At 47.1% G+C, this 115,343-nt stretch carries 102 protein-coding genes (2 of these 102 cut by a window edge); 46 read left to right on the forward strand and 56 right to left on the reverse strand.

All coding sequences use genetic code 11. The features are described from left to right. Together NDA01_RS31870 and NDA01_RS08765 are read right to left on the reverse strand one after the other, a co-directional pair. Positions 1 to 145 carry the 5' portion of a M23 family metallopeptidase gene (locus NDA01_RS31870; protein WP_431193352.1) on the reverse strand. Its footprint begins 509 nt before the window's first position, so only the first 145 of its 654 coding nucleotides appear in the window; the start codon lies at positions 143 to 145; its stop codon lies beyond the left edge, outside the window. 208 nt (positions 146 to 353) lie between these two features. Next, the gene (locus NDA01_RS08765) at positions 354 to 2,537 is read right to left on the reverse strand and encodes an OmpA family protein (RefSeq protein WP_348227643.1); all 2,184 of its coding nucleotides are present in this window, start codon (positions 2,535 to 2,537) and stop codon (positions 354 to 356) included. 149 nt (positions 2,538 to 2,686) lie between these two features. On the opposite strand from NDA01_RS08765, the gene gcvT reads away from it, so the two are divergent. From gcvT to NDA01_RS08785, 4 genes are all read left to right on the forward strand, one after another. Continuing rightward, the gene (gene gcvT, locus NDA01_RS08770; RefSeq protein WP_348227644.1) at positions 2,687 to 3,832 is read left to right on the forward strand and encodes a glycine cleavage system aminomethyltransferase GcvT; all 1,146 of its coding nucleotides are present in this window, start codon (positions 2,687 to 2,689) and stop codon (positions 3,830 to 3,832) included. 354 nt (positions 3,833 to 4,186) lie between these two features. After that, positions 4,187 to 6,202 (forward strand): S-layer homology domain-containing protein, encoded by a 2,016-nt coding sequence (locus NDA01_RS08775; RefSeq protein WP_348227645.1) that lies wholly within the window; start codon positions 4,187 to 4,189, stop codon positions 6,200 to 6,202. Positions 6,203 to 6,289: 87 nt separating this feature from the next. Further along, on the forward strand, positions 6,290 to 6,715 hold the full coding sequence (locus tag NDA01_RS08780; RefSeq protein WP_348227646.1) for a hypothetical protein: 426 nt from the start codon (positions 6,290 to 6,292) through the stop codon (positions 6,713 to 6,715). 63 nt (positions 6,716 to 6,778) lie between these two features. Continuing rightward, positions 6,779 to 7,501, forward strand: coding sequence for a hypothetical protein (locus tag NDA01_RS08785; RefSeq protein ID WP_348227647.1), 723 nt, complete (start codon positions 6,779 to 6,781; stop codon positions 7,499 to 7,501). Here NDA01_RS08785 and NDA01_RS08790 read toward each other — a convergent pair. Next, the gene (locus NDA01_RS08790; protein WP_348227648.1) at positions 7,498 to 7,941 is read right to left on the reverse strand and encodes a hypothetical protein; all 444 of its coding nucleotides are present in this window, start codon (positions 7,939 to 7,941) and stop codon (positions 7,498 to 7,500) included. The genes NDA01_RS08785 and NDA01_RS08790 overlap by 4 nt on opposite strands. Before the next feature lie 447 nt (positions 7,942 to 8,388). Here NDA01_RS08790 and NDA01_RS08795 point away from each other — a divergent pair, with 447 nt between their 5' ends. From NDA01_RS08795 to NDA01_RS08875, 17 genes are all read left to right on the forward strand, one after another. Beyond that, positions 8,389 to 9,636: an ABC transporter ATP-binding protein gene (locus tag NDA01_RS08795; protein WP_348227649.1), complete on the forward strand. Its 1,248-nt coding sequence runs from the start codon at positions 8,389 to 8,391 to the stop codon at positions 9,634 to 9,636. A 26-nt stretch (positions 9,637 to 9,662) separates the two neighbouring features. Then, positions 9,663 to 10,193: an acyltransferase gene (locus NDA01_RS08800; protein WP_348227650.1), complete on the forward strand. Its 531-nt coding sequence runs from the start codon at positions 9,663 to 9,665 to the stop codon at positions 10,191 to 10,193. After that, on the forward strand, positions 10,186 to 10,857 hold the full coding sequence (locus tag NDA01_RS08805; RefSeq protein ID WP_348227651.1) for a class I SAM-dependent methyltransferase: 672 nt from the start codon (positions 10,186 to 10,188) through the stop codon (positions 10,855 to 10,857). The genes NDA01_RS08800 and NDA01_RS08805 overlap by 8 nt, the downstream gene beginning before the upstream one ends. A gap of 35 nt (positions 10,858 to 10,892) precedes the next feature. After that, entirely contained in the window at positions 10,893 to 11,681 is a 789-nt protein-coding gene (locus tag NDA01_RS08810; protein ID WP_348227652.1) for an FkbM family methyltransferase, read from the forward strand. Next, positions 11,674 to 12,648: a glycosyltransferase family 2 protein gene (locus tag NDA01_RS08815; RefSeq protein WP_348227653.1), complete on the forward strand. Its 975-nt coding sequence runs from the start codon at positions 11,674 to 11,676 to the stop codon at positions 12,646 to 12,648. The genes NDA01_RS08810 and NDA01_RS08815 overlap by 8 nt, the downstream gene beginning before the upstream one ends. A gap of 5 nt (positions 12,649 to 12,653) precedes the next feature. Then, positions 12,654 to 13,238 (forward strand): acyltransferase, encoded by a 585-nt coding sequence (locus NDA01_RS08820; RefSeq protein ID WP_348227654.1) that lies wholly within the window; start codon positions 12,654 to 12,656, stop codon positions 13,236 to 13,238. A 50-nt stretch (positions 13,239 to 13,288) separates the two neighbouring features. Then, positions 13,289 to 14,092 carry an FkbM family methyltransferase gene (locus NDA01_RS08825; RefSeq protein WP_348227655.1) on the forward strand — a complete coding sequence of 268 codons (804 nt, stop codon included), beginning with the start codon at positions 13,289 to 13,291 and terminating at the stop codon, positions 14,090 to 14,092. 6 nt (positions 14,093 to 14,098) lie between these two features. Further along, on the forward strand, positions 14,099 to 15,181 hold the full coding sequence (locus NDA01_RS08830; RefSeq protein WP_348227656.1) for a glycosyltransferase family 1 protein: 1,083 nt from the start codon (positions 14,099 to 14,101) through the stop codon (positions 15,179 to 15,181). A gap of 39 nt (positions 15,182 to 15,220) precedes the next feature. Beyond that, positions 15,221 to 16,186, forward strand: a complete 966-nt coding sequence (locus NDA01_RS08835) for a glycosyltransferase family 2 protein (RefSeq protein ID WP_348227657.1) — start codon at positions 15,221 to 15,223, stop codon at positions 16,184 to 16,186. A 2-nt stretch (positions 16,187 to 16,188) separates the two neighbouring features. Next, positions 16,189 to 17,070: an FkbM family methyltransferase gene (locus tag NDA01_RS08840; RefSeq protein WP_348227658.1), complete on the forward strand. Its 882-nt coding sequence runs from the start codon at positions 16,189 to 16,191 to the stop codon at positions 17,068 to 17,070. A 10-nt stretch (positions 17,071 to 17,080) separates the two neighbouring features. Then, positions 17,081 to 17,848 (forward strand): FkbM family methyltransferase, encoded by a 768-nt coding sequence (locus NDA01_RS08845; RefSeq protein WP_348227659.1) that lies wholly within the window; start codon positions 17,081 to 17,083, stop codon positions 17,846 to 17,848. Positions 17,849 to 17,883: 35 nt separating this feature from the next. Next, positions 17,884 to 18,675, forward strand: a complete 792-nt coding sequence (locus NDA01_RS08850; protein ID WP_348227660.1) for an FkbM family methyltransferase — start codon at positions 17,884 to 17,886, stop codon at positions 18,673 to 18,675. Positions 18,676 to 18,693: 18 nt separating this feature from the next. Continuing rightward, positions 18,694 to 19,704: a glycosyltransferase family 4 protein gene (locus NDA01_RS08855; protein WP_348227661.1), complete on the forward strand. Its 1,011-nt coding sequence runs from the start codon at positions 18,694 to 18,696 to the stop codon at positions 19,702 to 19,704. 695 nt (positions 19,705 to 20,399) lie between these two features. After that, the gene (locus NDA01_RS08860; RefSeq protein ID WP_348227662.1) at positions 20,400 to 21,098 is read left to right on the forward strand and encodes a hypothetical protein; all 699 of its coding nucleotides are present in this window, start codon (positions 20,400 to 20,402) and stop codon (positions 21,096 to 21,098) included. Beyond that, on the forward strand, positions 21,058 to 22,314 hold the full coding sequence (locus tag NDA01_RS08865) for a glycosyltransferase family 4 protein (protein WP_348227663.1): 1,257 nt from the start codon (positions 21,058 to 21,060) through the stop codon (positions 22,312 to 22,314). Before NDA01_RS08860 ends, NDA01_RS08865 begins: the two co-directional genes overlap by 41 nt. A 30-nt stretch (positions 22,315 to 22,344) precedes the next feature. Next, positions 22,345 to 23,505: a glycosyltransferase family 4 protein gene (locus NDA01_RS08870; RefSeq protein ID WP_348227664.1), complete on the forward strand. Its 1,161-nt coding sequence runs from the start codon at positions 22,345 to 22,347 to the stop codon at positions 23,503 to 23,505. 51 nt (positions 23,506 to 23,556) lie between these two features. Beyond that, positions 23,557 to 24,975: a phenylacetate--CoA ligase family protein gene (locus NDA01_RS08875; protein ID WP_348227665.1), complete on the forward strand. Its 1,419-nt coding sequence runs from the start codon at positions 23,557 to 23,559 to the stop codon at positions 24,973 to 24,975. A 1-nt stretch (position 24,976) separates the two neighbouring features. On the opposite strand, the gene NDA01_RS08880 is transcribed toward NDA01_RS08875, so the two are convergent. Further along, positions 24,977 to 26,425 carry a DUF362 domain-containing protein gene (locus NDA01_RS08880; protein ID WP_348227666.1) on the reverse strand — a complete coding sequence of 483 codons (1,449 nt, stop codon included), beginning with the start codon at positions 26,423 to 26,425 and terminating at the stop codon, positions 24,977 to 24,979. A gap of 120 nt (positions 26,426 to 26,545) precedes the next feature. Between NDA01_RS08880 and NDA01_RS08885 the strand changes: the two genes are divergently transcribed. Next, entirely contained in the window at positions 26,546 to 27,751 is a 1,206-nt protein-coding gene (locus tag NDA01_RS08885; protein ID WP_348227667.1) for a glycosyltransferase, read from the forward strand. 61 nt (positions 27,752 to 27,812) lie between these two features. Here the strand turns inward: NDA01_RS08885 and NDA01_RS08890 are convergent, their stop codons facing one another. Next, a complete protein-coding gene (locus NDA01_RS08890) occupies positions 27,813 to 29,135 on the reverse strand; it encodes a hybrid sensor histidine kinase/response regulator (protein ID WP_348227668.1) in 1,323 nt (440 codons plus the stop codon). A gap of 315 nt (positions 29,136 to 29,450) precedes the next feature. Between NDA01_RS08890 and NDA01_RS08895 the strand changes: the two genes are divergently transcribed. The 8 genes from NDA01_RS08895 (at position 29,451) to cheB (ending at position 39,380) form a co-directional block, all read left to right on the forward strand. Then, positions 29,451 to 29,918, forward strand: coding sequence for a chemotaxis protein CheW (locus NDA01_RS08895; RefSeq protein WP_348227669.1), 468 nt, complete (start codon positions 29,451 to 29,453; stop codon positions 29,916 to 29,918). Between the two features lie 11 nt (positions 29,919 to 29,929). Then, a complete protein-coding gene (locus NDA01_RS08900) occupies positions 29,930 to 31,273 on the forward strand; it encodes a CheR family methyltransferase (protein WP_348227670.1) in 1,344 nt (447 codons plus the stop codon). Between the two features lie 331 nt (positions 31,274 to 31,604). Then, the gene (locus tag NDA01_RS08905) at positions 31,605 to 33,314 is read left to right on the forward strand and encodes a HAMP domain-containing methyl-accepting chemotaxis protein (protein ID WP_348227671.1); all 1,710 of its coding nucleotides are present in this window, start codon (positions 31,605 to 31,607) and stop codon (positions 33,312 to 33,314) included. Positions 33,315 to 33,364: 50 nt separating this feature from the next. Continuing rightward, positions 33,365 to 33,565 carry a hypothetical protein gene (locus tag NDA01_RS08910; RefSeq protein ID WP_190549706.1) on the forward strand — a complete coding sequence of 67 codons (201 nt, stop codon included), beginning with the start codon at positions 33,365 to 33,367 and terminating at the stop codon, positions 33,563 to 33,565. Between the two features lie 19 nt (positions 33,566 to 33,584). Continuing rightward, complete coding sequence (locus tag NDA01_RS08915; protein ID WP_348227672.1) at positions 33,585 to 35,180, forward strand: methyl-accepting chemotaxis protein; 1,596 nt, start codon at positions 33,585 to 33,587, stop codon at positions 35,178 to 35,180. A gap of 44 nt (positions 35,181 to 35,224) precedes the next feature. Then, complete coding sequence (locus NDA01_RS08920; RefSeq protein WP_348227673.1) at positions 35,225 to 35,902, forward strand: chemotaxis protein CheW; 678 nt, start codon at positions 35,225 to 35,227, stop codon at positions 35,900 to 35,902. Further along, entirely contained in the window at positions 35,902 to 38,346 is a 2,445-nt protein-coding gene (locus tag NDA01_RS08925; protein WP_348227674.1) for a hybrid sensor histidine kinase/response regulator, read from the forward strand. The genes NDA01_RS08920 and NDA01_RS08925 overlap by 1 nt, the downstream gene beginning before the upstream one ends. Next, the gene (cheB, locus tag NDA01_RS08930; RefSeq protein ID WP_348227675.1) at positions 38,343 to 39,380 is read left to right on the forward strand and encodes a chemotaxis response regulator protein-glutamate methylesterase; all 1,038 of its coding nucleotides are present in this window, start codon (positions 38,343 to 38,345) and stop codon (positions 39,378 to 39,380) included. The genes NDA01_RS08925 and cheB overlap by 4 nt, the downstream gene beginning before the upstream one ends. Here the strand turns inward: cheB and NDA01_RS08935 are convergent. Then, a complete protein-coding gene (locus tag NDA01_RS08935; protein ID WP_348227676.1) occupies positions 39,367 to 40,506 on the reverse strand; it encodes a metallophosphoesterase family protein in 1,140 nt (379 codons plus the stop codon). The genes cheB and NDA01_RS08935 overlap by 14 nt on opposite strands. A 181-nt stretch (positions 40,507 to 40,687) precedes the next feature. On the opposite strand from NDA01_RS08935, the gene trmB reads away from it, so the two are divergent. Both trmB and queG read left to right on the forward strand, forming a co-directional pair. Beyond that, a complete protein-coding gene (trmB, locus tag NDA01_RS08940; RefSeq protein WP_348227677.1) occupies positions 40,688 to 41,320 on the forward strand; it encodes a tRNA (guanosine(46)-N7)-methyltransferase TrmB in 633 nt (210 codons plus the stop codon). Positions 41,321 to 41,330: 10 nt separating this feature from the next. Next, positions 41,331 to 42,284: a tRNA epoxyqueuosine(34) reductase QueG gene (queG, locus tag NDA01_RS08945; RefSeq protein ID WP_348227678.1), complete on the forward strand. Its 954-nt coding sequence runs from the start codon at positions 41,331 to 41,333 to the stop codon at positions 42,282 to 42,284. 44 nt (positions 42,285 to 42,328) lie between these two features. Here the strand turns inward: queG and NDA01_RS08950 are convergent, their stop codons facing one another. From NDA01_RS08950 to recN, 6 genes are all read right to left on the reverse strand, one after another. Then, the gene (locus NDA01_RS08950) at positions 42,329 to 43,384 is read right to left on the reverse strand and encodes a pentapeptide repeat-containing protein (protein WP_348227679.1); all 1,056 of its coding nucleotides are present in this window, start codon (positions 43,382 to 43,384) and stop codon (positions 42,329 to 42,331) included. A gap of 123 nt (positions 43,385 to 43,507) precedes the next feature. Then, the gene (locus NDA01_RS08955) at positions 43,508 to 43,975 is read right to left on the reverse strand and encodes a hydrocarbon-binding protein (protein ID WP_190435930.1); all 468 of its coding nucleotides are present in this window, start codon (positions 43,973 to 43,975) and stop codon (positions 43,508 to 43,510) included. Between the two features lie 70 nt (positions 43,976 to 44,045). Next, positions 44,046 to 44,414: a roadblock/LC7 domain-containing protein gene (locus NDA01_RS08960; RefSeq protein ID WP_190435927.1), complete on the reverse strand. Its 369-nt coding sequence runs from the start codon at positions 44,412 to 44,414 to the stop codon at positions 44,046 to 44,048. A gap of 408 nt (positions 44,415 to 44,822) precedes the next feature. Next, on the reverse strand, positions 44,823 to 45,365 hold the full coding sequence (locus NDA01_RS08965) for a GTP-binding protein (RefSeq protein ID WP_348227680.1): 543 nt from the start codon (positions 45,363 to 45,365) through the stop codon (positions 44,823 to 44,825). Then, positions 45,365 to 46,240: a DUF4388 domain-containing protein gene (locus tag NDA01_RS08970; protein WP_348227681.1), complete on the reverse strand. Its 876-nt coding sequence runs from the start codon at positions 46,238 to 46,240 to the stop codon at positions 45,365 to 45,367. Before NDA01_RS08970 ends, NDA01_RS08965 begins: the two co-directional genes overlap by 1 nt. A 704-nt stretch (positions 46,241 to 46,944) precedes the next feature. Beyond that, on the reverse strand, positions 46,945 to 48,897 hold the full coding sequence (gene recN, locus NDA01_RS08975; RefSeq protein ID WP_348227682.1) for a DNA repair protein RecN: 1,953 nt from the start codon (positions 48,895 to 48,897) through the stop codon (positions 46,945 to 46,947). A gap of 375 nt (positions 48,898 to 49,272) precedes the next feature. Between recN and NDA01_RS08980 the strand changes: the two genes are divergently transcribed. Beyond that, on the forward strand, positions 49,273 to 51,315 hold the full coding sequence (locus NDA01_RS08980) for an ABC1 kinase family protein (RefSeq protein ID WP_348227683.1): 2,043 nt from the start codon (positions 49,273 to 49,275) through the stop codon (positions 51,313 to 51,315). Positions 51,316 to 51,495: 180 nt separating this feature from the next. Here the strand turns inward: NDA01_RS08980 and NDA01_RS08985 are convergent, their stop codons facing one another. From NDA01_RS08985 to NDA01_RS08995, 3 genes are all read right to left on the reverse strand, one after another. Continuing rightward, positions 51,496 to 51,759 (reverse strand): DUF7219 family protein, encoded by a 264-nt coding sequence (locus NDA01_RS08985; protein ID WP_190435915.1) that lies wholly within the window; start codon positions 51,757 to 51,759, stop codon positions 51,496 to 51,498. Positions 51,760 to 51,901: 142 nt separating this feature from the next. Continuing rightward, positions 51,902 to 52,366: a hypothetical protein gene (locus NDA01_RS08990; protein ID WP_348227684.1), complete on the reverse strand. Its 465-nt coding sequence runs from the start codon at positions 52,364 to 52,366 to the stop codon at positions 51,902 to 51,904. A 169-nt stretch (positions 52,367 to 52,535) separates the two neighbouring features. Continuing rightward, positions 52,536 to 52,895, reverse strand: a complete 360-nt coding sequence (locus NDA01_RS08995; protein WP_348227685.1) for a hypothetical protein — start codon at positions 52,893 to 52,895, stop codon at positions 52,536 to 52,538. Positions 52,896 to 53,240: 345 nt separating this feature from the next. Between NDA01_RS08995 and NDA01_RS09000 the strand changes: the two genes are divergently transcribed. Then, the gene (locus NDA01_RS09000) at positions 53,241 to 54,881 is read left to right on the forward strand and encodes an NCS2 family permease (RefSeq protein ID WP_348227686.1); all 1,641 of its coding nucleotides are present in this window, start codon (positions 53,241 to 53,243) and stop codon (positions 54,879 to 54,881) included. Positions 54,882 to 54,883: 2 nt separating this feature from the next. On the opposite strand, the gene NDA01_RS09005 is transcribed toward NDA01_RS09000, so the two are convergent. The 3 genes from NDA01_RS09005 to NDA01_RS09015 all read right to left on the reverse strand — a co-directional run bounded on the left by NDA01_RS09005 (position 54,884) and on the right by NDA01_RS09015 (position 59,946). Next, on the reverse strand, positions 54,884 to 55,990 hold the full coding sequence (locus NDA01_RS09005; protein WP_348227687.1) for a DUF3616 domain-containing protein: 1,107 nt from the start codon (positions 55,988 to 55,990) through the stop codon (positions 54,884 to 54,886). Between the two features lie 245 nt (positions 55,991 to 56,235). Further along, positions 56,236 to 58,959, reverse strand: a complete 2,724-nt coding sequence (locus tag NDA01_RS09010) for a valine--tRNA ligase (RefSeq protein WP_348227688.1) — start codon at positions 58,957 to 58,959, stop codon at positions 56,236 to 56,238. Between the two features lie 99 nt (positions 58,960 to 59,058). Next, on the reverse strand, positions 59,059 to 59,946 hold the full coding sequence (locus tag NDA01_RS09015; protein ID WP_348227689.1) for a hypothetical protein: 888 nt from the start codon (positions 59,944 to 59,946) through the stop codon (positions 59,059 to 59,061). Between the two features lie 139 nt (positions 59,947 to 60,085). Between NDA01_RS09015 and NDA01_RS09020 the strand changes: the two genes are divergently transcribed. Together NDA01_RS09020 and NDA01_RS09025 are read left to right on the forward strand one after the other, a co-directional pair. Next, on the forward strand, positions 60,086 to 60,436 hold the full coding sequence (locus tag NDA01_RS09020) for a hypothetical protein (protein WP_348227690.1): 351 nt from the start codon (positions 60,086 to 60,088) through the stop codon (positions 60,434 to 60,436). A 6-nt stretch (positions 60,437 to 60,442) separates the two neighbouring features. After that, positions 60,443 to 61,711: a glutathionylspermidine synthase family protein gene (locus tag NDA01_RS09025; RefSeq protein WP_348227691.1), complete on the forward strand. Its 1,269-nt coding sequence runs from the start codon at positions 60,443 to 60,445 to the stop codon at positions 61,709 to 61,711. Positions 61,712 to 61,789: 78 nt separating this feature from the next. On the opposite strand, the gene NDA01_RS09030 is transcribed toward NDA01_RS09025, so the two are convergent. Further along, positions 61,790 to 62,239 carry a hypothetical protein gene (locus NDA01_RS09030; protein ID WP_190435882.1) on the reverse strand — a complete coding sequence of 150 codons (450 nt, stop codon included), beginning with the start codon at positions 62,237 to 62,239 and terminating at the stop codon, positions 61,790 to 61,792. Positions 62,240 to 62,536: 297 nt separating this feature from the next. On the opposite strand from NDA01_RS09030, the gene NDA01_RS09035 reads away from it, so the two are divergent. Then, positions 62,537 to 63,325 carry a peroxiredoxin-like family protein gene (locus tag NDA01_RS09035; protein ID WP_348227692.1) on the forward strand — a complete coding sequence of 263 codons (789 nt, stop codon included), beginning with the start codon at positions 62,537 to 62,539 and terminating at the stop codon, positions 63,323 to 63,325. A 12-nt stretch (positions 63,326 to 63,337) separates the two neighbouring features. On the opposite strand, the gene NDA01_RS09040 is transcribed toward NDA01_RS09035, so the two are convergent. The 6 genes from NDA01_RS09040 to NDA01_RS09060 all read right to left on the reverse strand — a co-directional run bounded on the left by NDA01_RS09040 (position 63,338) and on the right by NDA01_RS09060 (position 68,731). Next, positions 63,338 to 63,658 carry a hypothetical protein gene (locus NDA01_RS09040; protein WP_199295655.1) on the reverse strand — a complete coding sequence of 107 codons (321 nt, stop codon included), beginning with the start codon at positions 63,656 to 63,658 and terminating at the stop codon, positions 63,338 to 63,340. A 96-nt stretch (positions 63,659 to 63,754) separates the two neighbouring features. Next, positions 63,755 to 64,714, reverse strand: a complete 960-nt coding sequence (locus NDA01_RS09045; protein ID WP_348227693.1) for an orange carotenoid-binding protein — start codon at positions 64,712 to 64,714, stop codon at positions 63,755 to 63,757. A gap of 242 nt (positions 64,715 to 64,956) precedes the next feature. Then, entirely contained in the window at positions 64,957 to 65,811 is an 855-nt protein-coding gene (locus NDA01_RS09050) for a HEAT repeat domain-containing protein (RefSeq protein WP_348227694.1), read from the reverse strand. A 242-nt stretch (positions 65,812 to 66,053) separates the two neighbouring features. Then, positions 66,054 to 66,311, reverse strand: a complete 258-nt coding sequence (locus NDA01_RS31875) for a Uma2 family endonuclease (protein ID WP_431193359.1) — start codon at positions 66,309 to 66,311, stop codon at positions 66,054 to 66,056. Then, on the reverse strand, positions 66,230 to 66,616 hold the full coding sequence (locus tag NDA01_RS09055) for a Uma2 family endonuclease (RefSeq protein ID WP_431193353.1): 387 nt from the start codon (positions 66,614 to 66,616) through the stop codon (positions 66,230 to 66,232). The genes NDA01_RS31875 and NDA01_RS09055 overlap by 82 nt, the downstream gene beginning before the upstream one ends. A gap of 387 nt (positions 66,617 to 67,003) precedes the next feature. After that, positions 67,004 to 68,731 carry a DUF262 domain-containing protein gene (locus NDA01_RS09060; RefSeq protein WP_348227695.1) on the reverse strand — a complete coding sequence of 576 codons (1,728 nt, stop codon included), beginning with the start codon at positions 68,729 to 68,731 and terminating at the stop codon, positions 67,004 to 67,006. Positions 68,732 to 69,239: 508 nt separating this feature from the next. Between NDA01_RS09060 and NDA01_RS09065 the strand changes: the two genes are divergently transcribed. Continuing rightward, entirely contained in the window at positions 69,240 to 70,193 is a 954-nt protein-coding gene (locus tag NDA01_RS09065) for an alpha/beta fold hydrolase (protein ID WP_348227696.1), read from the forward strand. A gap of 106 nt (positions 70,194 to 70,299) precedes the next feature. On the opposite strand, the gene NDA01_RS09070 is transcribed toward NDA01_RS09065, so the two are convergent. Next, a complete protein-coding gene (locus NDA01_RS09070) occupies positions 70,300 to 70,689 on the reverse strand; it encodes a BON domain-containing protein (protein WP_190435863.1) in 390 nt (129 codons plus the stop codon). Between the two features lie 344 nt (positions 70,690 to 71,033). Here NDA01_RS09070 and ilvN point away from each other — a divergent pair, with 344 nt between their 5' ends. Beyond that, complete coding sequence (gene ilvN / locus NDA01_RS09075) at positions 71,034 to 71,552, forward strand: acetolactate synthase small subunit (RefSeq protein WP_190435859.1); 519 nt, start codon at positions 71,034 to 71,036, stop codon at positions 71,550 to 71,552. On the opposite strand, the gene NDA01_RS09080 is transcribed toward ilvN, so the two are convergent. The 4 genes from NDA01_RS09080 to NDA01_RS09095 all read right to left on the reverse strand — a co-directional run bounded on the left by NDA01_RS09080 (position 71,549) and on the right by NDA01_RS09095 (position 77,053). Continuing rightward, the gene (locus tag NDA01_RS09080; RefSeq protein ID WP_348227697.1) at positions 71,549 to 72,985 is read right to left on the reverse strand and encodes a PAS domain-containing sensor histidine kinase; all 1,437 of its coding nucleotides are present in this window, start codon (positions 72,983 to 72,985) and stop codon (positions 71,549 to 71,551) included. The genes ilvN and NDA01_RS09080 overlap by 4 nt on opposite strands. Before the next feature lie 84 nt (positions 72,986 to 73,069). After that, on the reverse strand, positions 73,070 to 73,423 hold the full coding sequence (locus NDA01_RS09085; RefSeq protein ID WP_348227698.1) for a PAS domain S-box protein: 354 nt from the start codon (positions 73,421 to 73,423) through the stop codon (positions 73,070 to 73,072). A gap of 368 nt (positions 73,424 to 73,791) precedes the next feature. Beyond that, on the reverse strand, positions 73,792 to 76,020 hold the full coding sequence (locus NDA01_RS09090) for a pentapeptide repeat-containing protein (RefSeq protein ID WP_431193354.1): 2,229 nt from the start codon (positions 76,018 to 76,020) through the stop codon (positions 73,792 to 73,794). 34 nt (positions 76,021 to 76,054) lie between these two features. Further along, the gene (locus NDA01_RS09095; RefSeq protein ID WP_348227699.1) at positions 76,055 to 77,053 is read right to left on the reverse strand and encodes a zinc-dependent alcohol dehydrogenase family protein; all 999 of its coding nucleotides are present in this window, start codon (positions 77,051 to 77,053) and stop codon (positions 76,055 to 76,057) included. A gap of 261 nt (positions 77,054 to 77,314) precedes the next feature. Here NDA01_RS09095 and NDA01_RS09100 point away from each other — a divergent pair, with 261 nt between their 5' ends. Beyond that, positions 77,315 to 77,959, forward strand: coding sequence for an HAD-IA family hydrolase (locus NDA01_RS09100; RefSeq protein WP_348227700.1), 645 nt, complete (start codon positions 77,315 to 77,317; stop codon positions 77,957 to 77,959). Between the two features lie 109 nt (positions 77,960 to 78,068). Here the strand turns inward: NDA01_RS09100 and NDA01_RS09105 are convergent, their stop codons facing one another. The 3 genes from NDA01_RS09105 to NDA01_RS09115 form a co-directional block, all read right to left on the reverse strand. Then, positions 78,069 to 79,412 (reverse strand): dihydrolipoamide acetyltransferase family protein, encoded by a 1,344-nt coding sequence (locus NDA01_RS09105; protein WP_348227701.1) that lies wholly within the window; start codon positions 79,410 to 79,412, stop codon positions 78,069 to 78,071. Positions 79,413 to 79,646: 234 nt separating this feature from the next. Beyond that, positions 79,647 to 80,096 carry a YlqD family protein gene (locus tag NDA01_RS09110; RefSeq protein WP_190435841.1) on the reverse strand — a complete coding sequence of 150 codons (450 nt, stop codon included), beginning with the start codon at positions 80,094 to 80,096 and terminating at the stop codon, positions 79,647 to 79,649. Positions 80,097 to 80,230: 134 nt separating this feature from the next. Beyond that, positions 80,231 to 82,204, reverse strand: a complete 1,974-nt coding sequence (locus NDA01_RS09115) for an AMP-dependent synthetase/ligase (protein WP_348227702.1) — start codon at positions 82,202 to 82,204, stop codon at positions 80,231 to 80,233. Between the two features lie 318 nt (positions 82,205 to 82,522). On the opposite strand from NDA01_RS09115, the gene NDA01_RS09120 reads away from it, so the two are divergent. Further along, positions 82,523 to 82,807 carry a DUF427 domain-containing protein gene (locus tag NDA01_RS09120; RefSeq protein ID WP_190435836.1) on the forward strand — a complete coding sequence of 95 codons (285 nt, stop codon included), beginning with the start codon at positions 82,523 to 82,525 and terminating at the stop codon, positions 82,805 to 82,807. Between the two features lie 43 nt (positions 82,808 to 82,850). On the opposite strand, the gene NDA01_RS09125 is transcribed toward NDA01_RS09120, so the two are convergent. From NDA01_RS09125 to NDA01_RS09205, 17 genes are all read right to left on the reverse strand, one after another. Further along, complete coding sequence (locus NDA01_RS09125; protein ID WP_348227703.1) at positions 82,851 to 84,398, reverse strand: GH3 family acyl-acid amido synthetase; 1,548 nt, start codon at positions 84,396 to 84,398, stop codon at positions 82,851 to 82,853. Continuing rightward, the gene (locus NDA01_RS09130; protein ID WP_348227704.1) at positions 84,362 to 85,699 is read right to left on the reverse strand and encodes a glycosyltransferase; all 1,338 of its coding nucleotides are present in this window, start codon (positions 85,697 to 85,699) and stop codon (positions 84,362 to 84,364) included. Before NDA01_RS09130 ends, NDA01_RS09125 begins: the two co-directional genes overlap by 37 nt. A 12-nt stretch (positions 85,700 to 85,711) precedes the next feature. Continuing rightward, positions 85,712 to 86,482: an acyltransferase gene (locus NDA01_RS09135; RefSeq protein ID WP_431193355.1), complete on the reverse strand. Its 771-nt coding sequence runs from the start codon at positions 86,480 to 86,482 to the stop codon at positions 85,712 to 85,714. A gap of 22 nt (positions 86,483 to 86,504) precedes the next feature. Then, positions 86,505 to 87,224 (reverse strand): sterol desaturase family protein, encoded by a 720-nt coding sequence (locus tag NDA01_RS09140; RefSeq protein WP_348227705.1) that lies wholly within the window; start codon positions 87,222 to 87,224, stop codon positions 86,505 to 86,507. A gap of 2 nt (positions 87,225 to 87,226) precedes the next feature. Next, a complete protein-coding gene (locus NDA01_RS09145; protein WP_348227706.1) occupies positions 87,227 to 88,249 on the reverse strand; it encodes an aromatic ring-hydroxylating dioxygenase subunit alpha in 1,023 nt (340 codons plus the stop codon). After that, on the reverse strand, positions 88,246 to 88,545 hold the full coding sequence (locus NDA01_RS09150; protein WP_348227707.1) for a 2Fe-2S iron-sulfur cluster binding domain-containing protein: 300 nt from the start codon (positions 88,543 to 88,545) through the stop codon (positions 88,246 to 88,248). Before NDA01_RS09150 ends, NDA01_RS09145 begins: the two co-directional genes overlap by 4 nt. A gap of 148 nt (positions 88,546 to 88,693) precedes the next feature. Continuing rightward, positions 88,694 to 89,746, reverse strand: a complete 1,053-nt coding sequence (locus NDA01_RS09155) for a Rieske 2Fe-2S domain-containing protein (RefSeq protein ID WP_348227708.1) — start codon at positions 89,744 to 89,746, stop codon at positions 88,694 to 88,696. Between the two features lie 2 nt (positions 89,747 to 89,748). Beyond that, positions 89,749 to 91,020, reverse strand: a complete 1,272-nt coding sequence (locus NDA01_RS09160; protein WP_348227709.1) for a P-aminobenzoate N-oxygenase AurF — start codon at positions 91,018 to 91,020, stop codon at positions 89,749 to 89,751. Continuing rightward, entirely contained in the window at positions 91,017 to 91,943 is a 927-nt protein-coding gene (locus tag NDA01_RS09165) for a ferritin-like domain-containing protein (RefSeq protein WP_348227710.1), read from the reverse strand. Before NDA01_RS09165 ends, NDA01_RS09160 begins: the two co-directional genes overlap by 4 nt. Continuing rightward, positions 91,943 to 92,785: an SDR family oxidoreductase gene (locus tag NDA01_RS09170; RefSeq protein ID WP_348227711.1), complete on the reverse strand. Its 843-nt coding sequence runs from the start codon at positions 92,783 to 92,785 to the stop codon at positions 91,943 to 91,945. Before NDA01_RS09170 ends, NDA01_RS09165 begins: the two co-directional genes overlap by 1 nt. Continuing rightward, positions 92,782 to 93,879 carry an aromatic ring-hydroxylating dioxygenase subunit alpha gene (locus tag NDA01_RS09175; protein ID WP_348227712.1) on the reverse strand — a complete coding sequence of 366 codons (1,098 nt, stop codon included), beginning with the start codon at positions 93,877 to 93,879 and terminating at the stop codon, positions 92,782 to 92,784. Before NDA01_RS09175 ends, NDA01_RS09170 begins: the two co-directional genes overlap by 4 nt. Before the next feature lie 6 nt (positions 93,880 to 93,885). Then, the gene (locus NDA01_RS09180; protein ID WP_348227713.1) at positions 93,886 to 94,611 is read right to left on the reverse strand and encodes a hypothetical protein; all 726 of its coding nucleotides are present in this window, start codon (positions 94,609 to 94,611) and stop codon (positions 93,886 to 93,888) included. Positions 94,612 to 95,007: 396 nt separating this feature from the next. Next, positions 95,008 to 95,928, reverse strand: coding sequence for an NAD(+) kinase (locus NDA01_RS09185; protein ID WP_348227714.1), 921 nt, complete (start codon positions 95,926 to 95,928; stop codon positions 95,008 to 95,010). Between the two features lie 59 nt (positions 95,929 to 95,987). Further along, complete coding sequence (locus tag NDA01_RS09190) at positions 95,988 to 96,734, reverse strand: 4'-phosphopantetheinyl transferase family protein (protein ID WP_348227715.1); 747 nt, start codon at positions 96,732 to 96,734, stop codon at positions 95,988 to 95,990. Positions 96,735 to 96,742: 8 nt separating this feature from the next. Then, entirely contained in the window at positions 96,743 to 97,540 is a 798-nt protein-coding gene (locus tag NDA01_RS09195; protein ID WP_348227716.1) for a thioesterase II family protein, read from the reverse strand. A gap of 36 nt (positions 97,541 to 97,576) precedes the next feature. Next, entirely contained in the window at positions 97,577 to 98,260 is a 684-nt protein-coding gene (locus tag NDA01_RS09200) for a response regulator (RefSeq protein WP_348227717.1), read from the reverse strand. Further along, positions 98,257 to 99,600 (reverse strand): sensor histidine kinase, encoded by a 1,344-nt coding sequence (locus NDA01_RS09205; RefSeq protein ID WP_348227718.1) that lies wholly within the window; start codon positions 99,598 to 99,600, stop codon positions 98,257 to 98,259. Before NDA01_RS09205 ends, NDA01_RS09200 begins: the two co-directional genes overlap by 4 nt. A 98-nt stretch (positions 99,601 to 99,698) precedes the next feature. Between NDA01_RS09205 and NDA01_RS09210 the strand changes: the two genes are divergently transcribed. The 4 genes from NDA01_RS09210 to NDA01_RS09225 all read left to right on the forward strand — a co-directional run bounded on the left by NDA01_RS09210 (position 99,699) and on the right by NDA01_RS09225 (position 103,351). Next, a complete protein-coding gene (locus tag NDA01_RS09210; protein ID WP_348227719.1) occupies positions 99,699 to 100,220 on the forward strand; it encodes a Spy/CpxP family protein refolding chaperone in 522 nt (173 codons plus the stop codon). Positions 100,221 to 100,361: 141 nt separating this feature from the next. Continuing rightward, a complete protein-coding gene (locus tag NDA01_RS09215) occupies positions 100,362 to 100,910 on the forward strand; it encodes a Coq4 family protein (protein WP_348227720.1) in 549 nt (182 codons plus the stop codon). A 242-nt stretch (positions 100,911 to 101,152) separates the two neighbouring features. Next, positions 101,153 to 102,700, forward strand: a complete 1,548-nt coding sequence (locus NDA01_RS09220; protein ID WP_348227721.1) for a dolichyl-phosphate-mannose--protein mannosyltransferase — start codon at positions 101,153 to 101,155, stop codon at positions 102,698 to 102,700. Between the two features lie 222 nt (positions 102,701 to 102,922). Continuing rightward, positions 102,923 to 103,351, forward strand: a complete 429-nt coding sequence (locus NDA01_RS09225; RefSeq protein WP_348227722.1) for a nuclear transport factor 2 family protein — start codon at positions 102,923 to 102,925, stop codon at positions 103,349 to 103,351. Between the two features lie 16 nt (positions 103,352 to 103,367). Here the strand turns inward: NDA01_RS09225 and NDA01_RS09230 are convergent, their stop codons facing one another. From NDA01_RS09230 to NDA01_RS09240, 3 genes are all read right to left on the reverse strand, one after another. After that, positions 103,368 to 103,823 carry an ATP-binding protein gene (locus tag NDA01_RS09230; protein ID WP_190435784.1) on the reverse strand — a complete coding sequence of 152 codons (456 nt, stop codon included), beginning with the start codon at positions 103,821 to 103,823 and terminating at the stop codon, positions 103,368 to 103,370. Between the two features lie 3 nt (positions 103,824 to 103,826). Then, on the reverse strand, positions 103,827 to 105,533 hold the full coding sequence (locus NDA01_RS09235) for a SpoIIE family protein phosphatase (RefSeq protein WP_348227723.1): 1,707 nt from the start codon (positions 105,531 to 105,533) through the stop codon (positions 103,827 to 103,829). A gap of 384 nt (positions 105,534 to 105,917) precedes the next feature. After that, positions 105,918 to 106,652 carry a response regulator gene (locus NDA01_RS09240; RefSeq protein WP_190435775.1) on the reverse strand — a complete coding sequence of 245 codons (735 nt, stop codon included), beginning with the start codon at positions 106,650 to 106,652 and terminating at the stop codon, positions 105,918 to 105,920. A 416-nt stretch (positions 106,653 to 107,068) separates the two neighbouring features. On the opposite strand from NDA01_RS09240, the gene NDA01_RS09245 reads away from it, so the two are divergent. Continuing rightward, positions 107,069 to 111,490 carry a PAS domain S-box protein gene (locus tag NDA01_RS09245; protein WP_348227724.1) on the forward strand — a complete coding sequence of 1,474 codons (4,422 nt, stop codon included), beginning with the start codon at positions 107,069 to 107,071 and terminating at the stop codon, positions 111,488 to 111,490. Between the two features lie 5 nt (positions 111,491 to 111,495). Here the strand turns inward: NDA01_RS09245 and NDA01_RS09250 are convergent, their stop codons facing one another. The 3 genes from NDA01_RS09250 to rsmH all read right to left on the reverse strand — a co-directional run. Further along, the gene (locus NDA01_RS09250; RefSeq protein WP_348227725.1) at positions 111,496 to 112,614 is read right to left on the reverse strand and encodes a hybrid sensor histidine kinase/response regulator; all 1,119 of its coding nucleotides are present in this window, start codon (positions 112,612 to 112,614) and stop codon (positions 111,496 to 111,498) included. Beyond that, a complete protein-coding gene (locus NDA01_RS09255; protein ID WP_348227726.1) occupies positions 112,604 to 114,820 on the reverse strand; it encodes a histidine kinase dimerization/phosphoacceptor domain -containing protein in 2,217 nt (738 codons plus the stop codon). The genes NDA01_RS09250 and NDA01_RS09255 overlap by 11 nt, the downstream gene beginning before the upstream one ends. Positions 114,821 to 115,001: 181 nt before the next feature. Next, positions 115,002 to 115,343: the 3' end of a 16S rRNA (cytosine(1402)-N(4))-methyltransferase RsmH gene (gene rsmH / locus NDA01_RS09260; RefSeq protein ID WP_348227727.1), read on the reverse strand. It continues 558 nt past the right edge of the window; the window shows 342 of its 900 coding nt (coding positions 559-900); the start codon falls outside the window, past its right edge; the stop codon is at positions 115,002 to 115,004.

Genomic DNA, 115,343 nt, shown 5'->3' on the forward strand with positions numbered 1-115,343 from the left:
TGGCTGAATTGGTAGTAACTTGAATCCGATAATTTTGGGGAGTCGCGATCGCTGGATCTAGCAATCCGGCTGCTAAGCTACTCATCGTTAATGATGCGGTTAGTAGCAATTGCAGGGAACGGTAGTTTGTGGATGGGATCGTCATGCGTGGTTCGTTCAATTCGATAAAGGACTGAGCGAGGACACCCTATTTCACACCAAAAACGCGATTGCTTCTAACGACAATCGCTAGTAAATCGCATAGCCCTCACTTTGCCTGGAACGCAGGGAGAATTAACTGGCGTTCACACGGATCTCCACCCAGCCAGTTGCTTTAAAGGGCCTGGTGATTTGACGGAATTTACGGATGTAACTTACCTGCTACTCCCAGGTTCAATTTGCAAGTCTTCTTCTTGAGACTCAAAGATGATGTCTACACCGCGTATGTCTTGGAAGGTAAATTCGGCTCGGCGATCGCGAGCGTAATCTACGCGACTGGCACCAGTGGTTTTACGTTGGGTTTCGCCCAAAGAACGAATGGTCAACCGTTCTGGTGCAACGCCTCGACGGAGTAGATAGTTTCTGGCTGCTAAAGCTCGACGACGACCCAGATCTAAGTTGTAGGCATCGCTAGCCCGAGGGTCAGTGTGGCCTTCAATATCCACCACGATGAAAGGATATTCTCGCAGCACATCAGCGATTTGATTGAGTACCGCCGCGCTCTCTGGGCTAACAATATCTTTGTCAAGAGCAAAGTGGATGTTTCTGGGTACGCGCAACCGAATGGGAGGTGGAGTTGGTGTAGGTTCTACTGGAGGTGTGGGTGGCACCTGAGCCACGGGGGGAGTGGTGCAACGGGGCACTTCTGTAACTGGCGTAGGTGATGTGGGAGGAGCCGCAGCACCTTGAGTGGTGCGGATAGTGGCGTTGGCGGCTGGCTCGGAGGTACCGTAACGGCTATCTGTGGCGATCGCACTAATTTGCTCGCCGGGCTGCACGTTGGTCAAGGTGGCGCTAAATCGACCTTTCTCGTTGGCTGTTGCGGTGGCGATCGCTTTGCTTAAGGGAGCATAACCAGGAAATTGATTAATGGCTTTGCTCCTAGCTCCTGACTCCTGGCTCCTGGCTTCAACTCGATAAATCTCGACTTGAGCACCTGGATCGGCTTTGCCATCCACATTCACTTGATCATTGAGCAGGATAAATTCTGAACTAAGCCACTGAGGAGCATTAATGGCTGAGTTGCCAGTATCTAAGCGCCGATTGCCCGAATTGCGAGGAGGATTGGGGCCATCGCCACGCTGATAGTCTTGCACGCCTACGTTCTGCTGCGTGTTCAGGTCAATGCTGAGTCCTTCTAAGGCGGCAAATTGGTTGTCTTGAATCAAGTTGCGATCGCTCTTGGGGTAAGAAGTGACAACAACTCCTGGCCCCGTTTGGTAGCTGATCTGGTTCTTGATTACCTGATGCTGATTGCCCATTAAATAGACTGCGGCTCGCCGCAACCGCCGTCCATTGAGCTTAATTTGGTTGGATTGAATCTGGACTGATCCATCAGGCTTAAACAGGTAAATGCCGCTGCCATCATTGCCACAAATTAAGTTGCCTGTGATTTGGGAGCGATCGATCACACCTTCTAGGCGAATCGCGTCGGGCATCCCCGCAATCCCGTTGCCCACAATAATGTTTTCTGTAACTTGGGTATTCTCCGCCCGCACCGCCGTAATAATGCCGCTGCCTTCATGACTAGCAATCCGGTTGCGCCGAATCACGGTGCCGACTCCGTTAAACACAGACACACCAAACGCTGAGGGATTGGTAGGCATTTGTTCATCAATAGTTAGGCCTAACCAGTTGTTCTCAATCGTGACGTTTTGTGGTGGTTTGTCGTCAGCACCAAATGGGAAGTTGGCGTTGGGCGGTTGCTGCTGACTGGTGTCTGGCGGTGGTAAACGGTGTGCAATAAAAATATCAGCCGGAGGCGTGCTGGCGGGCACTTGACGACGGGAGTTGAATCCGTAAAGGCTGAGGCCGCGAATCGTCACATTATTCGCAGCGACAGTTAGCCCCCGAAAGACTTCCTGACCCTCAGCGGGAGTAATAGCCACTACTGGGATCGGAATGCTGATTTCAGCCGTAGCCGATTTTTCTGCATCATATCCGGGTTGCGTGCTGCCATCGATAACTAAGCCAGGGCGATCGAGCGGTGGCAGAACTGAAGTGAGACGAATTGTTGTTTGCTCGGCAGGTAAGCTGAACTCGATGCGGGAAGGGGCATCGGCCCTTAGGGCTGTGACTTGAGCTTGTTCTTCGGTACTCAAGCGATCGCGCTCCAGGGTGCCATTCGTTAGGGCGATCGCTTCTCGCAGGGTTATAGCTGCATCTGGCTGGATCGGCCCATCTTGATTGCTGTTGACCACTACCCGTAAATGTGGCGCAAGGGAGGGATTATTCTCAGAGCTGGGAGCGGCTGTGACGCTGGGCGCGATCGCGATTTCTGTGAGGCCAACCCAGAGTCCTAGGAGAGCAGCCGATTTGAAGCGGTAGGATGCAGGCATGGTCAAGCTATGGAAAGTGACGATCAACGAAGTGATTCAGAGTTTACCCTGATTTTGCTGACCCAGAATCAGCCACCCTAACGGTTAAAGCAACTGGTAGTAGTTTCCCGTAGGATCAATACAGTCTTACTCGAACGGAATTCAAAGCTGTGGCCTCATTAAGCGATGCAAACAATGCTGCAACTCCTCTGCCCTTGGCCCGGACTCCCCTATTTGAGCATGCAGTAGCTCTGAAAGCTCGCATGACTGCCTTTTCTGGCTGGGAGATGCCTGTACAGTATGTCGGCATTGCTCAAGAACACCAAGCGGTGCGGCAGCAAGCGGGAATGTTTGACATCTCCCACATGGGCAAATTTGTGTTGAAGGGCCACCAAGTAATTGAGCAACTCCAGCGTTTAGTGCCCTCCGATCTAGCTCGGCTCCAACCTGGTGCCGCCCAATACACCGTTTTGCTCACGCCAGAAGCGGGTATTGTGGATGATTTGATTGTGTATTACCGAGGAGAAGATGCGGCAGGGCAACCAACGGTAGTGCTAATTGTCAACGCGGGCACCACGTTAAAAGATAAAACCTGGTTGACCGAGCATCTGGATTTGGATCAGGTGGATTTTCAAGACCTGTCTACAGAAAAAGCCCTGATTGCCGTACAAGGCCCTCAAGCGATCGCCTGTTTACAATCTGTAGTTGAAGCCGACTTGAGTGCTGTCAAGCCCTTCGGTCATTTAGTGGCTCCAGTCTTGGGCCAACTCGGTTTCTTGGCTCGCACAGGCTACACCGGAGAAGATGGCTTTGAAGTCATGGTTGATGCAGCGGCAGGTGTAGAACTATGGCGATCGCTGCTGGCGGCAGGTGTGACTCCTTGTGGCTTGGGCTGTCGGGATACCTTGCGTTTAGAGGCGGCAATGGCCCTCTACGGCCAAGATATTGACGAAGCCACCACACCTTTAGAAGCAGGTCTGGGCTGGTTGGTGCATCTAGACACTAAAGGCGACTTTATCGGGCGATCGGTGTTGGAGCAACAGAAGCAAGCAGGTGTGCAACGGCGTTTAGTAGGACTGAGGATGGCAGGGCGCAATATTGCGCGGCATGGCTATCCGGTGGTGCATGAGGGACAAACGGTGGGTGAGGTAACCAGTGGTAGTTGGTCACCCACCTTAGAGCAAGCAATCGCGCTGGCTTATGTCCCCGTAGGTTTGAGCAAAGTGGGGCAGCAACTCAATGTAGAGATTCGCGGCAAACTCTATTCAGGACAAGTGGTAAAACGCCCCTTTTATCGGCGACAAGCCAGTCTGTGATGCTCAACTGACCTAGCAAATTGCCGCTAGTCTTGCTACGCTACCTAAAATCTTTAAATATTTCCAAAAATTTTTTGCCATCACCTGCCGACTCGCTCATGATTAGGAGAAGTTTTTTAGCTTTTTCGACGGTTGATCCTGTTTTATGCGGATACTCAACCTAACAGCCTGTAAGCGAGATCAGATCGGGTGCTGGCTGGCAGTTGGCAAAGGATGTGGATGTTGTCTGAGCAATGTTCACGACAGACAAGAGATTTCCTGGTGGGTAGTAGGAGTGGTTCAGTCATGATACCGAGCGATCGCAGGCTTCTTCAGAGTCCAAATAGCAACACTACAAATGAGCACAAGCGATTTTTGTTGCGTGCTGTTTGGCAACATTGGGTGCAAAAAGAGACGGTGAGTTATGTTCGCACCGTGGCTACCTGTACATTGTTAGCTTTAGTAGGAGCTGGCTTAACGCCAGAAGCTAAGGCAGATGTGGTCGTTCCATTGGCATCAGTCCCAGAACCTGGCAGCTCTGTCGTTTCAACTAACGCGGCTGATTTAGTCACCACACCCGCGATCGCGCCTCCAGAAAGTTCTGCGGTTACTGAATTTGCAGCCACAGCTCTTCCAGATGCCCAGCTAGGTTGGTCATCTGCATCAGTGGAGTCAGCCGTAACGATCAATGATTTAGTTCCAGCACCGGATGTAACTGACAAATCTGTGTCAGTCTCCGACTCTCAATCCGCAGTGGTTGCTTCAGAGGCCGATCGCCCTGAAACTCCGGTTGTGGCGGGACAACCGAAACAACTAACTGCCGCTGAACCAACTGCAATTACGCCTGAGCCTAAAACTAGAGCAGAAACTCTAAGACCTGAGTTTGCACCTCAGCGCCGTGAATCTAACCCTGCGCTCGCGCCTGTATCCAGCTCTAGAAGCGAATACCAGGTAGCCCAAGTTAGCTCATTTTCAGATATTCAAGGCCACTGGGCGCAAAGCGTGATTGAGTCGTTGGCATCCAGAGATGTGGTGCGTGGCTTTCCCGATGGCACCTTTCGACCCGACATTACAGTGACCAGAGCCCAATTTTCTGCGATCGTGCGGCAAGCCTTCCAAGTGCAACCCGTCCGCACCTCGGTACAGTTCTCAGATGTATCCACGAACTACTGGGCTTACAGCGCCATCGACGAAGCCTACCGCTCTGGGTTCGTCTCCGCATCTGGCAACAATGTGTTTCTTCCCGACCAGGGTATCTCCCGCAACCAAGCGCTGGTGGGCTTAGTCAATGGCTTGAAATTGACCTCGGAGTCAACCAGTGCCGATATTTTAGAAACTTATTTCGAAGATGCGGCCCAGGTGTCAACGGCAGAGCGAACTGATTTAGCGATCGCAACTGACAAGCGCTTGGTCGTCAGTTATCCAAACGTGAGAGCGCTGAACCCGCAGCAATTAGCCACTAGAGCTGAGGTAGCGGCTTTTATTTACCAAGCCTTAGTGCAAACAGGTGAAGTATCGGCGCTGGATGCAAGCACTACGGCAGCGCAATATATTGCTGGCGCAGCAACTACGGCTGAAACTCCTGCCACCTCACCATCACCGACATTGCCAACTACGCCGACGACAGCAGCAGCTCCTTCCGAGGAAACGATTCAAGACTTGCAGACTCGCTTGCAAGCTGTGCAAACTGAGTCAGAAAATTTCGGCAATGTCTTTGAAGGATCGCCTGCTCTTAGCATTGCTAACCCGGTAGGCTTTGGGGCTGATAATGGCACTGGCTTTATCAGTGCCTTTTATCAAGAGCGCACCCGACGCAGTGACAAGGACGATGCTGCGGTAGGAATTGGAGTTGGTTTAGGAGATGCCCGTAAAAATGTTGGGGTCGAGCTTTCCTACACGATCGCCAGTTTTGGTGGTAACAGAGACTTTGGCACAGGTGGCTTTAACGTGAAAGTCCATCGCGCCTTCTCAGAAGATTTTGCCGCAGCGGTGGGATGGAATGGTTTCATTACCATCGGCGATGAGTTTAATGAGGACTTTGAAGATTCCTTCTACGCTACTGCCACCAAGATTTTTCGTACCCGCCAAGACTTAAGCGCTCCCTTTAGTCGAGTCGCTCTGACTGGAGGCGTTGGCAACGGTCAATTCCGCACAGAAGACGACATCTTTGAGGAAGACGAAACGGTGAACGTGTTTGGCAGCTTGGCGGTACGAGTGGTCCGTCCAGTGAGCGCTATCGTGGAATGGACGGGGCAAGATTTAGCCGCAGGGCTCTCGATTGTGCCATTCAAGAATCAAAGTTTAGTCATTACTCCAGGGCTGCGCGATATTGCAGGGGCAGGAGATGGCGCTCGGTTTGTCCTAGGGCTGGGTTATTCGTGGAAGTTTTAATGAGTTGAGGCGGTAAAGGATGGGCGATCGCGAACCAGGCTTTACCCTAAATCGCAGGAATTGGAGATTTGAGTCAGGAGCAATATTATGCCTAAAACCCCAATGAATACTTGGCTACTCAGCATGCTCTTGGCTGGAGGTGCTCTGGGAATGACTCCATTGAGTGCTTACAGTCAAGAAATTCCAGGAGGGTTCAATTCTGATATTTCTGGTGGCAATGTTATGAACAACACTGCTCCCCGGTTTCCTTCCAGACCTGGTCTGAACCCTGACACCCTGGCAACAGCGAATCGGCTGGCTCAAGAACTAACGGCGGCTCGCAATGCCTACAACACGACTGAGCAGGCAGTGACCCGTGTGCCCCGGCGCTTTGCTCGTGGGCCTGGTGAAGAATGTGTGAATCCAGCTTTGTCTCGCTTGAATGAAGCGATTAGAGCGTCGCAGGAATTTCTCAGCGGTTTGGATAGTTCCCAAGTTGAACAACTCAAAAGCGCGAACTTGAAGATTTGGTAACCATTCCAGCGTTGAGGGTTGGCAGTGGTCTAAGTGAGGAGTAACTCTATGGGAAGGCAGGCAATGCGAAACAAAGAGGCTGGAAGTATTGGGTGGTGGCTAGGCGCGATCGCGAGCAGCTTTTTATTAGGAGGATTGGCGGCTCCAGTCCAAGCTGAGGAAATCTTTGGCACAGAAGGTATCCGCTTTGATGTGGATACGATTGTGGAGTTTGAGTTTATTGAATCCAACGGGGCGTACCAGTCCATTTTTGGGATTGTGAACTTAGACACGGGAGAGAGGACGCCGCTGTTTACGGAAGTGAAGCCTTCTGACAATCCTCAAGCGTTGATGGAACCCTCGGATTACAGTTCTGACATTGGTACTAGCGATAACGATGATTTCTTGGGCACGCCGGGCAATACGGTGCCTGAACCTTTGGCTGAGTTTGAGTTTCAAGCCAATACTCGCTATGCCTTCTATTTGGAGTCTAGCTTTCAGGGACGACCTGCTGGCGTACTTTATTCCACCAATTTCCAAAACCAAACCAATGGCAGCAGATTGGTGAGATTTGAGGGAGGGCTGGGCAACCTGGCCGACCAAGGCATTGCCATTATTTGGGATGATACAGGGTCTGTGATTGTGAAGCCCAATGCTCAAGACCGAGACTTTGATGACTTTTTGGTCCGAGCAGGAGGGCACTTGGCTTGCCCCTACGACTCAACCACAAGCCAGCAACAGTCGCAGCTCAAGTCTGCCAGCCCTACTAGTAATGGCATGCTGATTAGTCAAGCGTCCTGCCGCTAGAAGCTGTTTACCAAGGATTCAGCTTGCTGAAAGTGAGTAAATCCTTGGTACTTAGAGAGACGGGCTAATTGCTCTAAGGAACGGACACCGAAATAGAGATGCCCGCCAATTTCCCAAGTTGGGGTTTGTTTGATTTGCAATGCTTGACAAAGGCTGGCCTGGGCATTTTTGCCGTTGGCGTTGCACTCGATATAGGTTACTTGCTTGAATGCGGCTTCACCAAACAATTGCCGCTGGAGCAGGCTAAAAGGACAGTTATAGGCACCATACATTTTTATGTTTGCCTGGGTTAGGTGAGTGGCTAGGCTAATCTCGGCTGAGGCAGTACCAGGAGGTGTAGTGGTGGGATTGGTTACTGCTTCAGCTTCAGCGGTTGGGGTGCTGATGGCGGCGCTGGAGAGAGCGATCGCGATCGCCACTTTGAAGAATTTGCTAAACATGCTGACTAAACCTAGATCTGTAGCGAGGAGTGAGGTGAGAGTGAGTGATGCCTGGAGAGGTCAGCCACACTTCTCAACATATTAGTGAGGGCGATCGCAGGTTTGTCAGGGCAGAATTGCTGATTAATTAGGGCTCCATTCGTTAGCCTGAGGGATGCTACGGATGGTTGCATCTCTATGTTTACCGGAGCTGTTGCTGTCTGTGCTAGAAGCTAGAGGGAGATTTACAGGGAGATGTTGATGCAGGCAACAAGGAGAGACGGAACAGAGCTGAAACTCTCTTGCTCGCATTATTTATATGATTATCCTTTGAAGAGAGTTTTTAAATATGAATTTAGATTAATTAATGCTTAATTTCCGGGTATCTTTTATGGGATCAGAAGACTATTAAGAGCAAATAGAAACTTAGCTTAGACGGAATATTTAGAAGTAATTTATTAGCTGAGTATGTCTGATACGGTGATCCGGGTTGAGAACTTAGGTAAAAAATATATTATCGGTCGCCAGAAACAGGACAGATACCTGACTTTACGAGATGCGATCGCTCAAACAGCTCGGTCAGTAGGTCAGCATTTTTTACCATCTAAGCACAAAGAAAAACTGCGACTTGATCAAGAAGAGTTTTGGGCGCTTAAGGATGTCTCTTTTGAAATTAAGCAGGGCGATCGCGTTGGCATTATTGGCCGCAATGGTGCGGGAAAATCTACATTATTAAAAATTTTAAGTCGGATTACAGAACCTACGACTGGGCGTATCTCTATTAAAGGTCGAGTTGCCAGCTTGTTAGAGGTTGGTACAGGGTTTCATCCAGAACTAACAGGGCGAGAAAATATTTATCTCAACGGTGCCATTCTCGGCATGGGCAAGACTGAAATTAACAGAAAGTTTGATGAAATTATTGCCTTTGCTGAAGTTGAAAAATTTTTAGATACACCAGTTAAGCGCTATTCCTCTGGCATGTATGTGAGGCTAGCATTTGCTGTAGCTGCTCACTTAGAGCCAGAAGTTTTACTAATAGATGAAGTTCTGGCTGTCGGTGATGTCCAATTCCAAAGAAAATGTTTAGGAAAGATGGAAGAAGTGGCTGAAGAGGGCAGGACAGTGATATTCGTAAGTCACAATATGGCTACTGTAAAACAACTTTGTTCTAAAGCATTTTTAGTATCAGAAGGTACTTTGATTGGTCAAGGCTCATCTCTTTCAATAATTTCCCAATATACACAAATGCTCATCACTCCCAAAAATAGTCATTCATCTTACAAACATATAAAGGGAGATGGCAGAGGAGAAATTAGAAAAATATTTGTTAGCTCTGAAGAGCAAGGAGCTATTTCTATTTTTGAGAACATAAAGATTTTGATTGAATACTTTATTAATGAATTAATAAGTGAACTGGAGTTTTTCGTGATCATTCACTCTGTAGACGGTGAAGCACAAATTAGCTTATTTCAAAGGGATTCTAATATTTTTATTAAGCCTGAATTAAAAAATGGAAAAGTAGTGCTTAGACTAAAAAACTACTTGATGCCAGGTAAATATTTTGTTTCTGCTGGAATTTTTGATAAATCAAGGCAGTTTATAGATTGGGTAGAGTACGCAGAAACCTTTTACGTAGAAGACTCTTTTAATGATGGAAGAAAGTATGATAATCGAATAGGTAAAGTTAGCATACTAGGAACTTGGGAGAGCTCCTAAATCAACGATAAATAAAGTCCAAATACATGCAGAAATATAAGAGCATTTGTCTCGACATAATAAGTTTCTTTGATATTAAAATGTGCAATCTTTTAGTTGAGGCGAGAAAGCGTGAAATAATCAGAAAACTAAAAGCTTGTGGCAGAGGCATAGTTTTTCAAATGCCAATTCATATTAATGGTCTAAATAATGTTGAGTTGGGTAATTATGTATCCATTGCAGCATATGTTCATATTTGGGGTGAGGGAGGCGTAAAAATAGGGAATCGAGTGATGATTGCATCCCATACAGCTATAACTTCTCTAACTCATGACTATAATCAGGCAGATATGCATACAACTTTGATTAAAGGAATGGTTGTGATTGAAGATGACGTTTGGATTGGGACACATTCAGTGATAATGCCAGGTATTTCTATTGGTAAGGGTGCTGTTATAGGAGCAGGTTCTGTGGTTACAAAAGATGTAGAACCTAATTCTATAGTTTTTGGCATTCCTGCTAAGCACTACAAATTTAGAAATGAGATGCTAGACAATCAGAGCAAAGAACATGATTAAAAGCTTTATTCCTAAGTATTTTCGTGACCGTCACCGTTACAAGTGGCGTAATTTTGAATTGTTTTTTTATGCTGCCTTAGGTAAGGTCAAGAGGCAATTCATACGTCCACCTTTTCCAGATAGCAGTTTTAAGGAAATCAACTTACATCTCGGCTGTGGTTCTATTGATCGCCCTGAGTTTATTAATATTGATGGTTTGGCAGCCCCTCATATCCATTATGTAAGAGCCATCGATAATTTAGCTCCTTTCAAAAGTAATAGTGTCAATCTGATATACGCTTCTCACTGCTTAGAGCACTTTCCCTATGCACAAGTACCTTTTGTATTGTCCGAATGGTACCGTGTTCTCAAAGAAGCTGGCATTCTTAGAATTTCTGTTCCAGATTTTGATCTGTTATTAAGAATATACGAAGAAAATAACCGCAATCCTGAAACTGTAATTTATCCCCTTATGGGATATCAGAGTAATAAGCTTGATGTCCATATGTCAATGTTTAATAAGTCGAATTTAACTTCATTATTAAAAGAAGCTGGCTTTGCTCAAGTTGAAGAGTGGCAACCAGGTTCTGATCAGCTTACCACTTTTGATGACTGGTCCTCTAGAGGAATAGTTGTAAATAGTAGAAGCTACCAAATAAGCCTTAATCTTCAAGCAGTAAAATAATTAAAACAAAGCTCAATATAGAGGATCTAAAGCTTATGTTTTTCAAGAATAGGCTTAAAAAAATGATAAAGCTTTTAATAAAAAAAATGGGATATGAGTTAAAAAAAATCTCTGAGGGATCTGTCAGTCAACATTATGACGCTTTTTTTGCTCAGGAGTATCTTTTTTCAGGCTCAGAGGTAAAAACAATTTTTGATGTTGGAGCAAACGTTGGCCAAACCGCCTCTGAATATAGCAAGCGCTTTAAAGAGGCAAAAATTTTCTGCTTTGAACCCTTTAAAACTACTTTTGAGTCGTTGCTTGATAACTTTAAGAATAATGATTTGATTAAGCCATTTAATTTAGCTATATCTGATTCTATAGGCAATAGAACTTTCTTTTTTAACCGAGCTGATACTACTAATTCACTACTGCAAATTAGTTCCTGCTGTAATAATTATGTTGACCATAAGCTGGTAGAAAATCTTGGCTCTTCAACTGTTTCAACAACTACTCTGGACACCTTTTGTAAAAAAGAGGAAATAAATAATATTCAAATCCTAAAAATGGATATTCAAGGTGGTGAGCTGATGGCACTACAGGGTGCCACAAACTTGTTAAATCTGCAAGCAATAGATTTGATCTATACGGAGATTCTTTTTGCTTCACTTTACGATGGCCAGACTAACTTTTATGATTTATGTGAATTTCTTCAGAAGAAAAAATATTTCCTTTATGGCATATACAACCTTAACTATGGAAGAAATACAACTTTAGCCTGGGGAGATGCAATTTTTGTAAGCAGTAATATTCAAGATAAATTGAATAGACAACTTAGTGAATGAGACTAAAAAATACCTGTATCAAGATAAATTAGGATCTACTGCTTTGAGAAATATACGAATTTCTGAAAAAACTCTTACCTTAACAGATCTACCTTTACCTCCTCCAGGAAAGCAAGGCTGGCCTTGGACTAAAGCCGTAAAATCAACGGTGCGAAGAAATTTTAATGTTTTGGAATGGCCTAAAGTTAGTATTATTACCCCTAGCTATAATCAAGCCCAATTCCTTGAAGCAACTATTCGCTCAGTGTTGTTACAGAATTACTATAATCTAGAATACATAATAATCGATGGTGGTAGTACTGATGATTCTGTAAAAATTATCAAAAAATATGAAAAATTCTTATCGTTTTGGGTCAGTGAAAGAGACCAAGGACAAGCTAGTGCAATCAATAAGGGAATTAGGCAAAGTAGTGGTGAGATCTTAGGGTGGCTTAATAGTGATGATGTTTATGCTCAAGGAGCTCTCTTTCACGTGGCTAAAGCCTTTAGTTACAATCCTGAGTCCATTGTTGTACATGGGAATCGCATTCTGATTAATGAGAATGGTGAGGTGACTGGTTGGTCCCAGTTACCTTCTTTTAATCCTGAGACATCCTCATATAATGTTTGCTCAGAAACTGCTTTCTGGAAACGAGCTGCAATGGAAACAGTTGGTCCATTAAACGATAATTTAGAATTTGCAATTGACCTAGAATTTTTTGGAAGATTATATAAGCACGGTAAGTTTGTCAAACTAAATCAGTTTTTAGGCTATTTTCGCTGTCATCCAGCAAGTAAGAGTAGTACTATTGCGCATATAGGTTGCGAAGAAGCTGAGCGAGAATGGAATAAGTTGTTTGGTCCAACTGATCAGATTATATCTATTAATTATAAGCCAAGTGTTATTCAGAAATTGTTTACTTTGATCAAGCACCCACAGGAAATTGGTTCACCTTATCTATTTTATCGTTTATTCAGAGAACGATAGCACTAATGCTCAAATTCAAGTTTAATCATTCACTTTTTATAAAAATCATAAGAGTATTAGGGCGAATTCACTTTGATGGACTTTTGTATATTGCTAATCGAATAGTTGCTCGTATTCCATCTCATTGGATTCGCTTAGCATTTTATCGTTCTTGCCTTGGTTTTCAAATCGGTATAGGAAGTTATATTTTTATGGATGCTTGGTTTGATAGTAAAAAGAATTTCAAAATGGGTATGAACAGTGTTGTCAATCAAAAATGCCGCTTAGACAACCGAGGCGGAATCACGATCGGAGATAATGTTTCTATTTCTTCAGAAGTGTGTATTTTAACGGCTGACCATGACCCTCAAAGTAAAGACTTTTCAGGAGGAGTTTGGCCTGTCACTATCCAGGAATACGTATTCATTGGTACAAGAGCGATGATTCTACCGGGTGTGATTTTGGGTAAAGGTTCTGTCGTGGGTGCAGGCTCTGTTGTAACTAAAGATGTTGCACCTTTTACCATCGTAGCTGGAGTGCCAGCTAAACCAATCGGCATTCGTCGTTCTGATTTAGATTACAGCGCCAGCTACTGTCGCTTATTTTTATAATTACTTTAAAGGTTAAAGTTTTACAAAAAAATCTGCACAGGCCTTTAATTATGAATAAACCAATTTCAAATCGGCCTTGGTTAATGCAGATCAAACCTCTATGGTTGAGAGAGAAGCTTTATTGGAAACTTTATCGGCAATACTCTCAAAAGTTTAAGGCACTATTCCAGAGCGCAAAATTAGAGTTTGCCCCTCAAGTGCTACTGCAATTAATGCCAACTGATACAGCTCACCAGGAACTAGCTTTTCTTGGCTTTTATGAGCTTGAAGTCTCGCGTCGGATTGCTAAATTAGCTCAGCTCGGCGGTCTGATGGTTGATGTAGGGGCTAACTATGGTTACTATTCCTGTTTGTGGGCTGCGGTCCAAACCGACAATCGAGTTGTTGCTTTTGAAGCGTCTCCTAGGAATTTTGCAGCTCTCAACCAGAACCTGAAACAGAATCAATTAACATCTCAAGTAACGGTTCATCAGACTGCGGTCGGTCAGCTAAAAGGCAGCTTACCCTTTACTTTGGGGCCTGAGGAGCAAAGTGGGTGGGGAGGATTACTAGGACAAAATCAAGTTAATACCATTGAAGTACCTGTTGTCTCCCTAGACGAGATTTTTCCGTACGAGCAATCTGTGTCTATACAAGTTCTTAAAATTGATACAGAAGGAGCAGATACCTGGGTGCTTCAAGGAGCAATTAATCTACTGCGATCGCACCGAGTTCAACACATCTTTTTTGAAGAAAACCTAGTGCGAATGGCTGAGCTGAATATTCAACCTGGTGAGGCTCAAACTTTGTTAAAAAACTGTGGATACCAAGTTGCGAGTCTAAGGAAAGGTGAGTGGTATGCCAGTCTTAAATAAGCTGTAATGCTCATTCAAATTGTTCCTAGACTTCCGCCCGACACTGATGGAGTTGGTGCTTATAGCTTGAAATTGGCCCAACAGCTTCATCAAAGTTATAGGCTAGAAACCCACTTTTTAGTGGGAAACTCAAATTGGAAGGGAGAATCCTGTGTGCAAGGATTTTCGGTCAGTCACAGTTCTCAGCCATCATCAGCGACTTTACTTTCTTTCTTGCCTCACGAGCGCAACTCTGTAGTTCTACTCCATTACGTTGGCTATGGCTATGCCAAACGGGGTTGTCCTACGTGGTTGATAGAAGGGTTGGAACAATGGAAAGCTAAGAGTTCTGGGGCACAATTAGTCACTATGTTTCATGAGATCTATGCTTCTGGGCCTCCTTGGACTAGTGCTTTTTGGCTCTCACCTCTCCAAAGAAATTTAGCAACTCGACTAGCAAAATTGAGCGATCGCATCCTCACTAGTAAGCAGCTTTATGCAGAGCTACTGTGTGAGCTAGATCCTAAGCACCACTCTCAAATCCCAGTTCTGCCTGTTTTTTCTACTGTAGGAGAACCAACACAAGTCTTACCATTAGCAGAGCGGGCACCACAATTAGTAGTATTTGGCGGTCGGGCTTCTAGGCTGCGAGTATATCGGGAATCAATCGATACCTTAATAAAAATTTGTCAAACCCTAGGTATTAAGAAAGTCTTAGATATAGGACCACCTACAGGTTTAAATTTATCCTTTACTAAAGAAGTTGTAGTCGTCGAGAGAGGTGCACTACCAGTAGTAGAAATCAGTCAAATCTTGTCACACTCTCTAGCAGGGTTTCTCGCGTATCCTCCTGACTTCCTAGCTAAATCAACTATCTTTGCAGCCTATTGTGCACATGGAATACTCCCTATAAACTTAGGTAAAAAAAGCAAGTCAGCAGATGGTATAGAAGCTGGAAAACATTATTGGAGTCCTGATATGCCTAATTCTGCTCTGAAAGACTTAACAGCAATGCAAGCGATCGCGGACTCCGGTTATACCTGGTATCAAACTCACAACTTACAGGTACATACCAAGACTTTTGCTGCATGTTTAGGCCATAATTCGTAACTACTTATGAGCCAAAAGCCACCAATCTACCCGGACAATGTGGAATTGGTCGTCATCATCAATTCATTCAACAGGCTACCTCTGTTGAAAGGGGCCTTGCCCTCGATTGCTCAAGCACTGTGCCACATTCCTCTGAATGCCGCAATAGTTATTTTTGATGCAGGCTCAACTGATGGCAGCAGTGAGTTTATACAAGCATTTACAGATCAAACCCCAAATCTTCGTATTCATTGTCTTTATCCTCCTTCTAGTGAAGATCGCTCCTTTAGCGCTGGTTGCAATAATGCAGCAAAGTTTGCAGCTCAAGAATTTCCTCAACTCAAGTGGCTCTTCTTCTTTGAAACAGACAACCTAATTAAAAACAATCAAGCATTACCTCTAGCCACTCAGCTTCTAGAGAAACAAGAACACTTGGCTGCTGTTGGGTTTACCGTTGAGCGTCGAAGTGGAGAAAAAGCAGGCTTCGGCTCTCGCTTTCCTACAGCTTTAGATTTTGTTCTAGGTCAACAAATTACTCAAAAACTCGGCCTAGCTCACCCACTTTTATCCCAATGGCATACTTTTTCAGGAACTCGTTGGGCAACTAGTGACACAGTTTTTACTAGTCCGTTGTTGGTTAAATATAAGGCTTGGCAAGAAGTTGGAGAGATGGACGCTACAAACTTTCCTTACTCAGACTGTGACCATGACTGGTGCTGGCGAGCAGCTAAACAAGATTGGAAAATCGCAGTTCTTGATACCACAGGGGTCATCCATGACAACGACATGCAAGTATCAGATTGGTCAGGCAATCGAGTAATTAATTTTCATCAAGCAAGATTAAATTTGCTCCTAAAACATCAAGGACAATGGGTGCTATGGCTCAAACCTCTTCTATTTTGTAGGCATGTTTTAGAGCTTATTCTACTGAGCATTAGGGCCTTATGCTCAAAAAGAGCAAAACACTCTTTTAGCCAGCGACAAATATTGCTAATGACAGTTCTTCAAGACTATAAACCTTTGTAAGTATGAAGAGTTTCATTAATCCTCATCAGTTTTTTGACAAAGTTCACTGGAAAGCGAGACAAAAATACTCCCAGATGCGCTGTTACTTGAATAATGGGCACTATGTTTGGGCCCTACCCAATCAAGCGAAGTTTGTTTCACGTCAAGGGGATGCCTTCTCTCATGTCTTATACGTTTGCAAAGGACATGAGAAAGTTGAAATGAACTGGTGTCAGCACTGGATTAAAGCAGATCAGGCTCCGCAATCAATCATTGATTGCGGAGCGAATATCGGTTATTTCTCGGCAGTTCTTTCACAAGCCTGCTCACTAGATCGAGTGCTAGCGATTGAAGGAAATCATAATACAGCTGAATTATGTAGACAAAACATCAAGATTCTTAATCTGAGAAATATTCATGTTATCGAATCGGTTCTTTCCGCAGATGAATCTGATTGTTACATAATTCCTAATAACCCTGGAAAAGAACCTTGGCAACGAGCAATTCAAGCTAGCCCTGAGATGGCAAGTTCTCATACTAAAACCCTCGATCGACTAGTCTCTGATTTTCAACTAGCTCCTAGTCTTGTAAAAATTGATTGTGAAGGATTCGAGACATTAATTCTAAAGGGTGCCTGTTCTCTGCTTAACATCATTCGTCCAGCATTCATGATTGAATGCAATGATTCAGCTTTGAAAACATCAGGCACGAATAGATATGAGTTATTCACTTTGTTGAAATCATTTAATTATAAACTATTTCATCTGGCAAGTTTTACAGGTTCCTATCCCTTAGGAATGGCGATTGAAGATAATTTTGAATCTTCAGAGTTTAACTTTGCTGCAATTCCAAACGATCAGAGTAATCTTGAACGGTGGAATCAATCAATTCAGACTTTTTTCTGACAATATTACTATGTTAAATAAGTTTCCTCAATTTCTAAACCAACTAGGATGCAAAATTCAAAATTATGGGTATTTGCTAGCAAATCCATCTTATGCGAAAGTGAGAGCTGGAAAGGGATGCGCCGAGCTCTATCGTTTACTAAATAAAGACTGGTTTCCTAAAAATGAAATTCAGCTCGTAGTAGACGTGGGGGCTAACGAAGGAAAATTTATCATCACTTCCCTTGCTTTAATGCCCGAAGTTGCTATTTACGCTTTCGAGCCTAATCTATTATTGGCTAAAAAGTTGAATTCACATAACTGGAATTCGAAAAAAATTAAGATATTTCCTGTCGCTCTTGGCAGTAAACAAACCGATTTGCCAATTAATATTACAAAGTTTTCCCCTGCATCTTCTTTCTTGGAGCGAAGCAATAAACTAGCAATAGAATTTCCCGAAACTGAAACCGATAAAATCGCTATTGTGAAAGTAGATAGGCTGGATCATTTAATTAACTCTTTAGATGCGGTGTATGACTCTATTTTATTAAAACTAGATGTTCAGGGATTTGAATTAGAGGTTCTTCAAGGAACGACAGAAATTTTTGATCGAATCCCTATTATTGTCTGTGAGGTTAACTTTGCAACCCTTTACGAAAAACAGCCTAGCTTGGAAGCTATACTTTCATTTTTGAGTAAGTATGGATATCAGCTCATTGATATTGGCAGTCCGATTCGGTCGAAAACTACTAAAGAAGTTTTATACGCCGACATTGTATTTAAAAAAGAAACTCTTTAACGCTTGTGAAAAAATAAGTTTAGTTTTGAAGATATATGCTTAGAGAGAAGTTGATTAGAAAAGTAATTTCTTACAACCTTTTAAGAAATCCATTCCTTTACAAAATATCTAAGAGGTATGTTGATGCTTATAACAACAATAATAATGGCAATATTTATTCTAATGGCGAATTTTACTTTTTAAAGAAGTATATAGACAGGAGTAAATTAATATTTGACGTTGGAGCTAATATTGGAGAATGGGCAGAAATAGCACTTTCTTTAAATAGTACGATTGATCTTCATTGCTTTGAACCAAGCAGTAATTCTTTTTCTACTTTAAGCAAAAAAGGTTTGATAGGAAATGTTACTCTTAATAACTTTGGTCTCAGTTCAAAGCCTGAGGATAAGTCATTATTCATTTTTGATGATAATTCGCCATTGAATTCTCTTTGGAAACGTAGTGGTCTTAAGAGTTATGGGTTGTCCACTCCGTGTAGAGAAGAGAAAGTAAGGCTCGAAACGCTAGATGATTATTGCTCTACTCATGAAATTGCGCAAGTAGATACTTTAAAGATTGACGTAGAGGGCCACGAGTTAGAAGTTTTAAAGGGAGGTGAAAACCTTTTAAAGTTTGAAAAAATAAATTTTATTCAATTTGAATATGGTGGTACTTATATAGACTCAAAAACTTTTCTAAAGGATATTTTTGAATACTTTGATGAATTTAATTACTTATTTTATAAATTTTATCCAAATAAACTTCTTTTGGTGGATTCCTATGATGTGAAATTTGAAGATTTTCAATATCAGAATTGGGCAATAATTCGCAAGGGATTAAATATCTAGATTAGGCATAAGAAACAAATGAGGATTTTAATATATTCTCCTCTCTTTTATCCTAGTGTTGGTGGTTTAGAAACTGTAGTTCTCATTTTGGCTAACGAGTTTGTACAACAAGGGCACTCCGTTAAGCTAGTATCTCAAACTCCAGCCATCGATCAAGATACCTTTCCCTTTGAGGTCATTCGGAAACCTTCGCCGAAACATCTACTTCAGATAGTGCACTGGAGTGAAATCTACTTTCAGCCAAATGTTAGTTTAAAGGGAATCTGGCCTTTACTTTTTCACGCCAGGCCTTTAGTTATATCTCATAATAACTGGTACTTGCGTAAAAATGGTCACTTTGGTTGGCAGGATTACCTTAAACAGCTTATAACTAAGTTTGCAACTAATATTTCAGTCAGCCATGCAATAGCAAATCATATTTGCTCTAAATCAAGTGTTATTCCAAATCCTTATGAAGAAGATATATTTTATGAAAGATTCGACATTTTACGTTGTCAGGAGCTAGTTTTTCTCGGACGTCTGGTTTCTGATAAGGGAGTAGATTTACTGTTAAATGCTTTAGCTGAAATCAAGGCTTTAGGATTAACACCTACGCTTACGATTATTGGTCAGGGTTCGCAAGAGCTAAAGTTACGTAATCAAGTGAAGAAGTTGTGTCTGAATGAGCAAGTAAATTTTGTTGGTGTCAAAGTTGGACAAGAGTTGGCTCAACTATTAAGTGCTCATCAAATTCTGGTTATTCCCTCTCGTTGGCAGGAGCCATTTGGAGTCGTGGCCCTAGAAGGTATTGCGTGTGGCTGTGTTATCGTCGGCTCAGAAGGGGGTGGCTTAAGCGATGCAATTGGGCCTTGTGGAGTTACTTTTTCTAATGGTGATGTCAAATCTCTAGCAAAAATATTAGCTGATTTGTTAAATCATCCCAATAAATTATTTAAGTACCGAGCAAGCGCAAAACAACATTTAGTACAGCATCAAAAGATAGAGGTTGCTAAAGCATATCTAAAAGTTTTTGAGAGGGCTTTTCATTGAAGCTACTACTTGGTTTGCTTGTAGTTATAAGTTTCTTTAGTATTTCATGTCTGAGCTGGCGTCGTACCATACAAGCAGTGTTTGTTTTACTTATAATTGAAGGTGCTCTCCGAAAATGGGTGCTTCCACAAGCTAGCGACTTAATGTATTTTCTAAAAGACTTTATTTTAATAGCTGCTTACACTAACTTCCTTATATCGGAACGTAGAAGATTTGTATTCAAGCTTTCGGCGATTAACATCTTGGTTTTTCTTATTGCTGGTTGGTGCCTATTTCAGACGTTTAATCCTAGCTTAGGCTCGCCTCTAGTTGGTTTGTTTGGCCTGAGGGGGTACCTTCTCTATATTCCCTTAATGTGGATTGTCCCAACTCTGTTTCGCTCCCAGGAGTTCCTACACAAGTTTTTGCGATCGCACCTGTTACTAACTATTCCAGTAGGCCTACTAGGAGTTGCCCAATTCTTCAGTCCTCCTTCTAGTCCTCTTAATATCTATACTCCTGGAGATTTAGCAGTCGCAACATTTGGGGTGGCCAATATTGTTAGAGTTACAGGAACTTTTTCGTATATTAGTGGATATACAATTTATTTGCTAATCTGTTTTGGCTGCTTAATTCCTCTGCTATCTAATAGGCAGTCTTTCAAATGGAAACTCATTCTTATCTTTGAGCTTTGCTTAGTTGCTGTCAACTCTCTAATGACAGGTGCTCGTGGATTAGTTATTTTCGAAATACTATTTCTGCTCTCATATTTAGGCATTAAAATATTCACTCAGCCTCAAGTAGCTCTGCGTTTATTCAAGCAATTCCTGCCACCCACTATCATTGCAGTTACTGTTGCCACGCTCTGGTTTCAACCAGCAATTGATGCTTTTTGGCTACGCACAACATCCAACCAAGACCTGTCGAGTCGTGTGGTCAGCAGTCTAGCAGAACCTTTCCAGTTTGCAGCATATAAGGAATTAGATGGTTATGGCCCAGGCTCTACTCATCAAGCTGTACCTTCACTACGCCGAGCCTTCGACTTACCCACCGGGGAGTCTATTCCAACTTCCTATGAAGGAGAAGTAGGAAGAATTGCTCTAGAGCTAGGTCCTTTCGGGTTTCTACTTTGGTATGGGCTACGATTGAGTATTCTTTGGGCGCTATGGCGAGTCTTCGGGCGCTTAAAAAGCCCTTTACTACGTGATTTAGCTTTGGCCGCTTTTCTCATTCAAGCAATTCAGATTACAGGTCCCCTCGTCTTTCACCATACCTTCTCGGTCTACTATTGGTTCTTCAGCAGTTTCGTATTTCTGTTACCCCGGCTGGAACGACTTGAAAACCGACACCATGCAGAGCAATTGATGATATACCATGCGTCATCTCCGTACCTCCCTGGTTCATCCCACCAGTAGCCCCTTTTCTCGAAATGCAGCTACTGCACTAGCAGAGGCAGGGTTCCTGCATGAGGTGATTACAACAGCAGCTTACAATCCATCTAACTTCCTACCCTGGTATCTGAAGCCGTTACCTAGCAAAGCCAAGCAACGCATTACTGCTGAGCTAGCAAGGCGAACCTGGATTCCCCCTCAAGGTATTCCGTTAAGAACCCATCCTTGGGAGGAAACGCTACGGATGCTGTTAGTAAAGACGAATCTGAGCCAATCTTTGGGGTTTGGTGCTCAAGGCCCGGTTGCCTGGGTTTATCAGAGTCTTGATCGCCACGTTGCCCAGCACCACCTGCAAAACCTAGCCGCCGTTTATGCTTATGAAGATGGAGCCGCAAGCACCTTTCAAGCTGCAAAACAACAGGGCATTTTGTGTTTATACGACTTGCCAATTCCTTTCTATAAGACGAGCCACCGGATTCAGCTAGAGGAAGCTCAGAAGTTTATAGAACTAGCTCCAGCTCTGCAAGCAGCTAATGAACCTAGTTGGAAAATTGAGCGCAAGCATCAAGAAATAGAATTAGCAGACCATATCTTTGTTGCTTCTTCAATGACTCAACGATCGCTCCTAGATATCGGTATCCTACCAGAGCGGATTAGTGTCATTCCCTACGGTGCTCCAATTGAGTATTTCCAGCCTCAACCAAAATCAGACTCCAGGTTTCGGGCACTGTTTGTGGGTCGAGTGGGTCCACGTAAAGGCGTTCACTATCTCCTACAATCTTGGCAAGCACTAGATTTGCCAAATGCAGAGTTGTTGTTAGTAGGCGTGAATGAATTTCCTTCAGGCTGGCTAACCCAGTATCAAAATAGCTTCCGCCACATTCCTTCCGTACCTCATAGAGCACTCAACCAATACTATAGTTCCGCCAATGTCTTAGTATTTCCCTCATTGGTCGAAGGCTTCGGGCTAGTTCTCCTAGAAGCAATGGCTTGTGGCATTCCCGTGATCACCACCCCCAATACTGCTGGCCCTGACATTCTCACCGACGGCGTTGAGGGTTTTATTATCCCTATCCGGGATGTGGAAGCATTACAGGAAAAACTAGAGTGGTGCTACTGTCATCCCCAAGAGTTAGCTGACATGGGCAAGGCTGCTCGTCACAAAGCTGAGCAACTCACTTGGCAGTTGTACCGTCAGCATCTAGCCAATCAGGTGCGATCGCTCCTGCACACCTCCTAGAGATCCCATAACCTCCTAACTGAGCTATCTATGTCCCAATCTTCAGAACCAAACTCGCTACATCTCTGGTTTCCGAATCTGTTTGAGTTCAAAGGTGGAATTCAAGTTTATCTGGGAGATCTGCTACAAGCCCTAACAAAAGCGTTTCCCACCCTCAGCATTACTGTTCACGACAAGTTGGATTGCTCTTATCCTGCTCAAGACTGGCAGCAACATTCTGTTTCATTTGTTACATACGGTCATCAATTTAATTGGCTAAAAACTCTACATTTTGCCTTGGGGATTGCTATCAGCGCCTTGAAACAACGACCAAAGCTAGTTCTCTGTGGTCATCTTAACTTTGCTCCTGTTGCTTACTGGCTGAACCATTTTACAGGTATTCCTTATTGGATCTTGGTTTATGGCGTGGATGCCTGGGAAGTCGAGAGTTTAATGAAAAAAAAAGCCCTTCAAGGTGCCGCAAAGATCATCTCGATTAGTAACTACACCCGCGATCGCTTAATTTCTGAGCAAGGTATAAATCCAGAAAAAATAGTGCTTTTACCTGTCACATTTGATGCTAGTCGTTTCCGAATCTCTCCCAAACCCTCGTATCTGCTTCAACGATATGGCTTATCCTCTCAAAACCTAATTATATTGATGGTAGGGCGTCTAGACAGTAACGAGCGCCATAAAGGCTACGACAAGGTAATTCAGGCTCTACCCGAAATCATTGCAAAACTTCCCACCGTACATTATTTAATTGTTGGCAAGGGTGATGATAAAGAGAGAATTGAGCAGTTAGTCCAAAGTTTAGATCTACAAAGCTATGTAACGCTTGCAGGATTTGTTCCAGACGCTGAGCTTTGTGATCACTATAACTTGTGTGATTTATTTGCTATGCCTAGTAAAGGAGAAGGGTTTGGAATTGTCTATCTAGAGGCTCTGGCTTGTGGTAAACCCACCTTAGGAGGTAACTGTGATGGTGCGGTCGATGCCCTTTGTGACGGTGAAATTGGAGCATTAGTAGACCCGTATGATGTCAAAGCGATCGCTGAGACAGTAACACAAATCCTAGAGGGCACCTATCCAAATTCAACCGTCTATCAACCAGAACTATTGCGAAAAAAAGTAATTTCTACTTACGGTTACAAAAAATTTCAAGAAACTTTATCTAAACACTTGATTTTTACAACCTTAAACAAGTCTTGATGATATCAGTTGGCCCGAACTATTCATCCAATTCCTAGAGAGCAGTTCTATATGATCAAGGGACCTTGGCTGTGGGCAATCGCAAATAATTTCTCACAGGAATATAGAAACTTTAAATCCTTTATTCATAAATATGTACGATTGAGCCCAGAGCAAGCCAAGAAAGAGAGCCAAAAGCAACTATACAAATATTTAGTATATTGCCGCACTTACTCACCGTACTGGCGCGATCGCTGGCCTAAAACCGCCCAATGTTTCAGGACTGAAGAAGCAGAAGATGTTTTAGCCTTGTTACCTCCTTTGAATAAGGCAGACCTGAGGCAATACCGTCATCAACTACGCATCGATCCTCAATCTCGTAGACCAGATGATGAGTATCCCGCCATCCGGAAACAACATACCTTAGCAAGTGGTGGTTCTACAGGTGTCCCCGTTGAAATTGCTGTAGATGCAACTTATAGCGATCGCAATCGTGCCACTTATGACTTTCTGTACCAGCTTTGTGGTCTTTCACCTGGAAACCCATTCTTTTTCATTTGGGGTTCTCCGAACGAACTGACAGATATCAAGCAGAATCGGAAAAAGCAAATATCTACCTGGCTACGCGGAATGTATCCTCTGCCTGCGTTCGGGTTGTCCCCTGAAAAGATTCATCGCATGCGAGATCAAATGGCTGACCTTGCACATATCAACTCAGCCATGTGTTTTGCGAGTGCCGCTGAAACAATTGTTAAATTTGCTGAGCACGAAAAATTGAATTTTCGCAAGCTAGAGCGAGTGTTTACAGGAGGAGGACTTTTACATGACCAGTTACGAGAGCTACTCCATAAACATTTAGCTACAGAAGTATTCAATACTTACGCCAGTCGTGACTTTGGCATGCTGGCTCATGAAACCCCAGTTCATGACGGCTTGAGCGTGGCAGCATGGTTTAACAAGCTAGAGGTGTTGAACAAGGATGGAGTGCATGTTGCTCCAGGAGAAAAAGGTGAAGTCCATGTCACAGCCATTAATAACTATTCCTGTGCTCTAATCCGGGTTGCAATGGGAGACACGGCCCGATGGTATCCTGACCCAGGCCAAAATTCCATTCCAACTCCCCGCTTGACTGAGTTAACAGGACGAACGGTAGAACATTTGGTTGGACCGAATGGAGTTGTGATTGACCCCAGCGCAATCATTCATCTAGTGGGTGTAGTAATTGCTCCTTCCTGGCTACGGAAGTTCCAACTAGTACAGCGATCACTGCTTCAGTATGAACTGCGAGTTGAAGCTTGGGAACAGCCTGTTCCCGAATTCCAGTTAAATGCCTTACAAACCCGTCTCTGTCGAGAACTAGACAATTTGTTGAAAGCTCAGGTTAACGTGAATGTTGTCATGATGGATACGATACCTCCCTTACCCTCTGGTAAACACCAATACTGCTTGAGGGAGTTTGATACTGATTTACAAGGGAATCTAATACTCTAAGTCAAGCACGCTCGATATAGCCACACCAGCCCGGAGGAGGTTGATAACCTCGATTGCTGGGAGGAGTTAACGCCCCGACCTCCTGAGCCTGACCGTTGTAACTACACATCACTTTGTCCCAATCACCACAAGTTAAAGGATAATTTTGCAGGGTCAAAGTTGCTTGTAGTAAAGGGATCTTTTCAGGTGCAAATCCCATCAGTTGAGCACTTACAGCATCAGCCAAAACAGGTTCGTCGCTAAATAACACAATCCCGGACTTTACAGGAGTGGGCTTTAAAGGTCCAGTGCCTTCTCCACCAATTACTCCATCAATCAATACTAGGTGAGGACGTACAGGAGCAGGCTGCAAAACTCCCTTTGCATCCGCATAGCGTAAAATCCTTGCGATATCCAGTGCCATCCGCCACGCTGTGTCATTTCCCCACCAAGCACCTGCTGTCGTGGGTGACAAGCGGCGCAATCCACTGCGTAGAAGTCTGTCTATCACCCTGAGGCTATTACCCTGAACACCATTGGCTGGTGTCTGCTGCACCCAATCATGGACTTTTGAGGCAGCGCGTTTAATATAAAAGCGATCTGAAGGGTATTCATCTCCCCCAGTAGTAGGAGGGCCAAATCGGTGGTGAGCAAGGCAATCCTTATGAGCGATCGCACCAACGCAGCCTTTTAGGGCACATGTAATCCCTACTTTTTCATGGGTTTTTAGCTTGGGTAGGCTGACAATGACATCTGCGGCTAAAACCTGCTGGTTCAACACATATACGTGACTACCATTGGCATGAAAAGCTTCTGTACGTCTAGGATCATAATCCGAGAGTCGAAACCTTGTGGTTGCCGACTGAGATATTTGAGTTAGTAAGCTTTGCTCACCCAAATCAATAGAAACAGCATTGTCATCTTGGCGTTGCTCAAGTTTACGGATTGAACCGAAAGGAGTGCGCTCAGCAACATAAAGTCTCAGATCCTGAGCCGTGACACGGGCTCCCACAGCCTGATAAAAATCTAAAACTTGCTGTGCTCCTGTTTCTTCCAAGACAGATTCCCATTGGCAAGATTGCACAGGAGCGTTCCCAAAGCAGATCTTGCCTGCTGAACCGACCGCTATCAGGAGATAGTCTACCAGCGCTCGTAACATCGCGCCCTGAGTACACTTTGCCTTGAACTGAGCAGCTGATTCATTTAAACGACGATGAAAGACAAAATTGCACAGCACGAACACTCGTTGTCCGGGCTGAATAAACTCACCTAAGGGATTCCAAGTAGGACTACCAAAGTGTGCTTCATCTAATCCTGCTTGTGCGAAACAACTACGTACTGCCCCGTAAACTAAGTTCGGTTGACAAGCAATTTCAGCATATCGGTATTCAGGAAATCGCTCACTTGGTGAGAAACCACTTTCCTGGGGATAATCCAGATTTGGATCAGCAATGATGGATAAGGTAGTCATGGCGCAGTCATTCTGACTGAAGAGAAAGTAACATTGTGGTTGATCCTTTCAGAGTAATCAAGCAAGCTTCAGGATGCTCCCATACTCATATCCCTATAATTAACCTTTGCAAATTGCCCTGTGAAAGTTCTACATGTAATTCCTTCGGTTGCTCCAATTCAGGGCGGTCCTAGCTATGCCATTCTTGCAATGGTAAAAGCGCTGCGATCGCAAGGAGTTGAGGTGGAGATCGCCACAACCAATGACAACGGTCCGAAGCTGCTACAGGTTCCTCTAAATCAGCAGATTGAATACCAAGGGGTACCTATTTGGTTTTTTTCTCGGTTTGCCTTGCCGATGAAAGAGTTCATTTTCTCCGCAGCTTTGACCCGCGGGTTATGGCAAAATATGCAGAACTATGATTTAGTTCATACTCACTATTTGTTTTCTTACGCCTCTACTTGTGCAGGTGCGATCGCTCGGCATCAAAAAATCCCCTACATCGTTCGTACCATCGGACAGTTGTCTCCTTGGGCGTTAGCTCAAAGCCGAACTAAGAAACGGCTTTACACCCAGTTGATTGAACAGCGCAATCTCCAACAAGCGTCAGCAATTCACTGTACTGCTCCAGGTGAAGCCGAAGATGTCCGAAAATTTGGGATTTACACCCCTGCCATCACGATTCCTCTAGGAGTTGACATACCAGTTCCATGCCCCGAAGCCAGAAAGGTCTTGGGTGAAAAATATGGGATAGCGGCTGATATCCCAGTGATTTTGTTCTTGTCTCGCCTGCATTACAAAAAGCGACCAGATCTATTACTCCAATCTCTCAGTTCCTTGGCTAAGGAAGGGCATTCTTTCCACCTATGTTTAGCGGGTGCTGGAGAGCCAGATTATCTCAACTATCTCCAAACTCTCATTACTTCCTTAGATCTGACCGCTCAAACTTCTTTGACTGGATTTGCTGCTGATCGAGATAAAGAAATACTTCTACAAGGCTCCGACATTTTTGTCTTGCCATCCTTCTCAGAAAACTTTGGCGTGGCAGTGGCGGAAGCAATGGCAGCGGGATTACCAGTTGTCATTACCCCTGGTATTCAAATTGCGCCTGATATTGCCTCAGCTCAGGCAGGTCTGGTAGTGGAAGGTGAGGTTGACGCTTTAGCAGCAGCGATCGCCCAACTCCTCAACTCTCCAGAGTTACGACAGCAACTAGGAGAAAATGGTCGTCGATTTGCCCAGTCCCATTACTCTTGGGACGCGATCGCCCAGCAACTGGCAGCAGTTTACACCGCGGTCGTACAGAAACAACCACTACCGCATTCTCTTACTCAACTCAGAGATTAGTGTTGGCACTTGTCTCTCTGCAAGCACCGCTCAGTTGGTATGGCTTGGGCGATCGCTGCTCTTAAGAAAAGTGCTGAACTGGTAAACGAATAATAAACTCTGCTCCTCCCTCTGGGCCAGAACCAATTTCGATTTCACCTTGGTGCTTTTCGACAATTTGATAGCAAATGGCCAGACCTAAACCAGTACCTTGGCCTACGGGTTTAGTGGTAAAAAAGGGATCGAACAATTTATTCTTAATTTCCAGCGGAATCCCACAGCCGTTATCTTGAATACGGACCTGAACTTGATGAGAATTCGTTAGTTCGGTTTGGATAGTGATTTGTTTGTTAGCTTTGTCTGAGTCTTCTAACAGCGCGTCCATCGCGTTATTCAAGATATTCATGAATACCTGATTGAGCTGAGCGGGATAACACTCAACTAAAGGTAAGTCATAGTAGCTCTTAATAATAGTAATTCCTTGCTTAATACGATGATTAAGAATGAGAAGGGTGCTATCAATGCCTTCGTGCAAATTAACTCGTTTCATTTCAGCTTGATCAAGCCGAGAAAAATTACGTAGGGATAAGACAATTTGACGAATTCGATCTGCACCTATTTTCATCGAAGATAGGGTTTTAGGAAGATCTTGGGCTACAAAATCTAAATCAATTGTTTCAATATAACTTTGAATCTTTGTACTTGGCTGGGGATATTCTGCTTGATAAAGATGGACTAAATCTAGTAGCTCTTGAATATAATTTTCAATATGCTTGAGATTGCCATAGATGAAGTTAACAGGATTATTAATTTCATGGGCTACTCCTGCCACCATCTGGCCTAAGCTCGACATCTTCTCGGTTTGAATTAACTGCGATTGAGTTTTTCGTAGCTCTTGCAAAGCTTGTTCTAGCTTCTGAGTTTGAGCTTGCGCCGTCAGTGCGGCAGTCTGGGCTTGATGATTAAGATAAGCTCTGGAATGATATCGCAGGCGAGCAACTAATTCGATTTTATCGGGGAGTTTAACTAAGTAGTCATTAATTCCTAATGCAAAAGCTTCCGCTTTGACTTTCGGTTCATCTTTGGTCGAAAGTACAATTAATGGGATATTGCAAGTAATGGGATTAGAGCGGAACTGACGAACTAACATCAACCCATCAATGTTAGGCATGACTAGATCTTGCAGAATGACTGTTGGAGCAACTTCTTCAGCAAGATGGATTGCTTGCTCAGCATCGTTACAATAATGAAAAATTACATCTGGTTCGGAAGCCAGCATCCGCCGAATTGCTTCACCAATAATAATTTGATCATCAATGAGCAAAACAACAATTTGGGGAGCAGGTGAAAGTATAGTAGATTCACTGAACGCTTCTAGACTTTTAGTAACAATTTCTGGTGGCATTGACATCATAAGCCAGGCTGGTGAAATGGCTAGTATTTAGGGCATGAATGTGCGTGATGAGGAAAACTTGAAGTAAGTGATAAACCGACTGATTGGACCTAATAGAGTTAATAATAATACTGTTTTCTGAGAGTATATTCTGTTAGTCTAGTTCATAAGGTATAGTTCCCTAATCCGCATTTTGGCTAATTTTCTTCCATCAACTGACTGGATAAATCCGGCCCTAATTTGGTCATTCTAGAAGTGAACCTCAGCGATCGCGCCGGAAATTGGCTGAGTTGCTAGAAATTCTGTTCGGCTTAGTGGAACTGCCCTATGTTGATGCTGCTCTTTGCAATTGATGATGAGCGTTATGCCTTGGAGAGCCAGCAGGTCGTGGAGGTGCTACCGCTAATAGGACTAACAAAACCGCACCAAGCACCTGCCTATGTATCTGGTCTGTTGCGCTACCGGGGTCATATGGTGCCTGTGGTAGATCTATGCCAGTTAGTTCGTCGTCGTCCTTGTCGCTCCTACTTAAGTACTCGAATTATTGTGGCTCGCTTTCTCAGTGCCGAGAACCAGACACAAATATTAGGCTTACTGGCAGAGAGAGTTACGCAAACTTTTAATACGTCTAGCACCACGCTGGTTCCTGCGGGAATGGTGGTGGATACAGCTCCTTATTTAGGCAAAAAATTAATGGATACCCAAGGTGTGATCCAGTGCCTTGATGTGGAACACCTATTATCTCCAGTGCAGCTACCTCCAACGCAAGTAATTGATCTACCAGTTGTGCAATAAAGTACCTGAGAATGATAGAAGCTACAATCGAGAATTTACTCAGGCAGAAGATTGGCTTGAATGCTGCTGCCATTGGTTCTAATACGATCGCTAGAGCGGTTCGATCTCGCATGGCAAGCTGTGGCCTAGGAGACATGGCAGCTTATCTAACTCAATTGCACACTTCGGGGACAGAATTGGCAGCCCTGATCGAGACCGTGGTGGTGCCAGAAACTTGGTTTTTTCGCGATCGCGAGCCGTTCGTGTTATTGGCGCACTATGTGATGTCGGAGTGGTTGCCTGCCCACCCCAATCAAGTTTTCAGGATCTTGAGTGCGCCTTGCTCGACTGGGGAAGAACCTTATTCAATGGCGATCGCTTTGTTAGAAGCAGGGTTAGGAGCAGAACAATTTCAAGTTGATGCTGTTGATATTAGCCAAAAGGCTCTACAAAAAGCCCAACTAGCTGTTTATGACGAGTACTCATTTCGCGGCAAAGCTGCGATCGGAAGGGAAGAGGCTCTGAATCAAGGAGGCGAAAAAAATAGCTTTTTGAAGGAGAAATACTTTCAGCGAGTTGTGGCTGGGTATTCGCTCAATGAGTCTGTCAGAAAAACAGTTAATTTTATTCAAGGGAATGTATTAGATTCGAATCTTTTCTGGGATCAACCAGCTTATGATGTGGTTTTTTGCCGCAACTTACTAATTTATTTAGATCAGGCGGCAAGGCAGCAAACAATTCATCGTTTAGATCGTTTGTTAGTTAAAAATGGCTTGTTTTTTGTCGGTCACTCAGAAATGGGACAACTGCCTTCATCCCGATTTAGTCCCATTCGGCACGCTTTAGCATTTGCTTTCCGTAAGGTTGGGTCTGGTACTCAAGATAAAGCTCCCGTATTGACGACTTACAATCAACAGGGACAAAAGCGGAATGCTTCTCCAGCCCAAGGCAGCAGAAATACAACATCCACTCGCAAAGCGCCTGAGTTGCAACCGACAAATGTTCCTAGCATTGAGGCAAAACCTACATTGGTGAATGCTCGCTCTACTGCTGTGTCTGCCTCTCAAAAAGCATCTTTGACTGCTGCCAAAACGCTAGCGGATGGTGGGCAGTTGGTTGAAGCAGTTGCAGCCTGTGAAGCGTATCTCAACCAAAATCGTAATAATGCTGAGGCTTATTGCCTTTTAGGGCAACTCTATCAAGCTGTAGACCAAGAAACTGAAGCTGAGCAATGTTTTCGTAAAGCTGTCTACTTACAACCGCACCACGAAGAAGCTCTGCTGCACTTGGTCTTACTAAAAGAGCAATCGGGTGATCTGGCGAGTGCTCTGGTGTTGCGGCAACGGTTGCAGCGAATTCATTTATCTGAGCACTAAATATAATGCTGAATTTTTAGCTTAAAACCTATATTTAAGATTAATTTAAGCCTTTGTGGAGGTCTGTTTTTAGTAACTTTGTGTTTCTAAAACTGCTTCTGGTAAATGCAAAATTTTAGTAAATCCGAGTTGAGATTAGGGAAATATTAGTTATCTATTCCTGTCCAACGTTCTTGATGAAGTTTGATTTTGACCTCTCAAGATTTCGTGGCTAAGCAGGTAGACACGATCTCGTGTTGTACGGGATCACGAGTTGTATTTGCTGGAATGGCTTGTTATGGCAAGCGATCGCAAACTTCTGTTGTAGCTTTACCTTGATAGAAAAAATCTTATGCTCAAGAACATGTCGTTACAGAATCGCTTGATTGGCTCATTTGGGGTAATGAGTGCGATCGTTTTAGTTGCTGCGAGTGTCGGATGGTTAGGCATCTCTCGTTTAAACAAACATATTGACACTCTGACTAAAAATAGTCTTCCTAGTGTGGCTGGTATTTGGAAGATTAATGAGGGACAAACTCAAATTCAGTCTGCTATGCGAGCCTTAGTTAACCCTGAAATTAGCGAGAGCGACAAAGAGACTGAGCTAATCAGAATCAAGAAGGCTTGGGAGCAAATTGATGCTGGCTTTAAACAATACGAGTCAACGCCTCAAACCCCTGAAGAAGCTAGGCTTTACAAATCCGCTTTTCAGCCTCACTGGGTGGATTGGAAAACAGATCAAGAACGATTTCTTCAGCTTTACGAAGAAGCTAAGCAGAGTGGTTTAACTGAATCTGAAGTGCAAACTCTCAACCGCTTTTTGTCTCAACAAGAACGTCCTACTTTTGATGTAGCTACAGAGGATCTGCTTAGGCTTCTGGACACTAATACTGAAGTTGCGAAGGCGGCTCAGGTTATGGCTATTCAAGATAGTAGTCAGACTTCCTTCTGGGTGGTATTTACGTTAGTGACAGGACCAACAGTAGCGATCGCTTTGGGTATCTATCTCAGTCGCACGATCGCGAAGCCTTTGGGAGCAAAAGTTGCCAATGTGGTAGTGGTAGCAGAACAAATTTCAGCCGGAGATTTAACAACGCAGGTTGAGAGTGCGAATAACAGCAACGATGAAGTTGACAAGCTGTTGGTGGCTTTTCAATCTATGACTCATAACCTCAACTCCCTGATCCGCCAGGTACAGCAGTCTGGCATTCAAGTGACGACTTCTGCAACGAAGATTGCAGCCTCTGGCAAACAATTGGAAGCTACCGTCACAGAGCAGGTTGCGGCAACCAATGAAGTAGTAGTGACCGCAAAAGAAATTGCTGCCACTTCGGGAGAACTGGCTAACACGATGGAAGAAGTCGCAACCATGTCTCAAGAGACAACGGTGGCTGCTGCTACCAATCAAGAAGACTTGCTGCGAATGGCAACTACGATGCGTCAGTTAGTGGCTGCTACTAATTCCATTTCCGCCAAGCTGGAAATTATTAGCGAGAAGGCCAACAACATTAACAGTGTGGTTAACACGATTACTAAAGTGGCAGACCAGACTAATCTTCTCTCACTCAATGCGGCTATTGAAGCAGAAAAAGCAGGGGAGTACGGTTTAGGCTTTGCCGTAGTGGCAAGAGAGATTCGTCGTTTAGCCGACCAAACTGCTGTGGCTACCCTCGATATTGAGCAGATGGTAAAGGAGATGCAATCTTCTGTCTCCACCGGAGTGATGGAGATGGACAAGTTTACCAAGGAAGTGGGCCGAGGCGTGGAGGATGTAGGCACTATCAGTGAGCAGTTAGGAGAAATTATTGAGCAAGTACAATCACTATCCCCCCGTTTTTCTGTGGTGAATCAAGGGATGGAAGCACAATCTCAAGGAGCGCAACAAATCAGTGAAGCAATGGTGCAGTTGAGCGAAACCTCTGTGCAGACGGCGGATGCTTTGCAAGAAATTAATCGAGCGATCGAGCAGTTGAACCAAGCAGCTCAGGGTTTGCGCCAAGAAATTTCTCGCTTTAAGGTAGGCGCGATCGCGCTTGAACCCCAACCTGCCTATAGCTACTAGATTGCCAGGTAGAGGCGCTAGCACCCAGATTGCTCACGGTCAATCAAGGCATGGAAGGCCAGGCTCAAGGCGCTCAACAAATCAACGAAGCCATGATGCAACTGCGAGATACCTCTGAGCAGACGGCAGATTCTCTTAAGGAAATTAATCAGGCGATCGACTTGCTGAAAGAGGTGGCCCAGATACTAAAGGAGGAGATTTCGCGCTTCAAAGTCAACTCATCTAAGTACAAAGCCTATGTTGAAGCATAAAAAACTAAGGAACCGGATCTTGATAGGCTACTCCCTACCAATTTTGTGTTTAGTAGGGCTAGGGGGAATCGTTCATGTAAACACAAGCAATGCTTTTCAAAGACAGGCAGAAGAAAAGATAGCTCAGACTACCATTATTGAGGTTGATCAAATGGTGCTGGGCGTTGCCAGAATGGTCAGAAATGTCCGAGGCTATCTGCTATTTCCAGAAGATAAAAGCTATATCCAATCCTATGATCAAGGTTTAGAACTATTCAATCAATCTTATGGAAAGCTGGATCAGCAAGCGCAGAGTTTAGAGCGTCAGCAGCAAATAGCGGATCTTGCCAAAAAGGTGAACCGAAATGAAGCAATTGCTCGGAAGATTTTTGAGCTAATTGACTCAGGGCAATTGGTTGAAGCTAAAGCTCTGATGAAATCTCTGCGAATGGATGATATTGACGAAGCTCGACAACAAATTTTGCAGGTAGAGCAGGCTGCGTTACAGCGCTTGGAGCAAGAATCTGAATCTGCCCAAGAACTAGTTGTTGTTTCAGTTTTTTTGGGTGTAATTATATCTGTTGTTTTTAATCTGATCATTGGGCTTTGGCTTTCTCGACAAGTGGAGTCTCAGATTGCGGAGATTGTAGATGTTGCGGAGAAAATCTCTGTCGGTGATTTAACCGTAAAGTTGAAAACTGATATCAGCGATCGCAATGAAATCGGTCAGCTCCTTCTCGCCTTTCAAAGGATGATTCGAGGTCTCAGTGGCTTCGTTGGTCAAGTCCAACAATCTGGCATTCAAGTGACGGCTTCTATCACCAAGCTGACTGCTTTTGGGAAACAACTAGAGGCCACCGTGACAGAACAAGTGGCTTCGACCCGAGAGGTAGTGGCGACAGCAAAACAGATTGCGGTTACTTCTGAAGACTTGGTGCAAACGATGGAAGTAGTTGCTGCTAAGTCTCAGACTACGGCTGCTAGTGCCAGCGTGAGCCAGGTTAATCTCACGGCTATGGCTAATTCAATGCAGCAATTAATGAGGTCAACCACCTCCATTACCTCCAGGCTGGAGGTGATTCGCGAAAAGGCCCAAAGCATTAATGGTGTGGTTAAGACCATTACCAAAGTGGCTGACCAGACGAATTTACTCTCCTTAAATGCTGCGATCGAGGCAGAAAAAGCAGGAGAACAGGGGTTGGGTTTTGCGGTAGTAGCGAGAGAGATTCGCCGCTTGGCCGACCAAACCGCTGTGGCTACTTTAGATATTGAGCAAACGGTGAAAGAAATGCAGGCTTCTGTCTCCACTGGGGTGATGGAAATGGATAAGTTCAACCAAGAAGTGAAGCAGGGAGCTGAGGAAGTCAGGGAAATTAGCCAGCAAATGGGTCAGATTATTGAGCAGGTGACAACACTGACTCCGCAATTTTTGATTGTGACGCAGGGGATGGAAACTCAGGCACAAGGGGCACAACAGATTAGTGATGTCATGGTGCAACTGAGTGATGTATCGACGCAAACGGCTGATTCCCTTCAAGAAATCAATCGAGCGATCGCCCAGCTAGGGGAAGTAGCGCAAGGTCTGCATCAAGAGATTGCTCGGTTTCAAGTCAGCGATCGCCCAATTTCTCATTAAAGCTCTTACCCCAGAACAGCCCCGGTTCAAATTCACCCCAGCTTATGAATCAACTAAACTTGTCATCTCCTTCCGAACGCTGCTGGAATACCATCGGTGTCTCCGGCAATCGCGCCTGCCCCGAACTTTTGGAGATGATTCATTGCCGCAACTGTCCCGTCTACGCCCAAGCGGGACGCAGTTTATTAGAGCGAGAGATTCCGGCTAATTATCTGCTGGAGTGGGCTAGCTCCTTGGCTGAAGAGAAAATAGAGCAGACGGCGGGCACTCTATCAGTAGTGATCTTTCGCTTGGGCCAGGAATGGTTAGCCCTATCAGCGCTGTTGTTTCAGGAGATTACCCAAGTTAGCTCAGTTCGGACTTTGCCGCACCGGAGTAACCAGATCTTTCAAGGCTTGGTGAATATTCGCGGTGAGTTGCAATTGTGTATCTCTCTGCGTGATCTGCTCAGTATTGGGCAGGTGGCTGCTGCTTCAACCACGCATCAGATGGCCTATCAGCGGATGGTGGTGGTGCAAAGCCAGAAAAGTAGCTGGGTCTTTCCCGTTGATGAAGTCTATGGTGTGCAGCGCATTCACCCCGATGACATTCGCAATTTACCTGCAACGCTCTTGAATGCCAAGGATACCTACACCAAGGGCATCATTAACTGGCAAAACCATAGTGTGAACTATTTAGATGACGAGCTGCTGTTTTACACCTTGAACCGGAGGCTGCTGTAGTGAGCGCAAATCAGGATTTTAGCCATTTCTCCATGCTGGAATTGTTCCGGATGGAGGTAGAGGCGCAAGCAGCAGTTTTAAACCACGGTTTGCTGGAGTTGGAAACTCATCCTGGGCTGCCTGAGACCTTGGAGTCTTTGATGCGTGCCGCTCACTCGATTAAAGGAGCCGCGCGAATTGTTGATTTAGAGGTGGGCGTCAGACTGGCTCATGTGATGGAAGATTGTTTTGCGAGTGCTCAGATGGGCACTGCAACTTTAGCGGCAGAGCATATTGATGTGCTGCTCCAAGGCGTTGATCTGTTGTTACGGTTAAGCCAAGTTTCAGAGGCCCAATTACAGGGGTGGCTAGCCGAGCAAACGGAGGGGATTGAAGCGCTGGTCAGAGCGATCGCCACTGTACTAGACCCAGAACCAGAGCCACAATCGCTCGCCAACGAACTAGCAGTCATTTCTGACGCCACCGTTTCAGTAGAAATCACTCCAGTTGTCACGATCGCGCCTGAGGAACTGAATCAAGCACCGATTCTAGAAGCAGAAGCGATCGCAACGCATCTGCCAACTATGGGTTTAACTGTGGCAGAGAGCCAAATTGCCACCACAGCGATCGCTGATCCGGTTGCTTCCGGCGCGTCGTTATCCGCCACAGCTAAAGCGACACCGATCAGCTCGTCTGGTATGCAGACAGCCGACAACTTAGATCGGGTGGTTCGAGTCAGTGCTGACAACCTCAGCCGTTTGATGGGATTGGCTGGAGAATCGCTAGTAGAAGCGAATTGGCTCCAACCATTTGCCGATTCCTTATTAAAACTGAGGCGGCAACAAACAGATCTGTCCACTTTGTTAGAAAAGTTGCAGGAATCTTTAGTTGGGCAGCCCTTAAATCAGCGCAGCGAAAACTACCTCAATGCCGTGCGACAGCAAGCCACTGATTGCCGTCAGATGTTAAGCGATCGCTTGAATGAATTGGAACTATTTGCCCGTCGTTCTGCCAATTTGTCCGATCGCCTCTATCGCGAAGTTTTGGCAAGCCACATGCGCCCCTTTGCCGATGGCGTTCAGGCATTTCCGCGCATGGTGCGAGATTTAGGCAGGCAGCTAGATAAGCAAATCCGGTTTGAAGTTTTGGGCAAAGCCACGGATGTAGACCGAGACATTTTAGAAAAGCTAGAAGCACCGCTCACCCACCTGCTCCGCAACGCCATTGACCACGGCATTGAATCAGTCGCAGAGCGCTTAGCAACAGGTAAACCAGCAGAAGGATTAGTGCGCCTAGAAGCATTACATCAGGGCGGCATGCTCTCAATCACCGTGTCTGATGACGGACGAGGCATGGATTTTGAGCGTTTACGCGCCAAGATCGTCAGCAAACAATTGGTCAGCCCTGAGATGGCTCCTCAACTCACAGAAGCGGAGCTAATCGAGTTTCTGTTCCTACCAGGCTTTTCCACCAGCGATACGGTGACGGAACTCTCGGGTCGAGGGGTAGGGCTAAATATTGTGCAGAACATGATTCAGGAGGTTGGAGGGAGCTTGCGGGCGGTCTCTAAACCGGGTAAAGGGATGACTTTTTACCTGCAATTGCCCCTGACTTTATCAGTCATTCGTACACTTTTAGTCGAGATTTCTGGTGAGCCTTATGCCTTGCCGCTGACCCGGATCGACCGCATTGTCATGGTGGAACCAGCGGCGATCGCGGTGGCAGAAAACCGTCAATTCTTCACTATTGATGAACAAAATATTGGTCTAGTGGTGGCTCATCAAGTTCTAGAGCTACCTGCCTCTTCCGGTCATGCCAAGGATCTCCCGATCATCGTAATCAGCGATCGCTTGAGCTGCTATGGCCTAGTGGTAGATCGGTTTCTGGGTGAGCGAGATTTAGTGGTTAGGCCCCTCGATTCCTGCTTGGGTAAGGTGAAAAATATTAGCGCGGCGGCTCTCCTGGAAGATGGTTCTCCGGTCCTCCTCATCGATGTGGAAGACATGGTGCGATCGATTGATCACCTGCTAGCTAATGGTCAGCTTAGTCATATCAGTCGCAAAACAGCCCAGCTAGCACCCAAAGCTCAAAAGCGCGTTTTAGTCGTAGATGACTCCATTACGGTACGCGAAATGGAGCGGAAGTTATTGCAAAACAAAGGATATGCGGTGGAAGTAGCGGTTAATGGTATAGATGGCTGGAATGCGATTCGTACAGGGCATTTTGATTTGGTCGTCACGGATATTGACATGCCTCGGATGAATGGGATTGAGCTGATTGGCCAATTGAAGCAACATGCCACCTTAAAATCCTTACCCGTGATTATTGTGTCGTACAAAGACCGAGAAGAAGACCGCATGCGGGGGTTGGAAGTGGGAGCAGACTACTACCTGACTAAAAGTAGCTTTCATGACGACACCCTCCTCAAGGCCGTGCGCGATCTCATTGGTGAGGCGATCGCATGAGAGTTGCCATCGTCAATGACATGCTGCTGGCGGTAGAAGCACTTCGCCGCGTAGTTGCCAGTGCCCCAGAATACGAAGTCGCTTGGATAGCTCGTAATGGAGCCGAAGCGGTGACGAAAGCTGCTCAAGATACCCCAGACTTGATTTTGATGGATTTGTTGATGCCCGAGTTGGATGGAGTCGCTGCGACCCGCCAAATTATGGCTCAATCTCCCTGCGCTATCGTACTAGTCACCGCAACGGTGAGCGGTCACGGCGCTAAGGTGTTTGAAGCAATGGGGTACGGCGCTTTAGATGCAGTGAACACGCCTATTTTGGGGCCACAAGGACAGGGGGCGAGTGGCACTGAACTACTGGCTAAAATTGCGATGGTAGCTAAGCTGATTGGCAAGTCTACAACCCGAAAGTCGCGATCGCCAAACTCGATACAGTCAGACAGTTTCGCTCATTCGACGCCTCCTTTGGTCGTGATTGGGGCTTCCACGGGGGGACCGCAAGCGCTGCGAACCATTTTGTCCCAGTTCCCAGCTAATTTTCCGGCAGCGGTGGTCATCATTCAGCATGTCGATGCTCAATTTGCTCCCGGTTTAACTGAATGGATGAATCAGCAAACCACTATCCCGGTAAAAATTGCCCAGCATGGCCAAGTCCTTCAGGCAGGTACTGTTTCTGTCGCTAGTACTAACCATCACTTGATTGTGCAAGCAGATCTGACTTTGGCCTATACGCCAGAGCCATCGCAGTGTGTTTATCGCCCCTCTGTGGATGTCTTTTTCAACAGCGTAGCGGCTCACTGGCCCCGTAAAGGAGTGGCAGTGCTGCTCACGGGGATGGGCAAAGACGGTGCGATGGGTCTCAAATCTCTTTATGCCGCTGGCTGGCATACGATCGCTCAAAATCGCGAGACTTGTGTGGTCTATGGCATGCCCAAAGCTGCGGTTGAGCTGGGTGCTGCGAAAGAAGTTTTACCCCTGCCTGCGATCGCGTCTGCTTGTATGGAACAGGTTTCACGCCGCTGGACTAGACGGGCTTAGATGAAGATTTTGCTTGCTTGGTTCGCAGGAGCAAAGTGCTGTGGTTATCAATCAATGCAGGACTACCCCAACGATTGGTGGCGCTAAAGCTCTCAAAGTACTGCTGTGCGGCTAAAGGAAAGTGCGAGAAGTCAAACAAAGCGTCCCCATCCGCAATTTTGGCCCAGAAGTAGCGTAGGCTCGGCAGCAAAACTTCAGCTTCTTCTGGTGGCAAATTGAGCGGTGGTTGAGTCAGCAGTTTCAGCATGAAGGGATGACTGCGATCGCCCATCCATTGACGAGAGGCTTGTTGCAGTTGCGGCCAATCGGGCACAGCGTCAACCCGATGGGATTCTACTTGCAGCCATTGGTGGCCCTGGCGATCGCGATGAAACTGCAAAACTCGATAGGGATGGGGATAACTGACCAAGGAGCCAGTGGTAATCTCGTAAATATCTTGGTGCTGAGCAATATCCTGCACATGCAGATGCCCAGTAAATACAAGCTGCACCCCCGCGTCTTGCAGCATTTGCAAGAGAGTTGGCGCATTGTCTAGCATGTAGCGGCGGCCCAATGGGTGTTGCGATTGGTTGGGCAGGTGCTCTACTACGTTGTGATGCAGCATTACTAGCACTAATTCGTCTGGTTCCATCTCGGCTAAAACGTGACTGAGCCAGTTAAGCTGCTGCTCATCTAGACAACCTGTTTGTTTGCCTTGGGCGTCAAATTGGTTGGAGTTCAGCCCAATTAAGCGCACTCCAGGCAAGAGTTCACAGGTGTAATACATCCGAGAGGTATCTTCATAGCCGAACTTATGGTAGTAGGTGGGAAAATCAGCCCAACCAATCGAAGTGCCATCAGGCATAGGGGTTGGGACATCATGATTACCAGGCACAACGTACGTGGGAAAAGGGAGTTGAGCTAATCGCTCCGTCAGCCAAGCATGATTTTCGGGTTCGCCATGCTGGGTCAGATCGCCAGGAATGAGTAAAAAATCAAGATTTAGTTGCTCTAAGTGCGCCAAAATAATGTCCAGGGCAGGGATGCTCACCTCGACTAAGTGAAACCGATTAGGATGCTCCCAAATAGTATGGGGTAAGGCAACATGGAGATCGCTGACCACAGCGAAGCGAAACTGCAAGCTCATAAGGTGATTTTTTAAAGCGGGTGATCAAACGGTTACAGCAACTCCACCCTTGATGGCGGAGAACTAACTTGGGAATCGATTAAATTGGTTTATATTGTCGCAAACTGTTTTCTTCTAAGGATAATCCTGAGAAGAAATTACGGTACAGCTTGTTCAGCATTTACGAGAGGAAGCATTAACCTTGTCACTGGTTCGAGTTCGAGAACACGTTAACCCGCTGAGCCGCAAATATCAAAGTCCAGTTCATCCCCCGGATTGGAGCCAAGTGTATGCGGACTCAAACCAGCCGCTGCATTTGGACATTGGCTGTGCTAGGGGTCGCTTTGTGCTGAGTATGGCGCAAACGGAACCGAGTTGGAATTTTTTAGGTTTGGAAATTCGGGCTCCTTTGGTAGATCAAGCCAACCAGGAGCGCGATGAGCTGAATTTGCCCAATTTGCACTACTTGTTTTGTAATGCCAATACTTCGGCGCGATCGCTGTTGCACTCTTTACCAAAGGGAGTGTTGCAACGAGTAACGATCCAATTTCCTGACCCTTGGTTTAAGCGCCGACACCAAAAACGACGGGTGGTGCAGCCAGAGTTAGTGAGAGAACTGGCTAGCTATTTGATCAAGGGTGGGGTTGTCTTTCTTCAGTCTGATATTCAAGAAGTGGCTGTAGAAATGTGCGATCGTTTTGAGGAGCACGCAGCGTTTCAGCGGCAGGGGGAATATTGGCTGAGTGAAAATCCTCTACCTGTGCCGACGGAACGGGAATGCATGACGTTGGAACGAGGAGAACCCGTTTACCGAGCTTTGTTTGCGCGTACTTAGAATCAACCCTATGAGTGACGTAGTCAGAGCTGCCAATATCGATCGGGATCACATCAAGCAAAGAGCTTTAGAGCTAGGCTTTCACAAAGTTGGAATTGCCGCAGTAGACCCCGATGCCAACAGTCCTGAAGTACAAAGGCTGCAAACTTGGTTGAATACAGACTACCAAGCGGATATGGCTTGGATGGATAATCCTAAACGCCAAGATGTACGCCTAATTATGCCAGAGGTGCAGTCAGTCATCTGCGTAGCACTCAACTACTACACTGCCGATCAGCGACCTGAAGGACAAGAGTATGCCAAGATTTCTCGCTACAGCTGGGGGCGAGACTACCATCGCATACTGCACAAAAAACTTAAGGCTTTTGCTAACTGGCTACAAGCCCATGGGGACAGCATCCAAGCCCGTTACTATGCTGATACAGGCCCTATTCAAGATAAAGCTTGGGCTCAACAAGCGGGCTTGGGGTGGATTGCCAAAAATAGCAACGTGATTACGCGAGAGTATGGTTCTTGGGTTTTTCTTGGGGAAGTGTTAACCAACTTAGCTTTAGAACCCGATCGCCCGCACACCGAGCATTGCGGCACCTGTACCCGCTGCCTGGAGGCATGTCCCACCGGAGCAATCGCTCAACCGTTTGTGGTGGATGCCAACCGCTGCATTGCCTACCATACGATTGAGAACCGAGCTGAAACCCTCCCAGAAGCGATCGCGACAAAAATGCAGGGCTGGGTCGCAGGTTGTGATATCTGCCAAGATGTCTGCCCTTGGAACCAACGCTTTGCTCAAGCCACAGACGCCACTGAATTTCAGCCCTACCCCCAGAACGTGGCTCCTAAGCTGAGTGAACTGGCAAACATTTCTGATGAAGAATGCGATCGCCGCTTTCCAGCCTCCGCCCTACGGCGAATTAAACCTGAGATGTTACGCCGTAATGCCCGTGCCAACCTCAGCAATACCTGATATCACTTTATTCTTTTACTTTAAAGAATAAAGATCGTTAGGCCTTAAGCATTACGAATCGAAGCTCCGGCTCTTTCAGGATTGAAGCCCTTCGGAAAACGAGTTCCGGCGGCAAAGTCACTACCTTGGTCATAAATAGCATCTTGCAGATTTGCTTGGGAAAGCTTAGCCTTACTTAAATCTGCTCCGCATAAATTAGCCCCAATCAGATGACTAGATTCTAGATTAGCTTCACTTAAATTAGCATTTACTAGAATTGCTTGATTGAGGTTAGCTTTAGCTAACTTCGCTTGTCCTAAATTCGCATCATTTAAGATGGCGGCTGTCAGATTAGCAGTTTCTAAATTAGCTTGGCTGAGATTGGCTGCGGTTAAATTAGCTTTACTTAAATTTGAATTGCTTAAATTGGCACAAGACAAACCTGCTTGACGTAACGTTGCTTCGACTAAAGTAACCTTTTGCAGAGAAGCAAAATTCAGATCTACCCAGTCTAAGTTAGCTTGGCTTAAATCTACATTCTGTAGAGAGATATCGGGTTTTAGAATATATATCCCTGCCGCCTCCATATTAAAGTCTGGAGGGAAGCAAGTCGTCAGGCTACAAAATACTTTGTGAAAATCTATTCCGCTCAGATTGGCTCCGCTCAGATTGGCTCCGCTCAGATTGGCTCCGCTCAGATTGGCTCCGCTCAGATTGGCTCCGCTCAGATTGGCTCCGCTCAGATTGGCTCCGCTCAGATTGGCTCCGCTCAGATTGGCTCCGCTCAGATTGGCTCCGCTCAGATTGGCTCCGCTCAGATCGGCTCCAATTAAACCAGCTTGAACTTGATTGGATTGACTAAGGTTGGCATTGATTAACTCTGCCCCATTCAAGTTGGCCCGAACTAAAACTGCTCCAGTTAAATTAGCTTGAGAGAGGTTAGCCAGAATCAAATTAGATTCAGTCAAATTAGATTTCGAGAGGTCAGCTTCACAGAGTACGGCTTCAATTAAATTTGCTTGGCTTAGCTCTGCTTGACAAAAGTCTCTTCTACCCGAGCTGTATTGCTCCAACAATTCAGCCGCAGCTTGAATGCTTTCCTGTCCACTCCTACTCATCATCTGCTCATCCCTGAAGATTTAAAACACTATTTAGCATGTAAAAAATGAGCAACGCCGTAGCAATTGAACTTTGATTCATGGCGCTGCTCATTCTTATTCAAGAGTACCTTTGCGCTTTGACGCTTATCCTAGTTGAGTAAATTCAAAAACATCATGGGTGCCACCACGCAGAACAGATTCAGTATGCTTACCTTGTAAGCGCTTACTTAGAATTGCCTCTAATGCCCCCCAAACAGCACCTAGGGTAAAAGTGCACTTTCGCTCTGAGCCTTGAGGTTCGCCAGCAGAGCAGATAGTCTCCTGTGTATACACTTTGATGGTGCCACCGTCTCGCTCAATTTTGTCTAGGACCAGCAAACGAGTTCCATCCTTTCCCAAAGCGTGGGCCACCTTGGAGGTAGCATCTTCCAAGGACACTGCTGAGTTGACCAAGCCTAATTCTGCTGCCAGCTTTTTGCCCCGAGCCCGACCTGCTGCAATTAAAGAGATGGCAGTTGCTTTCTCACCTAAGGCATCTTCCATGCCAACAATGATGGACTTTAGGCAAACGATACTGCTGAAATCTCCGAGTTGTTCACGCGACGTAGTCATGAATGATTCCCTAATTTTTTGAAGATGAAGATCGACGAATACTTAGTTTCAGTTGAGTCAAGCGTTATTTCTAGCTGACCATAGGAGTGATTGAGGCAACCGCTCGCTTAATCTCTAAGTTCAACAAGCCTTGCTTGGCGCTAGAACTAGCCAAGACTAGGAGTACGGCTTCGGTGCCACAACCCACTAGCACTCCGTAGCCTTTCTCGCCTTCCACAAAAATCCGGTCAATTGCTCCCCGCGCTAACTCTTGGCCAATTCGCTCGCCTAGAGAGATCATGGCCGCAGACATTGCAGATGTTCTTTCCTCGTCAAAACCGGCAGGAAGAGCAGAAGCTAAAGCAAGACCATCAGGGCTAACTAGAGCTGCACCTTGAACATCGGGGGTGCCGCTAACGAAATTTTGGAGAACATCTTGTAGAGCTGAAACAACAATCATGGCTTGTTCCTCGATGGTAGTGTTGTGAGTGTTTGGCGAGATGGAGAAGTTAAAATTTTCATCCAGAAGCTGGCAACAAATCTGGTTAGTCTTCTGTTTGATCCATCTTATTTCTGATAGTAACTCACTGAATGAAGTGATATATTCAGTAGTTAAAATTGCCTCTTAACTAAACTCTTTATGCCCTCTGCTTGACTTATTATTCACAAGAAATGAGACTTTATAACAGGTCAAACAAGAATAAATTATTAATTAAATTTACTAATTAAATTCTTGCGCTTTTTACTTAAGTTATTCTTCATAAGGAAGAAGAATTTATAACATGTGGAGTGAAAGAATTTAGTAGAGAATCAATTTAGAGCCTGGAGCAACTAACTCCTGGTAAAACCAAATCTCTACGATATTTCTTTACTTCACAGCGGCAGCTCCCATCAGTTGCTCAATTAAAGTAACGAGAGTTTCGAATACGGACTCTTTCTCATTGGCATTCACAGTTACAATGGGAGGCCGAGAAGGTGGATCTAATAACCCTAAGGCCAAAGCAACGTTTTCTGCATCCCATGCCCCAGGGCAATCCATATGAGTCAGCCCAATAATCATGGGAATTTGTACTCGCTGATTCATGAAAGCCAAAATTCGCCGACCATAACGAAAGTCTTGAGGCCGATTGGCATCTAGTAACAAAATGTAGGCATGTGCTTTCTCAATCAGCATGTCCCACATAAAGTCAAATCGCGATTGACCAGGTGTGCCATACAGATGCATGGCTTGGCCAGGGGCAAAAGTCAAACGGCCAAAGTCAAAAGCGACTGTGGTATTGCGCTTTTGCTCAGCCACTTCATCGGTGGCTCGACGGTCCGTATCGACCACATCAATTTCGCTAATGGTACGGATGAAAGTGGTCTTTCCCGCCCCAACTGTTCCTGTTACAACGATTCGTAAAATTTCCATTAGCTCTTGCTCCGTAAAAAGCCAACCAAGTTTTGCAGAAAGGAGTTGCTCACTTTGGATTTTTCTGCGGTTTCTGTCTTCTTGGGCTCCTCTGGAAACTGCTCGATCGGATCGAGAACTATTGGAGGGCCTTTGACATTCGAACCAGCTGTGATCAGAGGAAGCTCCTCTACTAAGCCAGCTAGCATGAGTCGGAAAGCTGCTTGTTGGACTTTAGCAACGGGTTGATTGAGTTGCTTAGCGATCGCGTTCAGAGAAACTGAACCACTGGCAAATTCCCAAATTTGTGACTCGACAGGATTCAAGCGGAATTGCGGTTTTCCTGGAATGATGCTTTGGATGGCTGAGTTGGCTTCTGGTAGCACGTCAGTCAATGTAGTCCAATCTTTCATGGCTCTCAAACCTGCCAGAGCAACTTCCATTGCTGGCAAACTCAAACCCGTCATTTCAGTGCTAGGTAAAGTAGCTTTACCATCTAAATCAAACCGCCCTGTTTGAATCCCAAATAAGCTCCAAATTTGCTGCATCTGAGCTGAAAAAAGCAAATTTAATTGTTCGGCTTGCAGCGCTCCTTGAGTTTTTAAGGTCAATCCTAAAGGAGTTTCTCCTCCAGCAAGATTACCCAATCTTTCAATCACTCGCTGGCTCAACCATCCTCTCGTTGTAATTTGGGAAATTAAGCCTTGCCCATCTAAACGGTCAGCCGCAGCAATGACTCGTCCCTGCCGAAACCAAATGTATCGACAAACAGGCGCTTGAGAGGTTGGAGCATCGCCGGCGATGAGAAGCGTCAAACGACCCGACTTGCGTCCTTGGTCAATCATTCGGAACAGCTCTGCTAAAGAAAAGTCTGTGAGAGAACTAGCTAAAGTCATGTTGGCAATCCCTGATTTTAGGGTTGATAGGGATGATATCAACCCTACGAATATGTTTAATAGGTAGATGAAGTATTAGTTCTTAGGATTTTCGTCTTTAATTTATACCTGTTGATTTTTTAAGTAGAAGTTTACAGATATAAATTTTTGTTTGTAGACTGTCAACTAGTTTCAAGAATAATGGTCATGACTAAAAAATATAACTTCAAGGACAGTTATAAGGCAAAGTAAAAAGACTTTGCATGCGATATATGGCTTAAAAATATTCCGCCACCTTGTAAGCAAAATTAATCTCGAACAGATTACTGTCTGCCTCCATAGATCACTCTTTACTATTTAGTTGCTTGACTAGTTGATTTCTCAATATCACTCGCTCAGTTTGCCCAAATGAGTTTAATAATTCTCAGCAACCTCAGTTTTCAATCTGTTTGGTATCGACTTTCAGCAAAATGGCTGAGTTTTTAATCATTGAACATATAGCAGTCCTAAATGATTTCTAAAATTGACGGGTTGTGAGAGGTCCAACCCATTTGGGATCGCTATAGATAGTGAAATATATTTTTTAGCGTAGTCTAGTAAAAAAATATACGTTGCTATCAAAGCTCAACAACGCATGCAAATTCTTGAATTTAATTGGTTGCAACTCAATAGCCGTGCTGAGGCAAGTAAGCAACGTGTGATATTAATAACACCAAAATGATGAACTAAGCCTTTTTTGGAGCTTGCGATCGCGAGGCTTTAGCCCGAGTAGAGGTTGAGCGTGTCTTTGATTTAGAGTTGACTTCCGCTGGTGTAACAGTCTCAACAGGGGCAATTGTAGTGGTTGCAGGCGTTTGGCGCAGGTCGGCTGCTTGGGCCAGCAGAGAGTCGGCAAAGGCGATCGCTTCTTGGGCTGAGCGCCCTCCCGCAAGTTGAGCTAGTTCTTCTCGACGCTGGTTGGGGTCTAGAGTCGTGACGCGCACCACCGTCCGGATGGCTTCTAAATCTGCTTCGGAGGTGATCAGGTCAACGGCTGTAGTTTCTGTATTTGTATCTATAGCTGCATCTGTGGCTGTCTTGCCTTTAGATTGACTGCGTTTGCCGTTCTTGGTTGCCACCACAGGCTCAGCGATCGCTTGCTTATCGACATGGAAGTGATAGTCTGCCATCGCCGCCACAATCGGTTGGTGAGTCACACAAAGGACTTGGTGCTGTTGGCTCAGTTGGTATAGTTTCTCGGCAATCGCCTGGGTTACCCGACCGGAAACCCCCACATCGATTTCATCAAAAACGAGTGTGCCAATCAAATCGACTTGCGAGAAACAAGCTTTAATCGCCAGTAGAAAGCGGCTCATCTCCCCACCAGAAGCAGTCTCATTTAATGGCTGTAATGGTTCTCCAGGGTTAGGGCTAAACAAGAAGGTAATTTGATCGGCTCCGTTGGCGGTAGGGGCGATCGGCGCAATTTGCACTTGAAACTGCACCTTTTCCATTGCCAGGGGCTTTAATTCTCGGATTAGGCGGTCTTCTAGCTCACGAGCGGCAACTTGCCGTAATTCAGTCAGCTGGGCACACACTGTTACTAGAGCAGTTCGGCGTTCTTGGTAAGTTTGCTCTAACTCTTCTAGCGATAAACCACCTCCAGTGAGAGCTTCTAGCTCTGACTGCACGCGCTGTTGAAAGGCGATCGCATCGGCTAAGGTAGGGCCATATTTGCGGCAAATTTGTTTCAGTTCAGCGATGCGGTCTTCCACATCCTGCAACCGCTGGGGATCAGTTTCGACGCTTTCCCCATAGGCATTAATTTGCCGCCCCGCTTCCTGAATTTGGGCCAAGGCATCGGTTACTAGGTCTAGAACAGGCTGCAATTCAGGGTCGTAGCGCAGCATATCGTTCAAAATTACTTCGGCATTGCCCAGCAGATCAGCACAGGCAGGCTCCCCAGCATCGTTTTGATAGAGGGCTTGATACGCCTGGTAACTTTGCTGCTGCAATTCCACACTATGGCTGAGTCGCTGGCGTTCTTGCTCCAATTGTTCTAGCTCATCAGCATCGCTCAAGCTGGCAGTACTCAATTCCCGCAGCTGATATTGATATAGGTCTAGTTGTTGTAACCGTTGGCTCTCGGAGTGTCGCCGCTTCTCTAAGGCTTGTGAAGCCTGTTGATAAGCAATAAAGGCACTACTCACCGCTGCTCGTTGTTCTAGGAGCGGTGGCCCCCCAAAACCATCTAGCCACTCGCGCTGATTGGCGGCCTGCCCTAACTGCATGGTTTGGCCTTGGGCTGTAATTTCCACCAAGCGATCGCGAAGAATTTCCATTTGCTGCTTGTTCACCAGCACTCCATTCAGGCGCGATCGGCTGCGCAGGGTGCTCTGGCCTGCCACCATTTCGCGGCTACAAACTAGAGAGGCATCATCTAGGAGGTCAATTTCTTGCTCCGTCAGCCAAGCAGCTAACGACGGGTCCAGAGCAAACGTAGCCTCTACTAAACCACGATCGGCTCCAGTCCGAATGGCCCGACTCGTCACCTTACCACCCAAGGCTGCGTCAATCGCATCTAAAATAATTGATTTGCCAGCACCTGTTTCGCCCGTCAAGACATTCAGACCGGTGCTGAACTCTAACTCCAGGCGATCGATTAGAGCAAAGTTTTCAATCCGAAGAGAAAGCAACATGAGGCAGAATTGACCTTGAAGGAAGAGGAAAAAACTTCGAACTCCTTAGACACTGAAGATACTGCGTCCTAAGCAGCAGGTAAAACCAGGTCTCCTGGTGGAAATCACATCGAATCAAAGGGGGCTACCCATTTAGTTTAGTGTGAGTTGCCGTACCCCTGCTTCCCTTACCCCGAAATGAGAATTGAGCAATTCAATCAAAAGCTAGAGTGAAAATGAACTCAGAGCTATGATGAATTGAGTTGTTACAATACTTAACATCGCTGCTCCCCAATCAGTCCTGAACCCATGAAGAATGTTGAGATATCTTCTACTGCTACGCGAACTGACTTACGCTCAGTTCAGCCAGAGTCTGTTATTCCAGCCGGAATAGTAGTGACAAACTCAACCTCCCCTTCAACCATCACGGCCTCAACCATTACGGTAAAAAGTGAGCCAGTCGCCTTGCCGCCAGAAATGCTAATGCCCGAACCTGTGGCTGAAGCGGAATTTGATCCAGAAGTTGCTGGCTTGCGCTATGACCCAGTGGCGATCGCGGACTACTACCGCTCCAAACCGTTGCAAGTATGGGGTCGTTTGCTCACCATTATTTGGCCATTTCTGACCTTTGGGCTGAGCTTATGGTGGGACAAGCGGACAGGAAAAGCAGCTAAAAATCAACGCCTTCGTGCGATTCGCCTTAGAGAAGTCTTGACAGCATTAGGGCCAGCCTATATCAAGGTGGGGCAAGCTCTCTCCACGCGCCCTGACCTGGTTCCGCCGCTATTTCTTGAAGAACTGACGCAACTCCAGGATCAGCTACCTCCTTTCCCCAACGAGCTGGCTTACCAGTTTATCGAAGAAGAGCTAGGCGATCGCCCAGAAGAGATTTACGCCGAACTAACGCCTCAACCTATTGCGGCAGCATCTTTAGGGCAGGTCTACAAAGGCAGGCTTAAAACTGGGGAACTGGTCGCCGTTAAGGTACAACGGCCTGGATTGGCCCAAAATATTACCCTGGACTTGTATCTACTCAGGGGTCTAGCGGGTTGGGCACAGCGAAACATTAAACAAGTCCGGAGTGACCTCATTGCCATCTTGGATGAATTTGGTAGCCGTGTCTTTGAAGAGATGGACTACATTCACGAAGGGCACAATGCAGAACGCTTTGCTCGGCTTTACGGTCACTTGCAAGATATTTACGTCCCTAAAATTTATTGGGAATATACACAGCGGCGCGTGCTGACGATGGAGTGGATCAACGGCACCAAGCTGACTCAGCCAGAGCAACTCAAAGCTCAAGGCATTGATGCCAGCTACCTGATTGAGGTGGGGGTGCAGTGTTCTTTGCGCCAACTGCTAGAGCATGGTTTTTTCCACGCTGATCCCCACCCAGGCAACTTGCTAGCCACACCCGATGGCAAGCTGGCTTATCTAGACTTCGGCATGATGAGCGAAGTCAAGCCCTACCAGCGCTACGGCCTGATTGAAGCCGTGGTGCATATGGTCAACCGGGACTTTGAGGGTTTGGCTCACGATTATGTGAAGCTGGAATTTCTCACTCCTGAAACTGACCTGACTCCGATCATTCCAGCTCTAGCTAACGTTTTCAGTAACGCCCTCGGCGCGAGTGTAGCAGAGTTAAATTTCAAGAGCATCACCGATGAATTTTCGGCGCTGATGTACGAATACCCCTTCCGAGTGCCAGCTTACTACGCACTGATCATCCGATCGCTCGTTACTCTAGAAGGCATTGCGATCAACGTAGATCCTAACTTCAAGGTTCTCAGCAAAGCTTATCCTTATGTTTCCAAGCGCTTGCTGACCGATCCAGCACCGGAATTGCGGAATTCTCTGCGTGATCTGCTCTTCAAAGATGGCAGTTTCCGTTGGAATCGTTTAGAGAACTTGCTCAAGAATGCTCGCGACAGCCAAGACTATGACTTAAATCAAGTCATGACTCAGGCAGTAGATTTTCTCTTTTCCGAGCGAGGCGTGTTTATTCGCAATAGGTTAGTCGATGAAATTATTAAAGGGGTAGATGCACTGGGTCGCAATGCCTTTCACAACCTCAGCTATATGGTGCGCGAAAGGGTAGGCTTAGCAGTAAACCAGCAAGGCGCTGCTCCTGCTGACGAGCAACAGAGTTTGGACCATATCAAACGAATTTGGGGCATCTTGCGCGAAACCAAAGGTTTTGATGCGGCTCAACTGTTACCCTTAATTCCTCGGCTATTAGCTAAGCCAGAGACACAGCACATGGGACAGCAGATCGCCAGTGGTTTAGCGCAACGTGTGGCAGCTCGCTTCATTCGCGAAGTGTTACTCAAAGATGAGGCTGCTCCTGTGGCTCCCAGCTCTGCAACGAATGGCTTCTCAAGGCAAGCTAACGGTAACTCATCTCCTCATCTGACTCTACCCGCCGCTGTTAGCCGATAAATTAACCGAATTAAAGCGATCGCCTAACTCCAGAAAGTAAGAGTTAGGCGATCGCTTTAATTTTGAGGGCCTTTAGTAGAGAGCTATTTTTAGGATCTTCTTGGTAACTCTGCTACATCTGCCTATGTACAGATGTAGCCGTCACAGAGGAATCTATTAGGGCTTCTATGGCTCACACAATTACTGGTTGTCAGGGTATAGATTGGGACTGATTCCTAAAGCCTTACGACTGCGCTTTAACTGTTTCCACAGAGTTTTAACTTGCTTATAGGCCTGCTCAGGAGGAAGTTTGCCACCTGTCTCTAGAGCGGAAATATAGGCAACTTTCTGGGAGAACTCTTGCAGGTTGGCATTAAAAGCTAATGTTTCAGGTGTAAAAGTACCGTAGTAACGGCTCCTAGGATAAAAAAAGTTGTCTTTAGCTGCGTTATTACAATTTGCCATAGCCACCCTTTAGTGATGTAGCGACACTAAGTTCTATTGTTAAATATTTCTTAATCTCAAATTAACTTAAACTTGGGTGGCGAAAATTCTTCCTTGAGAAGGACTTTTCGCTCTGTAAGATTAGCTACAATTTTTCGCTTTTCTATGACTCGTCCTGTAGAGAAACTTTTAACTGCTGCGCTAATGCTTCTAGCTCTTGTTTCTCGCGCTTCAAGTTTTCTTCGAGTTCCTGAATCTGCTCACGTCGCGCTTCTACTTCTAGCGTGCGTCGGCCTAATTCCTGGCTTTGTAAAGTCAAAGACTGTCGCCATTGCTCAGCCCGTTCTGCTTCTTGCTGCAAAAGAGCAGGAGTCAGGCCTGCAATCAAATATTTCTGAACTAACTCAAGGACCCACTCTGTAGCGTCTTGGACGCTGGTCACTTGACGATCTTCTGCCACTTCAGCTAGAACTAATGTTCCTTCACCAAAAGCATGGGCTTCAGCAGATAAAACCACATCTTCTTTAGCCGCTAAGACCCAGGTTGTTTCAGATTTTTGATGGGCGAGCAACTGCAACTCAGCCTTTCCTAAAAATCCTTTTTTTTGCACTTGGGCTAAATGCAGCATCGCAACTCAAGCTAAACATAAGCATATTCTTGAGAGACAGTATATCTCGTTTTACGAAGATGTCCTCAAGCGCAATCTTCAAGCCCAATTCTCAAGCCTAGTCGCGAAGGGCGATCGCTCAGAATTACTCAACCTGGCAGGAGCGATCGCTGAGACGATGGCTCTAGCTTTATTCTTCAATGGAAGTCACCGCATAAGTTTCAACATCGGTGGCTCCATGAATTCTGGCAGCAATCTCCACTAGCCTTTGCAGTAAGCTTTGGGAAACCCGCCCTTTGAGCACAACCACTCTGCCGCGCTGGGATACAGAGAGCGCCTGAATCTGCTCAGAGCTGAAGGCTTGTTGAAACGCTAACTGGACTCGCTTAGCTAGACCGCTATGGTCGTACTCACCATTTAAGCCAACTCGCTCTGGAGGAATTGTCTGAAGTAAGCAGGTCTGAATGGTCACGGTGCCAAAAGCTTGGCTACGGCTTGAGGTAGCAGCTTTTTCTAGCTTAAGTTCTAAGGTCGTTGGTGATGAACCCATAAGTTCTACATCTTTTGGAGCTTGATCAGAATGTTAGTTGATTAAAGAATTATTTAACAAGATTAACCATCCATCTTACGACAGTTGTTGGTTTGTGAAACTTTGTTAATGCCGCTACAGGGCATAGGTGGCAGATGATGAGCTGCCTAAAAAACAGTGCCTTTCAAAAAAGTTGGTATTAAGAATTACATTTTTTACAAAAGTGGCAGGGTAGCCTCGAATATCACTCTCTACAAGAGCTAGGACTATTATTCGCTTGTGAGCATGAGGGCTTTAGTCTGAGATACTAGCGAATTGTAGCTTTTTTGACACTGAACTCTTAGCTACAGAGGCTGGAGCATACCCATGCAAACAATTAACTCTCCACGGTGGTTTGTCCGCAGAGATATTGATGGCTTTTTTGGCCTAGCTCTCGATAATTTCATTCAAATTTTGGTGATTGTGAGCCTGTGCCAGGGAGTCTTAAATTTTCCAGGCACAATTTTGTATGGCCGCATTCTACCTGGTGTGGCGCTTAGCTTAATTGTTGGTAACTTTTACTATGCTTGGCTGGCGTACCGACAAGGCCAGCGGGAGCAACGGGATGACATTACTGCTTTGCCTTACGGCATCAACACCGTTAGTCTCTTTGCTTATGTATTTCTGGTGATGCTGCCCGTTAAACTAGCCGCGATCGCTCAAGGTGTGTCTCCAGAGCAGGCAGCAGAACTAGCTTGGCAGGCAGGTTTAGTCGCCTGTCTAGGCTCCGGTTTAATCGAACTAGCAGGTGCTTGGATTGGGGAAGGTTTGCGCCGACTGGCACCGAGAGCCGCTTTGCTCTCAACCTTAGGTGGCATTGCTGTAACCTTCATCGCAATGGACTTTTTGTTTCGCACGTTTGCTAGTCCAATTGTGGGGTTAGTGCCGCTGGGTGTAATTCTTCTGACTTATTTTGGGCAAGTGCGCTTTGCAATTCCAGGGGGGTTGTTAGCGGTGCTACTGGGGATAGGGCTAGCTTGGGGCACAGGATTGGTCAGCTGGGATGCGACTCGCTTCGCGACTGCTCTAGAACCCATTGGCGTTTACTTACCAAGATTTTGGTTAGGCGAGTTATGGCAAGGGCGATCGGTCTTGCTCGATTACTTAAGCGTGATTTTGCCGATGGGCCTGTTTAACTTAATTGGCAGCATTCAGAATTTGGAAAGTGCAGAAGCCGCTGGGGATTCTTACCCATCTGCTCCTTGTTTGGCGGTTAATGGCATTGGCACGATTGTGGCAGCGGTGTGCGGGTCTTGTTTTCCTACAACGATTTACATTGGGCATCCTGGTTGGAAAGCGCTGGGGGCACGAGTTGGTTATTCGACGCTTAATGGCGTTGTGATGGCGTTGTTGTGTTTGAGCGGAACGGTCGGCTTGCTGGCTTACTTTGTGCCCATTGAAGCGGGAATGGCGATCGTGCTGTGGATTGCGATTGTGATTGTGGCCCAAAGCTTCACAGCTACACCGCTGCGCCATGCTCCTGCTGTGGTTGTGGGGTTGCTTCCTGCGATCGCGGCTTGGGGAGTACTGGTTGCCAAGAATGCTCTGCGAGCTGCGGGTCTGGGCACTCCCGCTCAGCCATTTACACCTGAGCTGATTAAATCCTTCCAAGGCAGTGGCATGTTTATTGATGGAGCCTTTGCCTTAGAGCAAGGATTTATCTTTTCTGCCATGCTTCTTGCAGGAATCACCGTCTATATTATTGAGCGCAAGTTTAAGCAGGCCGCACTGTGGTCGTTAGCGGCAGCCGTACTTTCTTGGATAGGGTTAATGCACAGCTATAACTGGGCGATCGCGGATACAGTCATCCACTTGGGTTGGGGCGCTGGAGGAGATTGGGCCGTGGGTTACTGTTTGCTAGCAATTCTATTTTTCTATGCAGCACGGCAAACCCGGAAGGCCAAGAGCGAAAGTCCAGAGCCCCTACTCAACGAAATCTCTGGTCCTCAGGAGTACTCGCAAGACTAAGCTTACAGTTTGAAAACATCAGCCAAAACGCCTTTCAAATCTCGTTTCCGGGTTTCCGAAGGCGCATCATAAACCACCATCAGCGAGGGAGAGTCACTAATACAGGTAAACAGGGTCATACCTTCGGCGCGATCGCACCCAATACCGTAGGGAATATCGAATAAAAGTTCTAGCTCTCCCTCCGCTTGCTCACACAGACTGTTTTCATCCAAATCTAGAGCTTTGGTTAGCCGAAACACTCGAATGGAGCCGTCGAGTACCATCGTCGGGCCAGCCAAAATCAACAGATCTTTGCCTTGAAAATGGAGATCTCGAATGCCTAACCCACCTAAATCAAAAAAGTGTTTTTTGTAGAGTTGTCCTTCTTTACCAATGGGTTTTAGGGATAGAGTTTCGGGATTTTTCTGCTCCACGGCAAGTTCTAAAATGATTGCCCAACCTCGTAACACGGGTCCCCGTAACCCGACGAAAATGCGATCGCCATAAACTGCTAACCCTTCAACATCAAAACCATTATCTTTTCCTGGCAATAGTAGAGGCTGGTCCTGAGCTTGGGTATAGGTGGAGAGAAACGGACCCAAGTGAGGGTCAGATTTGAGGGCATCAATCAAGACATTGCCGCCCGCTGTGAGTTCTAAGATCGCAGCAGTTAACTGTTGGGCGGGGTCTTGGGAGTGGGGACAGGACTTAACCAAATCTCCGTTGCAGAGTGGGATTCGGGCCAGAATGTAGCGGTTGGGGTCAAATTCGACTTCGGTTAAGCGTTGCAGATTTTCTTCATCAGTTTTTTCGTCTTTGACTTTCTTTCGTTTGGTACCGTGGGAGCCAACGACCCAAAGATATTCATCGGCATAATCCATGCCCTCAACATCTACTTCAACCTTTTTGCGATCGGGTAGATTGATCAGATCAGCAAGGGCGAATTGCTTGTCGTGTCTGTAAATATAAGGCTCTGCAAAGGACAAGCGATCGATTGTGGCGGCTTCATCAGAGGCAACCCACAGGTGCCCATCTTTTGTATGGATCACCGCTGAGAGGTCTTCACAAACTGTCTGAAACTCAGAGCTAAACTGCAAAACAATTCGACTCAACAAAAAACCGTTCGTCATCGTTTTGCTCCTTCGGCACACTAGCCTTTGTTCCAAGCTAGCTCACTTTTAGCGATGTTCAGGCGATCGCGTTTTTAGTGGATTTTAGCGATCAATCTCAAGCAATTTATCGAGCTGACTGGCGGGAATCGGAATGAAACCTAACCCCCAGCCCCTTCCGTGCTGTAGCTTGCTTCCCCAAAGGGGTGGGAAGGGGAGAAATATTCAAAGCCCCTCTCCTTGTAGGAGAGGGGTTTGGGGAGAGGTTAACTTACTTGAGACAATCGAGCTTTGAGGATCTCGGCTTGTTTCTCGGCTTCGGCTAGTGCATCCCGCGCACTTTGGACAACATCGGCAGGAGCTTTATCCACAAATTTAGAGTTGCTGAGACGACCAGATAGTGCGGCGATCTCGGCTTCTACTTTCTTTAGGTCTTTCTCCAGCTTGGCCTTCAATGCAGCCACATCTACTACACCTGCAAGCAGCACCAGAACTTGCACAGTTCCAACCACACCTGCGATCGCCTCAGGAGCTGATTCCAGTTTCTCCACAATGCTAAGGGTTTCTACTTTGGCGAGGTTTTGGATGTAGGCTTGACCCCCATCAAGGATTTGGCGTTCGCGATCGCTCTCACTTTGCAGAATAGTCTGCACCTTTGCTCCTGGCTTGACATCGGCTTCTGCTCGCAAATTACGGATGGTGCGAATGGTGCCGATCAACAGATCAAACTGGTGCTCTAGTTCAGCATCAATCTGGTTGGTGTCAACTTCTGGATACGCTTGCACCGCCAAGTACTGGTCTTCACCTGCTTGAGTCAGGGTGTGCCAGATCTCCTCAGTGATGTGCGGCATAAAAGGATGGAACAGTTTGAGGATGCCTTCCAACACATAAGCTAAGGTTTGCTGAGCCGCTTTGCGGGAGGTCGCATTCTCTCCTTGCAAGCGAGGCTTCACCAATTCGATGTACCAGTCACAGAAGTCGCCCCAGGTGAACTCATACAAGCCCTTGGCTGCTTCGCCTAACCCGAAGTTATCGATGTCATTACGGGTTTGCTGCACGACTTGATAGAAGCGAGAGAGAATCCAGCGATCGCTCAATTCCAAATTCTCAGCCGGAACTCCTAACTGTTGCGGGGTTTGACCTTCCAGGTTCATCATCACGAACCGGGAGGCATTCCACAGCTTATTGGTGAAGTTGCGAGACGCTTCTACCGAGGCGGATTCATCGGTTTTGCGGTTGTACTCCAAACGGATATCTTGGCCTGCACCTACGACCTCCCTAATTAACGTGTAACGTAGGGCATCGGTGCCGTATTTGTTAATTAGCAACAGGGGGTCGATGCCGTTGTTGGCTGACTTCGACATCTTCTTATTGTTTTCATCCCGCACCAAACCGTGGATGTAAACGGTCTCAAACGGCATTTGTCCGGTGAAGTGTCCAGCCATCATCGTCATCCGGGCCACCCAGAAGAAGATAATGTCGAACCCAGTCACCAACGTGGTGGTGGGATAGTAGCGTTGCAAATCTGCGGTCTGTTCGGGCCAACCCAATGTGGAGAACGGCCACAGACCCGACGAGAACCAAGTATCTAGCACATCCGGATCTTGTGCTAGTTGGACATCCGCGCCAAATTTCGCGATCGCCTTTTCTCTCGCTTCTGCTTCGCTATGGGCAACCACAAAGGGCGTGTTGTCCATAATCTCGCCATTGGTTTCACTCACTGCGTACCAAGCAGGGATTTGATGCCCCCACCAAAGTTGCCGTGAGATACACCAGTCGCGCAAGCTCACCAACCAATCGCGATACACTTTCGTCCAGCGATCGGGTACAAAGACTGGCTCTTGCTTTTGGTCAAGAAACTCCAGCGCCCGCTCAGACATCGGCTTGATTTTGATGAACCACTGAGTTGAGAGCAACGGCTCTACCGGAACTTTGCCGCGATCGCTGTAGGGGACGGAGTGCTTGTAGTCCTCAATCTTGACAAGCACCTCTAATTCTTCTAGACGCGCGACCACATTCTTACGAGCCACGAAGCGATCCTGACCTTGGAATGGCCCCGTATTCTCATTCATCGAGCCATCTTTATTCATGATGTTGATGAAAGGCAGGTTGTGCCGCTTGCCCATCTCAAAGTCGTTGGGGTCGTGGGCAGGAGTAACTTTGACGCAACCTGTCCCAAAGCTGGCATCAACGTACTCATCGCCAATGATCGGAATTTCTCGATTCATGATCGGCAGGGTGAGGGTTTTGCCAATCAGATGCTTGTAGCGATCGTCATTGGGATTCACCGCCACCGCTGTATCACCCAGCATTGTCTCTGGACGAGTTGTTGCCACTTCCACATAACCAGAACCGTCGGAGAGCGGATAGCGGAAGTGCCACAGATGTCCATTAACTTCTTGGGGTTCTACTTCCAAGTCAGACACCGCTGACTGAGTAGCAGGGCACCAGTTGACCAAATACTGACCGCGATAAATTAGCCCTTCTTCGTAAAGCTGCACGAAAGCAGTTAGTACTGCACGAGACAGCCCTTCGTCCATTGTGAAGCGTTCCCGTGACCAATCGACCGAAACTCCCAAGCGCCGCAACTGGTTAACGATCGTGCCGCCAGACTCAGCTTTCCACTGCCAGGCCCGCTCTAGAAACTGCTCACGGCCTAGGTCGTAGCGAGTTTTACCTTCTGCCTTGAGCTGCCTGTCTAGAATCGTCTGCACGGCAATACTGGCGTGGTCAGTTCCAGGCAACCAGAGCGTATTGCGGCCTAACATGCGGTGATAGCGCACTAAAGTATCAATCAGGGAACTCTCGAAGGCGTGCCCCATGTGCAAGCTACCCGTGACGTTGGGTGGCGGAATCACCACGCAGTAAGGCTCTCCACCATGATTGGGGTCAGCCTTAAAGACTTGGTTTTGCTCCCAAGCTGTTTGCCACTTAGATTCAGTTGTGGAGGGGTCGTACTGGCTGGCGAGGGTCGGGATAGTTGCAGTCATGAAGGGCAGACTAAATAAATTAATCAGAACAGATGCTTAACACTACTAAATTCTGCCATGATGCACCGCCAAGCCGCTAAGACAATGTATGGCGATCGCTCAAACAAATGGTACTTTCACTTCATAACTGACTGTTCCCAACCAAGGCACCTTGGGCAATTGATAAGGTTTGAATTTAAGGGGTTCTAGTCCAGATTTCTTGACTAGATACGTCAGAAAGTGCAGTGACCCTTGCAATAACTCAGTTGCGTTTGGGTGCTGAAAATCTTCGCGTTGTATTTGTGGGTCCAACTTCAATAAATTTTTGACCGATTTAAACAAACCCGAATCAGGTGACAGGCGAATATAAGTTGAGATCGCACGGCGGATTTCTGCTTCCACTTCTGCCGGATTTTGCAGTTGATTGTTGGTGATCGCTCCCTTAAACCGTTCTCGCAGATACCATCTAACGTTCTCGGCATAAGGTTGAGCATCATACTGAGCGATCGCTTGAGAAATTAAAGCTTGTTTACCAGAATTCAGCATCACTCCAACCATATAAGCCGCAATATTCGCTGCGTAGTCTGAATCTGAGGCATAGCGATTCAGAGCCTCCAAGACTGTAGGAATTTTGGGGTTGCTGCCCTGGGCATGAAAGGTGGCGATCGCAGAACCAATGTCGCCCGCCCAAGAGGTATGGTCTGCCGTCCAACTGGTTAAATCGGACCAACGCACTCCCGGTTGATTCATTTGATCCGAAAGTGCCGCCACAAAATGCCCAAAGTCCGTTTTCTCGCCACTGAGCAGTAGTTCTTGATTCAGCTTGCCCTTAAACTCACCTTCCACATAGGGCTGTTTATAGCCTGTGGCTGTACTCCACATCGGCGTGGTGTAGCTAGGCTTGGTGTAACCGCGCAGTTTGTTAGCAATCTCATAGACAGACTGGTCTGCATTGGCTCGCTCAATCTTTTCGATAAATTGTAATGCTGCTGTTAACTCAGGAGTCATTTCTTTTCCATCCTGGGAATTTTAGAAACGCGATCGCCCACAACCAGGAGAAACACTGACAACCTCAGGAATTCCTCATTCCGTAAACTTGCACGCAAATCTTGTAGCTTTTTCTCACTTAGTCCGATGGGACACTGGCATGAAATTGAAGCCTAGCTTATTACAACTAATTACTCTCTTGATGATGTCGTCCTTGATGGCATCATTCTTAGCCGCTTGCACGACGAATCCTAGCACCACCAATCTCAACTGCAATGACCCTGCCGTGAGGCAAGCTAACCGCGAATGCACCAACTCTTCAGGAAGTAGTAGCCGAACCTATGTCGGCGGTGGCTCGGGAGTTTATACTTCCGGTTCTGGTAGCACCTTACGGCAAGTGCCTGCCACCACTGGCAGCAAAGGCTCAAGTGTCGGCACCAGTAGCCAATCTAGTTCCAGCAGTGGCCGAGGTGGATTTGGTAGCTTTGGCCGTTGGGGCGGTATGGGCTAGGCAGCTATGAATAGCAAGATTTTCGACAGCCCAGAACGCGATTACTTGTTTAAGTCGATGCGGCTCAATTGGTATAACCTGTGCCCGATTGATGGCGAAACAGGTTTGCCGATCGCCTCTGAGCAAGTGCCTTACGCGCTCTACCACTGCCACCCAGTTTCACCTGACTTCGTGCGGGAGATGCAACAAGCCTCGGAAGCCGTGGGTCGAGTATTCATGAAAATGTGGTCCGTGATTCGGCAGTTGGATGGTGACACATTGCTCGACTATGGCTTCCCAGTCGAAACCATTCGCTTAGTCAAGTACGATCCGCTGCCTCCCCTCTGCATGCGGCTGGACTGGTGCTGGAACCCCGCTGTTAGCCTGAAAAAAGTCGTCGAAACTAATCCACAAACTCCCAGCTTTTGGTTTGAATGTACCGAAGGCAATGGCCATGTCGCCCAGCATTTTGGCTTGCAAGACCCCGTTCCCGGTGCCCAAAATTTGCTTCGTGCCAGCTTAAATCAACACCTCAAGCGAGCCGCAGCTTATCTCAAGAAACCCCTCTCAGATTGTCATGTTGCTTTTACCGCTCTCAACAACCCTGAAGATGTCGGCACTATGCAATGGCTGAGCCAGCATTATTCTGGTAAGAGCACTGTGTTTCCGTTGGAGTTTCTGCGAATTCAAAACGGCGATCGCCTCTTCCACGAACGGACTGGAGAGCGCGTTGACATTCTGTTTATGTGGTATCCGGTCGAGTGGGCGATTCACGATACCGACGAAGCAGGAGAGCGCCTCTGGCCTGCCTTGGAGCAGCTAATTCTGGAGCGCAAAGTCGTGATTGTAAACTTTGCTTCAGCGTTTCTGCTGCAACCCAAAAGTGTTTTTGCCCTGGTAAACGATTTAGGATCAGAATTCTTTGACGATCGCGACGCTGCCGCTGTAATCGACTATTTCCCCAAAACTTCCTTAACCACTGAGTCGCTGGGCAGCAACTACTTTGCTAAGCCAATTTTGGGCCGCCAAGGGGAAGGGGGATTTGCCGTTGAAGCAGGGGCGATCGCCAACCGCAGCCACAACAACGACCCTTGGTACACCGAGCAGCCCTACGTCTACCAAGAACTCCTAGAGTTTCCCCAACTAACTATTGCTGACGAGTTAATGACTGCCGTTTGGGGCGCGTGGCTCTACAACGATGGCCGCGATCGCCTCGTGGCTGGAGGCCTGGGGATGCGGGTTTCAGAAGGCGAGATTACAGACGACTATTCTTACTGGTGCCCGATCGGTTGTTAAGGCCATAAAAAATTCCGCAGGAGGCTCAACCAATAACCCCTGCGGAACTGTCTGGAACACAAACTTGCTGTCACGAGTTTAATCGATAAAACCCATTGAGTCTTCCTCTCCTTCATATTGGCTCACCATAATGGGGCGATGGTTGGGGAGGGAATCTAACGCTGAAATTTCCAATTTGCTAACTGCAATCGGTCGGTGATTGGGGAGAGAGTCGGAGTCGGCAACCTCTAAGGTGCTAGCAAAAATGGGGCGATCTTGATGGAGTCCGCCAAACTCTACAATTTGCAGGTCACTTTCAAAAATCGGACGGCCACCTGGCAAAGAACCTACATGGGCCACTCTTAGAGTGCTGGGCCCAATGGGGCGGTTATTGGGCAAAGGGCTAGGATGATAGGTTTGCAGCGCCAATCCTGAGGTTTTAGCCTTAGTCACACTACCCGTTTTTTTCTTGTCAGCAAGTTCCAAAGTTGCTGGTTGATCACTCTTAGCTTTGCTCTTGCTAGCGCTGGAAGTCTCTGTTGTGCTCATAGCCGACACCTTATCTGACCTAATTAACTGAATTTTTTATTCCCTACCAAGCTAGCGATCGCGTTGATCCTTATACCCCTGATCTACCTGCGATCCCACGCTTCGCTGATTGTATTGTAGGGGAAGATCAGCCCCAACTCTAAGCAAGACTGCTCAGTCCCTGTGATGACCCTAATTAGCTTTCTTGATGGCTCTAGCTTCAGAAGAGGCGATCGTCCTTCACCTCACTCCTAACTAGACTACCTGACTAAATCATTTATACTTTTCTAGTTTTTCTTCTCTGATCAGACCAATTTTATGGATGCTTACGCCATCATCAAGCAAACTCAACGGCAGCGGGTAAGCGATGGAGCGAGCGCACCGATTCTCAGCGATTGTCATGCTGCCAAACAGTTGGTCTTAGTCTGGCCGCAACTGGGAGACTTTGACAGTTTGGAATATGCCTGGTGGCTGCAACGAGAAGCAGAACAGCTCCAAGCTCAGAACATCACAATTCGAGCCGTGGGAATTGGCGATCGCGCTTCTGGTCAGAAATTTTGCGACTTCACAGGTTTTCCCGCTGACTGCTTATTTGTAGATCCCACCGCAGAACTGCACCGCCAACTCAACCTCTACTCGGGTCTCTCGCTCAAAGTACCTAGTCTCTCCTCGGCTCAGAATGCCTGGATGAACTTGATGCTGATGTGCGCCGGGATTGGTAGCCCTGGGACATTGGCCGAAGTGTTTCGGGGTTATCGGGGCGATCGCCAGGCCCCACAACTCATTACCGATGAGGAAGTGGTGCAAGCTAAACCACTCCCTCCTTTCAAAGGTTCATTCTTTAAACTGGCAGGCGGTACAGGATTTCAACGCCCCTTCGAGCTGGCTACCCTGCGCCTGCGAAATATGACAGAAGTGCTGAGCCACTGGAAAACTTATGTGCCAGATGCCGCTTATATGACGCAGCGAGGAGGTACTTTTCTCTTTGATGCTCAGGGGGAATTGCTCTACGAACATCGCGATCGTGGCATCCTTGGCTTTGCAGAAGATATGAGTAACCCGCTATCGTTTCTGGGCGATGGCTCTTGCCTCAATGTAGGTTCTTAGGCAGGGCATTTCTCACATGCGGGTAAGAGCTGCTATTTTGGTCAGCTTATCTTTTTCTAGCCCCTCTAGCTCCTTGAGATGCAACCAACCCTCCTTAACCAACTGAGCAAACACAAAGATCAGCACTGAATATTTATAGTCGTACTTGCCATCGAGCTGGTGTCTTCTTGCACTTAGGAAATCATGTAACAGCCAAGTATCATCCAATTTTGTAATCGTGCTAGCTCTCTCACGAACTTCTGTTATCAAAGCATTAATTTCTCGTTCGTAGGCTCTTTCAAAAGCTTCCTGAGCTACTTCTTTCTCTACTTGAGACCACTCAACGTCACTCATTTGCACTATTTCTAATATCATCTGGTCAAGACAAAGCTGAGCGCCCTTTAGGAGAGCGCTCACAATCGTTCAGAGCTTATCTACAGGGTCACTTCTTTAGCGAATCAAGTTCAGCAATTCTTTAGGAGAAGCCAACAGATCAATTGCGACAAAGAAAATCTTGCCTTTAGGATTGATCAAGAATCGCCAAGCCATATTCATGCCCACAGCGGCACCAAACCAAGGAGTTTGGACTTTGCCAGTGACTTTTACTTGGGTGTAACCGTCTTCTGCGGGTTCAGAAACGCCTCGCTCTGGAATCAGATTCAGATTTTGACATTCTTCGTTGAAGAATTGCAGGATGCCATCTCTGCCAACGATGGGTCTCTGAAAAGGAGGCTGAAGGGCACCATCGGGTGCGAACAACTCAATCAAAGCGCCAAAGTCGTTGGCATTCAAATTGTTCATGTAGCTCAGCACCGTCGGGTTATCAATCCCTTCAATAGTGACTCGAGTACGCTGTGAGATCTCTTTGGGAGTAACAACAGGTTCAGTAACTTTGGTGTAGTCACCCAACTTACCTGGGTCAAACCCCATATCAACTACAGAATTGCGTAGGACTGTAATTTGTTGGCCCTGATCTAGTTCTCTAACCGCTTGCAGTACTGCTGAGGCGTTGGCGGAAAGTTGATAGCCTGCTGGAATGGGAGCCACAATTCCCTCATCCATCCATTGCCCAAGCTTGTACCAGAAGCCTAGCTTGATGTTTGCAGACCAAGCAGCGTAGGTGCGACAAATTGGGGTGTCAGCATGGTTTGCCAGGTCACACATGACTTGCGTTTGCTCAGCAAAAGTCATTTTTCGAATTTGCTCTAGAGTTGCTTCTGCAAACTGCATACTGGCAGCGCCAGGAGCGGCAACGGTAATGGTCTGGCCCATCTCCAGATAAGCGAACCAAGTCCATGCTAGTTGGTCTTCGGCGTTGAGTTGTTTGAATCTAGCGATCGTAGCTGGTACTGCATCAGCAAATAGAGTTTGAGGAAAAATTCCGCGAGCTGAGTCAATCGTAATCGGCATAGTACGGGCCTAACCTTGATGAGATTTACAACTGACAAAGAGATGCACTCCAGAGCGTTTCACGCTGAAGCTTCAGCAATCTGTTAAGAGAATAACACTAAATTTCACAAAACTTAACAAACGTTTACGTAAAGTCGCGGGTTTGCCTCGATCTTGCGAAAGCAGCACCTAATGGGTTTACTCAGGTTTGCGGAGAGGCGCTCGCAAATTAGTGCGAATCAATTAGGATTGCCAATCACCCCTCACAAAAATTCAAGCGAACTGTCAGCCAGTGCTATTGAAATTGCTGGATCATCCACTAATGGGCCTAGCACGGCGATCGCGTCCTGGCGATAGAGTTGAACAAGACTCTCTGTGGCAGCTGTCTTGACTTCAGCAGACTCATGCTTACACAGCCCCAGCAACATGCGTTTCGTCTTTTCGTGTCTAAAATGTGCAAGCGTGCGAGCCAGCACTTCCTGAAGTTCGGTGTCCTCAATAGTCAGAAGATGCTCAAGAAAGGAAGGGTCGGCAGTTCGGCGCTTATTGCACAGCGCCCATAAGCAGTCCAACAAAACATCTATCTGACTAGACTCTGCAATCCTAGCCTTAAGTATTTCGTAGGGAACTGGGATAGACGGAGAATCATATTTCTCACGAATCTTTCTTGACCCATAGGAGCCGTAGTCTAAACATGCTGGACATCCGCATGGTGGCTTTCTATGAGCGTGGGGCTGATAACGCCAACCGATTTTTTGAGGTAAATGACGAATCTTGGTGATTTCTGCCGCATCGATCTTTCTCTCGATGAACATCTCATAACCCAATGGATCTGCAAGTGCAGAAAAGTCACGGATGGCTTGCCCTAAGGGTAGACGTTGGTGTTTTGAGCTGTACTTCCCTGCCCAAACAAGCTCATCTGATGGCAAGCAAAAGTAAACACCAACCAATACCCGTGCACCCCTACGCCGAAGTTCCCGTAACCACTGATGCGATATAAAGTGATCCTGTACAACAGGCATGAAATAGATGACGCTACGATATTTTCCTAGCGCAATGCCAGACTCTTTGATTCGGGCACTATTTTTTTCGTCTGTGATGTGGACAAGCGTGGGCATTGTCTTAGCCAACTAGCTTATTAATTCAACAGCGGCTCTACCATCTAATCCTGAAAAATTAGTCATTATCCATGCCTACCTATGCAGCCACTTCAATCTCATTGTTTACGACATCAACGTGTAAGACTGCTGAAGTTTTCAACTGAGTTCTGCTGGGGAATGGGTGAGGCGATCGCGGTATCTCGGCTTCGCAGCCAATATGAGCAACCTGCTGTCATTTTTAGGAAACAGGAAATAGATTTTTAATCTAATAACCAAGCGAACAAATCTTTTACAGTCAGATTGAGCCCTGCTGCAAAACTAGGCATAGGAAGCAGGATGTCTCTCTCGTCAAAGACCTGAATTCGCTGTTCGGGAAGGTAGACAAATACTGTCTGCTCGTCGGGGTCAATCAACCAACCCATCTGAGCACCATGCTTTAGGCAATGCAAAATGTTTTTGGTAACTCTGGTTTGGCTCTGATCAGGAGACAGGATTTCGATTGTCCAATCGGGTGCGATCGCACCCGATTGGCAACTGTGCCATCTTGATCACGGGGAATTCTCACCCACTCAAACACAGACACGTCGGGCACAATTGAGCGATCGCCAAACGTACAGCGCAACTCGGGGAAGGCGCGACCGACTCGCTGGCGTTTAATCACTGCATTGATCGCAGGTACAAGCTCACCTTGAATCGAACTATGTTTTCCCTGAGGCATGGGTTTTTGAATAATCTGACCCTCGATATACTCACTAGCAGGTTTAGTTTCAGGCTGTTGCAGAAACTCCTCTAGGGTCAAAGGCTTGGATAATGCTCGTACCATTGAGATTGCCTCCCAGACTACCCAATTGGCGCTAACTTCTATTCTAGGTAGAAACCCGTGCAGCAAAGCAATCTTGCTTTAGGAGCGATCGCCAATTAGTCATTGTCGCTAGAGGCGATCGCGGCGTTATCGAATTTGAAGCTGATATAAACAACTCACTGTCGTTATCTATCAGATAAATATTGCTAAATGCAGGCTAACTCCCCTGTTAACAGCTGCCAGTAACATTTGCAGATCCAACAGGATCTTCTGTTAGTCAACTCCAAAAAATATTAGGAGGCTCTCGCACTGACGGCATCCCAAATTTCGAGGTCTAACCCCCCTTATTTACTCTCTTACCAACAATCCCCTGTGTTACAGAAATCATACTTCACTAAATTTCATTCATTAGATTTCCCAAATATTCTGATAGCAATGCTTAGCAAGGTTTTCTGTCCTCTTGTCTATTGTATTAGAGTTCCACGGGGCTAAATACTCTGCTGAAAACTCCCGTGGTAGGGAATATTGTGATTCTTGGTAAATAGATAATTTATCGACAACCAATCTATCTTTAGCTTTTTCGTTAAGCTCTTGACTTAAGGGCAAAAGGTTGCCAATTCTTCCAATAATTTCCTTGTCATTATTAGACTGACAGAGAATATGCTCAAGGCTAATGTTTTCTGGCGCCAGTTCATTTGTTGCTAATTTACTTCGTTCAATTTTATTGAATATGTACTGTATTAGTTTCTTGTCACGCGTGTATCCATTGTAAAACTTTAGTTCTTTAAATTTATCTATAAATGTTGTTTCATCAGGTATTCTTGTTGTGAGGCTATCTTTAAGTACATTGAGTATCTCTTTTGCTCTTCGCTTATCTGAAGCGTTTTGAAGATCTCTTGCTGCACGAGAATAACTCCCCTCAATACCAGAAGGTCTTAGGGAACATACTGCATTAAACATAAAATGAAACCGTTCAAGAAATAGCATAATTTCTTTTTGGTCATCAGGTTTGACAATCCTCCTTTCTCTGGCTTTAAATAAGCTCAGTAGAAATGGCCTTTGCTGAGTAATATTGAATATTTTGAATGCGCTTAGAGCATTGTATATAGGCTTCTCCTCTTGCTGCTTGAAGTCCTCTTGAATGGGAGAGGCGATTTTTACATATGTTCTGGCATCTGAATAAAGCTCCTTTATGAATTCTTTTGCATTAATTTTATTTTCCATCCAAAGCTTCTTAAAGCTTTTATAAATATTTTCCTCACCCACATAAGAATATTTTGATATCCACCAGTGACGAACAAATGTTTCTAGACTGCCTACGCTATCTCTAGATGATATAACCAATCTAATATTTTTCCAGGTTGTTTTCGCATCATCATCTGGATGAGTATCATTTAGCTCTTTAAAGAGTTTGTTCTTAATGAGATCTACAAAGCTAAGATTCATCCCTCTGGCATTGAGAGTTTCAAAAATTGTGTATGCTTCCTCTTCTTCCGTAACAGTTATAAAAATTACCTTTAGATACTTTACTACTTGGTCACGAATCGCTCTAAGCAGAATCTCATACTTTTCATCACTAACTTTTTTTCCTATGTGAAAGCGGCTTGCAAGATTCTCTCTGGCCGTGAAGCTATAAAAATCCTGATATGAAGACAACAAAGTTTTCTCTTCATCACTTTGTGGATCAGATTGTTCCTTGTTAATATATTGAATGCTTTTTTGAAAAAAAGGTTTTGGAGTTTCATTGTCTAATTTAAAGTAATTCTTTCCATCATCATCTTGACCCTCTATATAATTCTTAAAAATTGCTTCTGCGAGGTTCTCTTTCTTTAGTTCCTTGAATCTTTCACATAAAACAGAGAGGAGAATGGTAATCGTTGTGAGCCTTTGTTGCCCATCTACAATCTGTAGAACATTTGACTTGTCATCACCAACAAGTACAAGAGCACCAATAAAATACTCTTCATGACTTATATCTTGTTCAGAATTTATCTGGATATTAGTTATGATATCGTCCCATAATTCTTTAACTTGCTCTTTTGACCAAGAGTAAGCGCGCTGGAAGCGAGGGACAACATATTTTCTTTTTACGGAGAAAAGATCTGAAATCGTTCTAGTGTATGCGTGAAGTTCCATGTTTTTTCGTATTACTAGTATTGAGTTGTCTTGCCCTGGCGAATACAAGCTAATTTATTAGGTATTAAATTTTGCTGCTTAATACGTTAAATTTAACAATTACATGAAAAGCAATCAGTTGTTACGTGTCTTGCCATCAATTAGTTTTAGATGACTGAAATATTACCAATTATGCTTAAGGAAAAAGTGAAAAACCTCCAAAAAATCAACACTTTTTCTATCTATATTATGTATCCAGATTTGATTTCTTGTCTAATGTTTGGAAATAGCATCTAGGCTAACTTCCTTCATATTAGTACTTAAGTAGGATGAACATTTAACGCGGCTACCTATCGAGGTACTTAATCCTATCGATTACTACATCAGGTTTGCCAGGATCGTTAAAATTTCAAACTAGAACCTGCTGGATGAATGCGTGACGCGATCGCCCCTCCCCTTTCCCCTCACGCACCCAAGCAACAAAATTTTTGGCTTAGCATAGGCTTTAGGAGCAACTATTGAGGTCAGCGTGGTCACTTCTTTGCCTTGGCATCAGCGGGTTGGCAATCAGCGAGATTGGGTTTGGCGGGGGTGGCAAACTCGCTACACTTACATGCGAGCGGCCCAGGGAGCCACTAGCAATACGCCCCTAATTTTGCTGCATGGGTTTGGCGCGTCAATTGGGCACTGGCGGCAGAATCTAGAAGTGCTGAGCCAATTCCACACTGTTTATGCGCTCGATATGTTGGGGTTTGGAGCTTCCGAGAAAGCAGTGGCTAACTACAACGCAGCTTTTTGGGTCGAGCAAGTTTATGACTTCTGGAAAACCTTTATTCGCCAGCCTGTGGTGTTAGTGGGTAACTCCATTGGCTCGCTGATTTGTATGGCAGCAGCAGCGGCTCACCCCGATATGGTCGCGGGGATTGCCATGCTCAGCTTGCCCGATCCTTCTGCCCGCGAAGAAGCGATTCCTCAATTTCTCCGACCCGCGATCGCCACTCTCGAAGGTCTATTTGCCTCCCCGCTATTGCTCAAAACCATATTTCGAGTGGTGCGTCGGCCTCAAGTCGTAAAGCCCTGGGCCAAAATTGCCTACGCCAACCCAGAAGCTGTTACCGATGAACTCGTAGATATTTTGACTGGACCTGCCCAAGACCGAGGCTCTGCTCAAGCATTTTGTGCCATCCTCAAAGCCATGACCAGCACCAAATTTGGCCCTAGCGTCAAATCTATGCTGCCAACCCTGCAAATTCCCATGCTGCTGATGTGGGGGAAGCAGGACCGGATGATTCCTTATAGCTTGGCGCGGCAGTTCATCAGCTACAACCCCAACCTTAAGTTTGTCGAAGTAGACAACGCTGGTCATTGCCTGCACGATGAATGTCCCGAAGCAGTGAATCAGGCGATTCTGGAGTGGATTGATTCTTGGAGTGCAGCTAAAACGGCTGGATTTTCACCGCTACCAGTTGCTGTTGAGGAGTAACGGCTCATAAAAAAATCTCTACTGGATTCAGTAGAGATCAAAATTAGGAGAGATAAAATCAAACAGCAGTACAGGATAAATTTTGAATTTGTCACGCTACCATGACTTAGCCTATCGTGACTTGGTCGGTTTCTACGCCAGTCGCACCGCTAACGTTTCTAGCGACTGAAACCATTCTGTTGAGAATATCTTGGCTGGGTACTTTGCCCTTCAGTACGACAGTGCCGCCAGTCTGAGCCACATACAGCGTCTCAATGTCATCCAACTGGTCATCTTCGTCAAATGCTAGAGCGACACGCTTTGCTAGACCACTCTGGTCGTACTCACCATTTAGGCCCACTCGCTCTGGGGGAGTTGCTTCAGTTGCAGAAGGGGCAGCGTAGGATTGTCCTGCGGGTGCGCTTTGGGGCGCTGCTTGGGGTGCAGGAGTTGCATTAATTGCCTGCTGAGGATTTTGAGGCTTCTTAACGCCAAACAGTCTTTGTAACCAACCCATAATCTTGCTCCGAATCAATCTTTACTTAACTTGATTAAAAACATTTCAGGCCAGTCAAGCATCTGCCCAGGAAAAGAGGTCAGCAAGGAGCAGCGCTAACCCTATTGACAGAGACATAGTTAGTTGCTCCGGTCAGAAATCCCCGCTGGTTGGGCAAGTTTCATCAGCTCAAGATAGCCTTGCAAATCTAGGCATCGAGTTGCTAGTTGGGTGGCAAAGCCTGTGCAGCACAACCTCACAAATCTAATTTGATGAATTAATAGTTTTCCAATCGAGAGAGAGCGCGATAAAATGGCGGTCTACTGTGCTGTTGCTACCAGCATTTTGGTTAGACAATTACTGCGATGAAACATACCCTTTCTGTTCTGGTTGAAGATGAAGCGGGAGTTCTAACCCGCATTGCTGGTCTGTTTGCCCGTCGGGGTTTTAACATTGAAAGCTTAGCCGTAGGCCCAGCCGAGCAGATGGGAGTCTCTCGAATTACGATGGTGGTTCCGGGTGATGACAACAGCATTGAGCAGCTTACCAAGCAGCTCTACAAGCTGATCAATGTCATCAAGGTGCAGGATATTACCGAAGTGCCCTGTGTCGAACGAGAGCTGATGCTGCTGAAGGTGAACGCGGTTAGCTCCAATCGTTCGGAGATTGTGGAACTGGCGCAAATCTTCCGGGCGCGGGTGGTAGATGTGGCGGAAGATGCCATCACTCTAGAAGTTGTGGGCGATCCGGGCAAAATGGTGGCGATCGTGCAAGTGTTGAACAAATTTGGCATTCGCGAAATTGCCCGCACCGGAAAAATTGCCTTAACTCGCGAGTCGGGAGTCAATACTGAGTACTTGAAGTCTCTCGAAGCCAAGCTTTAGGCATCCGCAGCCACGTCCTGAAGCGGAATTTCGATCCAAAACTCTGTGCCTTGCTCCGGTGCTGAAGTACATCGGAGCGTTCCTTTGTGTTTATCTACAATAATTTGGTAGCTGATGGCTAACCCTAAGCCAGTCCCTTGTTGCGTGGGTTTAGTGGTAAAGAATGGCTCAAATAGTTTTGCCTGCACTGCTTCTGGGATACCTGGGCCGTTGTCATGAATTTGGATAATCACGCGATCGCTCTGGTCGCCCAACGGTTGAGTCTTGTCAGGTGCAACCGTTGAGTTTACTACTGAGGTTTTGATCGTGATGACTCGCGGTTCGGGTTGCTCTTCTAAAGCATCGATCGCATTACTGAGCACATTCATAAATACTTGGTTGAGTTGGCTGGCGTAGCACTCCACCTCAGGCAATTCGCCATATTTTTTAACTACGGTAATTTCTGGATCGCGTCCCTTGGACTTCAGCCGATTTTCCAAAATCAACAAAGTACTGTCGATTCCAGCATGAATATCCACAGCTTTGCGTTCCGCTTCATCCAGTCGCGCAAACGTCCGCAGTGACAAAACAATTTCCCGAATCCGTTCGGCCCCAATCTGCATCGAAGCTAAGATTCTCGGCAGATCGTTGATTAAAAAATCGAGTTCGATCGCTTCACTAAACTCGATAATCTTGGAGTTAGGTTGAGGATAAGCTTGCTGATAAAGTTGCAGCAAAGCCAACAAGTTCTGCGTGTATTGATCGGTGTAAGTTAAGTTGCCGTAGATGAAGTTGACGGGATTGTTAATTTCGTGAGCGATGCCAGCCACCATTTGGCCCAAGCTGGACATTTTGGCACTTTGAACAAGCTGTGTTTGGGTTTGCTTCAGTTCCAGCAGGGTTTGGCTGAGTTGTTGCGCTTGGAGGGTAGCAGCTTCTGCCAAGGCGCGATTTTTAGCCTCACTTTCGCGTAAGACTGCTTCTGTGTACTGGCGATCGCAAACTTCCTGTTGCAGTTGGTTGTTAATAAACGACAAGGTTGCTGTTCGCTCTTCTATCAAGTCTTGTAATTGTTCTTGGTGTCGCTTTGAGAGTGCTTCTGCTTGTTGGCGTTGCGTAATATTGCGAATCGCGACTACAACACCATTGTCTGCGTCTTTGAGATGAATACAAGTACAAGAAATTTCTATAACTAACGTGGTATTATCCTGTCGAAATTCATAACAGGCAGTCGAATCTCTCTGACGTTTGAAGGCCATTGTGACTGGATGGGCCGCCACAGAAACAGGTTCGCCATTTTGGATTAAAGGCAACAAATTGATTAGCTTGGTGCCTAAAATTTCAAATCGATTTTTGGCAATTAGGTGATCGAATGCGGTGTTAGACCACTGAACTCTTCCTAGTTCATCAGTCCAGGCGATCGCTTCTGTAATTGCTCCCAGCGCCACCTCCATCTTTCCCAGAGTTGTGCGCAATTTGCTGACTAGGTCAGTTGAGTTAGCCACCATCTGTATCCTTGGAATTCAGCAATGAGGTAATTAGGCATCCAAGGGACGAAGTATGGCTGCAAAAAACCAATTTCCTGCTAATTTTTCAGCCGTAATAAAATGCTCAGCCTCAATCTCTGTGCCATCTTTTTTGACTGCTTTTAGTTTCAACGGGTGGTTGAGAACTTTTGACTGTTCAGTCATGGCAAAGCGCGAAAAGCCCAGGTGGTGGGAATCGTGGAAGCTTCTTGGAATTATTACTTCCAGTGTGTGCCCTAACACTTCGTCGTCATCCCAGCCAAAAACCGCTCTAAAAGGCTCGTTTGCGTAAATGATTAGTCCCTGCTCATCAGTTACTAGAACAGGCAATTCCGCTTGAAGCTTGATTTCTTCGATTGTCTTCATCTATGGCTCGGAGTTGTTATAAAAACAGCTAAGAGGTGAGGCAATAATTGCTACGGAAATTGCTTCTAAGGGAGTTGGAGTCATGGTGGTAGAAAGTTTTGGATGAAATCTTTCCACTCTGAAGATGCACGCCTGATTTAGCACGAAACTCAGCGATGTTGCTAAAGTTACTTATGTTTAACGGAGATTAATGAAAAAAATTAGTCAAAGCTAGAGCACATCGAACTACTAACTTTGTAAGTTGACGTTTGTCGCTTATGCTTAGTGCCGCATTTTTATAAAGCTTATTCGTGATTTGTCTAGGAAACAATCACACTAAGGTAATATTTGATGCTAAGTACAAGTATGGTAGGTACTACAGATTCTTGCTACTTGAAGTAAATCAATAGGTTTAGCCCTGGAATAGTACGCGACAGGGTCCAAAGCAGCAAGGCAATGAAGAGGATGCCTAGGCTCCACTGATACCAAACGAGGGTGGTAATTAAACCAGGCATATCGCGATCGCGCAGACGAATGTCATTAAAGCCAAAGCGCAGCAGGTTGTTGAAGCTGAAGTCGTAGTAGTTGAGCCAATTCCAGCGGCGATCCCAGAGTAGCGGCACGTAGCGCTCCTGGAACAACGGGAAGCGGGGCATGATTGGCATCCGTCCAATTAGGAGGCGCAATTGCCGCAAGCTACCTTCTTCGACAAAATAGCTGACATCCATTAAGTTGTGGTAGCGACCCTGCTGGTACAGCCGACCCAAGAGCAAAAGAGGAATTGGCACAATCACCACGGCGAGGCAAGCTAAGGTGAGCCAAGGGCGATCGGAGGTTTGAAAAATCGTTACCAGCCCGCCTAAGGACAACACACTGAAGCTACTCAGCACCGCGATCGTTTCGTAGAGAGTCGGCACAATGGGCTTGGGTCGTAAGCGACGTAGGCGATCGATCAGCCAAAACAGCACGCCAAAGTAAGCGATCGCCACAATCTCTACGCCAAACACCAACCAGAAATTGGTGCCATATCGGCTCAGCAGCAACAGCAGGCTAAGGCAGAGCCAGTGCAATCCATCTAACACCCACCCCACACAGTTGCGAGAATCGGCGGCTATGGCGCGATCGCGAATCTTGATATAGTCAGCCAGGTCAATGCTGTTGAGGGTGAGCAGTTCGGTCAAGGAGCGAAAGGGTTGCTCGACTCGGCGTTGGACGATCGCTTCTGCTTGAGCCGCAGAAAAACCAATCTTGACCAGACGGGGCACAGAGGCAGTGTTGATATTCGTCCCTAAAAGTCGTTGCCGTAGTTCTTGCAGTCGCAAAGATTCGGTTTTGTATTCAATCTGATTGGCGTCACTAATTTGCTCTAGCTGGCGAAAGTTCCGCACCAAATTCCGCAGCAAGCTTTCATTGCCTTGCAACACTGGAACCGAAAGCGATCGCCCAATCTGGCCCGGATTACCGAGAAACTTGGCATGGTCAGCATCAAACTTTAACCCTGGCACATTCAGGTAAGCCGCTTTACTAAAGCCCACATCGCTAAAGTCGGCTTGCTCCAGAATGCTGGCTCCTCGCAGATTTACAGGACGACTAAATTGCACTTCCCGGAAGCTCACAGGTTGCTCAAACTCCGCTTCCGTCAGAAAGCAAGACTGCACGAATCGACTTTTATTAAACTGAGCTGCTTCTTGCCAATGGGTTTGGGCCAAGTCTGCATTCCCTTGCCACTGCACCCGACTGAAATTGGCAAATTGCCGAAACATGGCTTGGCTAAAGTTGGCTGTGCCCTGAAATTCACTGCTTTGGAAGTTAACGAGTCCCTGAAACTGCGACTGATTAAACCCTGCGCGATCGAAGAAGATACTGCTGCGAAATCGAGCTTCTTGATTAAAAGTCGTTCCGGCGAAACTGCTGGGTTGGCTGAAGCGGGTGCCCGACCAATCAGATTCTTGACCAAACCAAGTCCCCTGAGCTTCCACCCGATTCAGAAAGAACGTATTGCTAAAGTTCGCCGCTCCTACAAAGCGAGTCTGAGACAGTTTCAGCGGGCCGCGAAACACAGCAATTTGTAGAGGAGCTAAGGCTTGAGTACCTACGTTGGGAGTGGTGATGAGCGATCGCGACAGTTCACTCAATCGAGATAAACGACGGCGATCGCGCCGCAACTGCTCTTGCTCGGCTGTTGTAAAGATGGGAGACAACGCCTGCCCATACATCGGCGCTCTCAAGCCCAACTGGTTGCCCGCAAACTCTCCTTGAATCACCGAATAGCTCAGATCCAACCCTAAAGGCGATCCTGCCCGCTGCAACTGAGTTTGCAACAAACGGTAGAACTGATCGCGAAATGCGGCATTTTCTGGTCGCAGATCAATGTCGAGGCGGCGCAGATCAATCGTGCGAATCCCCTCACTCTGTGCTGGCGATCGCAACCGTTCCTGCAACAGATCTAAGGTTAGGAGGGTGCGTTCTGGTGGGGCAGCGGCCCAACTTGGCTGTGGCCATAGCAGGCCTAGCAACAGACCGCACAGCAGCAATAAGCGAATGATTTTACGAATGAATCGGGAGGCGATCGCCCTTTCAGAACGATGCTCCCAGCAATCCCCAAATAGCCAGCGCAAGAATTATGACCCCAATTTACAGCTCTCGGCTAGGCTAAATCACCAAAACTAATTTGCCCGTCATGGAGCCAGCTTCCAGCAAACGGTGAGCCGTAGCCGCTTCAGCCAAGGGCAAAGTTTGTTGCAAATGAATTTTCAGCTTGCCTTCATCAAATAAAGTTGCACAGGCTTCTAGAATTTCAGCCTGATGCTGCTGAGCTGCTACTAACCCTTGCAGCATCGGAGTCAGCATCAATTCCTGACTGACCCGCAAATTACGCATTCTAGCCGTCTTCCAGTTGGCGTTGGCAGTGTCAAAATCTAGAATCGTCACGGCTTCCCCATATACCTTGACTGCCTCTAGGGATTTGAAGAAGTTGCTGCCGCCCACGGTATCAAAGGCAATGTCTACCCCTTCGCCCTCGGTCCAATCCATCACCGCTTGGACAAAGTCAGTCTGTTGGTACAAAATTGCTAACTCAGCTCCCAACTGACGCACCAAGCGAGCTTTTTCTTCTGTACCCACCGTGCTGCAAACTCGTGCCCCCTTGATGGCTGCCAGTTGTACCGCCACATGGCCAACACCGCCTGCACCTGCATGCACCAGTACCCGCTGATCGGGTTGCAAATTGCAGCGATCGAACAATGCTTCCCAAGCCGTAAGTAGTACCAAAGGAGCCGCCGCTGCTTCTTCAAAACTGAGTGAGGCAGGCTTGCGAGCCGCAAATTTTTCATCAATCGTTGCAAACTCCGCATAGTTGCCCGGATGCCCACCCAAGCCGCCGTTGCAGAAGTACACTTCATCGCCCACCTGAAACCGTTGGACTTCTGCACCCACAGCCTCAACCACTCCAGCGCCATCGCATCCCAAAATTGCGGGCATTTGGTCTGGGAAAAACGTGCCTCGTTGTCGCAATTTGGTGTCGATTGGGTTGATGCCAGCAGCTTTGAGCCGCACTAATAGCTCGGTGGGTTTTTGAATTGCCAAATCAGGCACTTCCTGAAGTTGCAAGACCTCCGGGCTTCCAGGGGCTGTCATCAAAATTGCTTTCACGGTTGCTCTCTTAGTAAACAGTTAGGCATCACTGGAGCTAACGGCGGAATAGGCAAGAATTGCTAATCTACCGCCTTAGATAAATGTTACTCAGCTCCTTCATCAGAATACTAGAGAAGGCATTGCTCAGGCTGCTTCTCTGACTCATCGTTTTGGAAATGAGAGATTGGCGATCGCCCCCTCAATCCCACACCCAATTTGAGTTAGACTACGGCTGTGATCTTGGTTCATGCATTAATAGTTATTTTTGTATTTGTAGCTGTGTCAGTGATTATTTTCGATTTCGATGGAACTTTGGCCGATACACTAGAGGCGATCGTGGCAATCACTAATCGCCTAGCCATAGAATTTGGTTATAAAACTGTCAATTCTGAAGAAGTCAAAAAACTTCAGAACTTAAGTTCTCAAGAAATTATTAGATATTCAAAAATTCCGCTCTTAAAGCTGCCTTTTTTAATGCGTCGAGTTAAAAACGAGCTAAAACAAGAAATCCCTTATCTAAAACCAATTCACGGTATTCAAGAAGCTTTATGGGCCTTGAAGCAAGATGGAAATCAGCTCGGCATCGTTACCTCTAATGCTGAGAGTAACGTTCTAACCTTCTTGAAGTATCACGGCTTATATGAGCTATTTGATTTCGTGCATTCAGGAAGCAGCTTGTTCGGCAAAAATAAGGTTTTAAGTCGGCTGCTATTACAAAAACAAATTAACCCCAATACTGTCATCTATGTGGGTGACGAAACGCGAGATATTGAAGCAGCCAAACAAGTCAAAATCAAGTCCGTGGCTGTGAGTTGGGGATTTAATTCTAGACAAGCCTTAGCGAGACAAAATCCTGATTTCTTGATTAGTCAACCAGACGAATTGTTAGCGATCGCTCAATCTTTACGAATCGCCAGTTCATAGTTGAGAACACACATGCCACAAAAAAGGCGATCGCCCCTTCAACTGGAAAAGCGATCGCCTTTTTTACCGCGTAGGGGTATCTACAAGAGGTACCCTACTTAGGCGGACCCTACAGCGTCAACGACTGAGTATTGGTCTCAATCAAGGTTGCCAAGTCTTTCAAGAAAGCAGCCGCATGAGCGCCGTAAATGATGCGGTGATCGCAGGTGATATTCACTTGCATCTGCCGCTTCACGCCGAACAAGCCATCATCGGTTGCTACCATTTGAGGTCTAGAGGCCCCGATCGCCAAGATCGAACCTTGGCCTGGAGGCAGAATCGCATCAAAGCGATCGACCCCAAACATGCCCAAGTTAGAAATGGTGAAGGTGCCACTGTTGTACTCATCGGGTTGGAGTTGCTTGGCACGGGCGCGATCGACTAAATCTTTCCAGGTACGAGACAACGAGTAGAGATCCGCTTGATCGGCATTTTTCAGCACAGGGGTAATCAAGCCACCATCTTCCATTGCCACTGCGACAGAGATATTGATCGCAGAAGGATAGCTGATGCCTTGCTCGGTATAGCTAGCATTCAACAGCGGATGCTTTTGCAGCGTCACCGCAACTGCTTTGGCGAGCAGAGCCGACATAGTGACACCCTTGGACTTCACTTGCTTATAAAGCTTGTCTAGGTTGTCGGTGGTAATTGTGTAGCCAACATGGTAGGTGGGGATGCTGAGGCTCACCATCATGTTACGGACGACCGCGTTCTGCAACGTGGTCAGCGGTACTACTTGACCGGGAACTACAGGGGCAGGTGGAGAAATTGGAACAGACTTAGGCTTAGAACCTACACCTGGAGGAACTGGATCTACGAGCCTATCTGGAGAAGGTGGAACTGTGCCCCCACCAGAAACAGGAGGTTGAGATTTACCCGCAGCCGCTTCCACATCTTGAGCCACAATCCGACCGTGAGGGCCACTGCCCTTTAATCCGGCGAGATCCACTTTTAAGTCTTTTGCCAGTTTGCGAGCACGAGGAGAAACAATGGTGCGGCTACTGCTAACGCTGGAGCCGTTACCGTTGGTGGCGGTTGCAACTGTAGCTTCTGTCGCGATCGCTGCTTGGCGAGATTGAGTTGAGGCATCCGCAGGCGCAGACACAGCCGCAGGGTTTGTCGTGGTTGTAGATGATTGACCCCCTGCTTTCTGTTTCGCTGCCTCAATTTCAGCTTCTGTCTCGGCAATGAAGGCGATCGTTTGTCCCACCGGAGCGCTCTCACCCGCAGGCACCATGATCACAGCGAGATAGCCTTCATAGAAGGACTCCACATCCATGTCTGCCTTGTCGGATTCGACAACTAAGACGGTTTCGCCTCTCTCAACTTTGTCACCTGGCGACTTGGTCCAGGAAACAATTTTTCCTTCAGTCATCGTAGAACTGAGGGCAGGCATGAAAACTTCGTTGATCATGGGCTGGGTTCTGAATCAATAAATCGTTAAAACTGGAGCAAAGCCAGATCGCATTTTATCCTGACAGATGCCACCAGGGCTATCACACAGAACAAAGTTGACTAGAATTGCTGCGATCGCCTCACCGACCTACAAAAATTCCCACCTGTAACAGTGGGAAACCTCAAGAGAGTTAGAAATCGCACCTAACCTGAGCGATCTGAGCGATCGCACCCATCGTTAGAAAGTCAAGCTTTAGACATCGCCCCGAATTTCTTCGACGATACCATCCCGCAATAAAACCTCAACTTGCATCTTTTCAACCAAGTTATCACCCGGCTCGATCCGGAAGAAGCTTTCGATTTGGCCTTGGCTCACTTCTTGGTTGAGTTCTAGCATTTGCACTTGCTGCAACTGCTGGAGCACTTGGTTTTTTTGCTCTAGCAGCTCACTTTTCTTTTGATTGACCTGAATTTGAATATTGTCAATCTGCTGCACTGTTTGAGGGCCAGGGGGTTGCAGACTTTGCTTTTGAATTTCAGCAATCATCCGCTGCCCTTGCATTTCCAACTGTTGCAATTGGCTGTCAAGTTGATTAATTTGCGCCTGGAGTTGCTGCTGAGCTTCCTCCTTCCACCGGGGGGTGACGATCGCTTTAACTGTAATGGCTCGTTTCAGGAGTAATTGTGAATTGGAGACGTCCATAAACATTTCACTTGGAAAATAGTTTGAGGATGGGCAACGCTTGGGAAACAACGCGTACTTACGCCAACGTTTTTGCAAGAAACGATTCTGTCAAAAACGATACTGCGTCTGTATACGGTGCGTCAGCCCAGCGATCAGGCAAACATCCCGTCGATCATACCTTGATAGCGCTCCATCACAACGGGTCGCCGAATCTTCAAGGTTTGCGTCATCATGCCATTCTCGACTGAGAAGGGTTCCACAATTAGGCGAAATGGCCCCACTCGATCATCGGGGCGATAACCTGGGCGGTTCTGCACTTCCCGATTCAGTTCTTGGCGGAATAAATCTTGAATGCGTTTGTCATCCAAGGCGATCGCCGTAGCCCCGGAAGGATTGGTGCTAGCGGGTTGATCAGGCAAGTTGAGAGATAGGTTTTGCTGAGTGGCCCATAGTTGTAGAGCATCCAAGTTAGGCACAACTAGGGCACCGAGCGATCGCTGATCTTGCCCAACTACCATGATTTGGTCGATGTAAGGGCTGCGAATGCAAGCATCTTCAATCGGTTGCGGCTCAATGTTTTCGCCACTAGTCAAGACAATCGTGTCTTTGGCGCGTCCCGTCAGCACCAGATCATTCTCATCCGTCACCCAGCCTAAGTCGCCGCTATCAAACCACCCTTCCGGGTCAATCGCTTTAGCGGTCGCCTGTGGGTTGTTGTAATACCCCTGCATCACTTGTCGCCCCCGAATCAGCACCAAACCCCGCTTTCCGGCGGGTAGAGGTTTACGAGTTTCTGGGTCTACAATGCGAATTTCTGTCCCTGGTACAGGCTGACCCGATGCTCCCTTAAGGTTGCGCCAAGGCCGCCGCACATTGGTCACAGGTGAGGTTTCTGTGAGGCCATAGCCCTGCAAAACGGTGACTCCAATAATTTCAAAGAAGTTGTCGAGGTGCTTGGCAAAAGACCCACCTCCACTCACCAAAAACTCGATTTTGCCGCCAGTTGCCTCCCGGACTTGACGATAAACCAGGCGATCGCCCAAGGCATGAACCGGAGCCAGAGCAGCAGCTTTTGCAGCAGCGGCTAACCGTTCAACCGCCGAAGGATGGGGATGCTCTAGGCTCAGACCCTGGATAATGCGCTGAGCGGCAATATATTTTTGGCTAGCCGCCAGGAACGAGTTGATCAGCCTTTGCTTACTCGCTGGCTGCTCCCGAAACTGCTTCTGCACCCCTTCATAAATTGACTCCCACAGACGGGGCACTCCCACCATATATTGGGGCTTGTATGTTTTCAGATCTTGCTTGACGTGACGGATACTGGTGTAGACCTGAGTGCAACCCTGAGCTAAAACAAAGTACTCAAAGGCTCGCTCATAAGCATGCCAGCTAGGTAAGATGCTCAGCACAATATTACCGGGCTGTGGCGGCACAACGGCCCCTAGCATGGTGGCTTGATGCAACAAATTGCCATGACTGAGCATGGCTCCCTTTGGTCTGCCTGTCGTACCTGATGTATAGATCAAAGTAGCCAAGGTTTCCCGATTTTGCTGCACCGGTTGTAACGAGTGATTGGCACCCAGCTCTAGTAGTTGAGAAAAGTTCAAGACTTTGAGCGTTTCATCAACAGGTGGCTCCTCGTCGGAAAGTAACACCACGGTTCGAACTGCCAACCCATCCAGTCCAGAGCGTAGTTTCTTGAGAGTGGCTTGATTCTCAACGACCAACGCGGTGCTGCCACTATCAGCCAGAATAAACAAAAGTTCTTCGCGATCTGCTTGAGAACTCCGCACGGCATTAGCTGCTCCAGCCGTCATGATGCCTTGATCCGCCACAAACCAACGGGGGCTGTTGTCGGAAATTAGGCCCACGCGATCGCCCACTTCCACCCCTAATGCCTGCAACCCTGCGGCAAAGTGCTGCATTTGCTGATATACCTGGGCGTAAGTCAGCGACACTTCCGGTTTGGCATGAGGATCTTTTAAGGCCACAATCGAGCCAAATTTCTGAGCCACAATTGGCCAAATCGCTGGTAAAGACTCAACAGCTTGATAGTCCACTAAGCGCTTGAGGTTAGCGCGCTCTGGCTCAGTTAGATGGAGGCTAGGTGCATTAGGAGGGTTCATAGTAGCTCTTTACCTCAAAAACGATAGGAAATTAAGCATAAATAGCTGGTAATCTGTCAATTTTTAATTGAAGGCTTTGATTGAATGATGTGTAGTACATCACCGGTCAAAAATTGCTTGATACAGCACTAGGCATCATGGGTACCAAATATAGGACAAAAAGATACAGATAAACTTTCCTCGCACAACCCGCTATAGTTCCACGCTATCCTGACTAGAGTCTAGAGAAAGACTGGTTTAGGACAGGATTCAATCTGTCCGTTCTTAACCAAAATTGACCAAACAAGCGAACTTGAATAGAAACGAGGGAAGTGAATCATGGCAAAAGCAGTTTGGAACGGTGCAGTCCTCGCCGAAAGTAACAATTGCGAAGTGGTAGAGAACAACTACTACTTCCCCCCAGATGCCATCAATCGCGAATTCTTTAAAGAAAGTTCAACTCATACCACTTGTCCTTGGAAAGGCGTAGCCAGCTACTACAACGTTGAAGTAGAGGGCCAAGTGAACAAAGACGCGGCTTGGTACTATCCAGAGGCGAAGCAGGCTGCCAAAAATATTGAAGGCTATGTCGCCTTTTGGCGCGGTGTCAAAGTCGAGGCGTAACTTTCGCCTCTCGGTTTTGCTTGCTTGGTGGGTTACGGCTAGCCTAACCCACCCTACCGGAACTACTAGACCTAAGCCCAACCGTCGGCAGGGTTTCGATTGGTTTTGTTGCCAACACTTCATGCTTAATGTCGCCCCACTTTTGGCCCGCTTGCAATTTCTGTCGCAGCACCAGGTCAGGCACATCTGGCGATACCCAAACTTGAGCAGGTGCTAGTTGTCCTAAAAGCCGAGCATGTTCATAGTGGGGAGACTCGCTGAGGGCAGCATCTAGGCGTTGGGCGATCGCATCTCCTTCCCGATCAGCCTGATTGAGCAACAAAATATAATGGGGCTGAGGTTGAGTGACGGGAACTAAAGTTCTAAACGTTGTGCCCCCCAAATTTAGGTGATCGAGGACTTGAGCCACAAACGCAGCATGTAGTTTTTCGCCAACTAAATCGCTGGTCATCTGATCACGGCCCAAGAACTCCAGGCAAGGCGTGTTCAGGTAGGTGTGAGTCATCCAGACGCGATCGCCCATGCGATACCGATACAACCCGCCTTTTTGGGACAAGATGATTGAGTATTCTGTGGCTGGCTCTAGCTCGTGCAAAAGATGAATCTTGCCAGTGGAATCCTCAAATTCAAAGAAGACTTCATTCAGCAGCGGCACAGATCCCTGAGCGGCAATCAGTGGCACTGTCATCGGGGCTTCAGTCGCCAAAAGTCCTTTACCCTGCACCATCACACCAGGAAAGTGCGATCGCAGCGCTTGAGCTTGGTCGGCAGCATTAACGCTATTCCAGCAGGAAATCAGTTTCAGGTGAGGCCAAATTTCTGTCCAGGAGGTCGTAGGGTCTGAAAGGAGGGCAAAGCGTTTGGGAGAGACGCGATCGCGCAGTTGCTCACAAAGCTTTTGGCGGTGTTGCTGGATGTAATCAAGATGGACACTGAGAAAGCTAGGACTCCAAATTGAGATAATCTCTAGTTTTTCTGATTGCAATAACCCTAGACAGAGCTGCTCCTTAAACGCTTCTGGATCGCAGAGACGACTTAAACCCGTAGGAGCCAATAAAAAAGGTCGTAACGCCCACTGCAACCACCCATCTAGATATTCGGCATCATTTTCTAGCCCAACCTGTACCCCTGCTTCGGTTTGTGTGGGTTGAGTGAGTTGCGGCGAGATACAGAAATAGACTTTTCCTGTGGAGAACTGAGGCCCATTTGTGATCAGATCATGTGCCCAGATGCAAAACATTTGGCTAAAGGAGCGGCGCAGCGATCGCGTGTAGGGAATCCATTTTGCAGCCCCGCGGCTCCCAGAAGTTTTCTCGTAAAAGAGAATGGGTTGCGGGGTCAGAAGAGCTTGCTGAATCTGCCTTTGGCGTTCAATCCACGGCTCCAAATCGGCGTAGTTCACAATCGGGATTTTCTGCCAGTCGGTCAGCGATCGGACCCCTAAAGATCTGCCATATTCACTGGCAACGAAGCACTCAAAAATCTTCTTTTGAACTTTTTGTTGAGCGGCTTGTGGGTCTTGTAGAGCTTGATGAAATCTGTGGGCCTCCGGGCTTAACAGCTTGGCAAAGAGTTGAATAATGGGGCGCATGGTTCAGGTTTAGGTTTGGAGAAATCTTGAGTCAAGACAGGCTTGCCAGTTGCGATCGCTCGTTCCACAATGTCCGCAGCCCGTGTTACTCCGCCAGCTTGGGCGATCGCATGTTGTAATCTCACTGCATTTTGTTTATAAGTTTCGCAAGTTAAGACTTGTTGAACCGCAGTTCTTAAACGGGCTGTGGTCAAGCGAGATTTGCGAACTACTTCTCCAGCGCCTGTCCATTTGATCCGAGCTGCAACTCCTGGCTGATCATCTGTGACTGGGAGCGCCACCATCGGCACTCCTGCTTGCAAAGATTCTAGGGCAGTATTCAAGCCTGCATGGGTGATGGCTAGAGTGGCGCGTTGCAGAAGTTCCAACTGGGGAGCATAACCGACCACAATCGGATCGCCAGGGAGAGCCCCAAGAGCTTCCGGAGCAAGACCTTTCCCTAAAGCAATTACCAACTGAGCATCTAAGCCAACACAAGCGGCAGCAATTTGCTCAAACACCCGATGCGAACGGTTTCGTAGCGTTCCCATTGAGGCATAGATCAAATGTTGACTTGTTAGCTTCTCAAACGGAAAGGAGACGGTTTCTCGACTCACAGTGCTGTGAAATGGTCCAGTGAAGTGGAAGCAGGGAGCAAGATGTTGACGAGGATATTCAAACTCGGCAGGTTGATGGCTGATTTGAGCGAGGGGGGAGAGTGCATCACTGGGATTACGATATAGCGGCAATCGCCACATTTGGCGGTACTCATTCACAGGTTGATGCACCATGCGCCAATACTGCACCAATAGAGCATGACCAAAGCGATTCCGTAGCCGTGTCCAAGGCGCTGGGTCATAAGGCCAACCCGCAAAGAAAGGAGGCACACTGGCATCAGGCTGCATTAAGAGCGCACTGCAGAGAGAGACAAACGGGAGAGATAATCGTTCGGCGATCGCTCCTCCAGCAACAATCACATGATCCACGAGCAGAGCTTCTACCCCTGCGGCTTGAATTGCCGCAGGAGCTTCTTGCAGAAACACAGTAGCCCAAACTTGTCGTCTGAAATTCAGGGTGGTCTGAAAAGCCGCTAAACCTCGTAACGTGCCCAAATGATCGTAGAAATTTCCCAAAGTTCCTAAAGGAAACTCTTTCCTACCAAGGGGCCAAAAGTTAATTTCTGCCGCTTTTGCCTTTGCTGCTGTATCGAGGATATTGAAGAGAGTAACTTGATGGCCTCGTTGTTGCAGCTCGCGGCCTAAAGCCAGCATGGGGTTGAGGTGCCCAGTTGTGGGAGGGCATAACAGACCGTAATGAGTCATAAAATTTTAGGATTACTCAAGTTTTGAGGGTTGATGTTGCTGTTTGGCTAAAAGAGTTTGAACTTTGCTCTGATCAATCGTTTGGTTAGGGTACACATGCGTAAAAACGGGGATGTATGTTTCTGCTTGTACAACAACCCCAGGCCCAAGGTGATTCCAAGCCCCTAAAAACACACCGTCTCTGATTTTGATCTTTTTGACGTACAGCATCAAATCTTGCTTTCGGGGCTTAATAATGTGCGGATAGAGACCCACCTGATGACCGAAAATGACGCGATCGCCTATCTCTAACAATCCGCGATCGGCGATCTCCAGATGAGGCGTCCAATACACGCCTGTACCGACCTTTGAACCCCATAATCGCAACCAAAGGGAGAAAGCACCGGGAATTAAACGCAATACAGTTTCCAAGGCAGGAAAGGCAACATAGATCGCCTGAATTTGATGACTCCCCCACCAAGGCGAATACTCTTTTCCTTGCAGATAGCTAATGCCTTCTAACTGAGGATAAAAGTGATTATGAATGCGGTAAATCAATAGCGGTATGCCATAAAGCGAAAACAGCACCAGTAAAACAGTCCAAACGCTAGGAGAGATACAGATTGCCAGAAAAGAACCTCCTGATAACAACATCACCAGCGCCGGAAAGCAGGCCAATATAGCGCTAAGCCATGTCATTCCCTGCCGCTCCACCTTCATCGTTTGGCTTGCTTTTAACTCCCCCTTCCCTAGCAGGGAAGGGGGCTGGGGGGTTAGGTTTATTTCCGCTTGATTAGTCTCCATCAATAAACTCTCTATTTTTATATCAAAAAGGCCAAAATAGCTTCTGAGACAACGTCAGATTCGTTTGAGTTCCTAAATTTTCTGGAGCGCGATCGCACTCGTAATAAGTTCCATGCAATTGATCCCACAGCTTCAGATTCGCTCCATAATTGCAGCCCTGAGGTTGGGCATGATGCCAAGCATGGTCTTGGGGCAAAACCAGCCAAGGTGAAAGCCAACAATAAATCAAACTCTGAGGAGCAGGAGCGATCGCACTATGTCGCCACAGATCCAAAATTGCAGTTAAGGTGACTCCCAAAACATAACCTGCTGGCTGCTGCAACAGAAAGAGAAACAAGGGATGAATCCACAGATACAGAATAAAAAAGCTGCTCCATAGCGTATTGCGAGAGGTGCCCAACACGTCCATTTGAGTAACGGTGTGATGAACTTGGTGCCAAGGCCAGAAGCGATGATGGAGCAGGCGATGGTTCCAATAATAGAGATAATCTACGAAAACAAAGCTGAGCAGAAACCCTAGACCAAGAGATAGCTCTAAAACTCCTTTCCAGGTAGGTAAAAACCATTGATATAGTTGATAAACCAACAGTAGTTGTAGAGCAGGAATTACCACTCCTTGAACCAATAAACCTGACATGTCAAGTAGCCAGTCTTCTCGGTTCTTCTGCCATAGGAAATTAGAGCGGCGATCGCGAGCCACAGTCAACAAAAGCAAAGTCACAAAAGCAGCAAAGATCGCCATCCCTACACCCAGAACGTGACTTGAACCGACTGATCAGGCAACAGACGGGGATCCTCACCAGCAGCAATGCGATCGCGAATAGACTCCACGAATGTATGAATCGTATCTGCTGGGGTGTTAGCGAATTTCTGACCGTATTTCTCAATCACTTCTTGCTGCAAGTCCAACGCTGCCACATCCTGACCGATGATGTGTTGAGCTGTCCAATGGATGAAGGGACGCGCCAATTGATTCCAAATGCCATAGTTGTAAGTAACATCGGTATAGACCAAGGTGGAATCTTCTGTTTCTGGGACGGATTGACTGGTAATCCACAGTTGACGATACGGCCCCATGTCATACTCGACGCTGGTGACATTGGGCATAAAGAAATAATCTGTATGGCGAATCTTGCCGCCCTTGGGATTGAGAAATTTGGCGTACCAACCCAGATTCGTAGTTTCGTTTCGGTATTCTGCCCGCACTGCTCCTTTTTGCCGCTCTACTGTCATCTCTAGCTTTTGTCTGCGAGGCGTACGGAAAACGCCAGGATGTACAGAAGCCGTATGCGGAATATCAATAAAGTTCTCAGCGCAGTTCGTGACATTATTGCGGAAGCGGTTGATCACTCGTACCGTTGCCCAGCCTGGTTCTTGGTAATGAGGCATCGGAAAGGAGTCAAATTCCTCACTCGGCTGGTCGGTCAGGCGTACATAGACATAACCATCTTGCTCACAAGTCTCGTAATGCTTCACCCGTCGAGCTTGAAGCTGCTTGAAGTCATCCCCTTCTGCTGGTACTGCTACGACAGTTCCATTGTTGTCATATACCCAGCCGTGATACGGACAATGCACCTGTCCTTGGCATACCTGACCACGAGATAGGCGACTATTACGGTGCATACAGCGATCGCGCAAAGCCACAGGTTCACCGTTCTCATCTCGGAACACTGCTAGCCATTCTCCCAATACAGTTCGAGATAGAACATTACCAGGTTTTAGCTGCTCGCTTTGAGCCACCACATACCAGAAATCCTCAAATTTCATATAACCTCCGTCAGAGGCGCGATCGCAATTTCTCCCATCACATCTAGCTGGCAAGCCAATCTTGCTTGAGGATTGCCCGGTGCCAGCATATCCAGGATTTCCTGCTCGGCGGCACTAGGCGGAGGCAACTCCCCGGTCACTGTAACCAAACAGGTTCCACAAAGACCTGTCCGACAACCAAACAGCACCGGAGAATTTTGGACTGTGAGCTGTTCTGCTAGAGGTCGGTGAGGTTCTAGAGTGAGAGGTGCATAGTCTGTATTTGAAAAATGAACTACACAACAGGACGCGTTCATGATAGAAACCAGGAGTCAAATAATTATTAATGAAATGTTTTGGGCTGCACCTGTGGAGGCGAAGCATTCGGTAGATAATCTTCCGACAACTGCAAAGGCTATAGGCCGAATGCTCTGCCCCCACTACATTAGATACAAATAAAAACGTTTAAGCTTCGGATGATTTCTGCTTAAAAAAACATTTTGACCAGAGCGAAGGTTTGAGCTGATTCACATAGTTCATATATTTCACTAACGGTGCATCAATACTTAGAAGCACTTGTGGATCAAACCGGATGTTGTCGTAGATCAGGCCATCTTCATCACGAAGAAAGTAGTAGCTCAGGCGAGTGAGGAGTAAGAGCGATCGCGACAATAACCAACCCCAAATTCCTGGTCTTTTCGCTGCTACATAAATCGGTTGAATCCGAGTTTTGTTAGGCCCGACCGGCGTATAGGCGTAAATCATGTGCAGCGGCGGCATCAAGCGCACATTTTTCATCATGGTTAGCAATCCAATGCAGCCGTCGGCATAGCGCATGGAATATTCGTAGCGGTTGCCCAGAAATTTCTGAAGCCCTGCTTCTCGCCACGTCCTGCTAGGAATCTCTCCGCACATGGTGAAATCAATCACATTGCCAGTAGCGTTGCGATCGAGAGATAATTCCATCTCAATATTGAGTTTATGAACCGTGCGTAAATGTTGAGCATCAATGCCATTCATCATACAGATGTGATGATGACAGTGCCGCTCCAACGGCTGATCATGCCAAACAACTAGAGATTTACCCTTTAGTTCATCAAACTCCACTACAGAATCAGGAGCTTGGCTGTCTGGATATACCCAAATAAAGCCATACTTTTCATCGGCAGCATAAGCTCGAACCTTCGCTCTAGCTGGAATTTGAGCTTGGCAAGGGATGTCTTGACATTTGCCAGTGCTATCGAAGGCCCAGTGATGGAAAAAACAACGAATCATATTGCCATCGACTCGTCCTAGGCTCAAGTCGGTGCCTAAATGAGGACAGTAGGCATCCAAAGCCCGAACTTTACCGTCCACGCCCCGATATACAGCTATTTTTTGACCACATAGATCAAAAGACTTTGCTCGACCAACTGATAAATCACGACTCGCACAGATGATGTACCAGCCTTGAGCCACCACATCATTATTGTTAAAAGTAGGGGCTCTTAGATCAGTCAAGGAAGGAATAGATTGCATGTTTAACTCACCTCCTCCAAGACCGCATTAGCAACTTCCACAGGCGTAGAGATAAAGGTTGGCTGCGATCGCGGCCCAGAAACAACTTCTCCTGTAGTCAAAAATTTCTGCATGGCTCTTTGTTGCGTTTTTAGATATTGAGGGAGAGAATTCGCAGCCATCAACGACATCTCTCGATTGCTCTGCCAAACATAATCAAGCTTATCGAGATATATTTTGTAAGACTCCATTGCCTCTTGATGTGTCTGATAGCTACGATGCAACCCCTCTGACTCTTGGGTAAAGCAGGCCACCATCATTTCCTTAGCTTCGCGATCGCTCATTCCAAATACAGGCGATCGCAGCACTTGGTAGATCGCTCTATACAGCTCTGGGTCATACCAAAAGATGCCGTTGATGGCTGCCGAGAAGTGATAGTGATCGCGCTGACAACCGCGCAGCCCCAGGTTCGCAACAGTACGTTCAAACTTTGTCGGGGGTTTGAGACACTTCACAACATCGTGAGACAGAATGGTAGAACTGTTGAAGTGGAAGCTTTCATCTAGAAAGTGATAGTAGGAAATCTGGCTGGGAATGGGAGCATTGGCTGCGTCAGGATGTTTTTGGTAGTAGGCGCTGAGCTTGTGTTGTACCAATTTGCCATTCAGCGTCCGTACGCCCCGAACGGTGAAGTATTGGCAAGCCAAAAACGTATTATCCGAAGATAGTAGACCAAAACATTTGAGCTGGAGTTGCTTCCACCACCGCTTCAAAGCATTGGTATCTGCAAAGATCATGGTCTCTGCAAACGGCCCTCGCATGGGATAGGTGAAAATTCGTTGACCGAATAGGGCTGCTTCTGTCTGACTAGCAATGGTTCTAAACGCATGGATATGCGATCGCTCCTGAGCTGACTCCAGATCCAAGGTGTCACAGACCAACCGGAAATCTTCTTGAGCATACAGACCCGCCGCACTGGTCTGGTTAAAGAAAATTGTCGCGATCTCTGCTGAGACAATCTGGGAGTAATAAGCCACCCAATACAGATGGTTCAGCACAATCCGTTGACTGGGACTAGCCTGATCCCATAAAGGAGTGCCATACAGCAGGGAAAATTCCTCTGGGTTCCAGTACTCATCTTCGCACTGGTCATAGTTAAAGTTGGCAGCAGCAGAATCGATCGCGGCAGTTTGATCTTGTTGCTGATTGCGTTGGTAATTAATTTGTAGCTTGCGGTAAACCTTTTGATTCTCCAGCAAGGTATTTGTTTGAGGTTCGTCAAATAAATCGTTCATATACATTTCTCCGCTGGGAAGGGCTGGAAAGAACCACGTTCCTCTAATTCTTGAACAATGGCGTGAGCAGTGGTTTTCTGCATCAGGGAGCGTAAATAACTCAACCGCGCTCCGCTCTGGATCTCGGTTTCTAACTCTTGCAAAACCTGGATTTGTTGCGATCGCGATAAATCTCCTTTGACTTGGGCGATCGCAGCTAAAACTCGCTGTGGTCCTACTTGCACCATTTGTAGAAACAGCGTCAATGCCTCGACAATTGCACTTTGGCTTGGTTCTGCTAAAGATATTTGATTGAACAGCATTAAGCCAGAACCATGATGACGCGCTTCGGCTTGCAGAAATTCCTCAAACAATTGACCTAACTCTAGGTGACAACAGCCCTTAGCCAGACTGCGATAGTGACTTAATCCCCATCCTTCCAACACTACTTGGATGATGAACAACAAAATGGCTTTGTCTTCTGTCTCTAGCAAATCAGACAAAAACCGCAGAAACGGATCATCTGTGCCAATGGGTTCTTGTGTAAAAAAGCTCCGAATTTGAGCCAAATGGGTTGCTTCTTCGGCGGCGAAGAGGCTGTAGAGCATCCGTTCTTCTAGGGTCTCTGCTAGCAAGAGCATCTTAGCCATATAGCCCATGCCTGCTTTCTCCACAAAGTAGGCTTCTGCTAACAATCCTTGGCTGGCAACTTGCGCGATCGCCTGCTGCTCTACCTGACTGGCATCCTGAAAGATCGCCACCCGTTCTAGACCAAAATGCGTAGCATCCCAATAAGGTTGTGGTAGTTGCGAGCTTGACTGGTAGGAGTAAGAAAGCTGTGCTGTTGTTGGTAGCTGATCGCCTAAAGTGGAAGCCAAAATCCGATTAAGTTTATCTCCTTCGGCAATCAAAGGTAGATCAAATCCAGCAATGTTCGGGTGCATTAAGCTGGCCTCCGCAAAAAGATCCGACGGTATAAAAAGTCAGATACAGGTAGGCGAATCCCATCAGGTACGAGCCGTTGCCAGAGATACACTAATGTGGCATCCCGTCCGACTCTCACTCGTAATCGCCGCGATCGCCCTTCTGCCAAAGCCACCGCTTGTCGAGCCACTTGGATTGTGTTGTGGGGGGATTTGGCCCGTAATCGCTCCTTCAGCAAGTGATAATTCTGCATCTGTAACTGATAAACTTCCGAATCTCCTTCTGCCCAACCCGGATCGTGACCAAAGTTAGTGTGGCTGGCTCCTGGTTCAATCAGGGCAACATGCACGCCATGCGGCTTTAGCTCGTAATACAGACTCTCAGCCAAGCCTTCCAAAGCATATTTACTGGCGCAGTAAGCGGAGGTCAGCGGGAAACCTGTATAACCAAACGTCGAGGAGACAAAAATAATCGTGCCCTGTGCTGTTCGGATCTCAGGTAATAAAGCTCGCGTCAGAAGTGTGGGACCATAGAAATTTACCTCCATTTGTCGCCGCAGTTGAGCTTCGCTGAGATCTTCCAGGGGGCCGAAAAAGCGATCGCCTGCATTATTTACCAGACAATCTAAATCTCCTTTTTGGCGTACATACTCTGTAACTGTCTCTCGTTGAGTCGGATCGGTGACATCCAAATCGAGGATTGTTAAGCGATCGCCATACTTCTCTAGCGGCTCTGCCAGTAGTTCTCGGCGTCGGTTCGCTTGCCGCATTGTGCTGATCACCTGCCAACCACACCGAAGAAATTCGTCCACCATGCCGCGCCCAAACCCAGAGGAGCAGCCTGTAATCAGGACTGTTTTCATACGGCCTCCCGGATTCGTTCTGCCTCAAACTCTATCTTGGGTTCAACCTCTGGCCCTTCTGTCACAGCAACTTTTGCTAGTTCTAGAATTGGTTCCCAGGTTCCCCAAGTGAGTGGTTGCTGCTGCTCTACATGCTGCATGAACTCAACAATGGAGTGATCCGCTTTGGTCGGGGTTTTAAGGTTAAATTTAATCGTTTGGAAAATCTGAGTATCACCTTTGGCAAAGTAGTTGCCGACTAGTTGGGTGATAAACAAAATCAGTAGATTCAATACCCAACCTAAGAAACCACGCCGCTTTTTGGTGATTAAAACGGTTTGTCCTTCGGTTTTTCCACCTTCCAACAGCCGTAGGGTAAACATGATGTAGAAGTGGAGAAAATCGGGGCCGAGGGTGACTGTGCCCGTGCTGCCATACCAGTAGCACATGCTGTAGGTGCCCTCATTTTTATAAAACGGCAGAATCAACCGCATTAGCCAAGATTCATTGCCGCCCCGTGTCGTGTTACTGAAGGTGATGGCATTGCGATGCAGCGTCTCTGTGCGAAACACAATCTGAATCGGAAAGTTATGCACCGTATTAAAATGCTGAGCATCGATCGCATTGATCAACAGAACATTCGGATGGCAGTTTTTGAAGAAATGCGAGCCAAACATCACGTCACAGTCTGTATGTTCTAGCTCTGGGACAAATGGCAGAGATTGCTGGGGTGTCTCTCCCGTCCAGACCCAAATTAAGCCATAGTGCTCTGCGGTTGGCCAACTGGAAAGCTTGGCAGGAATCACTTTCCCTAAGCAAGGCACATCTACACAATGCCCTTGAGAATCAAATTTCCAGTTATGGAAGAAACAGCGAATGCCTGTGCCATCTACTTTGCCTTCCGCCAAATGTGCCCCCATATGTGGGCAGTATGCATCTAGGGCCACCACTTGGCCATCTTGGTTGCGGTAGATTGCCAACTCTCGCCCCAACAGTTTCGCAGGTTTGACCTGCCCTACTTTGAGATCTCGCGATCGCAGTGCCCAATGCCACCCTTGGATAAAGCGATCGGGATGATTAAAGGTTTCTGTCGGCATCCCAGCTTTGCTACTCATGATTGGTTACACCAAGGCCGCAGGTTCTAGCGTGGCAAACCACATCCGCTTTCCTGCTGGCGTTAAATTTGTTTCGGTAATCTCTGCCAAGCACACCAATTCATCTCCTTGATCGTGATGCGGATTGTGAGTAGCAAAGAAATCTATATGTGGATCTTTGCAGCGCTCTTCCGGAATGCCCTGAAGCTGACCTTTGAGCTGTTGCGGATGGGGGAACCGCACGATGCCAGTTGTTGCGTCATAACAGTTGCCAAACTGCCGCCGCGCTAGAAATTGCATCAATCTCGCCATTGTGGGAGAGGTGGGGGCATCATAGCGAGGATAAAATTCTTGCCAAAACGTGGGTAAAAAGCGATAGGTACGATAGCCCGAGGAGATCAGGAGCCAATAAAGTTTGCCACGAGGATATTTGCGCCGTAATTGGTTGACAGAGGCGATCCAAGCCCGCGAGAGTGCCGAACTAGACCAAGCGCTAGGGTCCATGATCGTGTCGCCAGAGTAGACAACGGTCAGATCCTCACCCTCAAACTCAGTTTCATACATCAGAATTGTGGAGAAACCCTTGAGGGTCTGCGATCGCTCATCTTTCAATAAGATCACCCAGTTTTTGGTCTTCAAGTCAGCTTCAAAAACGGCTCGCTTGACTCCGGAAAAATGAGTGCTTAATAGGCCATACATATCCTCGCGATCGGCAGCAGGTAACTCTGCGATCGCCACAAGGTGACTCTTCATAGTTAAAATTCACTAGATCGGGCAATTGCAATTCCGAGCTGACCAAGCCATCGACGATTTGTTGATAGAGTTCCCTAGAACTGTTAAGAGCCAACAAATCGAGCGATCGCGTCCCCATTTCAACCGTGAAGCAACGGATAGAACGAGCTAGAACCACTTGCTTTACTCCGCTATTCTCAGGAACCAAGCACAAGAGGCTAGGGGCTGAAAAGGTTGAGCAGTCGAGTTGGGAGGGATTTCTCAGTCAATTGAGTGCAACTGTATAAAGCGTAACGAGGCAGGTACGCGATTGAGTGAGCCTGTGGTCCAGCTAATAATCTGTCCCCCCAGCTTTAATTGCAGGTAGCCCTAAATAGGTAATGATTCTGCGTAAAATCATTACCTACGAACCGCCACCTAGTTGCGGTGGTTATTGCTGTAGCGAATTCTGGCTCCAGCCCATTGCAACTTTTCGCGCAGCGTTTGGTAATAAGAATAGTTTTCGCGCAAGATAATAAACTTAGCTTGGCAATCAGCGACGCGTACATCTACACGCTGTCCAGGCCAAATTGAGGTTGCCATCACTCCATCCATCCAGAGCTTGGTGCTGAGGTCGTTGTCTGCCAAGGGCCAGATACTCACCACTGAACCGGGCGGCAGCACAATCGAGCGGCTGGAGAGACTCAACGGGCAAATTGGGGTTACAACTAGGGCTTCCATGCCTGGGTGCACAATGGGTCCATTAGCAGCCACTGTGTAGGAAGTAGACCCTGTGGGTGTCGCTACGATCAGGCCATCTCCCTGATACTGATCCACTACCTCACCATCTATCTCCATTTCCAAGATGGAAGTGATCATGCGATCGGCAGACGCAGGCTTCACCGTCATTTCGTTCAAAGCGAGGTAGCGATCGCTCACCGGATCAAGATTGGTGCGATGTCCTTCATACACACTCGCTTGCACCATCATTCGGGTCTGCACTGCAAAACGGTCTTCTAGCAGCCGATCCCAAACTTGCTCTGAATCGCTCAGCTCCTCTGAAGATTCGGTAAGGAATCCCAAATGCCCACCCACATTCACCGCCAAGATCGGAATACCATCGGCAGCCAAGTGTCGGGTCGCGGAGAGCGCTGTGCCATCCCCACCTAAAACCAGCGCCAAATCGATTGGATGAGTGGCTGAGGCCAAGAACACAGGGTAGGGATTATCCTTGGGTCCGCTTGGTCCCATCAGGACTTTACAACCTCGGTCTTCTAGTTGCCGAGCACATTTTTCCGCCCAGCGCCGACTGGTCGTATCTCCTGCTTTGTGAGCAATAATGGCGTTTTTCAGTTGCACCTAAATACCAATAAACTTCAGGGTTTAGCGATGCTGGCTTTCATCCTATCACTTGCCTTTCAGCCATTTAACCAGCGCCAAGCCTTGAGTTGCCAGCCTGATCCTGCCACTGCGATCGCTGCTACATAATTCGGTACAGGGGTTAGGTGTTGTAAAGTCCAGTTATGGGCATTTTCCCAAGTCCCTCTGACTTCTCGCAAAGTCGCAGGTTCGCTAGGGACGAAAGCCACATCAAACTGATCGAGCGGAATCGACAACCCTTGCCCCAAACCTTTGATATAGGCTTCTTTGCGAGTCCAGGCATTAAAGAATGCTTCAGGTTTGAGAGCGTCAGGCAGCGATCGCAAAATATTTTGCTCTGAAACTGAAAAGACAGATTTAGCTACCTGATCAACGGGAAAATCCGTGCGGATATATTCGAGGTCAATTCCTAGTTCGCGATCGCTCGACACTCCCAATAGAGCCAATCCCTTTGAATGAGATAAGTTGAAATGTAGCGATGGAGACGCTTCTAAGCTGGGCTTGCCATAAGCGTTGTAGACGAAACGTAGGTGCGCGGGTGCTTGGTCAAGGTAGCGGCCCAAAATTAGGCGCAGTAAGCCTCGCGCCATAATAAAATGCTGTCTATCTTTAGGAAAATAAAATTTCGCTGCTCGTTCCTGTTCGTCACTAGTTAGGGTTTCATGGAACTGCTCGACCAGCGTTGGGTCTTGATCCAGGTCTGCACACCAAACATGCACTTCATCCTGAGCTAACTTCAAGTCGGCAGGTGGTAATTGCCAATAATTGTCTGCAATACGCTGCATTTGGTCCCCTAGCTCCCCAAATCTGGAGGAGATTTGAGAGGGGCATACTCAGGTAGACGGCTGACAATTTGAGTGAGTTCTTGGGTTAAAAGTTGTAGGAGCAAGGTTTGGTCTGAGTGAATGAAAAAGTGATTACCTGGGAGCATTCGGTGAGAAAAACCAGCACTGGTTCGGGTTTGCCAAGCTTGTAACATCTCCGGAGACACATCTACATCTTGCAATCCGCCAAACGCGGTAATCGGGCAAGGTAAAGGAGCTTGGGACGAATGTATATAGGTTTCTAGCACCGTAAAGTCAGCCCGGAGAATCGGCAGCATTAACTCCATCAGCTCCGTATGCTCTAAAACTTCTTCTGGAGTGCCTTGTAGCCGACGCAACGCTGCGACGAATTCCACTTCTGGTAGCTGGTGCAGTGGCGATCGCAAACTAGGTAATTGAGGAGCCCGTGCCCCAGACACAAAGAGATGCACCGGATACACATGATGGGCTTGTAACCAGCGAGCCACCTCAAAGCTGACCCAAGCGCCCATACTGTGCCCGAAGAACGCAAAAGGCTTGTCTAGATGTGGCAGGAGAGATGAAGCGATCGCTTCTACCAACTCAGGCATCCGAGTTAATAGCGGTTCGGCCATGCGTGTGCCATGCCCAGGTAGCTCGATCGCGCCTAGTTCAACATCTGATGGCAAGTGATTCAGCCAAGGTCGAAAGATGAAAGAGTTGCCGCCCGCGTAGGGAAAGCAAAACAGCCGCAAACGAGCCTGAGGATTGCGCTTGGGGTAGGTCACAGAAGTCGAAGCAGTTGGCACCAATTTTCTACTCAACCAAAACTTGCCGATCTGAGTTTACAGGCTACCGCTTCCGTCATTCAGCAACGCTAAATAAGCATTGGCGAAGATAGCTGCTTGAGTGCGATCGCGCAAATTCAGCCGATTCAGAATATTAGTGACGTGATTTTTGACCGTACCTTCTGAGATAAACAAAGTCTGCGCAATTTCTCGGTTACTAGAACCCGCCGCAATCAGGCGCAACACTTCTCGTTCTCTCGGCGTGAGTTCGCTGAGGCCAGGAGGCAGCGACTCAGCAGGTAAGCTAGCACTCGCACTCGGTTTCGGTCCCATGTGAGAAAGCACTTTCTGAAAAATGCCAGGACCAAATTGGGCATATCCCTTATGCACAGCCCGAATTGCCGCAGCTAACTCCTCCGAGGGTGTATCTTTGAGCAGATAGCCGATCGCCCCGACTCGCATGGCTTCCGCAATATATTCATCGTCATCAAAGGTGGTCAATACCAAGACTTTAATTGCCGGAAAGCGCTGACAAATACTTTTAGTGGCGGCAACCCCATCCATCACGGGCATTCGCACATCCATCAGCACCACATCGGGTTGTAGCGCTTCTACTTGCTGGAGCGCAACTTGTCCGTTACTGGCATCTCCCACCACATCCAGGTCTGGCTCTAGCTCCAGCAGTGCTTTCAAACCCTGGCGCAGAATACTTTGGTCATCGACTAGTAGAACGCGGATCATGAGGGCAGTTTCGGTAAAGGCAGCTTGGCTAGAATGCGACAACCCGATCCTAGGTGACTTTCAATGCTAAAGTGACCGCCCAATGCCAAACTCCGTTCCTGCATCCCCTGAATTCCAAAGCCAGTGGTATTTTCATTCACTTCAAAGCCCTTGCCGTCATCCTGAACCTGTAACAGCAGGATGTCTTTTGCTGTTCTAACTTGAATCTGCACCGCAGTAGCAGCAGCATATTTACAAATATTGGTTAGAGATTCCTGGACAATGCGATAAACCGTAGTTTTGACCTCTAACGGCAGCGATCGCGTCAGTTCGATTTCGCAAGTTGGCAAAATTCCGGTTGTACAGTGAAATTCTTGGGCTAGGCGGGCGATCGCCATTTCTACAGATTGCCCTTGCAGCGGATCGGAGCGCAACGCTGCTACAGATTGGCGAACTGCTTGCAATGCTGTTGATCCCAACCGTTTTGCTTCTGCTAGAAAGGCTTGCGCTTTGGTGGGGTTGGTTTGCCAAAGCTTCAAAGCTCCTTCTAGTTGAATGTTTAATCCGGTGAGAGCGTGACCGAGGGAGTCATGAATATCGCGAGCAATGCGGTTGCGTTCTTGCAGGGTGGCTTGGTCTTCAATTCGTAGGGCGTATTGGCGTAGTTGTTCGTTGGCGATCGCCAGCTTTTCTCGACTTTCGCGCTCTGCCAGCAACGCATTAATCAAAAACAACACCAAAATCAGGATCAGCCCAAATAGCAAAGCCGCATTCAGTGTCAAGTTGAGGATGAGCAACCGAATGCGATCTTGCACCATTGGCCGTCCAGGCAGATTCAGCGTTTGCATGCGGTAGAGCAGCGTCAGTAGGAAGGAAGAAAACGCTAGCCCTGTCACCATCAAGCGTCCGGGCAGCTTAAACAGCAAACAACTACGAATCACTAAAACCAAATAGAGGAACGGAAATACTCGAATTCCCCGTGGGCTCAAACCTCCCGCCAAAACAATTAAACTAAACTCTAACCCTGTATACAGCAGCTTCAGCCATCCAGGTCGGCCCACAGGCAGTCGTAGCCCCATAAGCCACAAGCCGCCAATACTCAGGAGCGTCATCAGAGGAAACTGACGCATCCGGGGCAACGGCACGAAAAATAGTTCCGATAGTGTTGCTACACCGAGCAGAGCCCACTCTAAGTACAACAAGAAGGGAAACGGATGAGTTGGAACTTTTAGCGGCTGACTCACGGAAGTTTGCGGATTAGCAAAATCAAGGGTGCTGCTTTCTACTGTAAGAGCACTACCTTTCCTTGGACTACTGCTTTTATACCTGAGTCCTACGCCATCATCCATGACCAAAGTCATGCCGACTTCATGACCTTCTCCTCAGGTGGGTAGAGAATCAATTTTTTATGATTGGCTCATCCACGGATGACTGAGCTACCTCACAAACGATTTCAACTATGAAACTGAAACTGATTCCTTTGCTAGCAGGCGCGATCGCCATGACTCTAGCTGCTGCTCCACTTGCGACCCAAGTCGTTCAGGCGCAGTCCAACACAGGAACACCGAGCCAAAGCGGTCACCGGATGAAAGGCATGAAAGGCATGAACGCCTTAAATCTATCTGCGGAACAAAGGACGCAGATGCAGCAAATTCACGAAGAAACTAAAGCTGCTATTGAGCAAGTTTTGACCGCAGAGCAACGGCAACAACTGGAGGCCATCAAGGCACAGCGACAAGCCACCAGAGCTGAAAGGCAAGCAGCCAGAGTCGAAGGACAAGCTAGACCCCAAGGAGAAACCAGAGAGCGCAGAGGCCCGTTTGCCAACCTCAATCTCTCAGCCGAGCAACAAACTCGCATCCAAGAAATTAAGCAAGCGTCCCGTCAGCGCATGGAAGCAGTGCTCACCGAGGAGCAGCGGCAAAAGCTGAATGAACTGAAGCAAACTCGACAGCAAGTACGCCAAGGGCAACAGCAATAACTCCTAGGCACTCTAGCCATGAAAGTTGGATTGTTAAGCGCTCTAAACCGTTAAACCTTTGTTGATTTTGCCAGGGGCGAACCAGCGATCGCCCCTGCATTTTTAAGTCGACAGTCTCTGGAACACATCTGGAACACAAATATGAATGCCCAAACTGTTGCCACACCCGCATCGAATCCTAGAGTCGAAAGATTCTTTAAATTAATTGATCGCATCGCTGAGCTACGAGGGCGCAACGTCCCAACGATTGTGAATCTGACAACCTTGCGATCGCTGCCTACGGGCACCTTTGGTCGAGCCTGGGCCGATTTTCTAGCCCAGCATGGCCTATCACCACTCACCACAGGTTCTCGGCGCAAACAACTGCATGATGGCATTCATATTCTGACAGGCTACGGCAGTGACTCAATCGGGGAGGCCGAAGTGCAGGCCTTTCTGCTCGGAACCAAATTCAGCACCACCAATCTCCTGATTGGCTTAGGATTGCTGCGCCTGCTTTACCAGCAGCTTCCACAAAACCAAACTCCAAAATTTAGCCAAATGCCTTGGGAACGGCTAAAGCAAGCTTACCAGCGAGGACAACGATCGCGCCTTGAGCCTGATACTTGGCAACCAGAGCAGCTCTGGCAATTACCTTTAGCCCAAGTGCAAGCTTTATTTGGCCTTGAAGCGCAACCCTCCCCAAATTGAGGCGGGTCCGAAAAAAATTAAGTTCCGACGTTAATGCACAATGCCTAGCTAAACAATTTTGGGTTAAGGAATTCTAAGCGATCGCCTACATTTTGCCTTTCTGCATCACTTCTCCAAAAATCTAAGGGAGCGAAGTGTAGGAGAAGACAAGCTTTTGACGTATCGTTGATGGAGCAAAGTTCATTGCGATCGCTTAAGCCTTACAGCAAGGCAGCAGAAGTTAGGGGATTGAGAGTTGGTTTATGGCCTGGTCTAAGCAGTTGTCTAAGCAGCCTCAGCTTTGGTTCATTCTGGGCACCGTTGGCATTTTCTTATTGGCGATCGTGCTGCGGTTCTGGGGCTTGAGTCGCTTCAACATGCTAGTCTTCGATGAAGTTTACTTCGCCACCTTTGCCAACAACTACCTGACCCAGCGGCCTTTTTTTGATGGACATCCACCCCTGGGCAAATACCTGATTGCCATTGGAATCTGGCTCGGTAACCTTACTCCTTGGGGCGCGAATGCGGTTAAAAACTCCCTCACAGGTTCGCTGCTGTCCCCCTTTAGCTACCGTTGGCTGAATGCCCTAGTGGGTTCATTCATTCCCTTGATTGTCATGGGCATTGCTTATCAGCTTACCCGTCGTCGTAGCTATGCCTTGGTTGCGGGCTTACTCTCCGCCTTGGATGGCCTATTTTTAGTTGAGTCTCGCTACGCCTTAGTCAATGTCTATCTAATCAGCTTTGGCTTGTTGGGGCAGTGGTTTTTCTTGCGATCGCTAGATCGAAGAGGCGTAAAACGCTGGTGGTGGCTGATCCTAGCAGGTATTGCCTTTGGCGCTGCTGCTGCTGTCAAGTGGAATGGCTTATGGTTTTTGTTCGCTGCTTACTTGTTGTGGTTTACCGCGTGGATCATGCGCTTGGTTGCCAGGTTTTGGGGAGCAACAGCGGACCTCCCCGTTACACCCAGCGGTAAGCAATTCATTTCTCCCCTGCGCAAGCTGACTCAACTCAATCCGATCGCCGCCATCACAAGTTTGGCAGTTGTCCCAGTTCTAACTTACAGTCTGAGCTGGATTCCTCATCTCCAGCTCAATCCCAGCCCCAACTTCTGGGACGTACAGAAACGAATTTTGTCGTATCACGAGCAGGTTGGCAATGGCCCCAAAGTTCACCCCTACTGCTCTGACTGGCACAGCTGGTTTTTCATGCAGCGTCCCATTGTTTACCTCTACGAAACTGCTCAAACCACCAGCGATATCGTACCTGCCAAGCCTCCCCTCCCCCAGGCAGCCGTGAAAGTGGTTTACGACATTCACGCGATGGGCAACCCCTTACTCTGGTGGCTCTCCACGGCTGGCATTTTGTTGGTGATGTGGATGCTAGGAACCCGTTTCTACAGCTGGGTGCAGCAAGCCGACACCATTGACGCCCCCTCTAACCGACCCTCTGACCAGGCGATCGCCACTCCGCCCCTCACTCGATCAATCCCTGGGTCGATAACTGGGTCAATGGACTTGTGGATTGGCGTTTACATTGTCGTCAACTATTGGGCCAACGTGATCCCATGGATGCGAGTCAGCCGCTGCACCTTTCTCTACCACTACATGGGTGCTTCTGTCTTCTCATTACTTGCGATCGCGTGGCTCATCGATCGCTGGCTCCACAGCCGCCAGTATTGGTTCCGAGTCACAGGTGCCACAGCCATTTTCCTGATCATTTTGGCCTTTATCTTTTGGCTACCCCTCTACCTTGGACTCCCCCTGTCCCCCGCCGATTGGCAACTGCGCCGTTGGCTGCCTACTTGGTAACATCAATTCATCATTCGTAGTTCGCAACTCGTAATTTGAAACCCTATTGTGACTTCGGAAATCAGGGAAATCCATCTGCGGGGGCAAGCTTTGGTCAGTTGCTTTTCTTTAGTCTAGTTGCATCCTTTGAAGCTGAATTTAATTGATTACTGTAGTTCAGCGTTTGTAAGGAAGGCTTGCTTCACTAGCTTTGCGATTACAACTGAATTTATAAGTTTAACTATGTCTAATTCCACTGCTCCTAATCAAGTAACTTCTAATCAAGTAACCATTTCAATTGCAGGAATTACAGAACCAACCATTCTCCGATACTTTGAAAGGCTCAACGCGGCTGATTTTGAAGCAGCAAGCCAGTTGTTTGCGGCTGAGGGTGTGATGAATGCACCGTTCGAGCCACCGCTGGTAGGGCCAGAAGCGATCGCTGCTTATCTGCAAAAAGAAGCAGCAGGCATGGTGCTACAGCCTGAACAAGGAATTACTGAGGAGGTAGACAATAACTGTCTTCAAGCACAAGTAGCTGGCAAAGTCCAAACGCCTTGGTTCAGTGTCAACGTCTCTTGGCTTTTTATTCTAGATGCCCAAGAGAGAATTATTTCCGTTACTGTTAAGCTCTTGGCGTCCCCTCAAGAACTGTTAAATCTTCAGCGTTAAGGCATAAACTGCTTGGTCAATCCGTTTTTGAATGAGAATTGAGTTTAGAATTTGCTTCTTCAGGCAGACTTGCTTCTAATTTGAGACAGTTGCGGCCATTCACCTGAAGTCGGTATTCCACTCGGTCCATGAGACGGTTTAGAATTAACCATCCATAGCCACTTTCCTGCTTATCTTCCGGGGTGGGGGGCAAATAGGTGGAAAGATCAAACCCTTTGCCGTGATCCCAAATCTCTAGAGCAATGTCGCGATCTTTGAGTTCTAAGCGAATCAACACCGGTAGGTTGGGCTGATTGCGGTGGGCATGACGCACGACGTTAGAATACGCTTCGACTAACACTAAACGGAGGCGATTTGATTGCTTTGGCCAATCAACATGGTTGCCTAGCTCAACTTCTAAGGAGCCTAGCAGCCAGTTTTCAACAATAGTTAAAAACTTCAGGTCGCTGGGTACGTGAAGCTCAGTTCTCATGGACTACAGAACCTCCAGAGAGAGAATGGTTTGGTCATCTTCCTGAATGGGGTTATGCGCTTGAATGCGCTCCAGGAGGGTATTGAGGTTTAAGGGAGTTCGCTCTTGGGTGAGAAGCTGCCAGAGGCCTGTTTGCTGCAACATCGAACTTGCACTCAGAGGAGTGCCATCACCGATCCCTTCTGCGTTAACTGTTGCCTCAGTAATACCATCACTAGTCAGCAGAAATACTTCTCCTGAATTCAGAACTACATTGCCTGCCGCCGCCTGCCAAATAGGTAGAATGCCCAGTGGGACGCCCCGAGTTTTTAAGTAAGTTGGTTCTATTGGTAACGTTTCTGAAGAACTGGCTGAAATCACGGCCTGGTGAGACCATACTAGCGGATAAACGTGACCCGCATTGGCATAGACTAGCTGACCCGTGGCGGGTGTATAACGGGCCAAAACCATTGTAATAAAACAGTTGTTACTGACTAAATCCTCTGACAAGCCGCTGTTTAAGTTCTGCATCACGATATTTGGTTCAGGCGGAGCTTCTTGAGCAAGTTCTCGCCGTAGCACGGAAATAGCACTGGCCATAAATAAAGCGGCTGGAACTCCTTTGCCAGAGACATCTCCGACCGTCAACCAAATATCGCCTTGCGGATGAACATAGACTTCAAAGAAATCACCACCGACTTCACGAGCTGGATAGCAGCAGGCTTGAATCTTGGCTCCCTCAACCTCTGGCCAGCTTTGCCGTAGCAAATTGGTTTGAATTTGGCGAGCAACTTCTAGCTCCGCTCGCATTTGTTGCGTCTGCTCTTGAATGAGTTGGTAGAGCTTAGCTTGGGAAATGGCTAGAGCGGCTTGTTCTGCAACCCCTTCAATCAGTTGAATGTCTTCGGGCGGCCAGATAGAGGCTGTACTGTCTTGGTAAAGTGCCAGGACGGCGAGCAGTTCTTGCTGATAAGTCAGCGGAATAACGAGCTGCGCTAGCTCAGGGGATGTCACCCCTGTAGGGGCTAGTTGAGTTTGGCGAGTTGTCAGTGCTTGATGAGTGAGTGAGTCGGCCTCAGCTTGGCTGCCAGAAAGGTAGTGACTCGAACTTAAGAGTTCTGCTTGGGTGGGGGCTTGGTAGGAAAAGAATTCGACGGTGAGGCGATCGCTCTCGACAGGCCGCAAGATACAACAAGTTGCCTCAAAACCACTGCCAATGGTTTCCACAATCGTCTGTAGCATGCTGCGATAGTCTAACGACTCTCGAATCGCACTGGTCATGGCATTAAATAGTGATTCGCGTCTGAGGGCTCGCTGCAACTCATTCGTTCTCTGCTTCAAAACTTGATAAGTTTCTGCCGCTTGCTGCACGACTGTTTTCAGCTCATCAGGCATCCAAGGTTTAGTGATGTACTTGAAAACCTTGCCTGTATTGATGGCTTCTACCAAGTCTTCAACATCGGTGTAACCCGTCAAAACAATACGAATCGTATCGGGGAAGCGCTCGACTGTTTTGCTCAGAAATTCCGTGCCGTTCATTCCAGGCATGCGTTGGTCAGAGATGATAATTGCCATCTCTCCCTCTTGATCTAGAGATTGGAGCGCGTTGAGACCGCTGCTAGCTTTGAAAACTTCAAAATCACGCCGAAAGGTCCGATACAACAAATCTAAGTTGTCGGGTTCGTCGTCTACGACCATCAGTTTGAGCTTGCCCCCACTGCCCTGGCTCATGCGGTACTCCACTTGACAGGTTAATTGTGATGGTGGCTTGAAAGTAGTCAGAGCAACGCTATTCGACTAAGAATCAAACAAGCGGACAGAACAGAGCAGCGAGTTGCAATCTGGTCTCGGCACCTCGGCCACACATCATCTCAAATTCAAAAGTACCCTAGATTAGGGGAACCCTAACAGATGAAACCCAAATTCTAGAGAAACGGGTATAGGTTAAAACGGGTTACGCAGCTCAAACTTGAGCCTAAAAAAGTCCTACCCATAACCAACCGGAACGAACTGCGATCGCGTCACTAAAATGGGCAGGACAAAGGATAAACTCGCGCCTGGAGGAAGTTTGAGGTTAGTCGCTCCAGCCCGGAGAGTAGACAAGTAACGGCTAGTTTAGCCAACTAGACCAGAACGGAGGGCGCGAACTGCGGCTTGAGTCCGGTCATCCGCGCAGAGTTTGTTGAGGATGTTGCGAACGTGGGTTTTCACAGTCCCGACCGTGATGTAGAGTTTTTCGGCGATCGCCGCATTGCTACAACCTGCCACAATCAGCTCTAGAACTTCTAGCTCCCGCTCGGTCAAGGGGTAAGCCTCGATCATCTGGCTGTATTCATCATCAGCAGCGTTGATCGCAACTGTGTGAATTTCGCTGGGGATGCTGCTAACGGTTTGAGACGAAGGCTGGCGGGTTTGTTGCAGCACCACACGAGCGATCGCTGGATCAATCCAGCTATTGCCTTCGTTGGTAACTCTCAGCGCTTCTAGCAGCCGATCTACATTCACGTCTTTCATGCAATAAGAGTCAGCCCCAGCCGCAAAAGCTGCTAGAACGGCATCCTCGTTATCATTCATGGTCAAAATCATGACCTTAGTGGTGGATGGCTCAGGGGAATCTGACTCAGCCAGCATTTGCTTAAATCGTCTGGTTAGTTCGATTCCATCCATATCGGGCAAGCCGATGTCCACAATTGCTACATCGGGTTTAGCAGTTTCTAGTAACTTTAATCCTTCAGTACCGGTGGCAGCCTCACCAATAACTTTAACTGCGCCCCGTTGCTGGAGAGCGGTCCGTAGGCCCACTCGTGTCAAATCATGGTCTTCAATCAGGGCAACTTGAATTTCGTTCATAATCAGCTTTGCAATTCTTATAAATAAGAAGGTGAAAGTAGTTTTTCACACAAAAGGAACTAGCTCAAGCTTATCCGTCCGGCGTTGAAATAATCTATCTATCGATAGTAGGAACGGGCTGAACTATTCCGATAATAGATCTTGCTGTCAAAAATGTATGGTTAAGCTTCATTGTGTACTCGTTATCCCTTGAAGTTAACATCACCCGATCTATCCACCGCTTTATCCACCTTGAGTCCCTGCTCTGGCTAGCGAAGGAGTGTTTGTAGAGCATGAGGGACCTTGAGTGAAACAGCCGGAAGCGTTCAGAATTTGTTGAGGCTGAGCGATTTGTTTACAGTATTTAGTACAAGGACTGGGAATAGTCGATACTGAACCAAAGCCAGCTAAGAGCGGATTGCTGATAGCCAATCGTTATGGAAGAGATTCTCAAAATCTTAGTGGTTGACGATGATGAAGCAGACCGGATGGCGGTGCGTCGGGCACTCCAAGCTGCGGGTCTGTCGTTAGAGCTATCAGAAGTGGGTAGTTACAGTGCCGCGATCGCGCTTTTACAGCAACAATCCTTCGATAGCGTTCTCCTCGATTACCAATTACCTGACGGCGATGGCTTAACTTTAGTCCGCACCGCGCGCGAGCAAGGAGTTCAAACTGCTTTCATCGTTCTGACTAATCAGGGGGATGAGCAAGTAGCCGTTGAGCTGATGAAGGCAGGCGCTTCTGATTATCTGCCTAAAGCGAAACTGGCTCCAGAAAGTTTGTCCCGTAGCCTCCATAATGCTATCCGTCTGTGTCGTGCTGAAATCCAGGCTACGGCAGCCAACCAAAAATTGCGAGAAAGTGAAGCTCGCTTCCGCTCGTTGGTGCAAAACTCTTCTGACATCATCACCATTTTGGAAGCGGACAGCACAATTCGCTATGTCAGCCCCTCGATCGAGCGAATTTTAGGCTACCCTCCTGAAACCCTCATCGGTCAATCAGCTTTTAAGTACACTCATCCCAGCGAGGTGGCTAGGCTCCAGACCACTTTTACTCAAATTTTGGCCCAGCCTGGAATTGCGGCTCCTTTAGAATTCCGCATCCAGCATGCTCAGGGGCATTGGATTGACATAGAAGTGGTGGCGAATAACCTACTACAAGATGCAGGCGTGAGCGGAGTTATTCTCAATTCGCGCGATATTACTGAGCGAAAGCAGCTAGAACAGGCGTTACGAGCGAGCGAAGGGCGATTTAGGCGCTTGGCCGAAGCCAATATGATTGGGGTAATCACTGCCAGACTGACGGGCGAGATTACGGAGGCTAATGAAGCTTTTCTGGAGATGGTGGGCTACACCAGAGAAGAGTTGCAGTTAGGCCAAGTCCGTTGGGCAGCCATGACTCCCCTGGCATACCAAGAGATGGATGCTTGGGCGATCGCGCAATTGCAAACTACTGGAGTGTGCTCGCCCTGGGAAAAGGAGTATATCCGCAAAGATGGCAGTCGGGTTTCGGTGCTGATTGGGGCAGCTTTGTTGGAGTCGGGACAGGAGACCGTCTGCTTTGTCTTAGACATCACCCATACTAAGCAGACCGAAACCGAGCGAGAAGACCTGCTGCGGCAACTAGAAACTGAGCGGGGCCGATTGGAAGCAGTTCTAAGGCAAATGCCAGCGGGCGTGATTATTGCGGAGGCTCCCTCTGGGAAACTAGTGCTGGGCAATGAGCAAGTTGAGCAAATTTGGCGTCATTCATTTTTGCCTGCCGAGCAAATTGCGCAATATCAAGATTACCGAGGATTTGATACGGAGGGCCGCCCCTATCAGTCACTAGATTGGCCACTGGCTCGTTCCATTGCTCATGGCGAAGTCATCACAGACGAGGAAATTCGCATTCTACGGGGAGATCAAACCTGGGGTGTGATGCGGGTTAGTTCTAGCCCCATCCGCGATCGCGACAACAATATTGTGGCTGGAGTTGTGATCTTCTACGACGTCACCGAGCGCCAGCAGGCAGAAGCCACCTTGCGTCAGCAGTTTGAGCAATTGCAGGCGATTTATCACATAACCAATACAGTCAGTCACGCGGCTGCGCTCGAAGATATTTACGCAGCTGCTTTAGGGGGATTTCAACAAGCCCTCAAAGTCGATCGCACGGCTGTACTGATCTTAGATAGCGATCGCGTCATGCGTTTTCAGGCTTGGCGACAGCTATCGGATACTTATCGGCAAGCGGCTGAAGGCCGTTCTCCTTGGCCTACCGATGCCGCAAGCCCCCAGCCGATTTGGGTGGCAAATGTGGAAACTGAGCTAACCGAAGAACCTTTACAGTCGGTGATTTTGCAAGAAGGCATTCGTGCGATCGGTTTTATGCCACTAATCGCTCAGGGGCAATTGTTGGGCAAATTCCTGCTTTGCTACGATACACCCCATCACTTTACTGAAGAGGAAATTCAACTCGCCCAAACCATTGCTAATCACGTCGCCTTTGCCAAAGAACGCAAGCGCAGAGAAGCGAAAATCCTAGAGCTAAATCGCGTCTTGCAGCGACGGGTGGATGAATTGCAGACGTTGTTTGATGTGCTGCCCATTGGCATTGGCATCGCAGACGAGCCTAGCTGTGAAAATATTCGAGTCAACCCCTACTTTGCCAAGCTGCTAGAGATGCCTTTGGATGGTACTACTTCTTTAAGTAGTCCAGATTTAAGTAGTCCAAATTTAAGCAGCCCAACTGGTGCAAAGTCTACTCAATTCAGAGTTTTGCAGAATGGTCAAGAATTAGCAGCTCATGAGTTACCGCTGCGCTACGCTGCCGCGACGGGTAGAGAGGTTTTAGATACAGAGATTGACATTGTCCACAGTAATGGGCGAGTCATCAAGCTGTTGGAATATGATGCACCGCTGTTTGATGAGCAGGGAAATGTGCGAGGGTGTGTGGGTGCATTTCTCGACATTACAGAGCGCAAGCAAGCGGAGGAGTCACAGCGATTTTTGGCGGAAGCGAGCACGCTACTAGCGGCTTCTCTAGACTATCAAACCACCCTGGAAAATTTGGCTCAGTCACTGGTGCCGCGTTTAGCCGATTGGTGTGTAGTGGATGTAGTCGTAGAAGACCAAACCCTACGGCAAGTGGCGATCGCCCATACCAACCCTCAGAACGTTGCATGGGCGGCTGAGGTGTATCGTCGCTATCCCCCTGCCCCCAACGCTTCTAGAGGAACAGCGAACGTGATTCGCACTGGAAAATCTGAGTTTTATCCAGAAATGGACGATGCCTTGTTGATAGCAATGGCCCAAGATGCAGACCATCTAGCCTTATTGCGACAGGTGGGCTTCAGCTCAGCCATGCTAGTGCCGTTGATGGCTCGCGATCGCACTTTGGGAGTTATCTCTCTCGTTAGTACAGAATCGGGTCGGCGTTATACTCCAGCTGATCTGGCTTTGGCAGAAGATCTAGCCCGCCGAGCTGCTCTCGCTGCGGATAATGCGCGGCTGTATCGAGAAGCCCAAGAAGTTGGGGAAAATCTGCGACAGGCAATTCTGATTTTGGGTGAGCAGCAACAGCAGTTACGGACGTTGCAACGGTTGACGAATTTATTGAATCAACGCTTAGCCGACTTGCCTGGATTGTTACAGACAATGGTGCGCTCGGTCTGTGGAGCTATACCCGGAGCTGAGTTTGGCTTGATTGCGCTGCGTAACCCTCAACGCGATCTGCTGGAGCTAACCGCTAAAGTCGGTGTGGGCATGGAAAAGCTGCAACTCGATGGTTCTGACATTCGCAATGGATTTCTGGGCCAAGTTTTTCTGACCGGAGAATCGCTACTCCTGCAAGGTGAATCGCTGCGAGAATATGGCTCTGAGGAAATGCCTGCTTCCATTTATGCAGTGGCGATCGAGTCGGCTCAAGCAGGCCGCTTGGGTGTACTAGCGATCGGCAATTGGCAAGACCTCCAAGCCTTTGATGATGAAGATCAGCGATTGTTAGTGGCTTTTGGTGAGCAAGCGGCAATCGCAATCAACAATGCTCGTCTGATCAATGTTTTGGAGGAACGCGAAGAGCGCTTAGCGGTGCAGAATGACATTTTGGCCCGTCAGAACTCGGAGCTAGAACGGCAACGCCAACAAATTCAACTGCAAAATCTCCAACTCCTAGAAGCGGCTCAGCTCAAATCTCAGTTTCTAGCCACTATGTCTCACGAGCTGCGAACTCCAATGAACGCGATCATTGGCTTTTCACAATTGCTGCTGCGCCAGCACCAAGAAAGGCTAAGTGCCCCGCAACAAGACATGGTGGAGCGAATTCTCAATAACGGTAAGAATTTGCTGGCGCTAATTAACGATATTCTCGACCTCTCCAAAATTGAAGTGGGCCGTCTTGAACTGAAACTAGAAGAAATTAATCTAGAGCACTTGGTCAAAGCGACTACCGAAGAGTTGCGATCGCTAGCTGAGCAAAAGAATCTGGATTTGTCGGTCAGCACTAACTTGCTGAATCCTGGCATTATCAATGACAGTATGCGGTTGCGCCAAGTCTTAGTAAATTTGCTGTCTAATGCGATTAAGTTTACTGAGTCGGGCAGCGTCAAGGTGATGGCGTGGGAAGTTTCAGCCAACTGCGTGGCGATCGCGGTTCAAGACACTGGAATTGGCATTGCTGAATCAGATTTGCAACATATCTTTGAAGAGTTTCGCCAAGTAGACCAAACCACAACCCGCAAACATGGGGGCACAGGATTAGGCCTAGCGATTACAGACTGGTTGGTGCAAATGATGAATGGCTCGATTACAGTCGAAAGTGTTGTGGGGCAGGGTTCAATTTTCCGAGTAGAACTACCGCGTCAAGTCAGCCCTCACCGCTAGACTGTTTAAGCTTGGCGAGATTTTACTCGGCTATTCAAATGGAGTTGAATCGTAACAATGGTTCCTCCACCCGGGTTGCTTTCTATGGAAATTTGGCCGCCATGTAGATCCAGGCATCTTTTAACCATTGTTAGCCCTAGCCCAGTACCAGGAATATTTCCCACATTTTCAGCTCGCTGAAATGGTTCAAACAAGTGATTTCTGGCTTCTGCTGGAATACCAATTCCGGTATCTCTAACCTGAAAAATCACTGTCTCATCCGCACAAATCAGCTCGAAATAAATATCATTACCTTCAGGCGAATATTTAATCGCATTCGAAAGTATATTGGTCAAAATGTGTCTGAGTAATTTTTTATCTAAAAAGGTCTGAACACAGTCGCCTTGCTGATGAAGAACAATCCGATGTTTTAGACCTGCATTAAATTGCATTTCTTCCACAACGATTTGACAAAATTCTTCCAAATCTAAAGGAGCTGGGTCAAACTTCAGGCTCCCTCCCTCGACTCGACCTACGGCTAATACGTCACTAAGCAATTGATCCATTGAGCGGATCGCATTTTGAATAACGTACAAGTACTCCCGTCTGCGCTCCTCAGGTAGATCGTGTTTTTCTTGTTCGAGGAGTTGGGCGGCAGACAAGATAGAAGTCATGGGGTTTCTAAATTCGTGAGCTGCCATAGACCAAAAACGGGATTTCAGCTCACTCAGTTCTCTCTCTTTTTCCAACGCCACTCGAATCGCTTCTTCCGAGATTCGTCTGCGTAAAGCAACTTCAATTGCGACTTGCAAATCTCTGGCATCAAATGGTTTCAGAATATAACCAAAGGGCTCAGTTGCTTTGGCTCGCTGCAAGGTGGCTTCATCGGCGTAAGCAGTGAGATAAATTACTGGAATATTAAAATCTGCTCGAATTTGTTCTGCGGCTTCAATGCCGTCTAATTCACCCTTGAGTTGAATATCCATCAACACTAAGTCAGGTCGTATTTCTGCTGTCTGCTTAATGGCTTCCTCCCCAGAGGCAACCGTTATAGGCACCACGTAACCTAGTTTTTTGAGTCTTTTCTCAATATCCCTGGCAACAATTCTTTCGTCTTCCACTACTAAAATTCTTTCATTGGCCATTTTTCTCAGTCCTTCCGATATTGCCTATTTCAGAAAACGTAATTACAAAAGCTGTGCCATTGCTTCTATCAAGCGCGATCGCCCCATCCAACTGTTCTGTGAAGACACACACCAACTCCAAACCCAAGGATTCAGTGTTGCGAAAATCAATATCTTCCGGAAACCCCATGCCATTATCCCGAACAATTAAAGTGAATTGATTGTCATTGCCTGAGGTAATGCTGATTTGAATTTCATTGTCTGGATTTGATCCTGAGAAAGCATGCTTTAAGGCATTTGAAACTAATTCATTAATAATGAGGCCACAAGGAATTGCTGTATCAATATTTAGCCAAACTCCGATAGCATTGGTCGTCAAGGTAACAGTTGCAGCAAAAGCAACATAGGAACGAATTAAATTTTCTGTCAAATCGCGAATATATTCATCAAAGTTTATTTTTAGTAAGTTGCTGGACTGGTAAAGCTTTTCGTGGATTAGTGCCATCGAGCGAATGCGGTTTTGGCTGTCGTTAAACAATGCCAAGATTTTGTCATCTTTGACATAATCAGATTGCAGTCTCAAGACGCTAGAGATGACTTGCAAATTGTTTTTAACTCGATGGTGAATTTCCTTCAGCAGCACTTCTTTCTCTTTCAGAGAAAGCTTTAGCTGTTCTTCTGCCCGTTTGCGCTCAGCTAATTCGTTCTGGACTTGGTGATAGAGTTCAGATTGCTGAATGGCGATCGCCATATGCGTGGCTAGTTGCTTGAGTAACTCAACCTCAAACTGTCGCCAGCGTCTAGGCCCTGCACAATGGTAGGCACACAACAACCCCCACAGATGCTCGCCTTGCAAGATTGGGACTACGAGGCTAGCGCGGATGTCATACAAGACCAAAATATCAATATGGCATTGAGTTAAACCCGCTCTATAGATATCTTCGGTGACTTGAGTGCGTCCTTTTTTGTAGGCTTGGGCGTAATTTTGGCCGAAGCAGGTATCTCGAATGTTGCTGTTGAGGGCAGGCCTCCAACCCTCTGCCACTGATTCGACGACAACAGTGCCGCTCATGTCTGGATTGAAGCGGTAGATAATCACTCGGTCCGTCTGCAAAAAGCGTCGGACTTCATTCACAGCAGTCTGAAGAATTTCGTTTAAGTTGAGAGACTCCCGAATATGGAGCGCCATCGCTGTCAGAATTTGGCTGCACTGTAGCTGCTCGAGTAACTCTGCTGGATTTTCTAACAGCTGCGTTTCTAGGTCAGTATGCCAACTTTGAGTTCGTTGGTTTTTTTCGACTTCAAAATCCTCAATCGATCGCTGTAACTGTGCCACAGCGCTGCGCATTTCGTCGAGATCTAAGCTGTAAAGGAAGCTGGTTGGGGAAATAACGCTCAATAACTCTCCAGCTTCACCAGAGACGCCTAGGCGCTGCACCCGCTGTTGTTGCATTTCCCAGTAGGCCACCAACACAGACTCTGAAGCCGGGAAGCATGGTAGCGCAGCGCTCATAACCTCTTGGGTCGGGATCCGTGATAAATCGAGTCCTAAAGCCCAAAGCTGGATGATGTGCCGTTCCAGAATGATGCCTACGGGTGTCGGCATCTCATGCACGGGAGTTGCTGCGCTCAACACTACATAATCAACTCGATGTGCGAGCATGAGCTGGGCTAAATCCAGCAACGTAGTGGTCACAGGAGCTTGAACTGCCGGAGCAGCTGCCAACTCTACTAGCGGCTTGGATTTCAGCAGTTCATCTAGCTGTAATACATTCCGAATGCTGGCGGGTGTGATTAGCCCCACCCATTGGCCTTGCGGGTCTACGATGGGCAAATGCTGAATTTGATGTTGCCGTAGGAGCGCTAGGGCAGTAAAAACATCTTGATGCTCGGTCTGATTTAGGGCGATCGCCGGTCGCTGCATGACCTGATCAACCCTGGTCTCTGCCAAGTTTTGATTTGTAGTAATTACCTGGATCGCCTCTCGCTCGGAAAACACACCTAGTAACTGTGAGCCTTCAACCACCAGAATGGCGCTAGCGCGGGCTTCACCCATTAAAACGATGTTACGCGACAGTTCTAAACTGGGTAGTACGCAGCTGCTTTGGGCTTTGCTCATCATGGCAATTACCTCTGCCACTGAGGTGTCAGGAGATGCCGTTAAAGGACGCCGATCGATCGCAGTCTCTAAAGCCAATGGAGAGGTTAACGGATCTTGTGCTTGCATAGTTGAGCAGGTGGTTGTTGCAGGCTAGCTACTAAGAGCGATCGTGGATACGACCCGTTATCTTTTAAGTTGAGTTTTTCTTAAGGTACCTTGTTAGAAAAGCTTGCTCAATGACCTTTTTGGAGATAAAAAGCGGCGCATAGAGTTAAAACTGCTCAGGCTGCATATGTCTAAGGGCGAGTCAGTCTGGCTGCCGTTCGGCCAACCGGAGTTTTGCGGAACGCGATCGCGGATTGTTCTCCAGTTCGTCTGGTTGGGGCAAGATGGGCTTTTTGGTCAGCACTTTGAGCAAGGGTGAATCTCGCAATCTATGTTTCACTAAGCGATCTTCTAAGCTATGAAAACTAATCACGCCAATTCTGCCCTCCGGTGCTAACCAACCCGGTGCAGTGTCAAGAAATGTTTCTAAAACCTTGAGTTCTTGATTCACCGCAATCCGCAACGCTTGAAACACTCTAGTCGCGGGGTGAATGCGGCCATAGCGGTAGGAACGGGGGACACAACGCGCGATCGCTTCTGCCAA

This window comes from Trichocoleus desertorum AS-A10, assembly GCF_039962155.1.
Taxonomy (GTDB): domain Bacteria; phylum Cyanobacteriota; class Cyanobacteriia; order FACHB-46; family FACHB-46; genus Trichocoleus.

Bases quoted from the DNA above. Each gene is read 5' to 3' on its own strand.
- NDA01_RS08765 (WP_348227643.1), bottom strand. From the start codon at position 2,537: ATGCCTGCATCCTACCGCTTCAAATCGGCTGCTCTCCTAGGACTCTGG.
- NDA01_RS08780 (WP_348227646.1), top strand. From the start codon at position 6,290: ATGCCTAAAACCCCAATGAATACTTGGCTACTCAGCATGCTCTTGGCT.
- NDA01_RS08785 (WP_348227647.1), top strand. From the start codon at position 6,779: ATGCGAAACAAAGAGGCTGGAAGTATTGGGTGGTGGCTAGGCGCGATC.
- NDA01_RS08790 (WP_348227648.1), bottom strand. From the start codon at position 7,941: ATGTTTAGCAAATTCTTCAAAGTGGCGATCGCGATCGCTCTCTCCAGC.
- NDA01_RS08795 (WP_348227649.1), top strand. From the start codon at position 8,389: ATGTCTGATACGGTGATCCGGGTTGAGAACTTAGGTAAAAAATATATT.
- NDA01_RS08800 (WP_348227650.1), top strand. From the start codon at position 9,663: ATGCAGAAATATAAGAGCATTTGTCTCGACATAATAAGTTTCTTTGAT.
- NDA01_RS08805 (WP_348227651.1), top strand. From the start codon at position 10,186: ATGATTAAAAGCTTTATTCCTAAGTATTTTCGTGACCGTCACCGTTAC.
- NDA01_RS08810 (WP_348227652.1), top strand. From the start codon at position 10,893: ATGTTTTTCAAGAATAGGCTTAAAAAAATGATAAAGCTTTTAATAAAA.
- NDA01_RS08820 (WP_348227654.1), top strand. From the start codon at position 12,654: ATGCTCAAATTCAAGTTTAATCATTCACTTTTTATAAAAATCATAAGA.
- NDA01_RS08825 (WP_348227655.1), top strand. From the start codon at position 13,289: ATGAATAAACCAATTTCAAATCGGCCTTGGTTAATGCAGATCAAACCT.
- NDA01_RS08830 (WP_348227656.1), top strand. From the start codon at position 14,099: ATGCTCATTCAAATTGTTCCTAGACTTCCGCCCGACACTGATGGAGTT.
- NDA01_RS08840 (WP_348227658.1), top strand. From the start codon at position 16,189: ATGAAGAGTTTCATTAATCCTCATCAGTTTTTTGACAAAGTTCACTGG.
- NDA01_RS08845 (WP_348227659.1), top strand. From the start codon at position 17,081: ATGTTAAATAAGTTTCCTCAATTTCTAAACCAACTAGGATGCAAAATT.
- NDA01_RS08850 (WP_348227660.1), top strand. From the start codon at position 17,884: ATGCTTAGAGAGAAGTTGATTAGAAAAGTAATTTCTTACAACCTTTTA.
- NDA01_RS08855 (WP_348227661.1), top strand. From the start codon at position 18,694: ATGAGGATTTTAATATATTCTCCTCTCTTTTATCCTAGTGTTGGTGGT.
- NDA01_RS08860 (WP_348227662.1), top strand. From the start codon at position 20,400: ATGACAGGTGCTCGTGGATTAGTTATTTTCGAAATACTATTTCTGCTC.
- NDA01_RS08865 (WP_348227663.1), top strand. From the start codon at position 21,058: ATGCGTCATCTCCGTACCTCCCTGGTTCATCCCACCAGTAGCCCCTTT.
- NDA01_RS08870 (WP_348227664.1), top strand. From the start codon at position 22,345: ATGTCCCAATCTTCAGAACCAAACTCGCTACATCTCTGGTTTCCGAAT.
- NDA01_RS08875 (WP_348227665.1), top strand. From the start codon at position 23,557: ATGATCAAGGGACCTTGGCTGTGGGCAATCGCAAATAATTTCTCACAG.
- NDA01_RS08880 (WP_348227666.1), bottom strand. From the start codon at position 26,425: ATGACTACCTTATCCATCATTGCTGATCCAAATCTGGATTATCCCCAG.
- NDA01_RS08890 (WP_348227668.1), bottom strand. From the start codon at position 29,135: ATGCCACCAGAAATTGTTACTAAAAGTCTAGAAGCGTTCAGTGAATCT.
- NDA01_RS08895 (WP_348227669.1), top strand. From the start codon at position 29,451: ATGTTGATGCTGCTCTTTGCAATTGATGATGAGCGTTATGCCTTGGAG.
- NDA01_RS08900 (WP_348227670.1), top strand. From the start codon at position 29,930: ATGATAGAAGCTACAATCGAGAATTTACTCAGGCAGAAGATTGGCTTG.
- NDA01_RS08905 (WP_348227671.1), top strand. From the start codon at position 31,605: ATGCTCAAGAACATGTCGTTACAGAATCGCTTGATTGGCTCATTTGGG.
- NDA01_RS08910 (WP_190549706.1), top strand. From the start codon at position 33,365: ATGGAAGGCCAGGCTCAAGGCGCTCAACAAATCAACGAAGCCATGATG.
- NDA01_RS08920 (WP_348227673.1), top strand. From the start codon at position 35,225: ATGAATCAACTAAACTTGTCATCTCCTTCCGAACGCTGCTGGAATACC.
- cheB (WP_348227675.1), top strand. From the start codon at position 38,343: ATGAGAGTTGCCATCGTCAATGACATGCTGCTGGCGGTAGAAGCACTT.
- NDA01_RS08935 (WP_348227676.1), bottom strand. From the start codon at position 40,506: ATGAGCTTGCAGTTTCGCTTCGCTGTGGTCAGCGATCTCCATGTTGCC.
- queG (WP_348227678.1), top strand. From the start codon at position 41,331: ATGAGTGACGTAGTCAGAGCTGCCAATATCGATCGGGATCACATCAAG.
- NDA01_RS08950 (WP_348227679.1), bottom strand. From the start codon at position 43,384: ATGATGAGTAGGAGTGGACAGGAAAGCATTCAAGCTGCGGCTGAATTG.
- NDA01_RS08955 (WP_190435930.1), bottom strand. From the start codon at position 43,975: ATGACTACGTCGCGTGAACAACTCGGAGATTTCAGCAGTATCGTTTGC.
- NDA01_RS08960 (WP_190435927.1), bottom strand. From the start codon at position 44,414: ATGATTGTTGTTTCAGCTCTACAAGATGTTCTCCAAAATTTCGTTAGC.
- NDA01_RS08965 (WP_348227680.1), bottom strand. From the start codon at position 45,365: ATGGAAATTTTACGAATCGTTGTAACAGGAACAGTTGGGGCGGGAAAG.
- NDA01_RS08970 (WP_348227681.1), bottom strand. From the start codon at position 46,240: ATGACTTTAGCTAGTTCTCTCACAGACTTTTCTTTAGCAGAGCTGTTC.
- recN (WP_348227682.1), bottom strand. From the start codon at position 48,897: ATGTTGCTTTCTCTTCGGATTGAAAACTTTGCTCTAATCGATCGCCTG.
- NDA01_RS08985 (WP_190435915.1), bottom strand. From the start codon at position 51,759: ATGGCAAATTGTAATAACGCAGCTAAAGACAACTTTTTTTATCCTAGG.
- NDA01_RS08990 (WP_348227684.1), bottom strand. From the start codon at position 52,366: ATGCTGCATTTAGCCCAAGTGCAAAAAAAAGGATTTTTAGGAAAGGCT.
- NDA01_RS08995 (WP_348227685.1), bottom strand. From the start codon at position 52,895: ATGGGTTCATCACCAACGACCTTAGAACTTAAGCTAGAAAAAGCTGCT.
- NDA01_RS09000 (WP_348227686.1), top strand. From the start codon at position 53,241: ATGCAAACAATTAACTCTCCACGGTGGTTTGTCCGCAGAGATATTGAT.
- NDA01_RS09005 (WP_348227687.1), bottom strand. From the start codon at position 55,990: ATGACGAACGGTTTTTTGTTGAGTCGAATTGTTTTGCAGTTTAGCTCT.
- NDA01_RS09010 (WP_348227688.1), bottom strand. From the start codon at position 58,959: ATGACTGCAACTATCCCGACCCTCGCCAGCCAGTACGACCCCTCCACA.
- NDA01_RS09015 (WP_348227689.1), bottom strand. From the start codon at position 59,946: ATGACTCCTGAGTTAACAGCAGCATTACAATTTATCGAAAAGATTGAG.
- NDA01_RS09020 (WP_348227690.1), top strand. From the start codon at position 60,086: ATGAAATTGAAGCCTAGCTTATTACAACTAATTACTCTCTTGATGATG.
- NDA01_RS09025 (WP_348227691.1), top strand. From the start codon at position 60,443: ATGAATAGCAAGATTTTCGACAGCCCAGAACGCGATTACTTGTTTAAG.
- NDA01_RS09030 (WP_190435882.1), bottom strand. From the start codon at position 62,239: ATGAGCACAACAGAGACTTCCAGCGCTAGCAAGAGCAAAGCTAAGAGT.
- NDA01_RS09035 (WP_348227692.1), top strand. From the start codon at position 62,537: ATGGATGCTTACGCCATCATCAAGCAAACTCAACGGCAGCGGGTAAGC.
- NDA01_RS09040 (WP_199295655.1), bottom strand. From the start codon at position 63,658: ATGAGTGACGTTGAGTGGTCTCAAGTAGAGAAAGAAGTAGCTCAGGAA.
- NDA01_RS09045 (WP_348227693.1), bottom strand. From the start codon at position 64,714: ATGCCGATTACGATTGACTCAGCTCGCGGAATTTTTCCTCAAACTCTA.
- NDA01_RS09050 (WP_348227694.1), bottom strand. From the start codon at position 65,811: ATGCCCACGCTTGTCCACATCACAGACGAAAAAAATAGTGCCCGAATC.
- NDA01_RS09055 (WP_431193353.1), bottom strand. From the start codon at position 66,616: ATGGTACGAGCATTATCCAAGCCTTTGACCCTAGAGGAGTTTCTGCAA.
- NDA01_RS09060 (WP_348227695.1), bottom strand. From the start codon at position 68,731: ATGGAACTTCACGCATACACTAGAACGATTTCAGATCTTTTCTCCGTA.
- NDA01_RS09070 (WP_190435863.1), bottom strand. From the start codon at position 70,689: ATGGGTTGGTTACAAAGACTGTTTGGCGTTAAGAAGCCTCAAAATCCT.
- ilvN (WP_190435859.1), top strand. From the start codon at position 71,034: ATGAAACATACCCTTTCTGTTCTGGTTGAAGATGAAGCGGGAGTTCTA.
- NDA01_RS09080 (WP_348227697.1), bottom strand. From the start codon at position 72,985: ATGGAGGTGGCGCTGGGAGCAATTACAGAAGCGATCGCCTGGACTGAT.
- NDA01_RS09085 (WP_348227698.1), bottom strand. From the start codon at position 73,423: ATGAAGACAATCGAAGAAATCAAGCTTCAAGCGGAATTGCCTGTTCTA.
- NDA01_RS09105 (WP_348227701.1), bottom strand. From the start codon at position 79,412: ATGATCAACGAAGTTTTCATGCCTGCCCTCAGTTCTACGATGACTGAA.
- NDA01_RS09110 (WP_190435841.1), bottom strand. From the start codon at position 80,096: ATGGACGTCTCCAATTCACAATTACTCCTGAAACGAGCCATTACAGTT.
- NDA01_RS09115 (WP_348227702.1), bottom strand. From the start codon at position 82,204: ATGAACCCTCCTAATGCACCTAGCCTCCATCTAACTGAGCCAGAGCGC.
- NDA01_RS09120 (WP_190435836.1), top strand. From the start codon at position 82,523: ATGGCAAAAGCAGTTTGGAACGGTGCAGTCCTCGCCGAAAGTAACAAT.
- NDA01_RS09125 (WP_348227703.1), bottom strand. From the start codon at position 84,398: ATGCGCCCCATTATTCAACTCTTTGCCAAGCTGTTAAGCCCGGAGGCC.
- NDA01_RS09130 (WP_348227704.1), bottom strand. From the start codon at position 85,699: ATGACTCATTACGGTCTGTTATGCCCTCCCACAACTGGGCACCTCAAC.
- NDA01_RS09135 (WP_431193355.1), bottom strand. From the start codon at position 86,482: ATGGAGACTAATCAAGCGGAAATAAACCTAACCCCCCAGCCCCCTTCC.
- NDA01_RS09140 (WP_348227705.1), bottom strand. From the start codon at position 87,224: ATGGCGATCTTTGCTGCTTTTGTGACTTTGCTTTTGTTGACTGTGGCT.
- NDA01_RS09145 (WP_348227706.1), bottom strand. From the start codon at position 88,249: ATGAAATTTGAGGATTTCTGGTATGTGGTGGCTCAAAGCGAGCAGCTA.
- NDA01_RS09150 (WP_348227707.1), bottom strand. From the start codon at position 88,545: ATGAACGCGTCCTGTTGTGTAGTTCATTTTTCAAATACAGACTATGCA.
- NDA01_RS09155 (WP_348227708.1), bottom strand. From the start codon at position 89,746: ATGCAATCTATTCCTTCCTTGACTGATCTAAGAGCCCCTACTTTTAAC.
- NDA01_RS09160 (WP_348227709.1), bottom strand. From the start codon at position 91,020: ATGAACGATTTATTTGACGAACCTCAAACAAATACCTTGCTGGAGAAT.
- NDA01_RS09165 (WP_348227710.1), bottom strand. From the start codon at position 91,943: ATGCACCCGAACATTGCTGGATTTGATCTACCTTTGATTGCCGAAGGA.
- NDA01_RS09170 (WP_348227711.1), bottom strand. From the start codon at position 92,785: ATGAAAACAGTCCTGATTACAGGCTGCTCCTCTGGGTTTGGGCGCGGC.
- NDA01_RS09175 (WP_348227712.1), bottom strand. From the start codon at position 93,879: ATGAGTAGCAAAGCTGGGATGCCGACAGAAACCTTTAATCATCCCGAT.
- NDA01_RS09180 (WP_348227713.1), bottom strand. From the start codon at position 94,611: ATGAAGAGTCACCTTGTGGCGATCGCAGAGTTACCTGCTGCCGATCGC.
- NDA01_RS09190 (WP_348227715.1), bottom strand. From the start codon at position 96,734: ATGCAGCGTATTGCAGACAATTATTGGCAATTACCACCTGCCGACTTG.
- NDA01_RS09200 (WP_348227717.1), bottom strand. From the start codon at position 98,260: ATGATCCGCGTTCTACTAGTCGATGACCAAAGTATTCTGCGCCAGGGT.
- NDA01_RS09205 (WP_348227718.1), bottom strand. From the start codon at position 99,600: ATGACTTTGGTCATGGATGATGGCGTAGGACTCAGGTATAAAAGCAGT.
- NDA01_RS09210 (WP_348227719.1), top strand. From the start codon at position 99,699: ATGAAACTGAAACTGATTCCTTTGCTAGCAGGCGCGATCGCCATGACT.
- NDA01_RS09215 (WP_348227720.1), top strand. From the start codon at position 100,362: ATGAATGCCCAAACTGTTGCCACACCCGCATCGAATCCTAGAGTCGAA.
- NDA01_RS09220 (WP_348227721.1), top strand. From the start codon at position 101,153: ATGGCCTGGTCTAAGCAGTTGTCTAAGCAGCCTCAGCTTTGGTTCATT.
- NDA01_RS09225 (WP_348227722.1), top strand. From the start codon at position 102,923: ATGTCTAATTCCACTGCTCCTAATCAAGTAACTTCTAATCAAGTAACC.
- NDA01_RS09230 (WP_190435784.1), bottom strand. From the start codon at position 103,823: ATGAGAACTGAGCTTCACGTACCCAGCGACCTGAAGTTTTTAACTATT.
- NDA01_RS09235 (WP_348227723.1), bottom strand. From the start codon at position 105,533: ATGAGCCAGGGCAGTGGGGGCAAGCTCAAACTGATGGTCGTAGACGAC.
- NDA01_RS09240 (WP_190435775.1), bottom strand. From the start codon at position 106,652: ATGAACGAAATTCAAGTTGCCCTGATTGAAGACCATGATTTGACACGA.
- NDA01_RS09245 (WP_348227724.1), top strand. From the start codon at position 107,069: ATGGAAGAGATTCTCAAAATCTTAGTGGTTGACGATGATGAAGCAGAC.
- NDA01_RS09250 (WP_348227725.1), bottom strand. From the start codon at position 112,614: ATGGCCAATGAAAGAATTTTAGTAGTGGAAGACGAAAGAATTGTTGCC.
- NDA01_RS09255 (WP_348227726.1), bottom strand. From the start codon at position 114,820: ATGCAAGCACAAGATCCGTTAACCTCTCCATTGGCTTTAGAGACTGCG.